This is a genomic window from Plantactinospora veratri (assembly GCF_036421995.1).
GTDB classification, from domain to species: domain Bacteria; phylum Actinomycetota; class Actinomycetes; order Mycobacteriales; family Micromonosporaceae; genus Plantactinospora; species Plantactinospora veratri.
In genome coordinates this window covers 1-115,343 of sequence record NZ_JAZGQL010000007.1, presented here as the reverse complement: position 1 = coordinate 115,343, position 115,343 = coordinate 1, and the positions used below count along the sequence as shown (strand labels likewise).

The following is a 115,343-nucleotide window of genomic DNA, read 5'->3' as shown; positions in this document are numbered from 1 at the left end:
TCAAGATCATTGCATCGCCGCACGTCAGGGATCATGATGACCGGCAGTGCTGTCCCCCCGACTCCTCCCCCTCGGAGTTCACATGCGAATAAGGAAACCGACGGTAGTCGTACTGTCTACATTGCTCGTGGCCAGCCTCGGCACCGTCACCGCCCCCTCGGCGGCCTTCGGCCAGCCGACCTCGGCGGTGCCGGGCACCACGGCCGCGGAGCCGAACCAGGTCACCGGACTCACCGTCACCCAGGCCGACGGGTACGCCACGGTCGCCTGGACGCCGGTCCCCGATGCCACCGACTACCAGATCGAGCGCACCCCGGTCGACGCCGCAGGCGCGGCCACCGGCCCGGCGGTGGTGGTCGGCGTCTGGCGGCCGAACCGTCAGATCAACAACGAGTCGCCGACCTTCGCCGACGCCGGCTTCGACCCCGGCCTGCGGTTCCAGTGGCGGGTACGGGCCCGGATCGGCACCGCCGAGCAGCCGTACTCGGCACCGGTCACCGGCAGCACGCAGGCGCCGTGGGGCAACCCGGCCGTTCCCGGCGAGAACCTGCGTACCCAGTGGGAGACCACCAAGGCCGCGCAGTACACCAGCGACGTCGACGAGTACGCCTACACCGCCGAGATCGACCGCCTCAGCGACCGGGTCCGGGTGGTGGAGATCGGCCGTACCGTGCTGAACCGGCCGATCAACATGCTGGTGATCGGCTACCCCGCACCGCCGGCCACCCCGGCGGCGGTCGCCGCGACCTCGCCGCTGGCGATCAACTGCAACGTGCACGGCAACGAGCCCGGCGACCGGGAAGCCTGCCTGGTGCTGGCCCGCAAGCTGGCCTTCGGCACCGACGCCAGGACGATCGACCTGCTCAAGCACACCACCGTGCTGATCGTGCCGACCATCAACGGCGACGGCCGGGCCGCCAACACCCGGGGCAACTCGACCGGGCAGGACCTCAACCGCGACTACTCGCTGATCCGCCAGCCGGAGACCGCGGCGTACGTGAAGATGGTCCGCGACTACCGGCCGGTGGCCGGCTACGACGGTCACGAGTACGGCAACTCGACCGCCGGTGACCTGCCGATGCTGCCGCCGCGACACCAGAACGTGGCCAAGCAGATCTTCGACGAGTCGATGGACATGATCGAGGGCCACATGTACGTCGAGGGCGCCAAGGACGGCTGGTGGGCCTGCCCGTACGGCTGCCAGGGCGGCAGCGGCGTGGGGCTGAGCGAGGAGACCATCCTGCGCAACACCCTCGGGCTGAAGAACACCGTCAACTCGCTGCTGGAGCTGCGCAGCTCCGGCGGGCAGACCCGGCCGGACGAGGGCAACTCGGCGAACAACCGGCGCCGCAAGACGTACTCGGCGCTCTGGACGTTCAGCCAGTTCCTCGACTACCACCGGGCCAACCTGCCGGCGATCCGGAAGGCCCGCACCGAGGCGATCGAGTTCCAGGCCTCCAACACCGGCCGGCTCGTCTTCCGGGGCTCCCGGCCGATCCCGCTGCACCCGGCGCCACACCCGGGTGAGGCGGGACCCCGGGACGACCTGCCGGTGCCGGAGATGATCCTCGACGACGCGCCGTGCGCGTACAAGCTCACCGAGGAGCAGTACAACGGGGCGCGTACCGACGGCCCGAACGGGGTCGGCGCCACGGTGGCGCAGCGGATCGCCGCGCACGGCTGGAAGGTCGTCAAGGGCAGCGACGGGTACTACGTGCCGCTGGCCCAGCCCGAGCGGGGCCTGATCCCGCTGCTGCTGGACGCCCAGGGCGCGGAGGAGTTGGTCGACGGCACCCGGGTCTACCCGACCCGTACCGGCCGGCACAACGGGCCGCTGACCATCTCCGGCTTCGCCTGCCTGTCGGACGCGACGGTGAACGGCCCGGTGACCGTCCGGCCCGGCGCCATCCTCGTCGCCACCGGCAGCACGATCAGCGGCCCGGTCAGCGCGGCCGGCGCCGCCGGCGTCTTCCTGGCGGACAGCACCGTCCGGGGCCCGGTCTCGGTCGCCGGCACCACCGGCGCCGTCTCGCTGGTCGACAACACGATCTCCGGCCCGGTCTCGCTCGCGGTGAACAACACCGACAGCGGCCCGGCCCTGGTCGCGGGCAACTCGGTGAACGGTCCGCTGAGCTGTGCGGTCAACAGCCCGGCACCGACCAACATCGAGGTGGCCAACTCGGTGCAGGGCCCGAAGGTGGGCCAGTGCGCCGCGCTGTGACCCAGCCGGCGCGCCGCTGAACCAGGCACCATCCGCCGTACCGGTGGGTCGGGCCGCGCAGGCCCGGTCCACCGGTACGGCACCCCCGTCAGTCGTGGAGGTTGTCGTGTCCGAGCCGTCCATCCCACCCTCCCCGGCCGGCGGTCCCGTCCGGCGGCGACCGGCCGGCCGTACCCGGATCGGCCGTACCCGGTTCCGGGCGGCGCTGGCGCTGGCCGCCACCGCGCTGCTCGCCGGCACGGCCGTCGGCTGCACCGACGACGGTCCGGACGACCGGGACGCGGCGGCGGCCGGCTCCGGGGTGAGCGGTCCGCTCTGCGCCGCGCTGCCCTCCGGCACCGACCCCGGCAACCCGGACGCGCTGGCCGACCAGCCCGGCGACGTGGCATTGCAGTGGATCCCGGTGCTGACCCGGTTCGAGGCGGCGGTCCGCGCCGCCGACCTCGCCGCCGAACTGCGCGCCCCGGGCGGGGTGACCATCCTGGCCCCGACCGACGACGCGTTCGGGAAGAAGTTCTCCGAGGAGAACCTCGACGACCTCATGATCCACCGCAGGGACGAGCTGCGGGACCTGGTCCGGGCCCACCTGGTGGCCGGCGCCCACCCGCTGGCCGACCTCGTCGCCGAGGGCACGGTGCGCACCCTCGACGGCAGCACGGTGCCGGTCAGCGCGGCCGGGCCGATGGCCCGGATCGGCGAGCAGGTGCAGAGCGTCTGTGCCGACTACCGGGTCGCGGGCGGCCGGATCCACATCGTCAACGGGGTACTCGGCAAGCTGCCGACCACCTTCGACCCGAACGCCGGCTCCGGGCACTGAACCGTCCGTCGACACCTCCCGTCGACACCTTCCGTCGACACCTTCCGTCGACCCGGGTCAGGGCGCCGGGCGCCGGTCTCGGCCCGCACCGCCGGCCAGCACGACGTCCAGCGGCGCCTCCCGGCCGTACCGGTGGGCCAGCGCGAAGCCGCCGCCGGCAGCTCCGCCGGTACCCGTGCCGGTGCCGCCGAGCTGGCGTACCGCGGCGTCCAACTGGGCGCGCAGGGCCCGCCTCGTCGCCTCGGCGTCGGCCCGCTCACAGGCCGGCACCGGCGCCCCGATCTCCTCCCGGATCCGGTCGGCCGCGCCGAGCAGCTCCGCCCCGCGTACCGGGTCACCGTCCAGCCGGGCCGCCTCGGCCAGCGCCTCCAGCACGCTGGCGGTACGCCACCGGTCACCGACCTGACGGTGCGCGGCCAGGCTCAGCCGCAGGTGCCGGGCGGCCCGACCGGTACGCCCCGCGCGCAGCTCGACCAGCCCGCGCAGGTTGTGCGCCCAGCCGACCCCCTCCGGGAAGCCGACGGTGGAGTACCGCTGCAGAGCCGCGTCCACCAGCGACGACGCCCGGTCGACGTCACCCCGGTACAGCGCCACCGCACCGAGGTTCATCAGCGCGCTCGCCGCCGCCAGCGGGTCACCCAGCCGCTCGTGCCGGCGCAGGCTCGCCCACAGCCGCGAGTCGGCCCGGTCCAGGTCACCGGCGAGCCAGGCGGTGAAGCCGCGCAGCTCGGTAATCTGCGCCTCGCCCCACTCGTCGGCGCAGTCGGCGAAGATGGCACCGGCGGTGGCCAGGTGACCGGCGGAGTCGGCGTACCTGGCCTGCTCCCGGGCCACCGAGCCGAGGATCTGCTCCACCCGCGCCTCGGCCCGGCGGTCACCGGTGACCCGGCAGGCGGCCCGGGCCAGCTCCGCGTGCCGGATCGCGGCCGGATAGTCGCAGGAGAGCATCGCCAGCATGGCCGCGCCGATCCCGGCCCGGCTCCTCAGCTCGGCCGGAGCGTCGGGATGCCGGGCCAGCGCCGCCGACAGCCAGCCGTGCCCCTCCCGGTAGTTCCCGGCCAGCCGGCAGTACACGGCGAGGGCGGCGGCCAGCCGCAGGTCACCGTGTGCCGGTCCACCCGCACCCGCCTCGGCCAGCCAGGTCATCGCGGACCGCAGGTTGGGCTCCTCGGCGCGCAACCGGGCCAGCCACCAGTCCTGGGCCGCGCCGCGCAGCCGGGCGTCGGCCCGCTGGGCCAGGTCCAGGCAGTAGCTCGCCAGCGCCTGCCGGGCGGCCACCTCGGCACCGGAGTCGAGCAGCCGGGCCAGCGCGTGCCGCCGGACCGGCTCCAGCATCCGGTAGCGGGTCCCGGCACTCTCGCCCGCACCGGCCACCCCGCCCCGGCTCTCCGGGCCGCACCGTTGCACCGGCTCGGCCGGCCCGGACCAGTCCACCGGCTCGGCCGGCCCGGACGAGTCCACCGGCTCGGCCGGCCCCGACCAGCCCACCGGCTCGACCGGCCCGGACCGTTGCCCCGGCTCGGCCGCGGCGCACGCGTGCGCCGGCGCCGGACCACCGGCGGGTAGCGGCTCCACCAGGGACGCCTCGACCAGCGTGGCGAGGGCGGCCGGCGCGGACGGGCCACCCAGCACCCGGGCCGCCTCGGCGTCGAACCCGCCCGCACAGATCGACAGCCAATCGAAGAGCCGGCAGGCGTCCGCATCCAGCACGGCCAGGCTCGACTCCACCGCGGCGGCGACACTCCGGTGCCGGTCCGGCGGCCTGGGGTCCGGACTGCGCAGCAGCCGTACGTCGGTCCGCAGCCGGGCGACGATCTCGTCGACCGTCAACATCGGGGTACGCGCCGCAGCCAGCTCGATCGCCAACGGCAGCCCGTCCAGGTCGGCACAGAGCCGGACGACCGCGTCGGCGCTGGCCTCCGGGACCGGCCGCCCGGTGACCTCCCGGGCCCGTTCGAGGAAGAGCCGGGTGGCCGGATGCGCGGCCAGCGCCGCGAGGCTGTGCCCGGTGCCCACCTCGGGTACGGCGAGCGCCGGCACCCGGATCCGCGACTCGGCGGGCAGCCGCAGCGCCACCCGGCTGGTCGCCAGCACCCGCAGTCCCGGGCAGCGGGACAGCAACCGCTGCACCAGCTCCGCGCAGCCGGTGACCAGGTGCTCGCAGTTGTCCAGCACGAGCAGCGCCCGGACCTGGTCCAGGTCGGCGGCGAGCGCCTCGACCATGTCCCGCCCCAGATCCGGTACGCCGAGCGCGGCGGCGACCGCCTGCGGTACCCGTACCGGGCTCTCCACCGGGGTCAGGTCGACGAACCAGACCGGCCGGTCGGTCCGGGCGGCCGCCACCGCGAGCGCCAGCCGGGTCTTGCCGGCCCCGCCCGTTCCGGTGAGCGTGACCAGGCGGTGCCGGTCCAGCCGCTCGGCGACGACCTCGAGCAGCTCGTCCCGGCCGACCAGGGCGGTGAGCGGGACCGGCAGCCGGGCGGCCGGACGCGGTCGGGACGCCGACGAGCCGGTGGCGACCTCCGGGGCAGGTGTCGGCGCCGGACCGGTCGCCCAGTCCTCGGGCAGTTCACCGCCGCGCACCGCCGCCGCGAGTACGCAGACCCGGCCGGCCGGCTCGACGCCCGCCTGGTCCCGGAAGACCTCCCGGGCCCGCTGGTGCACCTCGGCCGCGCCCCGGCGCCCCCGGTGCAGGTACCCGGCGACGAGCAGCAGTTCCCACAGCCGTGCCCGCAGCGGATGGGCCGCCACCGCCGAGGTCAGCTCGGCGACGGCCGCCCGGGCCACCCGCGCGGCGGTCGCCCCGGCGGCCACCGTCGCCCGGTCGGCGACCGGGCCACCGGCGGCGGTGTACGCCGCCACGGCCAGCCGCAGTACGCACGCCCAGCGGTCCTCGAAGGCGCCGATCCGGGCCTGCCGCAGCCGACCCAGCTCCGCCGCGCCCCAGCCGAACGGGCAGAGCCGGTACGCGTCCCGGTCGTCCACACCGGAGTCCGTTCCCGGCCCGGCAGACCGGTACGACCGGTCGTCCGCGGCCACCGGTCCGGAGACCACGGCCCGGCCCTCCTCGACCGGAACCGGATCGTCCGCGGCCACCGGTCCGGAGATCGCAGCCCGGCCCTCCTCGTCCGGGACCAGCGGCTCGGTCCAGACGGCCAGGGCGGCCCGGAACAGCCGGGCGGCGGCCCGCAGCTCACCGCCGGCCATCCGACGCCGCGCCTGATCGAGCAGCCGGCCGAACCGGCTCGCGTCGATCCGGTCGCAGGGTATCCGGAGCAGGTATCCGCCGGGTCGGACCTCCAGCGCGCCCGGTGACCCGCTGTCGGCCAGCGCGGTGGCCAGCAGGGTCGCCGCCCGGTCCAGGGGACGGGGACCGGTCCGGGACAGCGCGTCCCGACCGGCGAGTGCGGCCAGCAACTCGGCGTCCGGGACGGGCTCGTTGGGCCGCAGCGCCAGCAGCCTGAGGAGCGCACCGGCGCCGTCCGGCAGCGCGACCGGCCCCCGGGGCCCGATCAGGCGGACCGGTCCGAGCAGCCGTACCTCGCCCGGGGTGGCGTGCCGCCGCTGGGTACAAGTCTGTTGATCAGGCACGCTGTGCCGCAACTGGGAGCCCTCACCTTCGCTCCCGGGTAGTGTGCGCGACGCGGTGTCCTGCGGGGCATCCTCCCGATCGGTCGGTTAGCCGACGAACCGGAGGGTCCGGCGCGACCCGCTCGGGCAGCGGCCCCCTTCGATTCGGATATCGGCCGGTCGACCCGAGCCGGAGCCGGCAACCGAAGATCCGTCGGGGGTCGGCCGGCGGCCGACCCCCGGTCGATCACTCCGGTGGCCGCCACTGGGCCGCCACGCTCGCCGCGCTGCCCAACAACCGGGGTGTGATGGTGCCGAGGGCGGCGTCCCGGGCCCGCAGCGCCAGCCGCCCCCGGGCCTGCAACACCGCCGACATCCGCCGGGTCTGCCGGACCACGGTCACGGTCCGGGGACGGCGCAGCCGGCTGTACGACTCGACCGCCTCGCGCAGCGGTGCACCCGGGATCGCCTCCCGGAGTACCGAACGCAGTGTCGCGGCGTCCTCCAGGGCGAGGCAGGCGCCCTGCCCCAGGTGGTGCGGCATGGCGTGCGCGGAATCGCCGATCAGCACCACTCCGCCGGTGCCGGCCGGGAAGCCGTACGCGCGGGGCAGCGGGCGCAGCTCGCGTACCTCCTGCTGGACCAGGTCCTCCGGCTCCGTGGCGGCGAGCAGCTCACCGATCGGCGCCGGCCAGTTCGCGAACCAACGGCGGAGCAGGGCGAGTTGGGTGGCCGGCGGCTCGGGCCGGGACGCGCCGGCCGCCGTCGCCACCCAGTAGATCCCGCCCCGGGTGGAGCCGCCGGAGTCGCCACGGTCGCCCAGCGAGGCCGCGACGAACCGGTAACCGGCACCGAGCGTCTCGCCGTCCACCGGCCGGTCGGCCGGAAGCTGAGGCGCCCGGTACCAGGGGATGACGGCCCGCCACGCCGCGCAGCCGGAGCTGACCACTGTGGCCTCCGGCGCCAACCGGCGGCGGACCGCGCTGTCGATGCCGTCGGCGGCGACGACCAGGTCGGCCTCGTAGCTGGCGCGCCCGTCGCCGACCACCGGCCGGTCGCCGTCGCCGGCCCGGACGGTCCGGACCTCGACGCCGGTGCGGATCTCCACCCGGTCGCCGAGGCCGGCGACGAGCGCGTCGTGCAGGTCCTCCCGGTGTACGACGACCGGCGCGCGTTCACCGAGCCCGGGGCGGGGCTGCACCAGCCAGTGCCCGTCGGGGCGCCGAACCCCGACGTCGGGCAGCGGCGTCGCGATCGCGGCCAGCCCCTCGCCGAGGCCGAGGGCGCGCAGCGCGCGTACCCCGTTGGGCCAGAGCACCAGTGCGGTGCGCTCGGCGCGTACCCGGTCGTCCCGCTCCAGCAGGGTCACCTGCCACCCGGAGCGGGCCAGTGCACCGGCGGTCGCCAGCCCGCCTATTCCGGCGCCCACCACCACGGCCGTACGCATCGGGCCGGCTCCCCCGCTCAACGGTCCCGGTCGGCGGTCCCCGGCGCGGCACCGGCGTCGGCGGGCTCGCCGTCCCGCGCGGCGGCCGGCTCTGCGGGGACGGCCGGCTCCACGGAAGCCTCGGACGATCCGGCCGGAGCCTGCGGCCGGGCCGCGCGGTCGCCCTCGGAGTCGTCGTGCCCGGAGTCGTCGTGCCCGGAGTCGTCGTGCCCGGCCGGGTCCGGTCCATCCGGCTCGTCGGCACCGTCCGGCCCCTCGACTCCGCCCGGCTGCTCGGGCGGCGGGACCTCACCGGTGGACTGGAAGCGCCGGTACTGCTCCTCGGTCACCACCCGGTACGCGCTCGGCGCACCGACCGCGGCCGGCTCCCGGGAGACGTCGACCTGCGAGACGTCACTGGTGGCGGCGTCACCCGCGCCCAGCGGGGCGGGCACGCCACCGACCGGCACGAGGTATTCCTGCGGCCCCCGGACCCGGACGAAGTAGACCAGCGCGCCGAGGAAGACCAGGACGGCGGTCCAGACGTTGAGCCGGGTGCCGAGGATCTCGGTCGCCGCGTCGGTACGCATCATCTCGATCCAGAACCGGCCGGCGGTGTAACCCATCACGTAGAGCGCGAACGCCCGGCCCCGGCCGAACTTGAATCGACGGTCGAGCAGCAGGACCAGGCCGGCGACGCCGACGTTCCAGAGCGCCTCGTAGAGGAAGGTCGGGTGGAAGAGCCCGGGTTCGAGGACCGGATTGCCGCTGTCGTCGCGGAGCGCGTGCCCGGGATTGACCGGGTCCATCCGGTGGATCTCCAGGCCCCACGGCAGTGAGGTCGGCCCGCCGAACAGCTCGTTGTTGAACCAGTTGCCGATCCGGCCGACGGCCTGGGCCAGCGGCAGACCCGGGGCGAGGGCGTCGGCCACCACGGTCAACGGCAGGCCGAGCTGCCGCACGGCGAGCCAGGCGCCGACGGCGCCGCCCGCGACGGCGCCCCAGATGCCGAGCCCGCCCTCCCAGATGTAGAGGGCCCTGACCGGCTCACCGCCCTCGCCGAAGTAGGTCCCGGGTGAGGTGATCACGTGGTAGATCCGGGCACCGACGATGCCGAACGGCACCGCCCAGACGGCGATGTCCAGCACCGCCCAGGGGGCGACGCCACGGCGGCGCAGTCGCAGCTCGGTCACCACGGAGGCGACCACGATCCCGAGCACGATGCAGAGTGCGTACGCCCGGATCGGCACCGGCCCGAGCTGCCACACGGCGGTGGCGGGGCTCGGCAGGGCCGCCTGAGGAGAGAGCGAGGCGAGGGTCACGGGTGCACAGGCTACCGTCGCAACCCCTGCCGGCGGCACCCCGGTCCGGTTGCGTACCCCAGGCGATTCCCGCCTGCTTCGTCCTGATACGTACCGCGAACTGGCATGTCGTCCTTTTTCGCGGTGAACTTCACCGGTCCTCGGCCGCGCCGACTACCCGGTCAGCGCCGGACGGCGCGGACGCCCTCGGCGAGTTCGGCACTGAGCCGGCCCAGCGCGGCCAGCCCGGCCGCCTCGTCGGGTGCGTCCAGCACGCAGCGGACCAGGGCGCTGCCCACGATCACCCCGTCGGCGTACCGACCGATCTCGGCGGCCTGTTCGCCGGTGCTGACGCCGAGCCCCACCCCGACCGGCAGCGCGCTGATCTTCCGGATCCGGCCGACCAGGGTCGGTGCGGCGTCCGAGGTCTTCTCCCGGGCGCCGGTCACCCCCATCAGCGCGGTGGCGTAGACGAAGCCCCGGCAGTGTTCGAGGGTCATCGACAGCCGCCGGTCGGTCGAGGAGGGCGCGACCAGGAACGTCCGGTCCAACCCGTACGCGTCGGAGGCGGCCAGCCACTCGCCGGCCTCCTCCGGGATCAGGTCCGGAGTGATCAGGCCGGTGCCCCCGGCGGCGGCGAGGTCCCGGGCGAAGGCGTCGACGCCGTAGCGCTCGATCGGGTTCCAGTAGGTCATGGTGACCACCGCAGCCCCGGTCGCGGCCACCGCCTCGATGACGCGCAGCGTGTCCCGGGTGCGTACCCCGCCGGCCAGCGCGATGTCGCTGGCCCGCTGGATGACCGGCCCGTCCATCACCGGGTCGGAGTAGGGGATCTCCACCTCGATCACGTCGACCCCGGCGTCGACCATCGCCCGCATCGCGGCGATGCTGCCGTCCACGGTCGGGAAGCCGGCCGGCATGCAGCCGACCAGCAGCGCCCGCCCCTCGGCCCGGGCCTTCTCGAAGACGACCCCGATGCCCCGCTCGGCCGTGGTGGCCATCTCGCTCACCTCTGGTCCCCGTCGAGGATGCCGAAGTACTCCCCGGCGGTGTGCACGTCCTTGTCACCCCGGCCGGAGAGGTTGACCACGATGGTGGGCTCGTGGCCCAGCTCGGCGGTGAGCTCAGGGATGATCTTGAGCGTACCGGCGAGCGCGTGCGCGCTCTCGATCGCCGGGATGATCCCCTCGGTCCGGCAGAGCAACTGGAACGCCGCCATCGCCTCCGCGTCGGTGACCGGCGCGTACCGGGCCCGCCCCGCGTCGTTGAGCCAGGCGTGCTCGGGGCCGACACCGGGATAGTCCAGCCCGGCCGAGATCGAGTGCGACTCGATCGTCTGCCCGTCCTCGTCCTGCAACACGTAGGTGCGGGTGCCGTGCAGCACCCCGGAGGAGCCACCGGTGATGCTCGCCGCGTGCCGCCCGGTCTCGACCCCGTCGCCGCCGGCCTCGAAGCCGTAGAGCCGGACGTCGGCGTCGGGCACGAAGGCGTGGAAGATGCCGAGCGCGTTGGAGCCGCCGCCGACGCAGGCGGTCACCGCGTCCGGCAGCGCACCGGTCAGCTCCAGGCACTGCTGCCGGGCCTCCACTCCGATGCCCCGGACGAACTGCCGGACCATCGCCGGGAACGGGTGCGGGCCGGCGGTGGTGCCGATCAGGTAGTGCGTCCGGTCGACGTTGGCCACCCAGTCCCGCATCGCCTCGTTCATCGCGTCCTTGAGGGTGCGCGAGCCGGCGGTCACCGGGACGACGGTGGCGCCGAGCATCCGCATCCGGGCGACGTTGAGGGCCTGCCGCTGGGTGTCCACCTCACCCATGTAGACCACGCACTCCAGGTCCAGGTACGCCGCCGCGGTGGCGCTGGCGACACCGTGCTGGCCGGCACCGGTCTCGGCGATCACCCGGGGCTTGCCCATCCGCTTGGTGAGCAGCGCCTGGCCGAGCACGTTGCGGACCTTGTGCGCGCCGGTGTGGTTGAGATCCTCCCGCTTGAGCAGCACCCGCGCCCCGACCCGGGCGGAGAGCCGCTCGGCCCGGTAGAGCAGCGACGGGATGTTGGCGTACTCGCGCAGCAGCCGGGTGAACTCGGCGTTGAACGTCTCGTCGGCCAGCGCCTCCCGGTACGCCGTGTCGAGTTCGTCGAGCGCGGCGACCAGCGCCTCCGGGACGAACCGGCCGCCGTACGGGCCGAAGTGCCCGGCGAGGTCGGGCAGGGTGGGGGCGCTCATGTCGGCACTCCGCTTCGTTCGCTCATCGGACCGGCCGGGGAGTCGCCGGATGGTTCCCGGCGTTGACCAGTTCGGCCACCGCCTCGCGGGGACTCTTCTGGGTGACCAGCCCCTCGCCGACGAGTACGGCGTCGGCGCCGGCCGAGGCGTACCGGATCAGGTCGTGCGGGCCGCGTACCCCGGACTCGGCGATCTTGACCACGTTGTTCGGGAGGCCCGGGGCGATCCGCTCGAAGACCGACCGGTCGACCTCCAGGGTCCGCAGGTTGCGGGCGTTGACCCCGATCACCCGGGCGCCGGCCTCCAGGGCGCGGTCCGCCTCCTCCTCGTCGTGCACCTCGACCAGCGCGGTCATCCCGAGCGACTCGATCCGCTCCAGGAGGCCGACCAGCACGTTCTGCTCCAGCGCGGCGACGATCAGCAGGACCAGGTCGGCACCGTGCGCCCGCGCCTCGTGCACCTGGTAGCTGGAGACGACGAAGTCCTTGCGGAGCACGGGAATGTCCACCGCGCTCCGGACCGCCGCCAGGTCCTCCAGCGACCCGCCGAACCACCGTCCCTCGGTGAGCACGCTGATGCAGCGCGCCCCACCGGCGGCATAGTCACCCGCCAGATCGGCCGGGTCGGCGATCTCGGCGAGCTGTCCCTTGGACGGCGACGAGCGTTTCACCTCCGCGATCACTCCGACGCCCGGGCGGCGCAGTGCCGCGTACGCGTCCCGGGGTGGCGCGGCCGCCGCCGCGAGTTCCTTGATCTGCTCCAACGGCACCTGTTCCTGCCGCCGTGCGACGTCCTCGCGGACTCCGGCGAGGATCTCGTCGAGCACATTGGCGGACGTGGCCGATCCGGCTTCGTCTCCCGCCGCGTGCGGATGCTCAGCAGTCACCAACGGACTCCCCTCTCCGGGTGTCATGGGCCGATGCTAGGCGTCGCCACGGGGCGGACGCCCTCGGGGGTATGGCGTGCTTCACGAGATGGGCTGGGGCATAATGGCCGGCCCTGTGAGCGGACTATCACGCTGCGCCATCTCCGGCGGCTCGGGTCTCGCCCGGCTGTGACCGAGATCAAGGAAGCGCCGCGCGGCACCGGAGGTTGTCCCGGATGGTGAACCGGGCCCCGGAGGAACCGTTGATCCGGGGGTGACCGGCCGGAAACACCGGATGGGCACCATCAACCTCGGGCACACTGGTCGCGGGACCGCCGCCGGCCAGCCGGATCGATTTCGTGCGGGGAAGACCATGAGCGCTGCGAAGCCTGACTCGACCATCGACCTGACCAGCATTCCCCGGGCCGTACTCTCCGTCGCGGTCGGCATGGTGCACAGCGTCGAGCGGGCGGTGATCGGCGACGCCCGGATCCGGACCGCCCGGGGCAACGCCTGGGAGGCGATCTGCGCGGACCGGGAGCGGGCACTGCGCCGGGACGAGATCCGGGCCCTGGTGGCGTCCCTCGCCGCCGCGCCGCCGGTCGGGCCCGCGACCGTCGCCGCCCGTGGCTCGACCGCCGCCCGCACCGCCGCCGCGCCACGCGGCTCGACCGCCGCCCGCCAGCCGGTCAGCTGACCGTCGGGTCCTCGCCCCGGTCCAGCGCGTCCCAGGCGGCCGTCGTGCGCCGGGCGTCCACCCGGCCGTCGGCGGCGACCACCGCACCGGCCCGGCCCGGCCCGGCCGGCCGGGCCCGCTCGTAGCGGGCACCCATCACCGGCCACCCCCCGCCCCGCACGGCCGTGAGGCCGCCGGCCGCCCCGGCCAGCAGGCCGCCCAGCGCGCAGAGCAGCGGCCAGCCGGCACTGAGCTCGCCGCCGGCGCCGAACCCGGCGTAGCCGGCACCGGCCGCCACCCCGATGCCGAGCAGCGCCAGCACTCCGCCGACCAGCCGGCGTCCGATCCCCCGGGTGCCGAGCACCGCTCCGGCGGCGGCCAGCCCGACCAGGGCCAGCGCCGGCAGCCAGGGGAGCAGGTCGCCGCCGGTCCGGGTCACCCGCCCGGGCGGCAGCGGCGCCGGGCGGGCGGTCAGCTCGACCGACCAGGTCCGGGTCGCCGCGAAAACCGCGAGGCCGGCGCCGACCAGGCAGAACAGCACCGCGTACGCCAACTCCCGCCGTCCCGCCACCCGTGCCACGCCGCCCGGTGCCGCCGCGGAGCCCGGTGCGGCGTCGGCGCCGGGTGGATCGGCCGGGGCCGGTCGCTCGGCGGGTACCGGAGTTGCCTCCGGCGGTCGGTCGGGGTTCACCGGGCCGGCCGGAGCGTCTCGGCCGCCGCGATCGCGGCCAGTACCGCAGCCGCCTTGCTCCGGGTCTCCCGGTCCTCGGCGGCCGGGTCGGAGTCGGCGACGATCCCGGCACCGGCCTGCACGTACGCCCGGCCGCGGCGGATCAGCGCGGTCCGGATCGCGATCGCCATGTCCAGGTCGCCGCCGAAGCCGAAGTAGCCGACCGTGCCGCCGTACAGGCCGCGCCGGGTCGGCTCCAACTCCTCGATGATCTCCATCGCGCGCACCTTCGGAGCGCCGGAGAGGGTACCGGCCGGGAAGGTGGCGGCGAGCGCGTCGAACGCCGTCCGGTCCTCCCGCAGCGTCCCGACCACGGTGGAGACGATGTGCATGACGTGGCTGTACCGCTCGATGGTGGCGAACTCCGGCACCTCGACCGTGCCCGGCCGGCAGACCCGACCCAGGTCGTTGCGGCCCAGGTCGACCAGCATCACGTGCTCGGCCCGCTCCTTCGGGTCGGCGAGCAGCTCGGCGGCGAGCCGGCCGTCGTCGGCCGGGCTGCCGCCCCGGGGCCGGGTGCCGGCGATCGGGTGCAGCATCGCCCGGCGCTGGCCGTCCGCGCCGGTGCTGACCTTCAGGTGCGCCTCCGGGGACGACCCGACGATGTCGAAGTCGTCGAACCGGAGCAGGTACATGTACGGGCTCGGGTTGGTCGCCCGGAGCACCCGGTAGACGTCCAGCGGGTCGGCCCGGGTCTCCCGCTCGAAGCGCTGGGCCAGCACGATCTGGAAGCACTCGCCGGCCCGGATCGCCTCCTTGGCCACCTCGACCGCCTTCGGGTACTCCCCGTCGGCGGTCCGGCTGAGCACCTCGCCCGGTGACGGCCGGCCGACCGTGGCGATCATCGGCGGGATCGGCCGGGACAGCGCGGTGGTCATCGCGTCCAGCCGGCCGACCGCCTGGTGGTACGCCGCCGTCACCTGGGCCGCCCGCTCCGGGTCGTCCCCGGCGGCACCGGCCGGCCCGCCCTCGGTGACGCCGGCCGGCGGTGCCGGCAGCAGGGCGTTCGCCACCAGGATCGCCGAGCCGTCGAAGTGGTCCAGCACGACCAGGTCGGTGGCGAGCATCATGCCCAGCTCGGGCAGGCGCAGGTCGTCCTCGGTCAGCGACGGCAGCCGCTCGAACCGGCGTACGACGTCGTAGCCGAGGTAGCCGACCATGCCGCCGAGCAGCGGTGGCATGGGGCCGTGCCCGGATCCGACCGGGCCGGTCGCGTCCGGCCCGGTCAGCGCCGCCACGGTCGCCCGGAGCACCGCCATCGGGTCGCCACCGCTCGGCAGCCCGGCCGGTGGCGTACCGAGCCAGTGCGCCTGGCCGTCCCGCTCGACCAGGGTGGCGGCGCTGCGTACCCCGACGAAGGAGTAGCGCGACCAGGCGATCCCGGCCGCGCCGGCCCCCTGCTCCGCCGACTCCAGCAGGAACGTCCCCGGGCCGCCGGCCAGCTTGCGGTAGACCCCGACCGGGGTCTCCCCGTCGGCGAGCAGCCGCCGGACCACCGGCACCACCCGCCGGGTCCGGGCCAGCTCGCGGAAGGTCGCCTCGTCCGGGCTCACCGCTCCGGTGGTCATCGGGTCACCGCCCCAGCCTCGGTCATGTCGTCGGTCCGGTGGAGGTCGCCCCGGTGACCGGCAGCTCGTCGGAGAAGCAGGTCCAGCTCCCGGTGTGGCAGGCCGCGCCGACCTGGTCGACGCTGACCAGCAGGGCGTCGCCGTCGCAGTCCAGCGCCACCGAGCGGACGTACTGGTGGTGGCCGGAGGTGTCGCCCTTGACCCAGTATTCCCGCCGGCTGCGCGACCAGTAGGTCGCCCGGCCGGTGGTGAGGGTGCGGTGCAGCGCCTCGTCGTCCATCCAGGCGACCATCAGCACGTCGCCGGTGTCGTGCGCCCGGACCACCGCGGTGACAAGTCCGTCGGGGTTGCGGCGCAGGCGCGCGGCGATCGCCGGGTCGAGGGCCGAGGGTCGCGCGGGGCCGCTGCGCGCCGGCCCGGGCGCGGTCACCGGGGAGAGATCGGGTACGGGCATAGTTCCCGATTGTTTCGCACGCGGCGCCGGAACTGTCGACCCGTCCCCGCTCCCGCCCGCCGAAGTGGCCCGGGCCACGCCGCCCCGGGTGCCGTCCGTCCCCGGTGGGGTGATCGTCCCGGTCCGGTCCGGGCGGACGAGCTGGTCGACGTAGCGGTCGAGCCGGCCGTCGCGCAGGGCGGTGGCGAGGTCCGGCCCGACCACCCCGGCCAGTTCCTCGGCGTACGGGCGGGCCAGTGCCACCGTGCCGGCGACCAGGCGGTGCGCGGCGGAGTGCAGCCGGGGCAGGGTGTCGGGGCGCAGCCCGAGGCAGGTGAGCATGTCGTCGCGGTAGCGCTCCGGTGCGACCGGCAGGTCGAGCGCGGCGGCGAGCGCGTCCCGCCGGCTGGCCACCGTGACCGCCGGGTTGGCGAGCCGGAGCACCGAGGGGCAGCGCCGGGCCAGTTCGGCGGCGGCGAGCCGGGCCTCGTACTCGGCACCGCTGGCGCAGGCGCCGCCGACCTTGCCGAGCGCGGCGACGAGTTCCTCCAGATCCGGCTCGGCGGGGCGCTGGCGGATCTCGGTGACGTCGACGGAAGATCGCCAGGCGCCGTGTGCCCAGAGTAACCGTACGGGCGCGACGACCGGCAGTCCGAAGGACCATTCGGCGGGCCGGTCGAGCCGTTCGAGCCAGGATTCGACGTCCCGGACGGCGACCGACAGGTGGGTCAGCCGGTCGCCCGTCTCCACGAGGAACGCCGGGTACGCGGCGTACGGTCCCCCGCTGACCAGGACATCGATGTCCACGTCGCTGTACGGGGTGGCGGCCCCCCGGGCATAGCTGCCGCGCAGCAGCACCCCGACGACGGGCGGGCCGGGCATTCGGCGCAGCCGGTCCGTCCAGTCGTCGAGAAACCGGAGTTGCCGTAACGGACCGTGATCCACGGCGTCATCGTGCCGCAGGTCCGATCATGACGCAACGCCCGATCATGCTTCGCCTGGGCGTTTCGTCCGTTATCTGCCAATAAATCGCATTGATTGCTCCGGGTAGCGCTCGCCGGCCGCCGCGCCGACGGGTACCGCGGCGGAGAGCTGGGCCACCTGCGCGCCGGTGAGCCGCAGGTCGACGGCCGCGGCGTTCTCCTCCAGATAACCGACCCGCTTGGTGCCGGGGATCGGCAGGACGTCGTCGCCCTGGGCGAGCAGCCAGGCCAGCGCCGCCTGGGCCGGCGTACAGCCGATCTCGGCGGCCACCTCGCGGACCCGGGCGACCAGCTCCAGGTTGGTGCCGAGGTTCTCCTCGGCGAACCGGGGTGCCCGGTTGCGGAAGTCCTCGGCGTCGAGCTGCTCCCGGCTGTTGATCGTCCCGGTCAGCAGTCCCCGACCCACCGGCGAGTACGCCACCAGCGCCACGCCGAGGTCCCGGCAGGTCGCCAGCATCTCCCGCTCGACGTCCCGGCTGAACAGCGAGTACTCCATCTGCACCGCCGCCACCGGATGCACGGCGTGCGCGGCTCGCAGCGTCGCCGGACTCACCTCGGAGAGCCCGATGAACCGCACCTTGCCGTCCACCACCAGCTCCGCCATCGCCCCGACGGTCTCCTCGATCGGTGTCTCCGGGTTGCGCCGGTGCAGGTAGTAGAGGTCGATGGTGTCGACGCCGAGTCGGGCCAGCGAGGCGTCGCAGGCCTGGCGGGCCCACGCCCCGGAGCTGTCGACGTACGCCCCCGGCGAGGCGGTGGTACTCCCCTCGCCGGTGAACCGGTTGCCGAACTTGGTGGCCAGGAATACCTCGTCGCGGCGCTTGCGCACCACCGGGCCGAGCAGTTCCTCGTTGTGCCCCCGCCCGTACATGTCGGCGGTGTCCAGGTGGTTGATCCCGAGGTCGAGGGCGCGGTGCAGGGTCCGGGTCGACTCCTCGTCGTCCCGGGTCCCGTACGCCATGCTCATCCCCATACAGCCGAGCCCGATGGCCGAGACCTCCGGTCCGATGGCACCGATCCTGCGCTTGTGCATCGCTTCCGCTCCGTCCGCCGTACGTTCCGCCCTGCCCGGTCCCAGGTTTCCACCTCACCGCCGAGCGGGCCATCCGGGACCGGTACCCGCTCCGCACCCGCCGGGAAACCGGCCGGCCCGATGGACGATTGTCCCCGGACAAGATTTCATCTAGCGTTGATTTCAACAGTTGATGAGTTTTGGAGGGAGGCACCATGGAATCCGCGATCGAGGTCCGCGACCTCGTCGTGACGCGCGGGAGACGGCAGGTCCTGCACGGGATCGGCTGCACCGTCCCGCGCGGCAGCGTCACCGGCCTGCTCGGCCCGAGCGGCAGCGGCAAGACCACCCTGCTGCGGGCCATCGTCGGCGTGCAGGTCGTGTCCGGCGGCACCGTCACCGTGCTCGGCGAGCCGGCCGGCGCCCGGAGCCTGCGGCGGCGCGTCGGCTACCTGACCCAGGCGCCGAGCGTCTATCCGGACCTGACCGTCCGGGAGAACACCCGCTACTTCGGCCGGCTCTACGGCCTCGGCCGGGCCGACGCCGACCGGGCGATCGCCGACGTCGGCCTGGCCGACGCGGCCGACCAGCTCGTCGGCACCCTCTCCGGCGGCCAGCGCAGCCGGGCCTCGCTGGCCTGCGCCCTGGTCGGCCGCCCCGAGGTGGTGATCCTCGACGAGCCGACGGTCGGGCAGGACCCGGTGCTCCGGGCCGAGCTGTGGCAGCGGTTCCACGCGATGGCCGCCGAGGGCACCACGCTGCTGGTCTCCAGCCACGTGATGGACGAGGCGGCGCGGTGCGACCGGCTGCTGCTGATCCGGGAGGGTCGGCTGATCGCCGACGACACCGTGCCGGCGGTACGCGCGGCGGCCGGCACCGACGACCTGGAGGAGGCGTTCCTCCGGCTGATCCGGGCGAACGAACTGGCCGGCGAGGACCGGCTGGCCGGCAGCGGCGATCGGAGGGCGGGGCGGTGAACCTGCGGATCCTGGCCGTCACCACCGGCCGCATCCTGCGCCAGCTGCGCCACGACCGGCGTACCGTGGCGATGCTGCTGGTGGTGCCGGTGGTGCTGCTCACCCTGCTCTACCACATGTACGGCGACCAGCCGGCGCCGCCCGGACAACCGGCCCTCTTCGACCGGATCGCACTGGTCATGCTCGGCGTCTTCCCGTTCGTGATCATGTTCCTGGTCACCAGTATCGCCATGTTGCGCGAGCGCACCTCCGGCACGCTGGAGCGGCTGCTCACCACCCCGCTGGGCAAACTGGACCTGCTCTTCGGCTACGGCCTCGCGTTCGGACTGGCCGCCACGGTCCAGGCCGGCGTCGCGGCCGGCGCGGCGTACTGGCTCTTCGACCTCTCCACCGCCGGCAACCCCGGGCTGGTGGTGCTGATCGCGGTCGTCAACGCCGTACTCGGGGTCGCGCTGGGACTCTTCTGCAGCGCCTTCGCCCAGACCGAGTTCCAGGCCGTACAGTTCATGCCGGTCGTGGTGATCCCGCAGATCCTGCTCTGCGGCCTGTTCGTCGCCCGCGACCAGATGGCCGGCTGGCTACAGGCGATCAGCGACGCGCTGCCCCTGTCGTACGCGGTCGGGGCGCTACAGGAGGTCGGCGCGCACGCCGAGCCGACCGGCACGATGTGGCGGGACGTGGCGGTGGTGGCCGTGGCGGTGGTGGTCGCTCTGGTGCTCGCGGCGGCGACGCTCCGGCGGCGTACCGGCTGAGGGTCCGGGTCACCGGTCGGCGCATCGCGGGAGGCGCCGACCGGTGCCGGAGGAACGAGCACGAGGACGGCGATGGCACGACGGAGCGGACGGCGACCGGGCAACCCCGACACCCGGGAGAGCATCCTGAGAGCCGCCCGGGAGGCGTTCGCCGAACGCGGCTTCGACCACACCTCGATCCGGGCCATCGCGACCGCCGCCGGAGTCGACCCGGCACTGGTACACCACTATTTCGGCACCAAGGACCAACTTTTCCTCGCCACCATCGACATCCCGTTCGATCCGCAGGAGCTGCTGCCGCAGATCGCCGCCGGTGGGCTCGACGGGATCGGTGAACGCCTGGTCCGGACGTTCCTGCGGGTCTGGGACTCCCCCGCCGGTACCGCCGGGGTAGCGCTGTTCCGGTCCGCGATGAACAACGAGTGGACCGCCCGGCTGCTCCGGGAGTTCCTGGAGACCCAGGTGCTCCGTCGGGCGACCGGGCTCCTCGAGATCGACCCGGCCGAGGCACCGCTGCGCTCGTCGCTGGTCGCCACCCAGATGGCCGGCATGGTCATCGTCCGCTACATCCTGCGGCTGGAGCCGCTCGCCTCGGCACCGCCGGACGTCGTGGTCGCGGCGGTGGGGCCGACCATCCAGCGCTACCTGACCGGGGACGTCACCCGGCTCACCGGCCGGCCGGCCGATCCGGCCACACCGGGCGGGGCGCGTCCCGACACGCCGGGCGGGGCGCGGCGGGACGGCTGACCCGGGAGGACTACCGGTCGGACCAGACCTGGTCGGGAGTGCTGCCGACCGGCCACTCCTGGTCGGGGCGCTGTGCCTGGTGCCGCCGCCGGCAGAGCACGGGGTGCAGCAGCTCCGCCAGCTCCGCCTGGTCGGCGAGCGGGCGGGGGAAGGCGAGCCGGGCCCGGCAGCGGGTACCGCGTCCGCCGAGGGCCACCACCATGCCGTACCGGTCCAGCCGGACCACCCGGGGCGGCGGCTCGTCCGCCCCGTCCGGCGGTACGAGGTCGCCGAGCTGGCGCCGGAGGAAGGCGGCGATCTCCGGCCCGTGGTGGTCCGCGAGGTCGGCGAGAAGGTCACGTTCCAGCGGGTGCAGCGGGTCCGGCTCGGCGGCGGCGTACTCGGCCGGCTCGACGTGCCGCACGGTGCCGGCACGTTCGAGCCGGATCTCGGCCGGCTCGAACCGGTACAGCGTGAAGCCCCGGCCTACGTCCAGCAGGTCTCCGGTCGGCACCACCTCGGCGAAGTCGATGGCGGCCTGCCGCGCCTCGATCCCGGCCAGCGGCTCCGGCCAGCCGGAGATCCAGACCCGGCCGAGCGGCGGCGCCCCGGCGGCCGGCGGCAGGTCGCGGACGTCGAGCACGAGCGCGGTGCCCCGGCTGCTGCCGGTCGGCCGGAGTGCGGCGGCCAGGTCGCTGACGATCGAGACGAGCAGCAGGATCCGGCCCGCCGCGTCGGTGGCGTGCCGGACCTGGTGCGGTCCGGGCCGGTAGGCGAGCTGGGCGGTGCCGGCGAGCCGGCCGGCGGCCAGGGTACGGGCCACCTCCGCGGAGCTGGGCTGCATGACGTCGACCTCCGGCGAAGTTAGCCTGTCCTTAGTAAGGGCAGGCTAACTTATCGGGCGGTCGGCGTCCATCTCCCGGCCGACCCCCCCGCCGCCACTACCGGGTCTGCTCCAACCAGGACGCGTAGAGCAGGCCGTAGACCGACTGCGGGTCGCTGACCAGTTCCTCGTGCGGACCGCGCTGCACGATCCGGCCCCGGTCCACCACGATCACCTCGTCGGCGGCCTGCGCGGTGGAGAGCCGGTGCGCGATCGCCACCGTGGTCCGGCCCCGGGTCACCGCGTCGAGGGTGCGTTGCAGGCGTACCTCGGTGGCCGGGTCGACCGCGCTGGTCGCCTCGTCCAGCACCAGCAGGTCCGGGTCGGCCACGTACGCCCGGGCCAGCGCGACCAACTGCCGCTCGCCCACGCTGAGCGCCTCGCCGCGCTCACCCACCGGCGTCGCCAGCCCGAGCGGCAGCCCCTCCACCCAGTCGCCGAGACCGAGTTCGGCGAAGGCCGACGCCAGTTCCTCGTCGGTCAGCTCCGGCCGGCCGAAGCGGACGTTCTCCGCCACCGTGGAGTCGAAGAGGAAGCCGTCCTGCGGCACCATCACCACCCGGGAGCGCAGCGAGCCGAACCGGACCCGGTCCAGCGGCACCCCGGAGAGCAGCACCGTCCCGCCGGACGGGTCCATCAGCCGGGTCAACAGCTTCGCGAAGGTGGTCTTGCCACTGCCGGTCTCGCCCACCACCGCCACCCGGGTCTTGGCCGGGATGTCCACGTCGACGTCGACCAGCACCGGCGGGCCGCCCGGGTAGTGGTATTCGACGCCGGCGAAGCGGATGTCGATCGGCCCCGGCGGCAGGTCCATGCCCTGCTCGCCCGGGTCCGCCACGTCCGGCGCCACGTCGAGTACGTCCAGCACCCGCCGCCAGCCCGCCACCGCGTTCTGCGCCTCGTTGAGCACCTCGGTGGCGATCTGCACCGGCTGGATGAAGAGGGTGACCAGGAAGAGGAAGGCGGTGAGCTCGCCGATGCCGAGCGACCCGTCCACACCCAGCCGGACGCCGAGCACCACCACCCCGGCCAGAGCCAGCCCGGCGGCGATCTCGCCGGTCGAGAAGCTGACCACGCTGGTCCGGATGGCCCGCTGCTGGGCCCGACGCTGCGCGTCGATGCTCCGGTCCAGCCGCTCGGCGGTCCGGCCCGACACCCCGTACGCCCGGATCACCGGCGCGCCCACCACGGTCTCGGATATCGCCGCCAGCATCGCGCCGAGCCGCTGCCGGACCAACCCGTACGCGGCGGCGAGCCGCTTCTGGAAGATCCGGATCACCGCCACGGCCGGGATGAACGCGGCGAAGACCACCAGGGTCAACTGCCAGGAGTAGACCGCCATCACCACGGTGGTCACCGCCACCTGACCGAGGTTGATCAGGAGGATCACCCCGCCCCACTGGAGGAACTGGGTGATCTGGTCCACGTCGCTGGTGACCCGGGAGACCAGCGAGCCGCGCCGCTCCGCCTGCTGGTGCAGCGTCGACAGGTCGTGCACGTGCCGGAAGGCCCGCACCCGCACCCCGGCCAGCGCCGTCTCGCTGACCGTGAAGAGCCGGCGCATCATCAGGTAGCCGCAGATGGTGGTCACCACCAGCACCGCCGCGGTGGCCCCGACCACGATGCCGACCACCCCGATGTCCGGCCCGCCGGGCGCACGCAGCCCCCGGTCGATGCCCTGCTGGACCGCGACCGGTATGGCGGCCCGGCCGACCATCGAGACCAGGGCCAGCGCGAGGGTGCCGGCAAGTCCGGTACGCAGTTCCGGGGAGAGCGCCAGCCCCCGCCGGAACGTCCCCCAGGCGCTCTCGGCCCGCTCCGGTACCGCCCCGGCCGTGGTCGTGCTCACGCGTCCACCTCTTCGCCCCGGCGGGTCGCCGGATCCTCGTACGCCCGCTCGCGTTCCCGCTCCGCCTCGGCCCGCTCGTACGCGGTGACCAGCGCGGCGTAGCCGGGCGTGGTACGCAGCAGCGTGGCGTGGGTGCCCCGACCGACCACCCGGCCGTGCTCGACGTAGACCACCTCGTCGGCGAGCGCGATCGTCGCCCGCCGGTACGCCACCACCAGGATCGACGCCCCCGGTCCCGGCGGGCCGTCGGCGTCGGTCGACTCCGACCGCCCGCCGCGCAGCGCGGCCAGGATCGCCGCCTCCACCCTCGGGTCGACGGCGCTGGTGGCGTCGTCCAGTACCAGCAGCCGGGGCCGGCCGGCCAGCGCCCGGGCCAGAGTGAGTCGCTGCCGCTGGCCGCCGGAGAGCGCCGCGCCGCGCTCGCCGACCAGGGTGTCCAGGGCGTCCGGCAGCGCCGCCACAAAGCCGTCCGCCTCGGCCAGCCGCAGCGCCGACCAGACGTCGTCGTCGGTGATGCCGTCCCGGCCGAGGGTGATGTTCTCCCGGATGGTGTCGTCGAAGACGAACGGCACCTGGGCGACCAGCGCGGTGTTGCCGGCGAGCGAGGCGGCGGTGAGGGAGCGCAGGTCGACCCCGTCCAGGGTCACCGTGCCGGCGTCCGGGTCGACCAGCCGTACCGCGAGGGAGACGATCGTCGACTTGCCGGAGCCGGTGGGCCCGACCAGCGCCACGGTGCGGCCGGCCGGAACGGTGAACGAGACGCCGTGCAGCACCGGTACCGGCCCGGGTGCGGCCGGTACGGCGGGAGCCGGCTCGACCGGGGCCGCCTCGGTCGGTGGCACCACCTCGGTCGGCCTCGCCGCGGCCTCCGGTTCCTCGATGGCCAGGCCCGGTTCGGCGGGGGCGGTCGGCGGTGGCGGTTCGGCCGGGGCGTACCCGAAGCTGACCCGGTCGAAGACGAGGGTGGCCGGACGGCCGTCCCGGCGGTCCAGCGTGGTGTCGCCGTACGGCATCTCGCCGGTGGCGGTGAGCACGTTCTGCAACCGGTCCCAGCCGGCGACGCTGCGCGGTAGCTCGGCGAGGACCCAACCGATCGCCCGGACCGGGAAGGCCAGCACGGTGAAGAGGAACGCCACGCTGATCAGTTCGGTGATGGTGACCGCGCCCTGGCTCAACCGGACCGCGCCGACCAGCAGCACCGCCAGGGTACCGAGGCTGGGCAGGGTCTCCAGCATCGGGTCGAAGACGCCCCGGAGCCGGCCGACCGAGATCAGCGCGTCCCGCAGCTCACCGGCCTGGGCGGCGAACCGGGTCGTCTCCCGGGCCTCCTGGCCCATGGTCTTGACCACCAGCGCCCCGTCGAAGCTCTCGTGGGCGATCGCGCTGACCTCGGCGCGCATCTGCTGCGCGCGAGCCTGCCGGGGTGCCATGCGCCGGGAGTAGACGACGTTCAGGGAGAAGAGCGCGGGAAAGATCGCCACGCCGACCAGGGCGAGTACCCAGTCGGTGACGAAGAGCGAGCCCATCGCCGCGACCAGCATCACCAGGGTGCCGACCGCGAACGGCAGCGGTGCGATCGGGAACCAGGCCGCCTCCACGTCGGAGTTGGCGTTCGAGAGCAGGGTGCCGGTGGCGTGCCGGTGGTGCCAGGCCAGCGGAAGCTCCAGGTAGCGGCGGGTGATCCGGCGCCGGTAGCTGGCCTGCAACCGGTACTGCATGAATCCGGCGCCGAGCCGGCGCCCGAACATGCCCAGTACCCGGCCGACGCTGACCGCGAACAGCGCACCGGCGCCGAGGAGTACCGCGGCCAGGTCGACCCGGCCGGTCTCCAGCGACGGCACCACCACCTCGCCGACGACGGCGCCGACCACGTACGCGCTCGCGATGATCAACAGGCTGTACAGAACGCTGCCGCCGACCGCCACCGCGAAGATCCGTGGCTCCTCGCGGACCGCGTAGCCGAGGACCCTGATCCCCCGCACGAGTATGTCCCGGCTTGTCTTGCCCGCCACGCTATCCCCCGCCGTAAGCATCCTGCGTCCAGCTCATCCTTACTGATCAGGCACGGGCTTGACGAACCGATTGGCGTGGGTGATACCGACTCGGCCCTGATTGTGTCTGCTGTCACAGCCTGTTCCCGGCTGCCGGACCACGCGCGGGACGGATACGGCTCCGCCGTACCGCACGGGCCGGCCGGATCGGGATTACGATCAAGACATGCCCCGCTACGCGGACACGGAGCGACAGTCGCTGGCCGATCTCCTCCTGGCGATCGGGCCGGACGGGCCCACGATCATCCCGGACTGGGCCGCGAAAGACCTCGCCGCCCACCTGGTGGTCCGGGAACGCCGCCCGGACGCGGCGGCCGGCCTGCTCCTCCCGCCGCTGCGGGCGCACGGGCAGCGGGTCCAGGCGGCGATGGCCGACCGGCCCTACCCGGCCCTGGTCGAGCTGGTCCGGCGTCCGCCCCGGTGGAGCCCGCTGACGCTGCCACCGATCGACGAGCTGGCGAACCTGATCGAGTACTTCGTGCACCACGAGGACGTCCGGCGGGCCCGTCCCGACTGGCAGCCCCGGAAACTTCCGGCCGGGCAGCAGGCCGCGCTCTGGAAGCGCATCCCGGCGATGGCCCGGATGTCGCTGCGCCGGTTTCCGGCCGCGCTGCTGATCCAGGCGCCCGAGCACGGCGAGACCACCGCCGGGGCCGGCGGCGAGCAGCTCCGGATGGTCGGGTCACCCGGCGAGCTGATGATGTTCCTCTTCGGCCGGCAGCGCGTCGCCCGGGTGCAACTGGTCGGTCCGACCGCGCTCACCGAGCGGTTGCGGACCGCGAAACTCGGGATCTGAACCGGGACCCGCCGTCCTGCCGATGCGCACCCTCGCCCTGGCGTGGCTGACCCGGCCACCCTTCCCGGAACGGATCAGCGCGCACGTCGGGCAGGTGGGGCCGGAGACCGCGCGGTGGGCCAGCGAACTCGGCCTGGTCGGCAGCCCCGCCGCGGCCCACCGGCTGGACCGGGCGAACGCGGCCGAACTGGCCGGCCGGACCTGCCCGGATGCCCGTCCCGAGCAGCTCCGGCTGCTCGCCGACCTGTTCAGCTGGCTCTTCACCTTCGACGACCGCTGCGACGACGACGGCCTGGGCGACGACCCGGCCCGGCTCGCTCCCGTCGTCGGGCAGCTACTCGACGTCCTCGACCTGCGCGGCGGGCCGGCCCCGCCGGGCTCGACCGCCGCCGCCGGCCCGACCGCCGCCGGCCTGCACGACCTCTGCCGACGGGTACGCGCGCACGGCCCGCCCCGGCTGCTGCTCCGGTTCGCCGCCCAGATGCGGGACTACCTGCTGGCGCTGCTCTGGGAGGCGGCCAACCGGGAACGGGACCGGGTACCGGCGGTGGCCGAGTACCTCCAGATGCGCCGGCACACCGGTGCGGTACGCCCCAGCTTCACCCTGACCGACCTGGCGTACGGCGGACTGGCCGAGGTCATCTGTCGGGCCGACCTGGAGGCGTCCCACCTGGACGACCTCGCCGCCGACCTGGTCTGCTGGTGCAACGACGTCTTCTCGTACGCCAAGGAACGCCGGCAGGGCCGGGACGGGCACAACCTGATCGTCGTACTGGCCCGCGAGGCGGGGCGGGAGGAGCAGGCCGGACTCCTCGACGCGGCCCGCCGGTTCAACGCCGGGCTGCGGGCGTACCTGAGGTTGGAGTCTGCGCTGCTGGCCGGCGGCGACCCCGACACCCTCCGGTTCGTCACCGCCCGCCGGGCCTGGATCCGGGGCAGTTTCGACTGGTCCCTCGGCGCGGGCCGCTACCACTGAGCCGACCCGCCGGGACCGGCGCCGGCACCCCTGACCGGTGTGTGGCGGCCGGGTCAGTCGTCGCCGCCGTGCGCCTTCCAGGTCGGCACCGGCCGGCCGCCGACGCACTCGACCTCGACCTCGATCCGCCCGCCCGAGCCGTGGAAGGTCACCTCGGCGTCGTCGTCCGGACCGCGCTCGACCTCGCCGACCCGGTAACCCTGGGCCGGCGTCCAGGCGCTCAGCCAGACCCGCCGGCCGGCGCACTCGGCCAGCACCGTACCTCCGGGGGTGGAGACCAGCCGGCGCGAGTCGTCGGCACCGCCCGGCGGGGTGGCGGAGGTGGTCGGCACCGGGCTGGCGGTGCCGCCGGAGGGCGCCGCGCCCGGAGCGGCCGGCGGCGGGGTGGCGGCCAGCGCCCGGGCCACCTCGTCCGGGCTGCGCACCTCACCCGCCGGCCCGGTCAGCCCGGCCCCGATCACCTGTACGGCGGCCAGCCCGGTCCCGGTCGCGACCAGTGCGGCGAGCAGCCAGCCGGCCACGGCGAGCAGGGTACGTCGACGCATCCTCCGATGATGCCCGCCGACCCGTTAAGGCGGGTGCCGACGGACCCTAAGGAACCGTTAACGACGCACGCCCCGGCCCATCCCGGCCCGCTACTGGTCGACCTCGGCGAAGAACCGGCGCAGGGCGTCGGCGACCAGTGCCGGCGCCGTGGCGGTCACGAAGTGCGACTGCCCGGCCCAGACCACCCGGCGCAGTCGCGGGATCGCCGCCGCGAGCGCGTCCATCGCGCTGGGCATCGGCTCCCAGGTGTCGGCGCCCTGCATCAGCAGGGTCGGCAGGCCGACCGACGACCAGCGGGCGACGTCCGTGCTGTCGGTCGCGAGCGCTTCGAGGTCGTGCAGCCAGCCGACCGCCGACCGGCGGGCCTCGGCCGGGTCGGGCCTGCGGTCACCGGCCGCCGCCGCGAACGCCCGGACGACCTCCGCCGGGACCCGGGTCACCTCGTTCAAGACCGCCGCCATCGCCACGGCGTCGTCCTGGTCGAAGGCGGCACGGTACCGGTCGAGCAGCGGCACCAGCTCCGCCCCCGCCGCGAAGAGCGGTGGCTCGAAGAGCGCGAGCGAGCATAGCCGGGCCGGCTCGGCCGAGGCGGTGTGCAGGGCCAGGGTCGCCCCGTAGGAGGCGCCGACCAGATGGACCCGCCGGCCCGACGACGCGTACGCCGCCTCGGCCACCGCGACCAGGTCGGCGGCCTCGTCCTTGAAGGACTTGACCGTCGGTGGTACGTCGCTGGGGCCGTAACCGCGCCGGGCCGGCAGCCACAGCTCGTGGTCGTCGGCGAGCAGCTCGGCGACGCCGGCCCAGGAGTGCAGCCCGCCTCCCGAGCCGTGCACCAGGATCACCGGGTCGCCGGAACCCGTCCGGCGGACCGCCAGTCGGGTGCCGTCCGTTGACTCGACCTCCAGGTCGTGGCTGTCACGACTCGGCATTTCCACTCTCCTCCGTTCCGGTGGGCCAGTTGCACAGCGTCGCGTGGACCGCGTCGAGGATGTTGCTCCAGGACGCGTCGACGTCGCGGGGATGGCCGAACCCGTCGGCGCTCTCCAGCGTCGCGAAGCCGTGCAGGGTGCTGCGTACGAAACGCAGGGCGTCGGTCAGCCTCGGTTCGGCCAGCCCGTACCCGCGCAGCATCGCGTAACTCATCTCGATCATGCGCAGGTGTCCCGCCGAGTTCGTGCCGACTTCGGCCGGCAACGGCAGTTGGGTCGCGGCGTACTGCCCGGGGTGGGCCACCGCGAACGCCCGGTAGGCGTCGGCGAAGCCGAGCAGTGCCTCCCGGCCGCCCCGTCCGGCCACGGCGAGGCCGAGCCGGTCGGCGAAGGTGGCCGCCGCCCGGACCGCGACCTGCTCGATCAGGGCGTCCCGGCCGCGCACGTGTGCGTAGAGCGCGGCGTCCGAGACCCCGAAGTGCCGGGCGACCGCCGCCACGGTCAACCGGGAGAGTCCCATCTCGTCCGCCAGCTCGGCGGCGGCGTCCGAGACCCGCTCACTCGTCAGACCCTGGCGTGGCATACCGACCTTTCAGCCTCTAAGCAGAAACTTAATGACCCTAAGATAGTAGCTGGTTCGTCGGCCCTGCCGGCCGGTGGGGGCGAGTCAGGACCCGGGCCGCCCGCCAACCGGGTGCCGATGGGCATTTCCGGGTTACCGTGCCGGGTGTGGCGCGCCTACTGCTGATCGAGGACGACCCGGCCATCCGTACCCCGCTGCTGCACGCCCTGCGCGACCGGGGACACGCGGTGGCCGCCGTGCAGTCCGCGATGACCGGGCTGCAACGGGTCCTCGACGACCGGCCCGACCTCGTCGTACTCGACCTCGGCCTGCCCGACCTGGACGGGCTGGAGCTGCTCCGGATGCTCCGGGCGGTGAACAGCACCCCGGTGATCATCGCCACCGCCCGGGACGAGGAGGTCGAGATCATCCGGGGGCTGGACGCCGGCGCCGACGACTACGTGGTGAAGCCGTTCACCGCCGCCCAGCTCGACGCGCGGATCCGGGCGGTACTGCGCCGCGGCGCCGGCCCGGCCGACGGTCCGGCGTTACTGGCCGTCGGCGAGCTGCGGGTCGATCCGGCGGCCCGGCAGGCGACCCTGGCCGGGACACCGCTCGAACTGACCCCCCGGGAGTTCGACCTGCTGCACTATCTGGCCGCCCGGGCCGGTCGGGTGGTGAGCAAGCGGGAACTGCTGACCGAGGTGTGGCAGCTTCCCTACGGCGGCGCGGACAAGACGGTGGACGTACACCTGTCGTGGCTGCGTCGCAAGCTCGGCGAGACGGCGCAACAGCCCCGCTACCTGCACACGGTGCGCGGGGTGGGGGTCCGGCTCGACGTACCCGGGACCCGGCCGTGAGGCGCCGGCTCACCCTGCTGGTCGCGGCCACCACCGGCCTGGTGCTGCTGGCCTTCCTGGTTCCGCTCGCGATGCTGCTGCGCGGCGTCGCCGCGGACCGGGCGGTGGTGGCCGCCACCGCCGACGTACAGGCCCTGGTCCCGCTGGTCGGCACGACCGGCGAGGACGGGCTGCGGCTCGCCGCCGAGCAGGTCGGGGCCGCGGCCGACCGGCCGGTCACGGTCTTCCTGCCCGACGGCGCGGTCCTCGGCGACGGCGCGCCCCGGACGGACGGCGTCGAGCTGGCCGCCCGGGGCGAGAGCCTCACCGTCGCGGGCGAGGAGGGCCGGGAGATCCTGGTCGCGGTGCAGGGCCGCCCGGACGGTACGGCGGTGATCCGCACCTTCGTCCCGGACGAGGAGCTGACCCACGGCGTCTACCGCTCCTGGCTGGTGCTGGCCGGGCTCGGGGTGGCGCTGCTGCTGCTCGGCCTCGCCGTCGCCGACCGGCTGGCCCGGTCGCTGACCGCCCCGATCGCCGAACTGTCGGCGGTCTCGCACCGGCTGGCCGGGGCGGAGCTGACCGCCCGGGCCACCCCCTCCGGTCCGGCGGAGCTGCGCGCGGTGGCCGGCGCGCTCAACCATCTCGCCACCCGGATCCAGGAGTTGCTGCGGGACGAACGCGAGCAGCTCGCCGACCTGTCGCACCGGCTCCGTACCCCGTTGACGTCGCTGCGGCTGGAGTCGGAGTCGCTGGCCGACCCCCGGGAGGCGGCCCGGATCACCGAGCGGGTGGACGCGGTGGAGCGGGCGGTGACCGGGCTGATCCGGCAGGCCCGGCGGCGGGGCACCGACACCGGTACCGAGCCGGTCTGCGACGCCACGGCGGTGGTCCGGGACCGGGTCGCGTTCTGGACCGTACTGGCCGAGGACACCGGGCGGGACGTCGGACTCGACCTGGCCGACCGGCCGCTACCGGTACGGCTGCCCGCCGACGAGCTGGCGGCGGTGCTGGACGCCCTGCTCGGCAACGTCTTCGCGCACACCCCGGACGGCACCGGTTTCACCGTCGCGCTGGCGCCCCGCCCCGCCGGAGGTGCGCTGCTGACCGTCGCCGACAGCGGCCCCGGGCTGCCGCCGGCCCTGGTCGGACCCGCCCCCGCCGGGTTGGTGGAGCGCGGGGCGAGCGCCGCCGGCTCGACCGGGCTGGGCCTGGACATCGCCCGCCGGGCGGCCCGGGCCAGCGGCGGCCGGTTCGAGCTGTCGGATGCCGACGGCGGCGGGGCGCGGGTCGCCGTCACCCTCGGACCACCGCTGGCCAGCCGGGGTACGCCGTCCGGAGTGGCCCCGAACTGAACCGCCCGGTCCGGTTCACCCTCCCTGCCGCCGCTGCACGCTCTTTACCTTTGTTTAGCGTTCGGACAGCGCGCCGCTATCCCGCCCCGCGCGAACCTCGGTGCCGAGAACCCCGGAACCGGGTGTTCGCGACGATGGAGGAGACAGCGATGCGGCGAAAGACTCTGGTCCTGAGCGTCGGTGGCGTGCTGGCGGCAGCCGCCGTCGTCGGCACCGCGATCGGGGCCAGCGCGGCGGAGGGCGAGCGGCAGGGGTTCGGCGCCGTCGCCACCACCGCGCCCGCTGCGCCGACGCCCGGTGCCGACCCGACGGGTACGCCCGGCGCCGGACCGACCGGTGGTCCGACGGGTACGCCGAGCGGCACGCCGTCGGGTGCACCGACCGGCTCCCCCGCACCGACCGGCACGGCGCCGGCCGGAGCGGTCGACTCGGCGCGGGCCGTCGAGATCGCCCTGGCCAGCGCCGGTGGCGGCCAGCTCGACGAGGTCGAGCGGGAGCAGGAGCATGGGCGCGAGGTGTGGAGCGTCGAGCTGGTCAAGGACGGCCGTGAGGTCGAGGTGGACGTGGACGCGACCACCGGCGAGATCGTCAAGACCGAGCAGGACGACGAGGACGACGAGGACGACGACCGCGACGAGGACGACGACGACCGCGACGACGACTGAGCCGGTCGGTGGGCGGGGTGACCGTCGGCGGTCCCCGGGAGGGTCAGCCGGCCGGCGGCACCGCGCCGGCCCCGCCGGAGGTCGCGTCGATCAGTGTCCGGCGCCCGCCGGCCGCCCCGGCCGCCCCGGCCGGCGGGCCGGCGACGCAGGGGCCCCGGTGTCCCTCCCGCTCGCCACAGCGACCGCTGCCGAAGAGCAGCCGATCGCAGAAGACCCGGTACCGCTCGTGCTGCGCGTCCTCGGCCGAGACCGTGACCTCGCCGGCATCGAGTTCCGGCAGGAACGCCAGCGACTCGGCCAGCCTCGCCGCCAGTTCGGTGGCGGCGTGCAGGGTGTGTACGGCAACCGGAAGGTGGATGACGTGGCCCGGGACCGCGTCGCCGCGACCGGGACTTCCCATGACCGGTCCTGCATGACCCATGGTTGATGACCCTCACCCAGTGGTTGATGACCTCCGCGCCTGGCCCGGCGGCGCTCTCTGTCCCGCCGGCCTGGGCCGAACGCCTCGATAGCTTGCCAGACGTACCCGGAAATTTCGGGTTTGCCACTCGGACCCGATCCGGCGTACCGGGCCGGAACCGCCAGGTGGGGGCGGTCGACCTGGTCCGATCGGCACGGGCGGCCCGACCGATCGGGACTAGCCGTGGCGCCTGGGGAGCCAATACCGTACGGTAACCGCGATTTAACGTGATCACCGTCACGCGACGATATCCCGGAGGCACCCCCCGCCATGTCACTCGACGTCCCCTACCGGTCCATCCCCGACATGTTCCTGAAGCGTGTCTCGGCCACCCCCGACCGGGACGCTTTCGCCCACCCCGCCCCGGACGACTCCGGCCCGGTCTGGTTGAGCTGGGCGCAGGTCGGCCAGCGCGCGAAGGCGATCGCGGCCGGACTGCGCGGCCTCGGCGTCGGTTCCGAGGACCGGGTGGCGATCCTGGCCAACACCCGGCTCGACTGGGTCCTCGCCGATCTCGGCATCATGTGCGCGGGCGGCGCGACCACCACGGTCTACCCGACCACCGAGCCGGAGGACACCGCCTACATCCTGGCCGACTCCGGCTCCAAGGTGCTGATCGCCGAGAACGCCGAGCAGGCAGCCAAGATCGCCGGGGTGGAGCTGCCGGCGCTGACCCACGTGGTACTGATCGACGGGCCGGCCGACCCGGGCGCCACCCCGCCGCAGCTCACCCTCGCCGACCTGGAGGTGCAGGGCGCGCTGGCCCTGGAGCGCGACCCGGAACTGATCGACCGGGTGGTCGCCGGGATCGACCAGGACGACCTGGCCACGTTGATCTACACCTCCGGCACCACCGGCCGACCCAAGGGCGTCGAGCTGCTGCACGCCGGCTGGTGCTGGGAGGGTGTGGCACAGGCACAGCTCGGGTTGATCAAGGCGGAGGACCTGCAATACCTCTGGCTGCCGCTGTCGCACTCGTTCGGCAAGACGCTGATCTGCGGTGTGATCCACGTCGGCATGCCCACCTACGTCGACGGCCGGTTGGACCGGCTGGTCGAGCTGCTCGGGGTGGTCCGGCCGACGCTGATGTGCGGCGCGCCCCGGATCTTCGAGAAGGTCTACAACCGGGCGGTCACCACCGCGCAGACGGCGGGCGGCGCGAAGGCGAAGATCTTCGCCTGGGCGGTCCGTACCGGCAAGCACAAGGTGGCGCTGGAGCAGGCCGGCCAGCCCGTCTCGGCCGGGCTGCGGCTGCGTTACGGGCTCGCCGAGAAGCTGGTCTTCAGCAAGCTCCAGGCCCGGCTGGGCGGCCGGATCCGGGTACTCGTCTCCGGCGCCGCGCCGCTGAGCCAGGAGATCGCGCACTTCTTCGCCGCGGCCGGCCTGCCGATCTCCGAGGGGTACGGGCTGACCGAGACCAGCGCCGGCAACTTCGTCAACCGCCCCGGCGCCCTCAAGATCGGTACGGTCGGCAAGGCCATGGGCGACCTGGAGTGCCGGATCGACTCCGACGGCGAGATCCTGCTCCGGGGCATGCCGGTGATGCGCGGCTACCACAACCTGCCCGACGAGACCGCCGAGGCGTTCACCTCGGACGGCTTCTTCCGGACCGGCGACATCGGCGAACTCGACGCCGACGGCTTCCTGAAGATCACCGACCGGAAGAAGGACCTGGTCAAGACGTCGGGTGGCAAGTACATCTCGCCGTCGCACATCGAGGGCATGTTCAAGGCGCTCTGCCCGTACACCTCGCAGGTGGTGGTGATCGGGCAGGCCCGCAACTACTGCACGATGCTGGTCACCCTGGACCCGGACGCGATGGGCACCTGGGCAGCCGGCGGTCCGCTCGCCGGCCGGCCGTACGCGGAGATCGTCGGCTCGGCCGAGGTGCGGGCCATGGTCGACGACTACGTCGCCGAACTGAACCAGAAGCTCAACCGCTGGGAGACGATCAAGAAAGTCACCGTGCTGACCCGCGACCTGACCGTCGAGGACGGCGAGATGACGCCGTCGATGAAGGTGAAGCGTCGCGCCGTGGAGAGCAACTTCAAGGCGGAGATCGACCAGATGTACCAGGGCACGCTCGCCCAGATCTGAGCCCGTGCCGGATCCGGTTCCTCCCCCTCGGGACCGGATCCGGCACCTCCACCGGACCGCCGTGCGACCCGCGATCGCCCGGCGGTCCGGTGCTGTCCGGAGTGTGCGGGCGGCCACTCGACGGGCGGCCACCCTCCGGCCGGGCCCGGCCGCCCGGAGCACTACCGCCGGTCCCGGCTCGACTACCGACCGACAAGGTGACATCGGGCGGCTTCACCGACCCGCCACCTGGGTAAGAGCAGGGTTCAGGCGCACGGCGGACACGAAGTCAGGCGCCCGGTCGTGACGGTACGCGCGGTGAGGGGGGTTCGGGTGATGGTGGCCACGGTGGCAGCGCACGTGGAGACCGGCGCCTTGGTGATCACCTTGGCGGGCCGGTGGAGCGTGGCTCAGGCATACACACTGCAACGGGCGCTCTCGCGCTGCGCCGCGCACCACCCGCCGTACGTGGCGGTGGACTGCACCCGGATCGCCCCGGACAAGCTGCTGCCGACCCTGCTGCCGGCGATGGTGATGCTCCGGGAGTCGTGCCGGCGCGGCATCACCGTGCTGGTCTGCGCACCGGCCTCGGCGCTGACCACGCTGCTGCGCCGCCTGCCCACCCGGCGGGTCCGGCTCTACCCCCGGCTCGGCGACGCGCTCAGCCGGATCCGGCCCTATCCCGTGTCGGCCCGCGCCCGGCAGGCCCACCGTCGGCTGCCGCCGGTGCCCCAGGCGGTGAGCGCGGCGCGCGGACTGGTCCGGGAGTGCTGCGAGCGGTGGCGGCTCTCCGACGTCGCCGAGGAGGCCCAACTCGTCGCCTCCGAACTCGTGGCGAACGCCGTCGAGCACGCCGGCACCGACATCGACCTCACGCTCTGCCACCACCGGCAGCGGCTGCGGATCGCGGTGGCGGACCGGCACCCCGGCGTACCGGCGCTGCCCCGGCGGGAGTCGGCCCCGGATCCGCGGCAGCCGCTCGCGCTGCGCGGTCGCGGGCTGGCCATGGTGACCCGGTCGGTCGCCAACTGGGGCGTACTGCCCGGCAGCGACGGCAAGATCGTCTGGGCCAGCCTGGCCGCCACTCCGACGCCCCGGCTGCGCCTGCCCAGCCTGGCCACCATCCCCCGGGCCGGCTATCAAGCCTGACCGGGCGCGCCGGCTGTCCGGGTCGGACCGGGCGCGGCGGCCGGTTCAGCGCAGCTCGCCGGTGCCGTGGAGGTGGTCGAAGATGACCTGGTCGACCGGGGAGACCCGGTGCCGGTCGGCATACCCCAGCCAGACGATCTCGGCGATCTCGTTGGCGGGGCGCAGCACCCCCCGGTACTCGGCCGCGTAGCAGGTCATCCGGACGACCGTCCCGGCCGGATGTCCGTGCGCCGGCGCCGTGAAGACGCCGGCCGGTTCGGCGGTACCGGCGACGACGGCGACGCTGAGTTCCTCCCCGATCTCGCGTACCAGGGTTTCGAGGTCCGTCTCGCCGGGCTCCCGTTTGCCGCCCGGCAGGTAGTAGACGTCCTTGCCGTGCGAGCGGGAGCTGAGGATCCGCCCCTCTTCCAGGCGGATCCAGGCGATCTTGTCGATCATCGTCACCGGGCCGATGATCGCAGGAGGGCCGCCCGGACGCCCCGGCGGGGCCGGCTCAGGCGATCACCACCGGCTCCCGCCAGAGCGGGCGCTCGGCCCGGTCGATGTCGTACCGGACGGCCGCGATCCGGCGTACCGCCTCGGTCAGCTCGGCGGCGGGCAGCGTGAACGGCAGCCGGAGGAAGCGTTCCAGGGTGCCGTCGAGGCCGAACCTCGGCCCGGGCGCGAGCCGTACTCCCGCCTCCTCGGCGGCTCGGGCGAGCGCGCTGGCGATCGGGCCGTCCAGCTCGGCCCAGAGCGTCACCCCGCCCGCCGGGGTCCGCACCCGCCAGTTCGGCAGCTCGGTCCGCAGCGCCGCGAGCAGGGCGTCCCGCTGGGCGGCCAGCTGCGCGCGGCGAGCGCCGACGATCGTCTCGGCGGCGGCGAGCAGCCGAACCGCGACCAGTTGGTCCAGCACCGGGCCGGCCATGTCCACCCCGACCCGGGCCGCCGCGAGGCGCTGCACCTGGGGTGCCGAGGCGCGGATCCAGCCGATCCGCAGGCCACCCCAGTACGGCTTGCTCATCCCGCCGATGGTGACGACCCGGGAGTGCCGGTCGAAGGCGGCCGTCGGCGGGGGCACCTCGGTGCCGTCCAGCGCGAGGTCCACGAAGGACTCGTCGACCACCAGGTCGGTGCCGCTGGCGTGCGCGGTCGCCACCACCCGCTCGCGCAGCTCGGCCGGCATCAGGTGACCGGTGGGATTCTGGAACTCGGGGATCAGGTAGGCCAGCCGGGGGCGGGTCTGCCGGAGGCTGCCCAGCAGCAGGTCGGCGTCCCAGCCCGTACCCTCGGTGGCCAGGCCGTGGGTGGCGATCCGGGCCCGGCGCGCGGCGAGCGCGGCGAGCGCGTTGGGATAGGTCGGCGACTCCACGAGTACGCTGCCGCCGGTCGGCAGCGCGAGCCGGAGCACCAGGTCCAGGGCGTGCTGCACCCCGTTGGTCACCATGATCTGCTCCGGGCTGGTGGCCAGGCCCCGCTCGGTGTATCCCCGGGCCACCGCCGTGCGCAGCTCGACGATCCCGGTCGGGTGGTAGCCGGCGCCGCCGAGATAGCGGGGCAGGTCCTCGGCGGCGGCCCGGGCGGCCGAGGCGAGTTCCGCCGGGGCGGCCAGCGCGGCGCAGCCGAGGTCGATCATGTCCAGGTCGTCCTGCGGGGTCCAGAGTCCCGAACTGGCCACCCGGTGCCCACCCGGCAGGGTGGTCCAACTGCCGGCCCCTCGGCGGCTGTTCAGGTGCCCGCTCTCCCGCAGCTCCCGGTATGCGGCGGTGACGGTGGTCCGGCTGACCCGCAGGGCCTCGGCCAGTTCCCGCTCGGCCGGCAGCCGTACGCCCAGCGGCAGCCGGCCGTCCGCGAGCAGCCCGCGCACCGCGCCGGCCAGGGCGACGTAGTCGGGGCTGCGCCGGCGTCCCGGAAGTGCGTGCCACTGCCCGAGCATCCGGCCGAGCTGTGCCCCTCGCACGAGGCTGGTCATAGCCACTTCACCTCGATTGGCCCTTCATGACCGCTGGATTGGCCCTCAGAGTGGCATGCATGGCAAAAATTGGCAACCGTGGCGACCGGCTCGCCCGGCGTCTCGGACAGCTCTACGTCGGCCTGACGCTCTACGGCGTCAGCATGGCGCTGATGGTCGAGGCGTCCCTCGGGCTCGACCCCTGGGACGTCTTCCACCAGGGGCTCTCCCGGCTCACCGGGGCGTCGATCGGCACCGTGACCATCGCGGTCGGCGCCCTGGTGCTGTTGCTGTGGATCCCGCTGCGGCAGCGCCCCGGCCTCGGCACGGTGAGCAACGTCGTCGTCATCGGGCTCGCCGTCGACCTCGCACTGGCCCTGCTGCCCACCGTCGAGGCACTGCCCACCCGGATCGGCTTCCTGGTCGCCGGCATCCTGCTCAACGGCATGGCGACCGGGCTCTACATCGGCGCCCGGCTGGGCCCCGGACCGCGCGACGGCCTGATGACCGGGTACGTCGCCCGCCGGCCGCACCGGTCGCTCCGGCTGGTCCGTACGGTCATCGAGCTGGCCGTACTGGCGATCGGGTTCGCCCTCGGCGGCCAGGTCGGGATCGGCACGGTCGCGTACGCCCTGGCCATCGGCCCGCTGGTGCACGCCTTCATCCCGATGTTCACGGTGCCGCCGGCACAGCCCGGCCCCGTCCCGCAGCCCGCAGCCGTTCCGCACCCCGGCGCCGCTGCGCCGGAGCCCGGCGGTGCGGCCGAAAAAGATCGTCGATCTGGTTCGGATCGTCCCACGTGGAGCGCGGGTGTCCATGGTTCGACGGAATGAACCGGTGCACAACGGTTCCGTCGGATGGCGCGGCACGGCATCATTTCCCCCATGGGGGATGAGGGATGGCGTTGGTCCGACGCATGGATCTTCGTATCGCTGATCATCGCTGGCGGTGCCGGTCGGCACCGGCGGTCGAGCAGCACCCGCCGGCCGGAGGGCGTCCGGCTCGCTGACGTGCTCTCCACCGCCGACCATCTCAACCGGGCCCTCCCGGCCCGGCACGAGATCGAGGCCGCGGTGCGCCGCCTGGTGGGCGCCGGCCTGATCACCGTCTCCGACGGCTGGTTCCGGGTCACCTCCGCCGGTGAGCACCTGTGGCGTACCCGGCCGCACGGCGGGCTCGCCACCACTGTCGAAACGGTGCACGGGGTGCTGACCCGCCGGCACTCCCCGGGCAGCCACGACTGGGAACTCGCCGAGGACGAGCACGCCGCGGCGATTCAGGAGTACGCCGCCCGGTTCACCCTGCCGATGCCGCGCCGCTCACCGGAGAACGGCGGATAGTCCACCGGGACCGACCGGCCGGCAGCGCTCCGGCGGTCAGCGGCGGCAGGTCAGCGGCGACGGGCCAGGGGCGACGGGGTCAGCGGACCGGATGTCCGGCGCCGCGCAGCGCATCCTTGACCTCGCCGACGCTCAGCTCACCGAAGTGGAAGACGCTGGCCGCCAGGACCGCGTCCGCGCCGGCCGCCACCGCCGGGGGGAAGTGGGCAACCGCGCCGGCCCCGCCGCTGGCCACCACCGGTACGTCCACCACCCGCCGCACCGCGCCGATCAGCTCCAGGTCGAATCCCGCCTTGGTGCCGTCGGCGTCCATCGAGTTGAGCAGGATCTCCCCGGCGCCCAACTCGGCGGCCCGGGCGGCCCAGCCGACCGCGTCGATCCCGGTGCCACGCCGGCCGCCGTGGGTGGTCACCTCGAACCCGCTCTCGGTACGGGTGCCGGCCGGGGTACGCCGCACGTCCAGCGAGAGCACCAGCACCTGCCGCCCGAACCGCTCGGCGATCTCGGCGATCAACTCCGGCCGGGCGATCGCGGCGGTGTTCACCCCCACCTTGTCCGCACCGGCCCGGAGCAGTACGTCGACGTCGGCGACCCGGCGTACGCCGCCGCCGACGGTGAGCGGGATGAAGACCGTCTCGGCGGTCCGGCGTACCACGTCGAGCATGGTGCCCCGGTCGTCGGAGGAGGCGGTGACGTCGAGGAAGGTCAACTCGTCGGCACCGGCCTCGTCGTACGCCGACGCCAGCTCGACCGGGTCGCCCGCGTCCCGCAGGTCGACGAAGTTGACCCCCTTGACGACCCGCCCCGCGTCCACGTCGAGACAGGGGATCACCCGTACCGCCACCGTCATGGGCCCGAGCCTAGCCGCTGGCGGCGCCGGCCACCGTCGCCGGTGACCGCACGCCGGCCGCCGCCGCGTCACGCCGCCCGCAGCACCGCGAGGGCCTCGGCGACGGTGAACGCACCGGCGTAGAGCGCCTTGCCGGCGATCACGCCCTCCACCCCGATCGGTTCCAGCGTGGCGAGCGCCCGCAGGTCGTCCAGGGTCGAGACCCCGCCGGAGGCGATCACCGGGGCGTCGGTACGGGCGCAGACCTCGCGCAGCAGGTCGAGGTTGGGGCCGCGCATCATGCCGTCCTTGGTGATGTCGGTCACCACGTAACGCGCCGCGCCCGCCTTGTCCAGCCGCTCCAGCACCTCGAACAGGTCGCCGCCGTCCCGGGTCCAGCCCCGGGCCGAGAGGGTACGGCCGCGCACGTCCAGCCCGATCGCCACCCGGTCGCCGTACTCGCCGACCACCCGGTCGCACCACTGCGGGTCCTCCAGGGCGGCGGTACCGATGTTGACCCGGGCCGCCCCGGTGCCGAGCGCCGCCCGCAGCGACCCGTCGTCCCGGATCCCGCCGGAGAGTTCGACCTTGACGTCGAGCCGGCCGACCACCTCGGCCAGAAGTTCGGCGTTCGAACCCCGGCCGAACGCGGCGTCGAGGTCGACCAGGTGGATCCAGTCGGCGCCGTCACGCTGCCAGGCCAGGGCCGCCTCCAGCGGCTCGCCATAGCTGGTCTCACTGCCGGCGGCGCCCTGGACCAGGCGGACAGCCTGGCCGTTCGCGACGTCGACGGCGGGAAGCAGGGTCAGGCTCAACGTGTTCTCCTCGATTGGCGGAACGACGGCGGTGGCTCAGGTCCGGCGGCCCAGCGCGATCACCACGACCGCCGGCAGTACGAGCAGCAGCAGCGCGATCAGGGCGAGCCGCAGGGCCAGGTCGTCGACGAGCAGCCAGATGACGATCACCGCCGCCACCGAGAGTGCGACCACTCCGGCCCGCTCGCCCCGGCTGCGTCGCGCGAACAGCCGCCCGGTACGCCGGTCCGGCAGTCGTGGGGCGAGCCGGCGCAGCAGGGTACGGCGGCGCTGCCGGCGGGCGATCCGGCGGGCCCGGGCGGCACGTTCCCGTTCCGCCTCGGCGAGCCGGACCGCGCGGCGGCGGGCCCGTTCCTTGCTCACCGGGCGACACCCGCCCCGGCGCGGCACTCCGGGGCGGCCCCGGCCCGGGGCGCGGTCACAGCGTGGCCAGCCAGTTGCGCAGCAGGATCCGGCCGGCCTCGGCGGACTTCTCCGGATGGAACTGGGCGGCCGACAGCGGGCCGCGCTCCACCGCCGCCACGAACCGTCCACCGTGCTCGGCGGTGGTCGGCAGCGCACCGGCGGCGGCCAGCCCGGCCGCGTCGGTCGGGGCGTAGGAGTGCACGAAGTAGAAGCGGGCGTCGGCCGGCAGGCCGGCGAAGAGCCGGGACTGCGGCGGTGCCGCCACGGTGTTCCAGCCCATGTGCGGCACCCGTCGGGCGGCCAGCCCGGTCACCCCGCCGGGCAGCAGCCCGAGCCCCTTGGTGACGAGGCCGTGCTCCTCGCCGTACTCGAAGAGGATCTGCATGCCGACGCAGATGCCCAGCACCGGGCGGCCCGCCGCGACCCGTTCGGCGATCACCGGACCGGCCCGCAGCGCCTCGATCCCGGCCATGCAGGCCGCGTAGGCGCCGACCCCGGGCACCACCAGGCCGTCGGCGGCGGCCGCCGCGTCCAGGTCGTCGGTGACCGTCACCTCGGCGCCGGCCCGGGCCACCGCCCGCTGCGCGGAGCGCAGGTTGCCGGAGCCGTAGTCCAGCACCACCACCCGGGGCAGCGGCGGCGCCTCGGCGGTCATCCGCCCTCTCCGGGTACGAGCCAGAGCACGCCACCGGCGGTGGCGAGCAGGGCGAGCAGGCCCACGATCCAGAGCACCCGCTGCGGTGCGCCCTGGCGGTGCAGCGACCAGGCGCCACCGATCAGCACGCCACCCAGCGCGAAGAGCGCCACCGGCAGGACGCTGTCCATCAGAGCAGCCCCTTGGTGCTCGGCACCGCGCCGGCCGACCGGGGGTCGATCGCCACCGCCTCGCGCAGCGCCCGGGCGACCGCCTTGAACTGCGCCTCCACCACGTGGTGCGCGTCCGGGTGCCCGCCGGGCCGGGCGGCCCGGAGCACCGAGACGTGCAGGGTGAGCCGGGCGGACTGGCCGAAGGACTCCCAGATGTGCCGGGTCATGCTGGTCGGATAGACCGGCCCGATGTACGGGGCGAGCGCCGGCTCGTCGTGCACGACGTAAGGTCGGCCGGAGAGGTCGACGGCGGCCCGGACCAGCACCTCGTCCATCGGGATGGTGGCCGAACCGTACCGCCGGATGCCGATCTTGTTGCCGAGGGCCTCGTCGAACGCGGTACCGAGCGCCAGCGAGGTGTCCTCGATGGTGTGGTGTGCGTCGATCTCCAGGTCGCCGACCGTGTGCACGGTCAGGTCGAAACCGCCGTGCCGGGCGATCTGGTGCAGCATGTGGTCGTAGAAGCCGACCCCGGTGGTGATGTCGGCCTGTCCGGAGCCGTCGAGATCCAACTCGACGAGCACCTTGGTCTCGGCCGTGGTCCGCTCGACCCGGGCGGTTCTGCTCACGGTAGGACCTTTCGCTGTCCGGGGCGGCCGACCGGTTGTCCGGGTCGGCCGACCTGCTGTTCGGTAACGCATCACGCCGTCCCCGAGCCGGTCGGCGCTGGGCCGGTGGGCGCCGGTGCCGCACCCGAGCCGTCCGGACCCGCGTCGGAGCCGGTCGGATCGGAGCCGGTCGGATCGGAGCCGGTCGGATCGGAGCCGGTCGGATCGGAGCCGGTCGGCACCGATTCTAGGGCGCGGAAGAAGGCGTCGGTCTCCTGCGGCGTGCCGGCGGTGACCCGCAGCCAACCGGGCAGCCCGACGTCGCGGACCAGTACCCCGTGGTCGAGCAGCGCCCGCCAGGCGACCCGCTGGTCGCCGCCGACGGAGAAGAGCACGAAGTTGGCGTCGCTGTCGGCGACCGGCCGGCCGGTCGCGCGCAGGCCGGCCACGATCCGGTCCCGCTGCTCCTTGATCGCCTCGACGGTGCCGAGCAGCCGGTCGCGGTGGGCCAGGGCCGCCCGGGCGGCGGCCTGGGTGAGCGCCGAGAGGTGGTAGGGCAGCCGGACGAGCTGCACCGCGTCCACCACCGCCGGGTCGGCGGCGAGGTAGCCGAGCCGGCCACCTGCGAAGCCGAAGGCCTTGCTCATCGTCCGGGTCACCACCAGCCGGGGGTGGCCGGGCAGCAGGGCCAGCGCGGTCGGGGTGCCGGGGCGGGCGAACTCGGCGTACGCCTCGTCCACCACCACCATCCCGGGCGCCTCGGCCAGCACCGCGTCCAGCACCGCCGGGTCCAGGGCGGTGCCGGTCGGGTTGTTCGGCGAGCAGAGGAAGACCAGATCGGGCCGGTGCTCGCGGACCTGCGCGACGGCGTCGGCGGCGGTCAGCCCGAAGTCCGGACCCCGCTCGCCGTCCCGCCACGTCGTGCCGGTGCCGGTGGCGAGCAACGGGTGCATCGAGTACGCCGGGGTGAAGCCGAGCGCCGTCCGCCCCGGCCCGCCGAAGACCTGGAGCAGTTGCTGCTGTACCTCGTTGGAGCCGTTCGCCGCCCAGACGTTGGCGGTGCCGAGCCCGTGCCCGAGATAGTCGGCGAGGTCGGCCCGGAGCGCCACCGCGTCCCGGTCGGGATAGCGGTTCAGGTCCCGCAGCTCCGCCGCGACCGCCTTGCCGATCGCCTCCACCACCGGCTCCGGCAGCGGGTACGAGTTCTCGTTGGTGTTCAGCCGCACCGGCACGTCGAGCTGCGGCGCACCGTACGGGCTGCGCCCGCGCAGGTCGTCCCGGATCGGCAGGTCGGCAAGCGAGGTCACGTCGCCACCCCGTCGGTGCGCTCGGGGAACCGGACCCGCACCGCCTGGCCGTGCGCGGGCAGGTCTTCCACGCCCGCCAGCGTCACCACGTGCCGGGCGGTGTCCCGCAGCGCCGCCTCGTCGTATTCCACGACGTGGATGCCGCGCAGGAAGGACTGCACCGACAGTCCCGAGGAGTGCCGGGCGCAGCCGCCGGTCGGCAGCACGTGGTTGGAGCCGGCGCAGTAGTCGCCGAGCGAGACCGGCGCGTACGGGCCGACGAAGATCGCCCCGGCGTTGCGTACCCGCATCGCCCAGGCGCGGGCGTCCCGGGTCTGGATCTCCAGGTGCTCGGCGGCGTAGAGGTCGACCACCCGCAGCCCCGCCTCCAGGTCGTCGACCAGCACCGCACCGCTCTGCGGTCCGCCGAGCGCGGTGCCGATCCGGTCGGCGTGCTTGGCCTCGGGCACCTGCCGGCGCAGCTCCCGGTCGACCGCCTCGACCAGCTCCACCGAGGGTGTGACCAGCACGCTCGCGGCCAGCGGGTCGTGCTCGGCCTGGCTGATCAGGTCGGCCGCCACGTGCACCGGGTCGGCCGTCTCGTCGGCGAGTACGGCGATCTCGGTCGGACCGGCCTCGGCGTCGATCCCGACCACGCCCCGGAGCAGCCGCTTGGCGGCGGTGACCCAGATGTTGCCCGGTCCGGTGATCATGTCGACCGGCTCGCACCGGGTCTGCCCGTCGGCGTCCGTGGCCGCCCCGTACGCCAGCATGGCGACCGCCTGGGCGCCGCCGACCCCGTAGACCTCGTCGACACCGAGCAGCGCGCACGCGGCCAGCACCCGGGCGTCGGGCAGGCCGCCGTTCTCCTGCTGCGGCGGGCTCGCCACCACCAGTGAGCGGACGCCGGCCGCCTGGGCCGGCACCACGTTCATCACCACGGTCGACGGGTACATCGCAAGGCCGCCGGGGACGTAGAGCCCGACCCGGTCGACCGGGACCCAGCGCTCGGTGACGGTGCCGCCCGGCACCACCTCGGTGGTCACGTCGGCCCGCCGCTGGTCGGCGTGCACCCGGCGGGCCCGGTCGATCGCCTCGACCAGCGCGGTCCGGACCTCCGGCTCGAGCGTCGACTCGGCCTGGGTGATCACGTCGACCGGCACCCGGAACCGGTCCAGCCGCAGGCCGTCGAGCCGATGGGTGGCGTCCTGGATCGCCGGGAAACCATGCTCGCGGACCGCCTCCACGATCGGGCGGATCTTCTCCACCGCCACGGAGACGTCGAGTTGGGCACGGGGCAGCAGGGCGCGCGGGTCGCGCCAACCGCCGCGCAGGTCGATCCGGTTCAACACCCTTGGCAGTCTATTCGGCACCCGCCGATCGGTCCGCGTCCGCCCAGCCGGCGGGACGGTGACCCGGGCCACCCGGTCGGGGACGCCGCAGACACCCGGCGCCGCGGCGGCGCCACGCCGCGTCGGGTGAGCCGGTAGCACCCGGTGCCGGACGGGCCGGTGGAGCGGGCCGACCGGCGGCAGGATCTCCCCGGGCGGGGCGGGTCGCCACCGGTGCCGAAGGGCTAGGCTCGGACGGTGGACGCGCGGCTGCCGGTGTTTCCGCTCGGGACGGTGCTCTTTCCCGGCCTGGTCCTGCCGTTGCACATTTTCGAGGCGCGCTATCTCGACCTGATGCGGCACCTGCGCGCCCTGCCGGAGGGGACGCCCCGGGAGTTCGGCGTGGTCGCCATCCGCAGCGGCGGGTCGGCGTCGGTCTCCGCCGGCCCCGAGCCGGAGTCCCGCACCGGGCCGGAGTCGCGGCCGGGCCAGCCGGAGCTGACCGACCGGCGCCCGGACGGTTCGCCGGTCACCCTGCACGACGTCGGCTGTACCGCCGAGCTGCGGCAGGTCACCGAGCTGCCGGACGGTCGGCTGGACATCGTCACCGTCGGCCGGCGGCGGTTCCGGATCGCCCGCGTCGACGCGGGCGCCACGCCGTACCTCACCGCCGAGGTGGAGTGGTTGCCCGAGCCGGCCGGGCAGGAGCAGCTCGCCGACCTGCTGGCGCCCCGGGTGCTGGCGGTCTTCCGGCGCTATCTCACGCTGGTCCGGGACGATCCGGAGGAACTCTCCGAGCAGTTGCCGGACGACCCCACGGTGCTGTCGCACCTGGTCGCCGCGACCGCCGCGCTCACCCTGACCGACCGGCAGCGGCTGCTGGCGACGCCGGACACCGCCGGCCGGCTGAGCGCCGAACTCCGGCTGCTCAATCGCGAGGCGGCTCTGCTGCGCCAGGTACGGGCGGTGCCGGTGCCGCTGACGGATCTGGCGGTACCGGCAAGTCCCAACTGACCGGCCGGGATGCCGGCCCCGCCTCGGGTCGGAACACCGGCTCGGCCTCGGGCCGGAACACCGGCTCGGCCTCGGGCCGCAGTCCGGGGTAACGGGACCAGCCGGCGAGCAGGGTGTACATCACCGCCGCGCCGAACGCCGGCACCAGCAGGTCACCGATGGCCGGGATGAACCCGAGCAGCAGGTCGTACTGCCCGCCGTACAGGTCCGGCGGCTTGCTGAACGTCGCCCCGGGCGGGGCGCCGGCCAGCAGCCGCTCGTAGCCGGTAAGGCCGATCTGCCGGCCGAGCTGCCAGGCGAGTACGGCGGCGCCGAGCATGCCGAGCACCGCCACCAGCATGCCGAGCGGGCCCCGGTGGCGGCGCAGCAGCAGCCACATCGCGATCGCGGCCAGCACCCCCAGGCCGAACCCGAGCACGCTGAACCAGCCGTCGGCGGCGATGAACTCCTCCGGCTGCGGCGCCGCCAGCAGCGCGCCGTCCGCAGTCTGCACCACCGGCACACCGGGCGACACGGCCGACCAGAGCAGGCCGAACGGAATCCCCGACAGGATCAGCGCGAGCAGCGCGCCGACGTTGGCCGCCCCGTCCCGGAGCAGCCGCCGGGCCGGCTCACCACCGGCCGGCGGCGCACCGGGCGGGTCCGTCGGCACCGGCCAACTGCCGTGTCCGGCGGCGGCCGGATCGGGCCCGGGCGGGGCCAGCGGGTCCGGTCCGACCCCGGCCGGCTGGCTCGGCGTACCCGGGTCGGCTCGGCCCGGCGCGTCCGTGACCAGCCCGCCGGACATGCCCGGGGCTGTCCCGGCCGGTGCGGCGGGCGGCGGACTCGGTGCCGCCGGAGCAGGTGCCGGCGGTACGGCGGGACCCCCGTGGTCGTCGTCGCCGAGCGGGCCGTCGGAAGGGGAGGTTGCCGGACTCACGAGATGATCCTCTCAGGCCCGGCCGCCCTCCGAGGGCCCGACCCGGAGTTGTCCACGCCCACCGCGACGACCGGGACCGGTCCGGCGCCGACGGCCGGCCGGTGCCCCGGTCAGCCCGCGACGGCGCTCGGTCCGAGCAGCGCCTTGAGGTCGGCCATCAGCGCGGTGGTGGGAGCCACCCGGAGCGGGCTGAGCCGCAGCAGGGTGGCCCGGGAGCCGTTGACGAGCTTGACGTGCACCTCGGCCGAGCCGGGATGGCTGGCCAGTACCTCGCGGAGCCGTTCCACCAGCGGCGGCGTGCAGCGGGACGGCGGCAGGGCCAGCACCACCGGCTTGACCTCGTCCGGTGCGGTGATGTCCGGCATCGACAGGTCCATCGCCATCAGCCGGGGCTGGTCGTCGCGGCGGTCGACCCGGCCCTTGACCACCACGATCGCGTCCTCGGCGATGTACTGCCCGACCACCTCGTAGGTGTTCGGGAAGAAGAGCACCTCGACCGCGCCGCCGAGGTCCTCAAGGGTGGCCGAGGCCCATGCCCGGCCCTGCTTGGTGATCCGGCGCTGCACCCCGGAGAGGATGCCGGCGAGGTTGACCACCTGCCCGTCGGCGACCCCGCCCTCCTCGGCCAGCGCCGAGATGGACATGTCGGCGGCGGCGGCAAGCACGTGCTCGACGCCGAAGAGTGGATGGTCGGAGACGTAGAGGCCGAGCATCTCGCGTTCGAAGGTGAGCAGGTCGGTCTTGTCCCACTCGCCGGTCGGGATCGGCGGGGTCACCACCATGCCGCCGCCCCCGCCGTCGTCCCCGCCGCCGAACGCGTCGCCGAAGAGGTCGTACTGGCCGACCGCCTCGTTGCGCTTGAGCGCGATGAACGAGTCGATCGCGTCGGTGTGTACGGCGAGCAGCCCCTTGCGGGTGTGCCCGAGCGAGTCGAACGCGCCCGCCTTGATCAGCGATTCGATCGTCTTCTTGTTGCAGGCCACCGCGTCGACCTTGCGCAGGTAGTCGTAGAAGTCGGTGAAGTTGCCCTTCTCCTTGCGGGCGCGGCGGATCGACTCGACCACGTTCGCCCCGACGTTGCGGACGGCGGCCAGCCCGAACCGGATGTCGGTGCCGACGGCGGCGAACCGGGCGCTGGACTCGTTGACGTCCGGCGGCAGCACCTTGATGCCCATCCGCCGGCACTCGGCCAGGTAGACCGCCGACTTGTCCTTGTCGTCGCCGACGGAGGTGAGCAGCGCGCTCATGTACTCCGCCGGATAGTTCGCCTTCAGGTAGGCGGTCCAGTAGGAGACCACGCCGTACGCCGCGCTGTGCGCCTTGTTGAACGCGTAGTCGGAGAACGGGACCAGGATGTCCCAGAGGGTCTTGATCGCCGCGTCGCTGTAGCCGTTGTCCTTCATCCCGGCGGCGAACGGAGCGAACTCCTTGTCGAGGATCTCCTTCTTCTTCTTGCCCATCGCCCGGCGCAGCAGGTCGGCCTTGCCGAGCGAGTAGCCGGCCACCTTCTGGGCGATCGCCATGACCTGCTCCTGGTAGACGATCAGCCCGTAGGTGTCGCCGAGGATCTCCGCGAGGGAGTCGGCGAGTTCGGGGTGGATCGGTACCACCGGCTTGCGGTTGTTCTTGCGGTCGGCGTACTCGTTGTGCGCGTTCGCGCCCATCGGGCCGGGCCGGTAGAGCGCGCCGACCGCCGAGATGTCCTCGAAGTTGTCCGGCGCCATCGAGCGCAGCAGCGCCCGCATCGGGCCGCCGTCGAACTGGAACACCCCGAGGGTGTCACCCCGGCCGAGCAGGGCGTACGTCGCCTTGTCGTCCAGCGGCAGGTCCTCCAGCACCAGGTCCTCGCCCCGGTTCTCCCGGATCGCCTCCAGCGCGTCGTCCATGATGGTCAGGTTGCGCAGGCCCAGGAAGTCCATCTTGAGCAGGCCGATGGTCTCGCAGGCACCCATGTCCCACTGGGTGATGATCGAGCCGTCCTGCTCCCGCTTCTGGATCGGCAGCACGTCGACCAGCGGGTCCCGGGACAGGATCACCCCGGCCGCGTGCACCCCCCACTGCCGCTTCAGCCCCTCCAGGCCCTTGGCGGTGTCGACGACCTTGCGCACCTCGCCGTCGCCGTCGTAGAGCTGCCGGAACTCGGCCGCCTCCTGGTAACGGGGGTGGCCGGGATCGAAGATGCCGCCGAGCGGGATGTCCTTGCCCATCACCGCCGGGGGCATCGCCTTGGTGATCCGGTCACCCATCGCGAACGGGTAGCCGAGGACCCGGGCCGCGTCCTTGATCGCCGCCTTCGCCTTGATCGTGCCGTACGTGATGATCTGCGCGACCCGCTCCTCGCCGTACTTCTCCGTGGCGTAGCGGATCATGTCGCCGCGCCTACGCTCGTCGAAGTCCATGTCGATGTCGGGCATCGACACACGGTCGGGGTTGAGGAACCGCTCGAAGAGCAGGCCGTGCGCCATCGGGTCCAGCTCGGTGATGCCGAGCGCGTACGCGATCAACGCGCCCGCCGCCGAACCACGCCCCGGCCCGACCCGGATCCCCTCCCGCTTGGCGTACGCGACCAGGTCGGCGACGACCAGGAAGTAGCCCGGGAAGCCCATCTTGAGGATCACGTCGAGCTCGTACTCGGCCTGCCGCCGACGGTCCTCCGGCACCCCGCCCGGGAAGCGCCGCTCCAGCCCGCGCATCACCTCCTTGCGCAGGTAGGTCTCCTCGGTCTCCCCCGCCGGTACCGGGAACTGCGGCATCAGGTTGCGCGGCGCGAACAGCTCGGAGTAGTCGCCGATCCGCTCCGCGATCTCCAGCGTGCTGTCGCAGGCCCCCGGCACCTCCGAGTCCCAGAGCGCCCGCATCTCGGCCGGCGACTTCAGGTAGAAGTCCCGGGCGTCGAACTTGAACCGCTTCGGGTCGGCCAGCGTCGAGCCGGACTGCACGCAGAGCAGCACCTCGTGCGCGTCCGCGTCCTTCTCGTAGGTGTAGTGCAGGTCGTTGGTGGCCACCGGCTTCAGGTTGAGCTTCTTGCCCAGCCGGATCAGGTCCTGACGGATCCGGGTCTCGATGTCGAGCCCGTGATCCATCACCTCCAGGTAGTAGTTCTCGGCCCCGAAGATGTCCCGGAACTCCGCCGCCGACTCGCACGCCTTGTCGAAGTTCCCGATCCGCAGCCAGGTCTGCACCTCGCCGGAGGGGCAGCCGGTGGTGGCGATGATCCCCTTGCCGTACTGGTGCAGCAGCTCCCGGTCGGCCCGCGGCTTGAAGTAGTAGCCCTCCAGGCTGGCCCGGGACTGAATCCGGAACAGGTTGCGCAGCCCGTCGGCGTCCGCGGCCAGCATGGTCATGTGGGTGTACGCGCCACCGCCGGAGACGTCGTTCTCGCCACCGTCGGCCCAGCGGACCCGGGTCCGCTCCCGCCGGTCGGTCCCCGGGGTCAGGTACATCTCGCTGCCGATGATCGGCTTCACTCCGGCGGCCTTGGCCTGCTTGTGGAAGTCGTACGCGCCGAAGAGGTTGCCGTGGTCGGTCATCGCCAGCGCCGGCATGCCCAGCCGGTCGGTCTCGGCGAACAACTCCTTGAGCCGGGCCGCCCCGTCGAGCATCGAATACTCGGTGTGCACGTGCAGGTGCACGAACGAGTCAGACACCCAGGGCCCCCTTCCCTCACGCGGCTGCCGGCCGGCACGCCGACGAACACTCGACGGCGGTTGCCGGTCACCCAGCGACGCATCCCCCAAACGGCACCGCGCAGCGCCGCCTGGCGAGCGCAGGCCGGACGGCACGATCCGTGCCCCGACGGCAGGGCGCGTACCCCGACGCGCGACCGCCGGTCCCCGAGCCTAGTCCCAGGGCCGCGAGGTCTCCAGGCTTGACACTCCCTCGGCGACCTGCCCCACACCCCGCACGCCCCGGACCCCATGCTCGTTAGGAAGGGGCCCTTGTACGACAGAAAACGATAAGCGGGGGCCCTTCCTTACACCCCTCAGCGGGCGAACGGCTCCAGCATCATCGACGCCGCCTGGAGCCAGGCGTCCCGGGTCTCCTGGGCAAGCTGGGCGTACTCGATCGACGACCCGGTCTCCAGCGCCGGGTCGTACGGCACCACCGCCACCGCGCGGGTCCGGGTGGCGAAGTGCCGCTTCAGGTCGTCGAGCAGCGGCGACCGGCCCGGCGTCGGGCAGGAGAGCAGGGTGACCGCGTTGTCGGCCAGCTCGCCCATCCCGATGTCGTGCAGCAGGTCCAGCATCCAGTCGGCGGTGAAGGCGGCGTCCTCCCGGGGCACCGTGGTGACCACCAGCTGGTCGGCGGCGCGCAGCACCGTCTGCCAGTTGGAACTCTCCACGTTGTTGCCGGTGTCCACACAGATCACGTCGTGGGTGCGGCGGAGCAGCTCCAGCACCCGCCGGACGGTGTGCTGGTCGAGGCGCTGGGCGAACCGGGGGCTCTCCTCGCCGGCCAGCACGTCGTACGAGCCGTCGGAGGCGTGCCGGAGATAGTCGTCGAGCCGTTCGATCAGCTGGGTACTGGGCAGCGCCTCGATCTCGATCAGGTCGGCGACCAGATGCCGGATCGTCCGGGCGTGCCGGGCGCTGCCGGCCCGCAGGCCGAGGGTGCCGCGCAGTTCGTTGTCGTCCCAGGCGAGCACGCCACGGCCGCGTACGCTGCCCACCGTCGCCGCGCCGAGCACCGTCGCGGTGGTCTTGTGCACGCCGCCCTTCGGGTTGGCGAAGGCGACCACCCGGGGGGAGCCGAGTTCGCGGCGGAGCACGTTCCGGGCGCGTTCCACCTCGGGGTCGGCCGACCGCTGCTGCCGGCCCGGATAGGGGTCGAGGCTGGCCCGGCGGGAGACCGGGGCGTACCCGACGTCCACCGCCGGATAGCCGGCGGGCGGCGGATGCGCCGGTGCCGGGCCGGACGGCGGGGCGACGGGCGGGGCGGCCGGCGGCGTCGGAGTCACCGGCGGCGGCGCCAGCGAGTTGCGCGGCGCTGGAACCGACCGGCCGGTGGCGGGAGGCGGCAGCGGCCGCTGCGCCGGGGGCGGGTCGGTGCGCCGGACCGGGGGTGGCGGGCTGGGCAGGGCGGGGCGCGGTGCCGGCACCACCGGCGGTGCGGGCTGGTAGCCGCTGCCGAGCGCCGCGTAGCGGGACTCGCCGGGGAAGTCCGGGCCGGTCGGCTCCGGCCGGTACGGCTCCGCCGGCTCCGGTCGGTAGCCGGGGTCGGGCCGGTAGCCGGGGTCGGGCCGGTAGCCGCCGGGCTCCCGCCGGTCGGCGCCGGGCCGGTAGTCCGGGCCCGGCCGGTAGCCCGGCTCGGCGGGATGCCCCGGGCCGGGACGGTACCCGGGCTCGGCCGGACGTCCGGGACCGAAGCCCGGATCGGCCGCGCGTCCGGGACCGAAGCCCGGATCGGCCGGGCGTCCGGGACCGAAGCCGGGATCGGGCCGGTAGCCCTCCTCCAGGGCCGCGTAGCGGGACTCCCCCGGATGGCCGGCGCCGCCGTAACCGGGGGCGGCCGGATGACCGGGCCCGGCCGGGTAGCCGGGGGCCGGCGGGCGGGATTCGGGCTCAGGCCTGCCGGGGTAACCGTTGCCGGCGTACCGGCCGGCGGGGTGGCCGCCCTCGGCGGGCGGCTCGGATCCGCCTCGTTCGTCGAGAACCTGCTGCTCGTCGGTGCGACCGCCGTGCAGGGCCCGGTCGAGCAGCGCCCGCCAACGCGGCGCTGATTCCGCCGGCCGGCCCCAGCCGGTCTCGGTGCCGTCCACGGCTCGCCCCTCCCAGCACCATCGGTCCCCGCCCTGACAGGCTACGAAGCAAACCCTATTCGGGCCACCTACGCCAGCGCAGCACCGCCGTCGGCGTGCCCGCCGTCGACCAGACGTCCATCGTGCCGCCCACCGTCACGCTCCGCCGCTCGCCCTGGTGGTGGGCGGGTCGGCCGGCGGCGCCTCGACCGGCGGCCGGTCCGACGGTATCTCGGCCGATGGTGAACCGGCCGTCGGGTCCGGTTCCGGCGGTAGGTCGTCGACCGGGGAGTCCACCGTGGGCGGTGGCCCCGTCGCGCCGGGACCGGCCGGGCTGGCGCTCCCGGTGACCGGCGGGTCGACCGGCGACTCGACCGCCGGGCGGGCCGAGGTCGGCGGGCTGAGCGGGTCCACGTCCGACGCGCCCTCGGTGCCCGGACCACCGGTCCCGTCGCCGCCGGTCGCCGGCAGGCTCGCGTCGGCGGGCGGACGGGCCACGTCGGCCTGCTCGGGCAGTGGCGGGGTGAAGACGGTACGGTCCAGTCGGCGTACCTCCGGTGCCGGGTCGACGGCCCGTACCTCGGGTCGGGCGGCGATCCGCTCCAGCGCGGCCGGTTCGCCCCGCACCACGGCGGCGTAGACGCACGAGCACCCGGCCCGGTACGCGGTCGCCTCCTCGTCGGCGACCCGGGCACCGCTGGAGTAGTACCGGCGCAGTTCCCGCTCCCCGGCGCCGTCGCCGGTGACCCCGGCGGCCCGCTCCTGGTAGTCCCGGGCCTCCTGCTCCTTGCGGGCCGCGACCTCCGACATCCCGGCGACCACGTCGTCCGGGAGGCGCAGCGCCGGAATCCGGACGATCTCGGTCTGGGTGCCGGGGCGCCACAGCCGGGCGAAGACCTCCGAGACACCGATCCCGGTCAGCACCGGGGTCAGCCGGTCCGGTGCCAGGTAGGCCGACATGGTGACCAGGGCGTACGTCGGCTTCGCCGGGTCGGAGGCGCCGGCCGCGACCAGCGACCGCAGCTCTCCCCGGGTCGCCTCCAGATAGCCGGGGATCGACTCGCCCTGCATCACCCCGACCCGGGTGACCTCGCCGACGGTCTGGTCGCCGGCCGGTCGCCGGTCCACCGCCCAGACCGCGGTGACCAGTACGGCTGCCGAACAGAGCAGCGCCACCGTGGTCAGCAGCCGGAGCCGGAGCCGGCCGTGCCCGAGCCGGGCCATGCCCCGGGCCAGGGGCGGCAACAGTCGGCTGTCCAACTGTCGCAACAGGTCGCCGAGGCGCACGGACGAACTCCCTCGTCGGGTGATCCCTGCCGGTCGGTCAGTCGCGCAGGATGCGGAGTGCAACTTCCAGGTCGTCAGGGTAGTCGCTGACGAACCGGACCTGCTCGGCCGTCCGGGGGTGCGCGAAGGCCAACTCACGGGCGTGCAGCCACTGACGGGTGAGCTTGAGCCGGGCCGCCAGGGTGGGATCGGCGCCGTATGTCAGATCACCGACACAGGGGTGCCGCAGGGTGGAGAGGTGCACCCGGATCTGGTGCGTACGCCCGGTCTCCAGCCGTACGTCGAGCAGGCTCGCCGCCGGAAACGCCTCCAGGGTGTCGTAGTGGGTGATGCTCGGCTTGCCGCCGGCCATCACCGCCCAGCGGTAGTCGTGGGTCGGGTGCCGGTCGATCGGCGCGTCGACGGTGCCGCGCAGCGGGTCCAGGTGACCCTGCACCACCGCGTGGTAGCGCTTCTCCACCTCGCGGGCCTTGAACGCCCGCTTCAACAGGCTGTACGCCTGCTCGCTCTTGGCCACCACCATCACGCCGGTGGTGCCGACGTCCAGCCGGTGCACGACGCCCTGCCGCTCGGCCGCGCCGCTGGTCGCGATGGTGTGCCCGAGCGCGGCCAGCCCGCCGATCACCGTCGGGCCGGTCCACCCGGGGCTCGGGTGTGCCGCCACCCCCACCGGCTTGTCGACCACCACGATGTCGTCGTCGGAGTAGACGACCTTCAGTCCGGGCACCGTCTCGGGGATGACGGTCGGCGCGGCGGGTGGCGCCGGCAGCACCACCTCCAGCCACGAGCCGGCCGAGACCCGGTCGGACTTGGGCCGGGCGGCACCGTCGACCAGGGCGTCACCGGCCTCGACCAGGGCCGCCGCCACGGTGCGGGAGAGGCCGAAGAGTCGGGACACCGCCTGGTCCAGCCGCATGCCGTCGAGGCCGTCGGGTACCGGCAGGGAGCGGCGGTCGCCGGCGGGCCGCAGCGGGCCGGCGTCGGAGATGGAGGTCACGACATGTCCCGTCGCTCGGTCTCGGTTTCGGCGCCGGTCTCGGCGTCGGTTTCGGCGTCGGCGCCCTTCGGCCGGGCGCGCAGCCGGGTGCCGTCCCGCTGCCGGCCGCCCAGCTCCAGCAGTATCGCCAGGACGACGCCGCTGACCAGGGCGCTGTCCGCCAGGTTGAAGATCGGCCAGACCTGCCCGTACGGGTCGAAGAGGCTGACCATGTCGACCACGTGCCCGACGAAGACGCCGGGGGCCCGGAAGATCCGGTCGGTCAGGTTGCCGAGCGCACCGCCGAGGACCAGGCCGAGCGAGATCGCCCAGGGCAGCGAGCGGAGCCGGACCGCCATCCAGCCGATCCAGCCGATCACCCCGGCGGTGACCAGCGGGAAGACCCAGGTGTGGTCGGAGGCGAGGCTGAACGCGGCTCCGCTGTTGCGGGTCAGGGTCAGGTAGACCGCGCCGCCGAGCAGGCGTACCGGATCACGGTCGGTCAGGGTCTCCAGGGCGAGGTGCTTCGTGCCGAGATCGGCGAGCCAGGCCAGTACGGCGGTGGCCAGCAGTACCGTGACGGCCACCCGCCGGGTCCGCCCCGGTGCGGACCGGTCCGACCCGGACCCGGTCGCCCGGGTCCGCGCGGTCGGCTCGTCGTCGGTGGTCGTCCGCTCGTCGTCGATGTTCAGCAGGAGTCCCTTCCGTAAGCTTCACCGCCCGGTGGGGCTCACCGGCGCTCCTCCAACTGCTTGCACGAGACGCACAGCGTGGCGGACGGGAACGCGGCGAGCCGCTCCACCGGGATCGGGTTGCCGCACCGCTCGCACCAGCCGTAGCTGCCCTCGTCAAGCCGCTCCAGGGCCCGCTCCACCTGTGTGATGCGTTCCAGGATGCTGTTGGCGAGAGAGATCTCCTGCTCCCGCTCGAACGTCTTGGTGCCGGTGTCGGCCTGGTCGTCCCCGGCCGAGTCGGTCAACCGGTCGCGCTGCAGCTCGGTGATCTCGCTCAGCGTCTGATCGTACTCGGCACGGAGTTCGTCCCGGCGGGCCGCCAGTGCGGCGCGGATCTTCTCGGTCTCCGCGGCGCTGCGCGACGTCTTCGGGGCCGACTTGCGCCCGGCGGTCCTGGTCTCTGCTGGCTTAGCCATCGTCGCTCCCTCGGCCGCGGACTCCGCGGCGATCGGCCGTGCCTGGACAGGAACCTCCGACGCTCCCGTGACGGTCCGGCGGGTCCTGCGCGGTCCGGTCGCTACGGCGGGCGCGACCGGTGGGGTGCTGCCGGCGGAGTCCACCGCCGCCGGGTCCCGGAGGCGCCGGACGTCGATGCCGCGCGGCGGTGCGGGGCTGCCGGGCCGGGTCCGGCGCGGGCGACGAACCGGACTTTCCGGTTTTCTCGCCTCCGACCCTCGCCCGTCCGACCACGACGTCCCCCATTGCAAAAACGGGCGCGCGGCGGGACGCCGCGCACTCCGGAGGTTGGCAAGAATACGGAACGTACAGACGTCCGACAACATGCCGCACCGATGTTACCGATTTCAACCCGTAATAATCCGTAAACCGGGCGAAAGGAACAATAACACTATTTCGCCCGATCGTCGCCGTACTCCCCAAACCACCGGGCCAGCCGACCGCGCCGGTTCACCGCCCGGAGCCGACGCTCCACCTCGTCCCGGACCCGGGCGGTCGCCACGATCAACAGACTGTCCCCGACCTTCAACCGGGTGTCCGGACCGGGTACGAACCCGACACCGTCCCGGGAGACCAGGGTGACCGAGGCACCCACCGGCAACCGCAACTCGTCCAGGTGTACGCCGACCAGCCGCGAGCCCGGCGGGATCTCCAACTGGAGCAGGTCCGCCTGCATCCGCTCCAGCGGGGCGGTCTCCACCCGCAACTCGGTCAACTCGGCCGGGGCGATGATCCCCAACCGGCGGGCCACCGGCGCCAGGGTGCCGGCCTGCACCAGAGTGAAGATCACCACGAGTACGAAGACGGTGTCGAAGAGCAGGTCGGCACCGGGCAGCCCCTCGGAGAGCGGAATGGTGGCGAGCACGATCGGCACCGCCCCGCGCAGCCCGGCCCAGGACAGGTACGCCTGCTCCCGAAGACCCACCCGGAACCCGGTGGCGCTGACCAACACCGACAGCGGCCGGGCCAGCAAGGTCAGGGCCAGCCCGGTGACCACCGCCGGCCAGAGCGCATTCTCCAGCCGGCCCGGCGAGCTGAGCAGGCCGAGCAGCACGAAGAGGCCGATCTGGGCCAGCCAGGCCAACCCGTCGGCGAAGCCGAGGATCGCCTGCCGGTGCGGCAACCGCGAGTTGCCCAGCACCACCCCGGCGACGTAGACCGCGATGAAGCCGGAGGCGTGCAGCACGGTCGCCACCCCGTACGCGAGCACGGTGAGCCCGACCGCGGCGATCGGATAGAGCCCGGAGGAGGGCAGGGCGGCCCGGCGCAGCGTCCAGCGCCCGAGCATTCCCACCCCGAAGCCGAGTACGGCGCCGGCGGCGAGTTCGTAGCCGACGAGCAGCACCTCGTACCACCAGACGTGGCCGGCCAGCGACGAGGTGGAGAGGAGCACCACCAGCAGTACCACCGGGGCGTCGTTCATCCCCGACTCCGCCTCCAGCGTCGTCACCAGCCGGCGCGGCAGCCGCAGCCAGCGCAGCGTGGCGAAGACCGCCGCCGCGTCGGTGGAGGAGAGCACCGCCCCGTAGAGCAGCGCGAGCCGCCAGTCCAGTCCGAGCAGGGCGTGCACCACCACCCCGACCACCCCGATGCTGACCACCACCCCGACGGTGGCCAGCGTGACGGAGATGCCGAGCACCGGTCGCAGGGTGCTCCACCGGGCGGTCAGGCCACCCTCGGCGATGATCACGATCAGCGCGCAGAAGCCGAGCGCCCGGGTCAGCTCGGCGTCGTCGAACTGGATGCCGAGGCCGGACTCGCCGATCGCCACCCCGATGGCGAGATAGACCAGCAGGCTCGGCACGCCGAGCCGGGTCGAGAGCCGGACCGCGCCGACGGCGATGAGCAGTACCGCCGCGCCGATCAGCAGGGCGACGTCGAGCCGATCGGTCACGGCCGCCACACACGCGGCCGGGGCCTCACCGCGCCGGTCCGTCGCGGAGTTGGCGCAACCGCGCGTCGACGTCGGGATCGGCCCCGTCGACCAGGAAGAGTTTGTCGCGGCTGGCCGCGCCGGTGCGCAGGCTCACCGCCGCCGGCCGCAGCCGGAGCGCCTCGGCGAGCGCCCGCCGGGCCGCCTCGGTGGCCCGGCCGTCGGCTGCCGGCGGGTGTACCGCGATCACCAGCGCGGGCCCGTACGGGCCGTCGAACCGGCCGCCAACCCGGGCCCGGGACGCGCCGGGCTTGACCCGGACCGCGACGGTCAGCACCGTCGGCCCGGTCACGGCTCCCACACCGGAACCTTCCACGCCACCGGTGCGCCGGGGTGCGCCGGCCCCCTCCGCGCCGCCGGCACGCCGGACGCCGCCGGCACCCCGACGTCAGCCCCGGGGTGCATCGGTGAGCAGGGCCGTGGCCGGCTCGCAACGCCCGCACGGGGTGAAGCCGAGCTCCACCGCCTCGCTCACCGGAAGCGGTTCGCTCTCCCGACCGGACAGGTGTGCACAGTCGGCGAGGTGGTAGCGCGGCCGGCCGTCGACCACGTACACGTCGTCGAGCAGGGCGGCGACCAGCGCGGCGTCGGCCTCGGAGACCGGCTGGGCTGCCGGCTCGTCCGCCGGGACGTCGTCGTCCGGCTCGCCCTGCCCGACCGGACCCGCCACGGGCGCCTCCGACGCGCCGGCCGGTTGCCGCCAGCCGGTCTCGTCGTTGTCGGCGCCGGCCCGGGTGGCCTGGGCCGGAACCGTGGCCTCCACCGGCTCGGTCAGCACCGACCCCCGCTCGCCGAACGGATCGGCCGCGTCGCTGCCGCCGAGGCGTGGATCGGTCGGTGCCATCCGGGTGCTGGTCGGCGGCCGGCGACGGCGCGGTTCGTCCCCGTCGCCGCCGCCACGCGCGGCCAGCCCGTCGTCGTCGGGGCCGTCCGGAGCGAAGCCGCTGGCCACGCCCCGCTCCCCGGCCGCCTGCCGGGCGCCGACCACCAGCGCGACGGCGGCCAGCAGGCTGACCGCGATCGAGCTGATCAGCAGCCCGCTCGACCCACTCGCCAGGCCGAGCACGAGCAGCGCGACGGCGGCGAGGATGAGCACCAGACTGCCGACTATCACGGCTCACCCCCGACGCATCGGTTCCGGTTGTCGTACGCCGTCCTGTCGTACCACGCTGGTCCCCGCCGGGGGATCAGCGTCCGGTCTCGAGTGCGCCGGAGCGCCCGCTCCCGCCGTACGAGTTCGCCAGGCCGGCGGTGGCGAGGCCGGGGGTGCTGCCGCCGGACCGATTGCCGTCGGTACGGGTCATCTCCACCTCAAGGCCCTGGCCACGCCCGTCGAGGTCCCGCAACTGGCTCTCCAGGTATGCCTTGAGCCGGGTGCGGTACTCGCGCTCGAACTGCTTGAGCTCCTCGATGTGCTTCTGCAACGCGGTGCGCTTGGCGTCCAGGCCGCCCATCGCCTCCTGGTGCCGCTGGCGGGCGTCCCGCTCCAGCGCGTCGGCCTTGGCCCGCGCCTCACGGGTGACCTCCTCGGCCTTGGTGCGCGCCTCGGAGAGAAGCTGGTCCGCCTCCCGGCGCGCGTCGGAGACATGGTCGTCCGCCGTGCGCTGCGCCATCATCAGCACCCGGAGTGCCTGCTGCTCCCCGTCGGCGCCGCCGACCGCCGGGCCGCCCTGGGCCCGGACCTGCTCCAGCTCGGCCTGCATCGCCCGGGCGGCCTGCTCGGCCGCGGCCTTGTCGCGCTGCACCCGGTCGAGCTGGGCCTTGACGTCGTTGAGCTCGGCGGCCAGTCGTGGGTCGGGGCCCGGGCCGGCTGGTGCGCCGCCACGGCCACCGCGCTCCACCTGGGCGCGCAGCTCGTTGTTCTCCTCGATCAGACGGGCGAGCTCGCGCTCGACCTCGTCCAGAAACGCGTCGACTTCCTCCTCGTCATACCCCCGCTTGCCGATAGGCGGCTTCTTGAAGGCGACGTTGTGCACGTCGGCCGGGGTCAGCGGCATCGAAACTCCTCGGGTCAGTTGCGGCCGCGCGGCACGCCGGTCACCAGGTTGCTGAACTGTTGATCAACGGCCCTAACACGAATCTCATCAGCACGAACAGGATAACCAGAAGCACAAGGGAGGCCAGGTCGATGCTCACGGTACCAATTCGCAATGGTGGGATCACACGCCTCAACGCCTTGAGAGGCGGATCAGTGACGCTCCACACCGACTCCATTCCTGCCGAGGCCCCCCGGCTCGGCTGCCAGCGGCGGCCGTACTGCAGGACGGCACTTAGGACAAACCGGGCCAAAAGCACCAGGAGGAAGACGTAGACGATCAGGTAGAGGACCTGAAACAGGATGGACAGAAGCACGGCAGGCGGATCCCTCGGTCGGGCTAGCTCAGGCTGAAAAACCCACCCTCAGCGATCTTGGCCTTGTCCTCCGCGGTGACCTGGACATTAGCCGGTGAGAGCAGGAACACCCGGTTGGTCACGCGCTCGATCGTACCGCGCAGCCCGAACGCCAGACCGGCGGCGAAATCGACCAATCGGCGGGCATCGGCCTCGTCCATCTCGGTGAGGTTGATGATCACAGGGACGCCGTCCCGGAAGTGCTCGCCGATGGTGCGGCCCTCGCGGTAGGTGGTGACGTGCAGCGTCGTGATCTGGTAGCGCTGCTCCGGCTGCTCCACCGGCACGGGGCGCTCCCGCAACTGGGCCTGCGGGGCGAGCGCGAGATTGTCCCGGGTCTGGTAAGTCAACGCGGTGGACGGCTCGCTGCTGCTCGGCCGGCTGATCGACCGTACGCTGGATCGCTCCGCGCGCTCGGTCCGCTCCGGACGGTCACCATCGACGCGGTCGCGGTCGCGGTCGTGCTCGACGGAACGGCCGACGTTGCGCTCGGCGAGCCGGGTCCGCTCACCGGCCCGGGGCCGGGGCGGCGGAGCCTCGTCCTGCTCCTCGTCCTCGTCGGCGAACTCGTCGGCGTACCGGCTCTGCCGGTAACGCGACTCGCGGTAGCCACTTTTCTCGTAGCCACCGTCGTCGTAGGCCCGCTCGTCGTCCTCCTCGACGAGCCCGAGCCAGACCCCCGCCTTGCGCAGTGCACCCATCCCGCGCCCCTCCGTCCGCCGTGCGACACACACCCCCCGTGCCGTGCCCCTGTCACGCGCGTGAACACTGCAGTGCCCACCGGCCCGAGACGGCAACCCCCGGCACGACCGTGAAACCGGTCTCACCCCGACCCCCGCCAGTGGGGATGTCGCCTCAAACAACACTGATGTAGTTTGGTGTCCGGTTACCAGGCTACCGCAGCGTGCTACGCATTCCGAGCAACGCGCTGCCGATCCGCACATGTGTCGCGCCGTGCGCGATCGCCGCCTCCAGGTCACCGCTCATCCCGGCCGAGACCGCGACCGCCTCCGGATATCCGGCCCGCAGCCTGGCCGCGACCTCGGCCAACCTGGCAAATGCCGGCTCCGGGTCCGCACCGAGCGGGGCGACCGCCATCACCCCGGCCAGACGCAGCCGGTCCGACCCGGCGACCGCCGCCGCGACCTGCTCGACCCCCCGGTCCGGGTCGGCACCGTCGACCAGCGCACCGCCCCGGTCGGCGGCACCGTCCAGATTGACCTGCACCAGCACCTCCAGCGGACGCTCCCGGTGCCGCGCCGCCGCGTCGGCGAGAGCACCGGCCAGGCGTACGCTGTCCACCGAGTGCACCAGGTCGGCGTACCGGACGACGGAGCGGGCCTTGTTGCGCTGGAGCTGGCCGACGAAGTGCCAGCGCACCCGGGCACCGGTCGCCGCCACCTCGGTCGCCTTCGGTGCCGCCTCCTGGTCGCGGTTCTCCCCCACGTCACGCACGCCCAGCCCCGCCAGCAGCGCCACGTCGGAGGCCGGATAGGTCTTGGTCACCGCGACCATGGTGACGCCGGCCGGATCACGGCCCGCCGACGAGCAGGCGGCGTCGATCCGGGAACGTACCCGGGCCAGGTTGGCCGCGAGCTCTGCCCGGCGCTCGTCGTCCGGCGCCGGGAGGGGTGGTTCGGTCATCTGGCGGCTCAGGAACCGTTCTTGAGGAAGTCCGGCACGTCCACGTCGTCGAAGAGCACCCGACGCGGGGCCTGTACCGGCGGCGGAGGGGGCGGCGAGACCGGCGCGACGGCCGGCGGGGCGACCTTGCGGGCCTGCTCCACCGGCTTGTACGCCGGAGTGCCGCCGTCGAAGCCGGCCGCGATCACGGTGACCCGGACCTCGTCGCCGAGCGCGTCGTCGATCACGGCACCGAAGATGATGTTCGCGTCCGGGTGGGCGGCGTCGGTGACCAGTTGCGCCGCGTCGTTGATCTCGAAGAGGCCGAGGTCGGAGCCACCCGCGATGGAGAGCAGCACCCCACGGGCGCCGTCCATGCTCTGCTCCAGCAGCGGGCTGGAGATGGCCGCCTCGGCCGCCTCCACCGCCCGGTTGTCGCCCCGGGCACTGCCGATGCCCATCAGCGCGCTGCCCGCGCCGCTCATCACGCTCTTGACGTCGGCGAAGTCCAGGTTGATCAGACCCGGCGTGGTGATCAGGTCGGTGATCCCCTGCACACCGGAGAGCAACACCTGGTCGGCCTGCCGGAAGGCGTCCATCATGCTGATGCCCCGGTCACCGAGGGCGAGCAGCCGGTCGTTCGGGATGACGATCAGGGTGTCGCACTGGTTGCGCAGCTCGTCGATGCCGGCCTCGGCCTGCACCTGCCGGCGCTTGCCCTCGAACGAGAACGGCCGGGTCACCACACCGATGGTGAGCGCGCCGAGCTTGCGGGCGATGTTCGCCACCACGGGCGCGCCGCCGGTACCGGTACCGCCGCCCTCACCGCAGGTCACGAAGACCATGTCGGCGCCCTTGAGCACCTCCTCGATCTCGTCGCGGTGGTCCTCGGCGGCGTTCTTGCCGACGTCCGGGTTGGCGCCGGCACCCAGCCCCCGGGTCAGTTCCCGACCGACGTCGAGCTTGACGTCGGCGTCACTCATCAGCAGGGCCTGTGCATCGGTGTTGATCGCGATGAACTCGACGCCCTTGAGCCCGACCTCGATCATCCGGTTGACGGCGTTGACGCCGCCGCCGCCGATGCCGACGACCTTGATGACCGCCAGGTAGTTGTGCGGAGGTGTCATCGCCGGTCCTTTCCTTCGATCTCGGCGGCCGCTACCCCGCCCGGCGATCCGGCCGGAGCGAGGCCGACAACCATTCGGTACGAGGATGCGAAGGGTAACCCTCACCCTCTACTAGAGGCTTACAGTTATGTCAACCATTGATCCTCTCGGGGCAACGTATGCGTACGCGCGGCCGAACCCAAGGACCTGCGCGGCGTGTCGGCACGCCCGCCGACAAACGTCACCGACGAGAGGCCGACCGGCGTGTCGACGCGACCGACCGGCGGAGCGGAGCGCACGGCCCGATCACCGGTCAGCGGATGGTCACCACGTCCGGCGTCCGTACGTCGATGGTGTCTCCCTCGCGGGCCAGCAACGACGTCGCCACCTGCGCCTTCGCGTCGCTGCGCGAGGCGTCGCCCCAGAGCACCGTACGGCCGCCGCGCAGCTTCACGGTGATCCGGGCCGGGCCCTCCACGACCAGCTCGACGAGGCGCTCCCGCAGTTCCGGGGTCAGGTTGGCCAGCACGGTCAGCGCGCCCTCGGTGGCGGTGTCGTCGGGGCCGGGCGTGCGGAGCCGGGCCAGGGGCAGCCCCGCCGGCCGGTCCGACCGGGTCTGGAAGACCACCCCGGCGGCGTCGACGACCAGGAAGCGCCGGTTCTGCGGCACCACCGCGACCGGAGTGCGCTCCACCACCTCCACCCGCAGGGTGCTCGGCCACTGCCGGGAGACCGTCACCCGGGCCACCGGCGGCAGCTCGGCGACCCTGGCCCGGACCCCGTCGAGGTCGACCCGGGCCAGCGGAACGCCCTCGGTCACCGAAGCGGCCTGGCGTACCTGGTCGTCGGTGACCAGTGTGGTGCCGACGACCCGCAGCGTACGGAAGCCGAGGAGCGGGGTGGCGTACACGACCGCCGCACCGGCCAGGCTGAGCACCAGTACCCCGGCGAGCACCGTCCAGGGCAGCGCCGCACGTACCCGCCGTTGCCGGGCCCGCCGGGTGAACCGGCGTACCGACGGCGGCACCGCGTCGGTGCCGGCCCGGACCAGCCGCCAGCCCCGGCCGGCGCCACGCCCCGTACCCGACCGGCCGGCCGGCGGACGGCCCGTGCCGGAGCGGGCGCCGCCGACGCCAGGACCGCCCCGGACCGAACGGCCCGCGCCCCGCCCAGCGGCTCCCCGGCCACCCTGCCCGGGACCGCCGGAGCGTCCACCCGGAGCCGGCCCGCCGGACCGGCCCCGGGGCGTGCCCGGGCTCATCCGGCGTCGCTGGCTGCCCCGGCGCCGCGCGGGGTCGCCGCCGCCCCCTGCTCGGCGGTGCCCGCAGTCGCGGCCGGCTGGTCGGCCGCGCCGCCGCCGGCCAGCGCGTCGAGCAGTTCGTCGCCCATCAGCGAGATCGGTGGCGCACCCATGGTCACCACCACGTCACCCCGGCGGGCCCGTCGAACCACCTCGGCCGGCACGTCCTCCCAGGAGGGGAGGAAGATCTTCCGCTCGGCCGGCAGGTCGATCGCGTCGGTCAGCGCCGCCCCACCCTCGCCGGGCGCCCGCACCTCGCCCGGGCCGAAGACCTCCAGCATCACCACCTCGTCGGCGATGGCGAGCGCGGTGGCCATCTCGGCCTGGAGGTCCCGGGTGCGGTAGACCCGGTACGGCTGGAAGACGACGATCAGCCGGCCGTCGCCGGCCACCTCGCGCAGGGTCTTCAGCGCGGCGGTCATCGAGGTCGGGTGGTAGGCGTACTCGTCGTAGACCTGGACGCCGGCCGCCACCCCCTTGCGCTCGAACCGGCGGCGTACCCCGGGGAAGGAGGCCAGCGTCGAGGTCACGGAATCCATCGGCAGGCCGAGCTTGCCGGCGGTGAGCACCGCCGAGGCGCTGTTCAGCCCGATGTGCACGCCGGGCACCGGCAGCCGGACCTCGCCCAGCGGCTCGCCGTGCAGGGTGGCGAGATAGCGTACGCCGCCGGCCGACGAGACCACGTCGGTCAGCCGCAGGTCGGCGTCGGCGGCCGTACCGTAGGTGTAGACGTTCCGTCCCTCGGCGCGCAGCCGCTCCGCCATCCGTCGGGTGCCGGGGTCGTCCGCGCAGGTCACCACGAACCCGTCCGGGTCGGTCAGCCGGGCGAAGTCGACGAACGCCTCCTCCAGGCCGGCGTAGTCGCCGTAGGTGTTGAGATGGTCCTCGTCGATGTTGGTGACGATGGAGACGTACGGCCGGTAGAGCAGGAAGGAGCGGTCGCTCTCGTCCGCCTCGGCGACGAAGTACTCTCCGCTGCCGTGGTGGGCGTTCGAACCCACCTCGGAGATCTCGCCGCCGATCACGAACGACGGGTCCTGACCGGCGTGCTGGAGGATCAGCGTCACCATCGAGGTGGTGGTGGTCTTGCCGTGCGTGCCGGCGACCGCGATCGTGCGCCGGCCGGTCATCGCGGCGGCCAGCGCCTCCGACCGGTGCAGCACCCGCAGCCCGCGCTCCCGGGCCGCGACCAGCTCCAGGTGGTCCTGCGGGATCGCCGTCGAGTAGACCACGGTGTCGACGCCGTCCAGGTTGGTCGGCGCGTGACTCATGTGGATGGTGCCGCCCAGCGCCCGCAGCCCGGCCAGCGCCGGCCACTCCCGCAACTCGCTGCCGGAGACCTGGAGGCCCCGGGTGAGCAGCAGCCGGGCCAGCCCGCTCATGCCGACCCCGCCGACCCCGATCAGGTGGATCCGGCCCAGGTCTTCGGCGGCCAGCGTGCCGACCGGGCTGAACTGCGCGGTGTTCATGACACCAGCCTTCCACTCGGAATCCGTCCGGTCACCGGCTTGCCCACACTCACCGCGGGTACGCCCACCATTATCGGGCCACCGCCTCGTAGACGAAGTCGAGCAGCGCCTCGTCGCCGTCGCGCCGGCCGTACGCGGCCGCAGCGGCGCCCATCGCGGCCAGCCGGCGCGGGTCCCGGATCAGCGGGATCACGGTCTGCTCGACCCAGGCCGCCGTCATCTCCGAGTCGTCGACCAGCAGCCCGCCGCCGGCCTCGACCACCGGCAGGGCGTTGCGCTTCTGCTCCTGGTTGCTGTGCGGGTACGGCACGTAGACCGTGGGCAGCCCGATCGCCGCCACCTCGGCGCAGGTCATCGCCCCGCCCCGGCCCAGCATCAGGTCGGCGGCGGCGTAACCCAGCTCCATCTGCGAGAGGTACGGCAGGGTCACGTACGGCACCGGCAGGTCGTGCGGCACCTGCACCGGCTCGTTGCGGGCGCCGATCACGTGCAGTACCTGCACCCCGGCGGCGGCGAGCGCCTTGGCCGCACCGGCGACCGCCAGGTTGATCGAGCGGGCGCCCTGCGAACCGCCGGCCACGAAGAGGACCGGCAGGTCCGGGTGCAGGCCGAACTGCTGGCGCGCCGCCGCCCGGTGCGCGACCCGGTCGATGGTGGTGATGCCGCGTCGCAGCGGCACCCCGACCACCCGGGCGTTGCGCAGCGACTCGGCCTGGGCCGGCTGGTGCGGGAAGCCGACCGCCACATGCTTGGTGAACTTCATGCCGAGCCGGTTCGCCACCCCCGGTGGCACGTTCACCTCGTGGATCACGATCGGCAGCTCCCGGCGCCACGCGGCGAGGTAGGCGGGCACCGAGACGTAGCCGCCGAACCCGATGACGACGTTGGCGCGTACCTCGTCGATCACCTTTCCGGCGGCCCGGGCGGCTTTCCACATCCGGTCCGGAGTACGCATCAGGTTCATGTTGACCGACCGGGGGAGCTGATAGGCCGGGATCTGCCGCAGATCGTAGCCGTGCGGCGGGATCAGGTCGTTTTCCAACCCCTTCGGGGTGCCGAGGCAGGTGATCCGTACTCCCGGGTCGTGCCGGCGCAGGCAGTCGGCGAAGGCGAGCAACGGGTAGATGTGCCCACCCGTGCCTCCTCCCGCTAGTACCACCGACCGCAGCGGACCCATCAGCGTCTCCTCTCGCTCGCCGTACCGGCGCGCCCTCGCCTCGCCCGGCCACCTGCTGGCCCGGCCTCGGGCTCCCGTCGCCTCCCCGATCCGGACCCGGAGACGGGTTCCCGGGGGGCCGGCGCGGGTGGCTTCCCACGGCGGCGCGCCGAGGGAAGCGGCGGCAACGGGGCCCAGAGTAGCCGTACCCATCGGGGCGCCGGACGGGCGTGCAGGGCCCGGGCGGCGTCCGGTTCGGCGCGGGCGAACGAGGCGAGCATGCCGATGGCGGCGAGGGTCACCACCAGGGCGCTGCCGCCGTCGGAGATGAACGGCAGCGGCAGGCCGGTGATCGGCAGCAGCCCCACCACCCCGCCGATGTTGATCACCGCCTGACTGACCAGCCAGGCGGTCGCGGCGGTGGCGGCGAGCCGGCGGAACGGGTCGGCGACCCGGCGGGCGATCCGCAGCCCGGTGTACGCCAGCACCGCGAAGAGGGTCAGCACCACGGCACAGCCGACCACGCCCAGGTCCTCGGCGAGGATGGCGAAGATGAAGTCGTTGTGCGCCTCGGGCAGCCAGTTCCACTTCAGGCTGCTCTTGCCCAGCCCGACGCCGAACCAGCCGCCGTTGTCGATCGCGTACCGGGCTTGCAGGTACTGGTAGCAGTCGGTGAGCCCGCACTCGTCCGGCGGTGGCGGGTTGAAGAACATGGTGAGCCGGGCCAGCCGGTAGTTCTTGGCGTCCTCCTCGCCGGAGCCGGCGCCGATCGAGGCGGCGGCGACCAGCAGCCCGACCCCGACCAGGCCGAAGACCGAGAGGGTGGCGAAGACCCGCTTGCGGATGCCGGCCGCCCAGAGCAGCCCGACCACCACGGCGAGCAGGCAGAGCATGGTGCCCAGGTCGTTGTAGCCGACCAGCAGGAAGAGCAGGCCGACCACCGGGAAGAGCGGGGTGGCCAGCTCCCGCCACCAGCCGAGCGCGGCGCCCTTGCGGGCGATCATGTCCGCGCCCCAGAGCACCAGGCCGAACTTCGCCAGCTCGGAGGGCTGCACCTGGATCGGGCCGATGTACAGCCAGAGCAGCCGGGCCTCCAGCGGGCCGAGGACGGCGTCCCGGGCCCCGTTGAGCTTGTCCCACAGGTGCAGGACGTCCAGCACCACCAGCAGTACCACCGCGACGCCGAGGGTCGGCAGCCCGACCGCCCGGAAGGTACGGGCCGGCAGGCGCTGGCAGATCCAGAAGGCGACCAGCCCGATCAGGGCGAAGAGCGCCTGCTTGGCTAGCATCGCGAAGGCGTTCCCGTCGCTGGCGTACGCCCGGACGCTGGTCGCCGAGAAGACCATCGTCAGCCCGATCAGCAGCAGCAGTCCGGAGCTGGAGATGAGCAGGTAGTAGGAGGCGAGCGGCCGGGCCAGCAGCCCGCGCAGCGCGGCCAGCCCACCGGCCAGGTCGACCCCGGCCGGCGCACCGGCCGGGCCACCGCCGACCGGTTCACGCATGGTGCCGTCGGCCGGCCGCCCGCCGTCGTCAGTGGACCGACCGCCGCCGGTCGGCCGCCCGCCGGCACGGGAGCCGGCGGGACCCGCCGGCCGTCGTGGCTGTTCCCCGGTCACCGCGCCGTCCCCTCGTCCTCCCCCATCCGCCCATCATCGGCGCTGGTCCGGCCACCCTGGCGCAGGTGGCCGACCGGCGTGTCGGAACGGTACGGCGTGTCCCGGGCCGAGGTCAGGTGACCGAGGCGAGGAACTCGCTGTAGAAGAGGCCGAGGGCGATCGCCACGCCGATCCCGGCGATGATCCAGAACCGGACGACGATGTTGACCTCGCTCCACCCGGCCAGCTCGAAGTGGTGCTGGAGGGGCGACATCCGGAAGACCCGTTTGCCCGTGGTCCGGAACGAGATGATCTGGATGACCACCGACATCGTGATGATCACGAAGAGCCCGCCGAGGATCAGCAGCAGCAGCAGCGTCCGGGTGGCCATCGCCATCCCGGCGATCAACCCGCCCAGGCCGAGCGCACCGGTGTCACCCATGAAGATCCGGGCCGGCGAGGTGTTCCACCAGAGGAAGCCGACGCATGCCCCGGCCGCCGCCCCGGCGATCAGCGCGATCTCCAGGGGGTCCCGCACGGTGTAGCAGTACGCACCGCCCCTGGCGTAGTCGGTGTCCGCGCACCAGTGCCGGTACTGCCAGAACGCGATCAGCGCGTACGCGGCGAGCACCATCACCGAGGCGCCGGTGGCCAGCCCGTCCAGCCCGTCGGTCAGGTTAACCCCGTTGGTCGTCGCCATCACCACGAAGATGAAGATGACGACCGAGGCGACCTTGCCCACCTCCAGCGCGTTGATGTCCCGGATGAAGGAGAGTGCGGTACTGCCGACCGTCACGCCCGCGGTGCTCGGGAAGTAGAGCGCGACCACCCCGAAGACGGCGCCGACCAGTATCTGGCCGAGCAGCTTGCCCCGCTTGTTCAGCCCGGCGCTGTTGCGCTTGCGGACCTTGAGGAAGTCGTCGATGAAACCGACCGCGCCGGAGAAGACCATCAGGCCGAGCAGCACCAGGGCGGTGATGGTCGGGGTGACCTGGGCGATCTGCGCCTCGGGCAGGGTGGTCAGGGCGAGGTGCCCGGCGACGTACGCGATCACCGTGGCGACGATGAAGACCACGCCGCCCATCGTCGGGGTGCCCTTCTTGCCCTGGTGCATGATCGGGCCCTCGGCCCGGATCGGCTGCCCGGCCTTCAGCCGGGTGAACACCTTGATCGCGACCGGTGTGACGAAGAGCGAGATCAGGAACGCCACGAAGATGGCGACGATGACCGCCCTCACGCCGGCAGACCTTCCACCGTGACCGGCACGACCGACCCGGCGCCCGGCACCGGCCCGTTCATCGGGACCCGTTCCCGGGCTGGACGGCCTCGGCGCGCAGCGCGTCGGCCACCTCCCAGGTGCGGTAGCGCGAGCCCTTCACCAGGACGACGTCGCCCGGCCGCAACTCGCGGCGCAGCGCCTCGACCGCCGCCGCCTGATCGGTAACCAGCACCGACTCTCCTCCCCAATTCGCCATCGCCACCGCGCCGTCGTGGATCGGCGCGGCCGGCTCGCCGACCACGATTAGCCGGTCGACGCCCAACTCGGCCGCGAGCCGGCCGACCTGCTCGTGCCCGTCCCGTTCGAAATCGCCCAGCTCGGCCATGTAGCCGAGCACCGCGAAGGTCCGCCGCCGCTCGCCCATCCCGGCCAGCGCCCGCAACGCCGCGGACGTCGAGGCGGGGTTGGCGTTGTAGGAGTCGTCGATCACCGTCACCCCGTCGGTGCGGTCGAAGACGTCCATCCGGCGGGTCGAGGGCAGGCCGAGCCGACCGAGCGCCTCGGCCAACTCGGCCAGCGGCATCCCGAGTTCCCGGGCCACCGCCGCCGCGGCGAGCGAGTTGCCGACCTGGTGCCGGCCGCTGATCCCGAGCCGGACCGCCGCCCGCCCCTCCGGCGTGACGAGGGTGTACGACGCCCGCCCGCGATCGTCCAGGCTGACCCCCTCGGCCCGCACCTCGGCGTCGGCGGCCTCGCCCACGAGCACGGTCCGGGCGGCGGTGCGGGTCGCCATGGCGCGTACCCGCTCGTCGTCGGCGTTGAGCACCGCCAGCCCGTCGGCCGGCAGCCCCTCGACCAGTTCGCCCTTGGCCTGGGCGATCGCCTCCTGCGAGCCGAACTCGCCGATGTGCGACACGCCCACGTTGAGCACCACCGCGATCCGGGGCGGCGCGATCTCGCAGAGGTAGCGGATGTGGCCCAGCCCCCGGGCACCCTTCTCCAGCACCAGGAACCGGGTCTCGGCGTCGGCCTGCAACGCGGTGTACGGGTGCCCCAACTCGTTGTTGAACGAGCCGGGCGGCGCCACGGTGGGACCGAGCCGGCTGGTGAGCTGGGCTACCAGGTCCTTGGTGGTGGTCTTGCCCGACGACCCGGTCAGCCCGATCACGGTCAGTTCGGGGAGCCGGTCCAGCACCGTCCGGGCCAGCCTGCCGAGCGCGGCGCGGGCGTCGGCGACCAGCACCATCGGTACCCCGTCGACCGGCCGGGAGCCGAGCACCGCCACCGCGCCGCCGGAGGCGACCGCCGCCGCCGCGAAGTCGTGCCCGTCCACCTTCTCCCCCGGGAAGGCCACGAAGAGCCCGCCGGGGCCTGTCTTGCGGGAGTCGAACTCGACCGGGCCGGTGACCCGCAGGGTCGGGTCGGCCGCCACCAGCCGGCCGTCGATGGCATCGGCCACCTCGGACAGGGTCAGCGGGATCATCGACGCCCCTCCACCAGGTTGCCGAACCGGGCGGTGAGCGCGGCGGCCAACTCCACCCGGTCGTCGAACGGGTACGTCCGGCCGGCGATCTCCTGACCGCGCTCGTGCCCCTTGCCGAGTACCGCGACCACGTCACCGGGCTCGGCGAGCCGTACCGCCTCGTCGATCGCCGCCCGCCGGCCGGCCACCTCGCGTACCCGGTCCGGGCCGGCGTCCCGCTCGGCCCCGCGCCGCACCTCGGCCCGGATCACCCCGGGGTCCTCGCTGCGCGGATTGTCGTCGGTGACCACCACCAGGTCGGCGCCGGCCGACGCGGCGGCACCCATCAGGGAGCGCTTGCCGTGGTCCCGGTCGCCGCCGGAGCCGAGCACGCAGATCAGCCGGTTGCCGGCGCTGGTCAGGTCGCGCAGCGCGGTCAGCGCCGCCACCACCGCGTCCGGGGTGTGCGCGAAGTCGACCACCCCGCGCACCGGGCCGGGCGCCGCGACGAGTTCCAGCCGGCCGGGAACGCCCGGGCAGGCGGCCACGCCCCGGGCCGCGACGGCCGGGTCGACGCCCGCGCCGGCCAGCACGGCGATCGCCAGCAGCGCGTTGGCCACGTTGTGCCGGCCCGGCAGCGCCACCCCGGCCTCGACCGCGAGCCCGTCCGGGCCGTGCGCGGTGAAGGTCTGGGTGTAGCCGGACTCCCGGACCGCGTCGGCCCACCAGGTCGCGGTCGGGTCACCGGCGGCCGAGTACGTGACGGTGCCGGGCTTGCGCAGCGGCGCGAGCGCCGGATCGTCGTGGTTGAGCACCTCGACGTCGCAGCGGCCGTCGAAGAGCCGCGCCTTGGCCGCGAAGTAGTCGGCGACGTCGGCGTGGAAGTCCAGGTGGTCGTGGCCGAAGTTGGTGTAGCCGCCGACGGTGAACCGCACCCCGCCGACCCGCCCCATCGCCAGGGCGTGGCTGGAGACCTCCATCGCCACCGCGGTGACGCCGCGTTCCCGGGCCGCCGCGAGCATCGCGTGCAGGTCGGTCGCCTCGGGGGTGGTCCGGACGCTCTCCACCACCAGGTCGCCGAGCCGGCACTCCACGGTGCCGATCAGCCCGGTGACCTCCCCGGCGGCCCGCAGCCCCGACTCGATCAGATAGGTGGTGCTGGTCTTGCCGGCGGTGCCGGTGACCCCGACGACGGTCAGCCCGGCGGTGGGGTCGCCGTAGACCGCGCTGGCCAGCTCGCCGAGCACCGCACGCGGCTCCGGCACCACCAGGGCGGGCAGCCCCGCCTCGGCCGCCGCCGGGGCGCCGGCCGCGTCGGTGAGTACGGCCACCGCGCCGGCCGCCGCAGCCGCGGCCGCGAACTCGGCGCCGTGCCGGCGGGCGCCCGGAAGCGCCGCGTAGAGGTCGCCGGGGTGGACCTCGCCGCTGGCATGGGTCACCCCGGTGACAGCCAGGTCGGCGGCGTCCGGGGGCGACTCGGCGGCGACTCGCAGGGCGAGGTCGGTGAGCCGGACCGGCGTCACGGCGCGGGGACGGGGATTGCCGGGCACGGCGTCAGACCCTACCCCGTCGGGGGGTCCACCCCGCACAGCCGCCCCGGTGGTTTGCCCGCACCCACCGATGATGTCCCGTTTCGGCAGGTCAGCGCGGATAGACGACGAACTTGGGTGGCGGGGTGCCGGTGGCGGGCACCCGATAGTGCGCAAGTACGAACTCCATCATCTCCTTGAAGGCCGGTGCGGAGACGTCTCCGCCGCCGCCGGACGGAGTGTGCGCGAAGACCGCGATGACGTAGCGCGGGTCGTCCGCCTGGTCCATCCCGATGAAGGAGGCGACCTCGCCGGGGGCGTACCGGCCGTCGACCACCCGCGATCCGGTGCCGGTCTTGCCGGCGACCCGGTAACCCTCGATCGCCGCCTGTCTGGCCGTGCCGCCCTCGATGGTCACCGGCGCCTCCAGCAGGGTACGCAGCGCGGCGGCGGTCTCCGGCCGGAGCACCTGCCGGGTCTGCGGTGCGGGTACCTGCTTCCGCTTGCCGTCCGGGCCGATGATCTCACGTACCAGGTGCGGCTGGATCCAGGTGCCGTCGTTGGCGATCGCGGCGTACGCGGCGGCCATCTGCAACGGCGTGACGTCGACGCTGTGCCCGATCGGCACCGACCCGTACGTCGAGCCGCTGTATTCCGACGGTTTGAGCACCCGGCCGGACGCCTCGCCGAGCACCCCTTCCCCGGTCGGCCGGCCCAGCCCGAACCGGAGCTGGTACTCGTAGAGTTTCTCCGCGCCGAGCCTGTCGGCGACCCGGATGGTGCCGACGTTGGAGGAGAACCCGAGCATGCCGGCGACGCTGAGCTTGCGGCCCTGCACCGGGTGGGTGTCCCGGAACGGCTGGTCACCCTTGCGGATGCTGGACGGCGTCGGCCAGGCGGTCTCCGGGGTGATCACCCCTTCCTCCAGCCCGGCGCCGAAGACGATGGCCTTGTGCACCGATCCGGGGTCGACCACGAAGCTGGTGGCCGCGTCGTTGCGGTCGCTGGCCTTGTATTTCCGCCAGTCGGCGGCGTCGTAGGTCGGATAGCTCGCCTGGGCCAGCACCTCGCCGGTGCGTACGTCGAGCACCACGGCCGCCCCGGTGGTGCCGTTGACCTCCTGCATCCGCTTGGCGAGGATCCGCTGCACCATGAACTGGAGGTCCCGGTCGATGGTGAGTTGCAGCGAGCTGCCCGGCCGGGCCGGGGTGACCCTGCTGTAGCCGCCGGGGATCTCGGCGGCCAGTTCCCCCTTGCCGACCTCGTACTCCCGCTCGCCGTTCACGCCGCGCAGCAGCTCGTCGTAGCGGGCCTCGATCCCCTCCAGGCCGACCCGGTCCTGGCTGGTGAAGCCGAGCAGGTTGGCGGCCAGGTCGCCGCCGGGGACCTCGCGCCGCTCGTCCCGCCCGGTGCCGATGCCGGCCAGGTTCAGATCCATGATCTTCTCGGCGGTGGCGACCTCGACGCTGCGGGCCAGGTATTCGAAGTTTGACGGGCGTCCGTCCGGCCGCTTCCGCTTGCGCATCTCCTCGGCCAGTTTCGAGGCGGGGATGCCGAGCCTCGGCGAGAGCGCCGCGGCGGTCCGGACCGGGTCGTCGACGAGTTCCGGGTCGGCGTAGACGTAGCGGGCCTCGACGCTCTGCGCCAGCGCCGCCCCGGAGCGGTCGTAGATGGCTCCCCGGGGGGCGGGCAGGACGACGGTGCGCAGCCGGTCGCCGACGCCGCCGCCGTCGTACTCCGGGGCGTCGACGACCTGGAGCGCGACCAGCCGGATGCCGATGGTGGTGAACATGGCGAGCGCGAGCAGCGTGCCGAGTCTCAGTCGCCGGTGCGCGTCGGCCAGTCGGGGTGGCCGGCGGGGTCGCCGGGCCGGGCGGCGGGCGGGCGCCCCGGCGGGCGTCCGGTTCGGGCCGCCGGCCGGGTCGGGCGTTCGCCGCCGGACCGGCTTGGCGACGTCGGCGCCCCGGACCGGGCGCGGGGTGATGGTGCGGCCGGTGCCGGTCGGCGCGCTGCGCCGGCCGGTCCGGGTCGCGCCGGCACGGCCGCCGTCGAGCACCTGCAACGCCGGCCGGAACGGGTCGGCCGACCGTCCGGTTCTGGGGGTACGCCGGGACCGGCCGCCCTGCTCAGCGGAGCCGCCGACGGATCCGGGCGTACGCCGCAGTTCCGGGGTGTCCCGCACGGTCCGCCCGCGCGGGGTGTAGGCCCGTGCGTCGGAGATGCCGCCCAGCCCGGAGCCGGACCGGCCGCCCTGCTCGGCGCCGCGTTCGGGGTCCCGGCCGGCACGCGACGAGCCGCGCCGGGACACCGAAGCGTCCCGGCGCGGCTCGTCGGACCGCGGCGTCACCGGGTCATCCCCCGGCGCCCTGCTGGCTGGTGATCGCCGGCTCGCCGCCGGCCGGTTGCGGCACCCCGATCACCCGGCCGTCGGGCAGCCGGATGAAGGCGGGCGGCCCCGCGTCGACCAGGCCGAGTTGGCGGGCCCGGGCGGTGAGGTTGCCCGGCACCTCGGCGTCGGCGATCTTCTGCTTCAGCTCCTGTTCCTGGATGTCCAACGTGGACTGCTGCTGTTGCAGCCGTTCCAGCCGGAACGCGTTCTCGTTGACCTTGCTGTTGACCACCAGGATGCCGAGCATCCCGCCGACCACCAGCACCAGGATCAGCACCACGAAGGAGACCCGGGGTCGGGCCACCGGCAGCGGTGGCGCCACCCGGAGCCGGGAGCGCCGGGCCGGCGTCGCCGACTCGGATGCCCCCTCCGGCCGCTCCTCGGAGCTGTCCCAGACCCGCACCGCCGGCTGCTCCCAGTCCTGCTCCCGCAGCGCGGCACTGCCCTGGGTCGGATACCGTCGTGCCCCCCGCACCTGGGCTTCCGACGCCGGGTTCGACCGGCCGCCGCCCGCCCGCTGCGCCCGCTGCACCGTGGTCCGGCCCCCCGACCGCGGTGTGCGCTGCTGCGCGTCGCGCGTCGCGTCGGGCTGTTCCCGGCGCTCGCGCTTGTTGACGTTCATCTTCCCTCCCCCTGTACTGTCGTGCCGCCGCCGTCGGATGCCGGCAGCGACATGTCCCGTCGCGCTCCGTCGGATCCGCCCGGTGCCCCCGCACCGGCCGGACCTGTTGCCCCGACGACTCGCCCGGGCCGTTCGCGGCTGGCCCGCCTCGTCGTCGTACTCGTACCGCCGTCCCGCTCGATCCGTTCGGCCGCCCGCAGCCGCACCGATGCGGCCCGCGGGTTGGCCTGGACCTCCGCCTCGCCCGGCAGCTCAGCTCCCCGGCTGAGCAGCCGCAGCATCGGCCCGGTACCGGGCAGTTCGACCGGGAGGTCGACCGGCCCGGTGCTCCGGGCACGCCCGGCGAACACCTGCTTGGTGATCCGGTCCTCCAGGGTGTGGTAGGACAGCACCACCGCGCGACCGCCCACGGACAGTGCGTCCAGGGCGGCCGGCAGCGCCGTTTCCAGCGCGGCCAGTTCCCGGTTTACCTCGATCCGTAAAGCCTGAAACGTCCTCTTGGCCGGATGTCCGCCGGTTCGTCGGGCTGGTGCCGGGATGGCCTCCCTGACCAGTTCCGCCAACCGGGCCGACGAGGTGAGCCGGTTGCGCTCCCGCTCCCGGACGATCGCCGAGGCGATCCGGCCGGCGAACCGCTCCTCGCCGTAGACCCGGAGCACCCGGGCCAACTCGCCGTGCGAGTAGCCGTTGACGACCTCCTCGGCGGTCGTACCGGCCGACTGGTCCATCCGCATGTCCAGCGGCGCGTCCTGCGCGTAGGCGAACCCGCGATCGGGCGCGTCGAGTTGCAGCGAGGAGACGCCCAGGTCGAACAGCACTCCGTCCACCCGGTCGTGGCCGAGCCGCTCCAGCACCTCGGGCAGCTCGTCGTAGACCGCGTGCACCAGGTGGATCCGGTCGGCGTACCGGTCGAGCCGGGCCCGCGCGTGTGCCAGCGCCTCGGTGTCCCGGTCGAGTCCGATCAGGACGGTGCGCGGATGCGCGGCGAGCACCGCCTCGGCGTGCCCGGCCAGCCCGAGGGTGGCGTCGACGTACACGGTCGTCCGGTCGTCGGCTCGGTCCAGGGCGGGGGCGAGCAGCTCGAGACATCGCTCAAGCAGCACCGGCACGTGCGTACCGCGTAGCTCCCCCATGTCGACCCCCAGTGAACCCTGTCTCGTCCGGACGTGCCCGGTATCTGTCGCGCTCGTCGTACCGCCAGATCCCCATCCGCTCTGCTCCTCCGGGCCGACCTTCGGACCTTCGGAGGATCGCGCCTGGCACCGGGGAAGAGGCGCCAGGAACCTCGAGCGGGTGGAGATCTCGCAGTACGTCGGGCGTCGGCACGCGCCGCCCTACAGTCCGCCGGGCAGCACCCCCTCCTCGATGTCGGCGAAGTCCTCTTCGCTCTCCGAGAGGTAGGTCTCCCAGGCCCGCTTGTCCCAGATCTCCACCCGGGTGCTCGCCCCGATCACCACCAGCTCACGGTCCAGCGCGGCGTACTCCCGCAGGTGGATCGGGATGGTGACCCGACCCTGCTTGTCCGGGATCTCGTCGTGCGCGCTGGCGAAGAAGACCCGGCTGTAGGCCCGGGCCGCCTTGTGCGTCATCGGCTGCTCGCGCAACTGCCCCGCGATCCGCTGGAACTCGGGCATCGGGAAGACGTAGAGGCAGCGCTCCTGCCCTTTGGTGATCACGACACCTCCCGCCAGCTCGTCCCGGAACTTGGCCGGAAGGATCAGCCGGCCCTTGTCGTCCAGGCGCGGGGTGTGCGTGCCGAGAAACACCGGCCCAACCCCCTCGCCCTACCAGCGGCGTTCGCGGCGCCGCTGCCCCCCGGGCCGGCGGGCCCTCCTGGCCCCCCATCGCGCCCCACTCTACTCCACTTCCCTCCACCCGCAACCGGAATCGCCCGGAAAGACCGGCTGTCCGCCGGATGAAACCGCACGTCAGATGGGGTGGCCGGCGGTGGAGGGAAATGGGCCTCCCGGCGCGAAGGTCCGCTATCCGACAGCGGTACGCCGGTAGTACGACGCCCGGATATAGAGGTTTTTTCCGACCCATCCGGGCACCCCGACGCCCCCGGTGGAGCGGAGTGGAGAGGGAGGTGGAGGAAAAATCAACGGCGGGCCGCCACGTCCAGGGCGGCACGGACCGGATCTCCGCCCCACCGGCTGGCGAACGCGTCGATCACCACCCAGCCGGCCTGGACCAGCGCCCGGTGCCGGGCGATGTGCGCCGCCGGGCCGGCCGGATGGGCGACACAGTTCAGCCCGATCGCCGACCCACCGGTACCGACGCAGAGATCCACCGTCCAGCGCCCGACCGGATAGCGGCGCCGGACCGGCAGCCCGATCCGGGCCAGCTCCACGCCCAACTCACCAGGCCAGCCGTCCACCTCCGACGACGGGGCCGGCGCGACGCCGGCCCGCGCCCACCCGGACTCCGGGGCGCTGCCGTCCACCGGGCCGGCGGACCTGGTGGCGACGGCGACCGGACCGGCGGCGAGCGTGGCCGCGACGGCGACCGGCTCGCCGCGCGGCTCCGGCGGCAGCGCCGCGTACCGCAGATAGTCGCCGAGCAGGCCGTTCGGGGCGGACTGCGAGGTCAACACCACCATCCGGCGCCGGGCCCGGGTGACCATCACGTTGAAAAGGTTCGGGTCGGTCAGGAACCGCCGCCGCCCGGCGGGGACCGGATCGGTCACCGCCAGCGACACGATCACGGTCTCCGCCTCGCTGCCCTGGAACGAGTGGACGGTGCCGACCCGCAGCCCGAGCCGCTCGATCTCGGTCACCGGAAACGCCGCCACCAGCGCCGATTCCAGCGCGTCGGCCTGGGCCCGGAACGGGGTGATCACCCCGATCCCGACCCGGCCCGCCTCGGCCAGCCGGCGGACCTCGGCCACCGCCGCCGCCACCTCGGCCCGGTTCACCCCGGCCTCGGTGGGCTCCGCCGGCACCGCCAGCACGTCGATCACGTCCGCCGTCTCGTTGCCCGGATGCCGGGTGGCCACCGCGATGCGGTCGTCGTAGAAGCGGTGCGCGGAGAACTCGATCAGGTGCGGGGCGCAGCGGTAGTGCTCGTCCAGCCAGCTGACCGGGGCGGCCCCGGCGGCCAGGTCGAAGGCGCTCACCCGGCGTACGTCGACCCGGTTGTCCAGGCCGTACCGCCGCAGGGTCGCCGCCACGTCGACGTCGGCGACGAACGAGACGAACCGCAGTTGCCGGGGATCGCCCACCACCAGCGCCCGGCGGGCCCGGGCCAGGGCCGGCGCCGCCCGGATCTGGTCGGTGTGCGACGCCTCGTCCATGATCACCAGGTCGAAGAGCCCGGCGATCGGCGGCAGCAGTTCCTCGACGTCGGTGACCGTACCGATCCAGAGCGGCAGCGCCCGGACCAGCGACTCCCCGCTCAGTTCGGCGAGGAGTTCCCGGCGCCGGTTGCGACCGGCCCGCAGCGCACCGGCCAGCGCGGCCGCGCTGCGGCGGCCGGCCGGGTCCCACCGGTGCGGGCCGCGGCTGCGATGCCGCATCGCGGTGCCGAGCGCCGCCGACAACCGCTGCCGTGCCGCCGCCAGCTCCGGCCAGAGCGGACCCGGGTCCACCCCGCCGACCGTCGCCAACCGCGCCGACGCCACCTCCGCCCGGGCCGCCGCGATCGCGTCGTCGAGCCGATCCAGCGGCACCGTCCGGGCCGCGCCCAGCCGGCGGCGCAGCAGGCGACCGGGCGGTCCCGGCAGCCAGCGCCGCCACCAGGCATCGGCCGAGGCTCGGACCCCGCCGGCCGCCCGGGCCGCCGCCGCCAGGTCCGCGCCGGGTTCGAAGGCACCGGGTACGTCGAGTCGCAGCCCACCCACCACCGGCGCCCAGCGCTCGGCCTCGCCGGCCAGCAGCTCCAGGTCGAGCAGCTCGGTGAGCTGGCCGGTCACCCGCTCGACCTCGGCCGCCGCCTCGGCCACGGCGGCCCGGTCCGCCTCCAGGGTCGCCGCCGTCACCTCCGTGTCGACGGTCAGCTCCAGCGAGGTCGCCAGCGCGGACCGGCGTTCCGCGTCGCCGAAGAGCACCGGTCGCGGGCCGGGATAGCGCTCCAGCAGTTCGCCGAGTACGTCGGCGGCGTGCGCCGACTGGGTGACGACCAGTACGCTCCCGCCCCGGTCCACCACGTCCAGTGCGGCGGCGACCACCGCGTGGCTCTTCCCGTTGCCGGGCGGACCGGAGACCACGGTCACCGGCTGGTGCCGGACCCGGCGTACCACCTCGGTCTGGGCCTCGTTCAACGGCAGCGGGGAGTCGACCGGCCCGGCGGCGTCGGCCGGGCCGGGGGCGTCCGGGGCGGCGGTGCCATACACCACGGCCAGGGCGGTCGACTCGACGCCGGGGCGGGCGGCCCAGGCGCGCAGCCGGTCACCGAGCGCCAGTCCGGCGACGTCCCGCACGCTGAACAGCACCGCCGAGACGTAGAGCACCGGCGGCCGGGCCGGAAAGCTCGCCCGACCGGTACGCCGGACCCGGTCGAACTCGCGTACCGACAGGCCGGCGGCCCGGGCGACGGTGCGCAACCACTCCTCGCCGCCGGTACTGGCCAGCCACCCGGGGCCGCCCAGCCCCGGCGCCACCTCCAGCCGGGCGGCCAGGTCGCGGTCCTCGACCAGCGGGGTGATCTCCAAATCCCCGGCCGGGACGACCCGATATCCGCGCAGCGTCCGCTCCAGCCGGACCGGCTCGCTGAGCAGTGGGAACCGCACCTTCCGGGTAACGCCGCCGGTCTCGACCACCCCGGCGACCAGGCCCCAGCCCCGGCGCAGGGTGCGAACGTCGCGGTGCAGCAGATCGGCCGCGGCCAGCCGGTCCACCTCGCGGGACTGCCGGCAGGAGTCGGGATCGGCCAGCCAGATCAACGGCTGGCCGGGACGGGTCACGTCGAGCACCCGCTCGGGGGCGGCCGGGGCGAGGTCGGCCAGGGCCCGCAGCACGGACGCGACGGAGGGGCTCATCGGCAGCCGAGCGTAGCAACCGGGTACGCCCCGGGTCGGGCCTCGGTCGGGTCGCCGGGCAGTTGCGCGACCGGTACGGACAAGCAGGTCGCGCAGACCCCGGTCGCCGGCATCCGGGGCCGGTGGACACGCTCCGGGCCGGTCCGGCGGGACCCGGCCGGTCGCCGACCGCGTCCCGGGTCGTCCGGTACTTTCGTGCGCCGGTCACCCACCCGGCGCCGTCCGGTAACCTCGCTCGCGTGACGGACGGGAAGATGCCTCTCCGGGCGAAGGTGGCCAGTTCGGTATCGCGGACCGCCGCGGCCCTGTCCCGGGCTGCCGGCCGGGGCGACGGCTCGGTGATCGGCGGGTGGATCGGTCTCAAGATCGATCCTGATCTCCTGGCCCACCTGTCGTCCGGCCGGGCCATCGCGCTGGTGTCGGGCACCAACGGCAAGACGACCACCACCCGGCTGACCGCGGCGGCGGTCGGCGTACTCGGCCGGGTGGCGACCAACTCGTTCGGGGCGAACATGCCCACCGGACACACCTCGGCGCTGGCCAAGGCCGGCAGCACTCCCTATGCCGTGCTGGAGGTCGACGAGCACTACCTGGCCCAGGTGCTGGAGGCGACCGAGCCACGGGTGGTGGCACTGCTCAACCTCTCCCGGGACCAGCTCGACCGGGCCAAGGAAGTGGCGATGATGGCCCAGCTCTGGCGGGCCGCGCTGGTCCGGCACCCGTCGGTACGGGTGGTCGCCAACGCCGACGACCCGATGGTGGTCTGGGCGGCGACCCCGCCGGCGACCCGCAGCCCGGAGCTGACCCCGGCACCGGTCACCTGGTTCAGCGCCGGCCAGCGCTGGCACGACGACTCCTGGGTCTGCCCCGAGTGCGGCTCCCCGATCGAGCGGCTGGCCGACCAGTGGTGGTGCACCGGCTGCTGGCTGCGCCGGCCCGAGCCACAGTGGGTGGTCGAGGACGACGGCGTGGTCGACCCGGCCGGTGACTGGCACAAGGTGGTCCTGCAACTGCCCGGCCGGGTCAACCTCGGCAACGCGGCGACCGCGCTGGCGGTGGCCGCCGAGTTCGGGGTACGCCCGACCGACGCGGTGTCCCGGCTCGGCGGGGTCGCCTCGGTCGCCGGCCGGTACGCCCAGGTGGTCAGGGACGGCCGGACGATCCGGCTGCTGCTGGCGAAGAACCCGGCGAGCTGGCTGGAGGCGTTCGACATGGCCGAGGAGGCGCCGACACTGCTCTCGATCAATGCCCGGGATCCCGACGGGCTGGACACCTCCTGGCTGTTCGACGTCGACTTCGCCCCGTTGCGCGGGCGGCAGGTGCTGATCACCGGCGACCGGGCGTACGACCTCGCGGTCCGGCTGGACATCAACGGGGTGCCGTTCCAGCACGTACGGACCTTCACCGAAGCGATCACGAGCGTCCCGCCGGGGCGGCTCGAGGTCATCGCCAACTACACGGCGTTCCAGGACATCCGAGCGGAGTTGGACCGTGTCGACTGATCCCGTCTACCGCACGCCCGGCCCGGCCGGTGGGGAGAGCAACCTGCGGATCGTCTGGATCTATCCGGACCTGCTCTCCACCTACGGCGACCGGGGCAACATGCTGATTCTGGCCCGACGGGCCGAGCTGCGCGGCCTGCCGGTGGAGTGCATCGAGATCCGTTCCGACCAGCGGCTGCCGGTCTCGGCCGACATCTACCTGCTCGGTGGCGGCGAGGACGGCCCGCAGGCGCTGGGCGCGCAGCGGCTGATCGCGGACGGCGGGCTGCGCCGGGCCGCCGAGCAGGGCTCGGTGGTCTTCGCGGTCTGCGCCGGCTACCAGTTGCTGGGCGGCTCGTTCTTCGCCAAGGGCACCAAGTGTGCCGGCCTCGACCTGCTCGACCTGCACTCGGACCGGGGACCGTCCCGGGCGGTCGGCGAGATCGCCGGTGCCATCGACCCCCGGCTCGGGCTGCCGCCGCTGAGCGGCTTCGAGAACCACGGCGGGCGTACCCACCTCGGCGCCGGGGTCTCCCCGCTGGCCCGGGTCAGCACCGGGATCGGCAACGACGGCAACACCGAGGGTGCCTGGCGGGGCAAGCTGCTCGGCACCTATTCGCACGGGCCGGCGCTGGCCCGCAACCCGGCCCTGGCGGACCTGCTGCTGCGCTGGGCGATCGGGGTGCCGCAGCTACCGCCGCTGGACGACACCTGGTCGGAGCGGCTGCGGGCCGAACGCAGCGCGGCGCTGGCCGCCGCCCGGCAGTGAGCCCTTCGCCACCTCAGGATCCGGGTCCGGTGGACCGCGAGGCCGGACCCGGTGCGTGAGCGGCACGCGGTTCAGGTCGAAGGTTCGGTGATCGGACGTGTCCGGGGGCTGCTCCGGCAGCGGTCGGTCGCACGGTTCACCGTACTGCTCCTGGTGCTCGGCCTCTTCGGGCTGGTGCTGCTGCTCGCGCCCCGGCCCGAGGTGGCCGAGCTGCCCCGGCTGGCCGACCGGCTCGGCCGGCTGGCACCGGTCGCGGCGATCGGCGGCGGGGCGCTGCTGCTGGTCGCGCTGGTGCCCCGGACGGCGATCACGGTGGTCTGGGGGGCGATCTTCGGGCCGCTGCTCGGTGCCGGCTACACGCTGGCCGCCGCCCTGCTCGCCGCGCTCGCCGGCTTCGCGGTCGGCCGGCTGCTCGGTCGGGAGTTCGTCGCGGAACGGGTACGCGGCCGACTGGCCCGGCTCGACGGCTGGTTCGCCCGGCAGAGCGTGCTCGGGGTGGTCAGCGTACGGCTGATCCCGATCGGCGGGTTCGGGCTGGTCAGCTACGGCTACGGCACCACCGGCGCGCGGCTGGCGCCGTTCCTGTTCGGCAGCGTGCTGGCCGCCACCCCGTCGGCGTTCGGCTACGCGGCGGTGGGTGCGGCGGCGGTCTCGCCGGACGAGGTGAACTGGCTGGCGGTCACCCCGGGCGCACTGGGCCTGGTCGCCACCGCCGTGCTGGCGGTGCGCTGGTGGCAGGCGGAACGCCGCGCCGGAGCAGGCCGCGGGTCCGGGCCTGCCGGCGACCGGCAGCCCCGGGTCGACCACCCGGCGACGAACCCGGAGTAGTCGACGCCCCGGACACCCGCAGAGAGCATTAGCGGCACATTGTGCATTTCGCGGTATTTGCCCTATAAGGACTCTTCGTCGATAGGCTGATCGCACCACCGTCCTCCGGGAGCGGCAGCCCGCGAGGACGGATGGCCGAGCCTCACCCCGGGGCCGGGCGACCCCCGGCCCCGGCGGTGGGCGTTCCCGCCGGGCGCGATCTCCGCGCAGCGATGGTCAGCGAGGTGACGGGTGAAGTCGTACGCCGAGACAGCCGGTGCGGTCGAGGTCGCCGACACCGCCGTCGTACGCGGCCCGAACGCGACCGTCGTCCGGCTCTCCGTCAACGGCACCATGCGGAACATCCTGATCGAGCCCCGGGTCAGCCTGCTGGACGCGCTCCGCGACCGGCTCGACCTCACCGGCGTGAAGAAGGGCTGCAACCAGGGCGCCTGCGGTGCCTGCACGGTCTGGGTCGACAAGCGGCGGGTGCTGGCCTGCCTCACCCTGGCGATCACCTGCGAGACCCGCGAGATCACCACGATCGAGGGGCTCTCCGACGGGGTGAACCTGCACCCGATGCAGTCGGCGTTCATCAGCCAGGACGCCTTCCAGTGCGGATACTGCACCCCCGGACAGATCATGTCGGCGGTGGCGTTCCTCGCCGAGGGGCACGCCGACGACGACGGCACGATCCGGGAGTGGATGAGCGGCAACATCTGCCGGTGCGCGGCGTACCCGAACATCCGGGCCGCCATCCGGCAGGTCCGGGACGAGGCCGGGACGGATGGGCCCGATGCGACCGGTTAGCTACTCCCGGGTGGCCGACGTCGCCACCGCGATCGGGACCGTCGCCGCCGACCCCGGCAGCACCTTCCTGGCCGGCGGCACCACCGAGGTCGACCTGCAACGCATCCACGTCGCCCCCGCGAAGCGCCTGGTCGACATCAACGACCTGCCGCTGCGGCAGGTCGAGGAGCTGCCCGGCGGCGGGGTACGGATCGGCGCCGTCGCCCGGATGAGCGACGTCGCCCAGGCCCTGCCGGTCCGGCGCCGGTTCCCGATGGTCTCCCAGGCGCTGCTGCTCGGCGCCTCACCGCAACTGCGCAACATGGCGTCGATCGGCGGCAACCTGATGCAGCGGACCCGCTGCGGCTACTTCCGGGACGTGGCGGCGCCCTGCAACAAGCGCGAACCCGGCACCGGGTGCAGCGCGCTGACCGGCGTCAACCGTGGCCACGCCGTCCTCGGCACCAGCGAGCACTGCATCGCCACCCACCCCTCCGACCTCGCCGTCGCGCTGGTCGCGCTGGACGCGGTCGTGCTCACCCAGGGGCCGGTCGGGCACCGCGAGATCCTCGCCGACGACTTCTATCTCGCCCCCGGTGACACCCCGGACCGCGAGCACCCGATCGCGCACGGCGAACTCGTGGTGGCCGTGCAGATCCCGCCGCTGTCGATGGCCAGTACCTCGACCTATCTGAAGGTGCGGGACCGGGAGTCGTACGAGTTCGCGCTCGCCTCGGCGGCGGTCGCCGTCTCGCTGGACGCCGGGGTGGTCACCGACGTCCGGCTGGCGCTCGGCGGTGTCTCCAGCAAACCCTGGCGGGCCCGCCGGGCCGAGTCCGTGCTCGTCGGCGCCCCGGCCACCGTCGAGTCGTTCCGGGCGGCGGCCGAGGCGGAAATGGCCGACGCGGTGCCGCACGGGATGAACGCGTACAAGATCGAACTTGGCCGGCGCACGATCGTACGGGCGCTGTGCATGGTCACCGGTGACGCCCGGATGGTCAGCGAGGACGGGAACCCGCCATGAACGGAGCGCGCAGATGAGCCCGGTGCTCGGGGCCGCCCTCGACCGGGTCGACGGCCGGGCCAAGGTCACCGGCGCGGCCCGGTACTCCGGGGAGCTGAACCTGCCCAACCTCGGCCACGCGGTGCTGGTCGGCGCCCGGGTGCCGAGCGGCCGGATCATCGGCATCGACTGCCGGCAGGCCAGTGTCGCGGACGGCGTGTACGCGGTGCTGACCCACCTCGACCTGCCCCGGGTCGCCACCCAGCCGAAGCTCTTCCCGTCGCTGGCCGGACTCGCCGCGCACGGGCAGAGCTTCTTCCCGATGCAGGACGACGTGGTGCACTACGCGGGGCAGCCCGTCGCCATCGTCGTCGCCGACACCGTCGAGCGGGCCGAGTACGCCGGCACCCTGGTCCAGGTCAGCTACGCCGAGACACCGTCGGCGACCCTGCTCGACCAGGTACGCGAGCAGAGCTACGAGCCGGAGCGGATCTTCGGCGGGCTGGTACCCGGCCGCAATCCCACCCGGGGCGATCCGGAGGCGGGGCTGCGCGACGCCGAACTGGGCCTCGACCTGACGTACGGGTTCGCGGCCAACCACCAGAACCCGCTGGAGATGTCGACGACCACGGTGGTCTGGGACGACGTCGACCGGCTCACCGTGTACGACTCGACCCAGGGGCCGACCGCCACCCAGCTCAGCGTCGCCGAACTCCTCGGCCTGGCCCCGACGCAGGTCCGGGTGGTGAGCCACTTCGTCGGCGGCAGCTTCGGGTCCAAGGCACTGATCTGGCCGCACGTCACCCTCACCGCGCTCGCCGCCCGCCAGGTCGGCCGGCCGGTCCGGCTCACCCTCAGCCGCGACCAGATGTTCCACTCCTGCGGGCACCGGGAGGAACAGGAGCAGCGGATCCGGCTCGGCGCCGGCCGCGACGGTCGGCTGGTCGCGTTCACCCACGACAAGATCTCGCTGACCTCGCACTTCGACGACTGGGCCGAGACATCCCTGGAGTCGGCCGCGATCACCTACGCCTCGCCGAGCTACGCCGGCGGCTACCGGCTGGCCCGGGGCAACACCATCACCCCGACCTTCACCCGGGGGCCGGGCGAGGCGACCGGGATGTTCGCGCTGGAGTCCGCGATGGACGAGCTGGCGTACGCCACCGGGATCGACCCGATCGAGCTGCGGCTGCGCAACCACGCCGACGTCGACCCCGACACCGGCAAGCCGTGGTCGAGCAAGGGCCTCAAGGAGTGCTACCAGCGCGGCGCCGAACTCTTCGGCTGGGCCGACCGCGACCCGACCCCCGGCGTCCGCTGGGAGGGACGCTGGCAGGTCGGCACCGGAATGGCCACCGCCGCCTATCCGGTGGCCGCCCCGATCAGCCCGCAGCGGGCCCGGGCCCGGATCTACCTCGACGGCAGCGCGGTCGTCGAGGCCGGCATCTCGGAGTTCGGCACCGGCGCGCTGACCGCGATGACCCAGGTCGCGGCGGACGGCCTCGGCCTGCCGGTCGACCGGGTACGGTTCCTCGGCGGCACCACCGACCTGCCGAACGTCGCCTCCGCGGTCGGCTCGGCGGGCTCGGGGGCGACCAGTTCGCCGGTACACCTGGCCTGCACCCAGCTTCGCGACCAGCTCGTCGGGCAGGCGGTGGCCGACCAGCACTCCCCGCTGCACGGCGCCGACCCGGCCGGGGTGGTGGTCCGGGACGGCCGGATGTGCCTGCGCGACCGCCCCGACGTCGGCGAGACCTACGCCGAGCTGCTCGGCCGGAACCACATCCCGGACGTCGAGACGGTCGGCACCTGGCGGCCGGTGCTACCGCCGATGACGGACCACGCGATGCACACCTTCGGCGCGCAGTTCGCCGAGGTCGCCGTCGACGCCGACCTCGGCCTGGTCCGGGTACGCCGGCTGGTCGGCGTCTTCGCCCCGGGCCGGGTACTCAACCGCAAGACCGCGCACAGCCAGCTGATGGGCGGCATGCTCTGGGGGCTGAGCCAGGCGCTGCTGGAGGCGACCCGGATGGACCCGCAGACCGGGCGCTGGGCCAACGCCAACCTCGCCGACTACCTGGTACCGGTGAACGCCGACGTCCCGGACGTGGTCGTCGAGACCATCGAGGTACCCGACGCGGTGGTGAACCCGCTCGGCGTGAAGGGGGTCGGCGAGATCGGCATCGTCGGCACCTCCGCCGCGATCGCCAACGCCGTCCACCACGCCACCGGGCGGCGGATCCGGCACCTGCCGATCACCGTGGAGGACCTGCTCTGAACGGCGGACCGATGTCGTGTCGGTCGGAGTCGTCGTCCGCGTTCAGGCTGACAGGTTGACTTCCCGAGCAACGCGGGAAGAACTGGCTCTCTGGGACCGGAGGAGCGTCACCAGCCCGGGGACGAGACGGTTCGCATAGGCTTCAGCAATCCAGATGTCTTCTTGAGACGGCAGGGGCGGCCACTCGTACCGGGAAGACCAGAAGCCGAAGGACAACCCGAGGCAGACCCCGTGCCGGACGTCGGGGACGGTAGATTCTCTGAGAACGTCGCCCAAGAGGATCAGGCGTTCCGGACCGATATCCCACGTAAGCTGACCACGGAGCTTGTCTACCGTCGCAGGATCCTCCTCGGCAATCATCGAGCAGATGTGGTCCAGTTTCTCGTCGAGAAAACGTAGGTCGTGGTAGACCAACGCGGTCAGCACGAGAAGGCCGCCGAAATCGCGCTTCCGCGCCAGCACCGCCAGGGCCACCTTGAGCGCTTTCACTCCCCATGCGTCGCACAGCCGCAGGAGGGCTGTCGTTTCAGGGCTGTCGTCCGCCGCCGATCGAAGCCTGGACTTCAGCTCCTTCCGCAGCCGCTCCTGTGGCTGAGCCAGATCAACGAGAGCATCGACCGCAGATCGGCGTGACACCGGAGAACGCAGGGCCAGGCAGTACTTCGCCCGCAATCGCGGACCCGGCCCCGGGATCGACGCGATCACCGACCGGCAACCGCCTGATCGTCGAGCGGCGCGTCGGCACCGAGTCGGGCCCCGGTGAGGTCGACCGGGCCGTGGAAGGTGGCGAACCCGCTGCCTGCGCCCAGGTCGAAGGCGGCCCACTCGAAGCAGCAGTCGGCGAAGCTGGTGGAGCCGTGGAACTGTGCCCCGACGAACTCGGCATATCCGCCCGCGCCGCCGCGCAGGTCGAGGTCGACCAGGGTGGCGCCGCAGAGTTGGAGATTCGTCCCCGGCCAGTACGGCTCGGCGGCCGGGCGCAGCCGCTCGGCGAGCACCTGTTGGGTCTCCCGGCGCAGCCGCAGCTCCTCGGCCTGGGCGGGGTCGAGGTCGCCGGTGACCAGGAACGGCAGTGGGGTACGCAGATAGGCGCAGAGCGCGTCGACGACCCGTTCCCGCAGCTCAGGGCGGGTATCGCCGAGTTCGGCCAGCAGGCGAAGGCCGGCCCGCCGGGTCTCGGGGTCCGGGTCGCCGAGTTGCCGGGCGTACGGGCGCACGTCCTCGTCCGGCACCAGCCGGCCGGTACCGGGTTGCACCGCCCAGCCCAGCGGCCAGTAGGTCTCGCCGTAGCCGTCGTCGTTCTCGTCGGACCAGTGCGCGCCGGTCAGCTCCACAGCCGGCTGGTCCAGGTGCACCCGGGCGGTGAACCCGGCTTCCCGGAAGTCGGCCGCCGCACCGAACCGGGCCAGGTAGAACCAGGCCGGGCCGGCGAAACGGGCACGCCGGAACGAGACCGGCCCGGCGAAACGCGCGCCGTCGCCGCCCTCCTCCCAGTCCTGGTAGTCCTCGATCAGCACGCCGACCGGCCACTGCGGATCGGTCTCGTTCGGCTCGTCCCAGGGCAGCGGGGAGAGTTCCTCGATTTCCTCCCAGGCCGGGTCGTCCTCCCAGAGGGTCTCCTCGCCCCGCCCGAACCAGGCGATGCCGCCGAACTCCGCACCAGCGAACCCGGCGGCGCCCCGGAACCGGGCCCGGCCGAAGACCGCCTCGTCGCCGAAGCGGACGCGGTCGAACCGGGCGTCGCCCTCGAAGACCGTACGCGGGAAGAGCGCCTCGCCGTCGAAGTTGGCGCCTTCGAAGGACGCCATGCCGACGAACCGGGTGTCCGCGAACCGTCCCTCGGCCAGCTCGCAGCCGCGCAGGTCGACGTCGACCAGGGTCGTACCGGACAGGTCGAGGCTGATCTCCGGCCACGGCCCGGGATCGCCGGGGCGCAGCCGGGCGGCGAGCAGGTCGAGGGCGGCCCGCCGCGGGTCGGTCTCCCGGTCCTCAGAACATGCCGTCCCCGCCGCCGAACGATCCGCCGGGCCGGTGGCCCGCAGATATTCGCAGACCGCGTCCGCCACCGGCTGCCGGAGTTCGGGGCGGCCGTCGGCGCGGGCCAGCAGCCGGCGTACCGCCGGAAGCCGGTCGGGCGACGTCGGCTCCGCGTCCGCCAGCGCGGCGAGGTCCGCCCGGTGTTCGGCCAGGTTCCGACCCGCCATGCCCGCCCCTCCCCGGCCACTCCGGCCTCGACACGCCGCCGGCGCCGCCCCGGCCCCGGCGCCGGCGCCGGAACGCACCTTAGCCGCAGCGGGCAACTGCGACCGCCGCCGACGCCCCGGCGCCGCCGGCAGCCGCTCGCCCAGGACCGCTCACCTGGACGCCAGATGCGCTACGACCCTGCCGTAACGCCTCTGGCGTCCAGGTGAAGACCGGAAGCCCCTTCCCGGTAGCGCCGAACCCGCCGGCCGGTAGCGGAGACGGGTGCCCGCCGGGGGGTCAGGCGACGACGCTGACCATCCGGCCGGTCACCACGATCACCTTGCGCGGCTCCCGGCCGGCCAGCTGGTCGGCGACCGCCGCCAGCGCGGCGGACCGGATCTCCTCCTCGGTCGCCCCGGCCGGCACCTCGACCCGGCCCCGGACCTTGCCGTTGACCTGCACCGGGTACGTCACCGTCTCGGCGACCAGCAGGCTCGGGTCGGCCACCGGGAACGGCTCGTACGCCAGCGACTCGGCGTGCCCCAGCCGCCGCCACAGCTCCTCGGCGATGTGCGGGGCGAACGGCGACAGCATCAGCAGCAGCGGCTCGGCCACCTCGCGGGGCGTCGCCTCCAGCCTGGTCAGGGCGTTGGTCAGCTCGATCAGCTTGGCGATCGCCGTGTTCATCCGGATGCCGTCCAGGTCACTCCGAACCCCGTCGATGATCCGGTGCAGCAGCCGGCGGGTCTGCTCGTCGGCCGGGGCGTCGGTGACCCGCAGCCGCCCGGTCTGCTCGTCGACCATGGTCCGCCAGACCCGTTGCAGGAACCGGTACGCACCGATCACCGCCCGGGTCTCCCAGGGCCGGGAGACCTCCAGCGGGCCCATCGACATCTCGTAGACCCGGAAGGTGTCGGCGCCGTACGCCTCGCACATCTCGTCCGGGGTCACCACGTTCCGCAGCGACTTGCCCATCTTGCCGTAGACCCGGGTGACCCGCTGGTCGCCGAAGTAGTACCGGCCGTCGGCCTCCTTCACCTCGGCGGCCTCGACGTAGCCACCCCGCTCGTCCTGGAAGGCGTACGCCTGGATCATGCCCTGGTTGTACAGCCGGCGGTACGGCTCGAAGGACGAGACGTGGCCCAGGTCGTACAGCACCTTGTGCCAGAAGCGGGCGTACAGCAGGTGCAGCACGGCGTGCTCCTGGCCGCCGACGTACAGGTCGACCCCTCCCGGGTCGCCGGGCGCCTGCGGGCCCATCCAGTACGCCTCGTTGGCCGGGTCGACGAAGCGGCCGGCGTTGGTCGGGTCCAGGTAGCGCAGCTCGTACCAGCAGGAGCCGGCCCACTGCGGCATCACGTTGGTCTCCCGGGTGTAGCGCTTCGGCCCGTCGCCCAGGTCCAGCTCGACCTCGACCCAGTCCCTGCGCCGGGAGAGCGGGGTCTCCGGGTCGGAGTCGGCGTCGTCCGGGTCGAAGGTGCGCGGCGCGAAGTCGTCGACCTCGGGCAGCTCGACCGGCAGCATCGACTCGGGCAGCGCGTGCGGGTCGCCCTGCTCGTCGTAGACGATCGGGAACGGCTCGCCCCAGTAGCGCTGCCGGCTGAACAGCCAGTCCCGCAGCCGGTAGGTGACCGCGCCGGAGCCGTGCCCGTTCGCCTCCAGCCACTCGATGATCCTGGCCTTGGCGTCGGCGACGAAGAGCCCGTTCAGGTCCGGGCCGCGATCCGGCGCGGCGCTGTTGATCGCCAGCCCCTCCCCGGGGTACGCCTTGCCGTCGAAGTTCTCCGGCGGCTGCACGGTACGCACGATCGGCAGCTCGAAGACCTCGGCGAACTCCCAGTCCCGCTCGTCCTGTCCGGGTACCGCCATGATCGCACCGGTGCCGTAGCCGGCCAGTACATAGTCGGCGATGAAGATCGGGATCTGCGCCCCGTTCACCGGGTTGGTGGCGTACGCCCCGACGAAGACGCCGGTCTTCTCCCGGTTCTCCGCCTGCCGCTCGATGTCGGTCTTGGCGCCGGCCGCCTTCCGGTAGGCGTGCACGGCGGCCCGGGGGCTCGCCTGCCCGCCGGTCCAGGCCTCCCGGGTCCCCGCGGGCCAGGCGTCGCCGGCCAGCGACTCGACCAGCGGGTGCTCCGGGGCCAGCACCATGTAGGTGGCCCCGAAGACGGTGTCCGGCCGGGTGGTGAAGACCCGGATCGGCGCGACAGCGGTCGGGAACTCGATGTGCGCGCCGGTGGACCGGCCGATCCAGTTCCGCTGTTGCAGCTTGATCGGCTCGGGCCAGTCCAGCGCGTCCAGGTCGTCGATCAGCCGGTCGGCGTACGCGGTGATCCGCATCATCCACTGCTTCAGGCTGCGCTTGAAGACCGGGAAGTTGCCCCGCTCGGAGCGGCCGTCCGGGGTCACCTCCTCGTTCGCCAGCACCGTGCCCAGGCCGGGGCACCAGTTCACCGGCGCCTCGGAGACGTACGCCAGCCGGTGGTCGTCGACGACCTGCCGCCGCTCGGCCGGGGACAGCTCGGCCCACGCCCGGCCGTCCGGGGTGGCCCGGGTGCCCGCCTCGAACTCGGCCACCAGCTCGGCGATCGGCCGGGCCCTGGCGGCAGCGGTGTCGTACCAGGAGTTGTAGAGCTGTAGGAAGATCCACTGCGTCCAGCGGTAGTAGTCGGTGTCGATGGTCGCCACCGAGCGCCGGTCGTCGTGCCCCAGCCCCAGCCGGCGCAGCTGCGACCGGAAGTAGCCGATGTTCGCCTCGGTGGTGGCCCGGGGATGGGTGCCGGTCTGCACCGCGTACTGCTCGGCGGGCAGCCCGAACGCGTCGAAGCCCATCGTGTGCAGCACGTTCCGCCCGACCATCCGCTGGTAGCGGGCGTAGCAGTCGGTGCCGATGTAGCCAAGCGGGTGCCCGACGTGCAGCCCCGCCCCGGACGGGTACGGGAACATGTCCAGCACGAACAGCTTCTCCGCGTCCGCCCGGGGATGGCCGGGATCGGCCAGCGGCCCGACCGGGTTGGGCGCCCGGAAGGTGCCCCGCTCGGCCCACCGGTCCTGCCAGCGGATCTCGATCTCGCCGGCCAGCTCGGCCGTGTACCGGAACGGCGGGATCTCCGCCGCCGGTTCGGCTGCCTCGGTCGTCATGTCGTCTCCTTGCTACGTCTCCTCGTCGCCCGCCCTGGCCGACCGAGCTGCTGGGCACCGAATTCAGATCTGTGGGCCGGGTCCGTTCTCCGGGCACAAAAAAGCCCCTCGCACAGGAGGGGTGGCCGCACTGTCGCTGTCTGTCGCGTCAGCACGGCTCGCTAAGGAGCAGGTGAACCCTGGGCACGGGGTCATCGTACCGCGCCCCCAGCAGGGCTGTCGCAGCCGATACCGTCGGAGGATCCGACCCCCGGGCTCTCCGGTGTGCTCGGCTCTCCCGCCGAATGCGGTTAGCCTGAGTGATGCGGGTGATCCGGTTACTCCGGACGGACGTATTCTCCCGCGAACCATACGGCCGGCCCAGCGACTCTTAATAGGCGGCGGCCGTGATCGACGAGGAGGAGGCCCGTGACTCAACAGACCTGGGACGAACTGGGCGGCGCGCTGCCGAGCGACCAGTTCCGTGCCGCCAGCGACGCGATCGTGGCCAACATCGAAGAGGTCATCGAGGGCAAGACCGCGACGGTCCGGCTCGCTCTCGCCGTCCTGCTGGCCGAGGGCCATCTCCTGATCGAGGACGTACCGGGCGTCGGCAAGACCAAGCTGGCCAAGGCGCTCGCCCGGTCGATCGACTGCTCGGTCCGGCGCATCCAGTTCACTCCCGACCTGCTGCCCAGCGACGTCACCGGGGTCAGCGTCTACAACCAGGAGACGCACGACTTCGAGTTCAAGCCGGGCGCTGTCTTCGCCAACCTGGTGGTCGGCGACGAGATCAACCGGGCCTCGCCGAAGACCCAGTCCGCGCTGCTGGAGAGCATGGAGGAGCGGCAGGTCACGGTCGACGGCGTCACCTACGAACTACAGACGCCGTTCATGGTGATCGCCACCCAGAACCCGATCGAGATGGAGGGGACCTATCCGCTGCCGGAGGCGCAGCGCGACCGGTTCACCGCCCGGATCGCCATGGGCTACCCGGACCCGGGTGCCGAGCTGGCCATGCTGGACGTGCACGGCGGCCGGGACCCGATCCACGAGCTGCGGCCGGTCTCCGACGCCGCGACCGTACGGAAACTGATCGCCACCGTCCGCGACGTGCACGTCGCCGACGCCGTCAAGCAGTACGCCGTCGACCTGGTCACCGCCACCCGCGAGGCTCCCGACCTGCGCCTCGGCGCCTCCCCCCGGGCCACCCTGCAACTGCTGCGCACCGCCCGGGCGGTCGCCGCGCTGGAGGGGCGTGACTACGTCCTCCCCGACGACCTCCAGGCGCTGGCGGTACCGGTGCTGGCGCACCGGGTGATCTCCACCGCGGACGCGCAGCTCGCCCGGCGCACCACCGACGCGATCATCTCCGACCTGGTGCACCGGCTGGCGTTGCCGCACGAGCGGCAGCGCTCCCCCTACGACACCCGGCCACCCTCCGGCGACGGCAGCACCGGGCGCTCGCAGTACGAGCCGCGGAGGCGATGACGGTGCGCGAGGCGCTGCGCGGTCTCACCACCCGGGGGCGGTCCTTCCTCGCCGCCGCCGTGGCAGCGGCGATCTCCGCGCTGATCCTCGGCGAGAAGGACCTGCTCCGGGTCGCCATCCTGCTCGGCGTACTGCCGCTGCTCGCCGCCCTCTACGTCGGGCGCAGCCGCTACAAGCTCGCGTGCAGCCGCTCGCTGGAGCCGCACCGGGTGCCGGTCGGCGCCAGCTCCCGGGTCGTGCTCCGGTTGCAGAACATGTCCCGGCTGCCGACCGGGACGCTGCTGCTGGAGGACCGGCTGCCGTACGCGCTCGGCAGCCGCCCCCGGGTGGTGCTGGAACGCCTCGGCGCGCACCAGGCCAGCTCGGTGGCATACACGGTCCGGGCCGACGTGCGCGGCCGCTACGAGGTCGGCCCGCTGGTGATCCGGCTGACCGACCCGTTCGGGCTCTGCGAGCTGACCCGGGCCTTCCCCAGCGTCGACCCGCTCACCGTCATCCCGCAGGTCACCCCGCTCCCCTCGATCCGGCTGGCCGGCGAGTACGCAGGCACCGGCGAGAGCCGGGCCCGCTCGGTGGCGGTGCACGGCGAGGACGACGCGGCGACCCGGGAGTACCGGCGCGGCGACGACCTGCGCCGGGTGCACTGGAAGTCCACCGCCCGCACCGGTGAGCTGATGGTGCGCCGGGAGGAGCAGCCCTGGGAGAGCCGGGCGACGGTGGTGTTGGACACCCGGGCGTTCGCGCACCGGGGCGAGGGGCCGACCGCCAGCTTCGAGTGGGCGGTCTCGGCGGTGGCCAGCATCGCCGTGCACCTGCGGCAGGCCGGCTACAAGCTCCGGCTGGTCAGCGACTCCGGCATCGACGCCAGCGCGAACGACGCCGGTGGCGAGGGACTGCTGCTGGACTACCTCGCCGACGTCCGGCTCAGCCAGCGCGGCGACGTGGCTACGCTGGTCGAGCGGGTTCGGCAGCGCTCCGACGGCGGGCTGGTCATCGCGCTGCTCGGCACGTTGACCACCGCCGAGGCGGACCTGCTCGCCGGGCTGCGTGGCAACGGCGCGACCTGCATCGCGTTCCTGGTGGACAGTTCGACCTGGCTCAACCTGAACCCGCAGGCCCGCGAGGAGGCGAACCACGCGCACGGCGCCGCCGCACTCGGGCTGATGCGCAGCGGCTGGCGGGTGGTGGGGGTCGAACACGGCAGCAAGTTGCCGGCGCTCTGGCCGCAGGCGGCCCGGGGCTCGCAGGGCTTCGCCTGGCGGGCCGTACTGGCCGAGACGGTCGCCGGTGGAGTGCGGTGACCGTCGCCGGTGGAGTGCGGTGACGGTCGCGCGGGACGGGACCGGCGAGGTGGATGAGGGCGGCGGAATGAAACCGAACGGCAGCACCGGCACGGACGGGAAGTTGTGATGAGGGGACGCCGACATCTGGGATTCGTGGCGGCCGCGGCCACATTGCTCGCCGCCGCACCGATGTCCACCATCTACGAGCGGTGGACCTGGCTGGTGCAGTGCGCGGTCGTCGTCGGGCTGATCGCCGGCACGGCCACCCTGACCCGCTGGTGGCGGGCGCCGGTCTGGGCCCAGGGGCTCGGCATGGCCGCCGCGCTGCTCTTCGGGCTGACCTGGATCTTCCCGAGCGGGCAGGAGATGCTCTCCCTGCTCCCCACCCCGTCCACCATCACCCACTTCGGCTCGCTGCTCGCCAGCTCCGGCGAGGACATGCGCGCGTACGGCGTACCGGTGCAGGACCTGGACTCGCTGCTCTTCCTGACCGCATTCGGTGTCGGCGGTGTGGCGATCGTGGTGGATCTGCTCACCGTCGGGATGCGCCGGCCCGCCCTGGCCGGACTGCCGATGCTGGCGATCTATTCGGTGCCGGTTGCCGTACACGTCGACAGCGTCTCGGCGGTGCCGTTCGTGATCGGGGCGGTCGGCTTCCTCTGGCTGCTCGCCGCCGACAACGTGGACCGGGTCCGCCACTTCGGACGCCGGTTCACCGGCGACGGGCGGGACGTGGACGTGTGGGAGCCGTCCCCGCTGGCCGCCGCCGGCCGCCGGCTGGCGGTGATCGGCGTCGCGGTGGCCGTACTGCTGCCGCTGGCCGTACCGGGGATGACCTCGGGGCTGCTCAGCCAGTTCAACAGCGGCGGTGGCAGCGGCGAGGGCGGCGGCCGGGCCGGACCGGGCGGCTCGCCGGGCCGGGTGAACCTCTTCGCCCAGCTCAGCGGTGAACTCAACCGGGCCGAGCAGCGCGACATGGTACGGGTGACCACCAGCGACCCCGATCCGTTCTACCTGCGTTTCGCGGTCGCCGACGACTTCTCCCGGACCGGGTTCGGGCCGCGCTCCCCGGAGGGGACGCCGGTGACCCAGGGCCTGCCGGATCCGCGCGAGGTGGCCCGGGAAGCCCCGGGGATCACCCGCGAGCAGTACAACGCCGACGTCGAGATCCTCGACTTCGCCATGCCGTTCCTGCCGGTCTACACCGCACCGGTGAGCACCCGCCAGATCGACGCGAACTGGCGCTACGACGCGACCATGCAGGTCCTCTACTCGGAACGGGCGTCGTCGCGGAACCGGAAGTACTCCTTCGACTTCGTCCGCTCGGAGTACACCCCGGCCGCGCTCGCCGCCGCACCGACGCTGGCCCCGGAGCACGCGTTCCGCAAGCTCTACACCACCGTCGAGCCGGTACGGGAGGTCGAGGAGGTCGTCTCGCGGCTCACCTCCGGCAAGCGGAACGACTACGAGCGGGTGCGGGCGATCTACGACCACTTCTCCCGGAAGAACGGCTTCAGCTACGCCCTGAACACCGAGGGCGGCACCAGCGGCCAGGACATCGTCAACTTCCTCACCAACAAGGTCGGCTTCTGCCAGCAGTACGCCGCCGCGATGACCTGGCTGGTCCGCGAGGCCGGCATTCCCGCCCGGGTGGCTTTCGGCTTCACCAGCGCCAACCGGTCGGGCAACACCTACACCCTGACCAACAACAACCTGCACGCCTGGACCGAGGTCTACTTCACCGGCATCGGCTGGGTCCCGTTCGACGCGACTCCGGCGGCCAGCGTCACCGGCTCGTGGCGTTCGCAGTGGGCACCGGACCCGGACGCGCCCGAGCAGACCTCCACCTCCCCGACGGCGCCGACCGGCCCGACCGCCGACCCGTCGGCCGGCCCGGAGGCGGCTGACGGGTCGGACCGCCCGCTCGACGAGGCGTTCGACGGCACCGCCGGGGTCGCCCCGGAGAGCGGGCCGAACTGGCCGCTCTGGGTACTGGCCGGGGTGGTGCTGCTGGCCCTGCTGCTGACCGTGCCGGCGCTGCGGCGGGTGTTGCTCCGGCGGCGCCGCCAGACCCGGGCCGCCGCCGCGGCCAGCGCCCTGGCGTCGGTGACGGCGGACGAGGACGCGCCGCCCGGGGTCGCCCGGGTGGTGCTCAGCGACTCCGAACTGGCCCGGGCCCGGGCCGACGCGCACGCCGCCTGGGACGAGCTGGTCGACACCCTGGTCGACTTCCGGGTCCGGGTGGATCCGGCGGAGACTCCCCGGGCCACCGCCGACCGGCTGGTCCGGGAGGGGCTGACCGTCGGCAGTGCCGGCGAGGCGATCCGGCTGCTCGGGCACGCCGAGGAACGCGCCAGGTACGCCCGGGAGCCGCTGCGGCACGGCCCGCTGGGTGAGGCTCTCCGCTCGGTACGCCGGGCGCTGAGCGCCGGAGCCGACCGGCGGACCCGGCTGGTGGCGGCCACCCTGCCGCCGTCGGTACTGTTCCGCTGGCGATTGGCGGTCATGGATCTGTCGGCCGGGTTCGTCGGGCTGACCGGCCGGGTCCGGGACCGCCTGCTGCGGTGGAGCCCCCGGCGGGTGCTCGCCGGGCGTCCGTCCCGCTGATCCGGGCCGCCGGTAACGGCGACCGACCGAAAGGGCCCACTCCGCGAGTCGCGGGGTGGGCCCTTCGGCCTACCTGAGGTCGGCGTGGCGAGACGGATCGTGAGGTGGATCACCGCGTCTTGGAGGTGGAAGAACCGGTGCGCCGGGAAGCCGGTGTGGCTCGGCAGCGGTGCAGGGACGCGAACGGCCGACGGAGGCGCACCGCCGACAGCGGGTGTGCGGGCACGGAGAAGTGCCACTGGTCCGGGACGGATCCCGGACGGTACCGCCAGCGGGGCGCACCCCACGGACGGGTAACGGTCAGCGGTGGCCTTCCGGCCGCTGACGCCACCTCTCCTCGAGTCGGTCGATCAACGACAAGCGTCGCCCGCTGCGGACGCGGCGGCTGGTGGTGCCGCCGACCACGTGCAGGTCCGGTGACTGCGCCTTACGCTGCGACATCATCGCGAACGCGGCCGCACCGAGCATCACCACGAAGCCCGCCACTCCGAGCAGCGGAGTTTTGCTCACCGTGCCGTAGACGACCAATGCAAGGCCAGCGATGATCACGCTGACCGCGACGAGCAGGCGACGTCGCGCGTGGAAACGCGGGTCGCTGGCGCGCACAGCCGAGGCGAACTTAGGGTCCTCGGCAAGCGACTGCTCGATCTGCTCGAACAGCCGCTGCTCGTGCTCCGAGAGCGGCACGGCACTCCTCCCCGGTCACGTTGGCCGGTCCGCTCGGACCGACAGACCGTGGCAGCCAACCGGCTGCTTACCCGCCAGTCTACGAGGGGGGTCGCGGGTCGGAAAGCGGGACGACCTATGGCCGCGTCGGATTTTCCGTCCGCCGCAGGTCGTCGTGCCCCAAGAGACTCGCTGGGCGCACCATGGAACGCCCGAATCGGGCGGCCGCGGCGTCGGCGGCGGCCTCCGCCTCCCGCCAGCCGTGCTCGGGCGCGCCGAGCGCGAGCTGTCGGGGTGTCTGGTCGCCGTCGCTGAGCCCCTCGACCCGGATGCCGATCAGCCGGATCCGGTCACCGGGGCCGAGTGCGTCGAACAACGCCCAGGCGGTGTCGAACACCTCCCGGGTCACGTCGGTCGAGCCGCCGAGGGTGCGGGACCGGTTGACCGTCCGGAAGTCGGCGAAGCGAACCTTGATCGAAACCGTCCGACCGACCTGCCCGGCCCGGCGCAGCCGGACCCCGACCTTCTCGGCGAGCGCCAGCAGGGCCCGCCGGATCGTCTCCGGCTCGGCCAGGTCGGTGTCGAAGGTGACCTCGGCGCCGATCGACTTCTCCGCGTGCTCCGGACTGACCCGGCGCGGATCGCGCCCCCAGGCCAGCTCGTGCAGGTGAGCCGCTGCCGCGTCACCCAGACTGCCCCGGAGCAGCCCGACCGGCGCCTCGGCGATGTCCCGGACCGTCCGCAGGCCGAGTCGGCGCAGCGTCTCCGCCGCCCGCTCCCCCACCCCCCAGAGCGCCTCCACCGGCAGCGGGTGCAGGAACTCCAGCACCCGGTCGACCGGTACCACGATCAGCCCGTCCGGCTTGGCCCGACTGGAGCCGAGCTTGGCCACGAACTTGGTCGGCGCCACCCCGACCGAACAGGTCAGCCCCTCCTGCTCGGCGACCCGGGACCGGATCAGCCGGGCGATCTCGGCCGGCCGGCCGAGCAGCTTGCGTGCCCCGGCGACGTCGAGGAACGCCTCGTCCAGCGAGAGGGGCTCCACCAGCGGGGTCACGTCGCGGAGGATCTCCATCACCGCCCGGGAGGCCGCCGTGACCCGCGCGAAGTCGGGCGGCAGGAAGACCGCCGACGGGCAGAGCGCCCGGGCCCGCATCGTCGGCATCGCGCTGCGCACGCCGTACTCCCGGGCCTCGTAGCTGGCCGAACTGACCACGCCGCGCGGGCCGATCCCGCCGACCACGACGGGCCGGCCCCGCAGGTCGGGCCGGCGGCGGACCTCGACCGCGACGAAGAACGCGTCCATGTCGACGTGCAGGATCGGCGAGCCGGAGTCGTCGGCGTCCGCGCCGAAGCGCGGATCACCGCCGCGTGGCACGGAGTGGCTGCGACCCATAACGGCAGGTTAACCCGGGGGTACGACGCAACCGCGCCGACGATTCCGGTTGGCACCGACCGGGTACGGCTCTCTACCATTGGCGCTCCGGCGCAGCACCCGGACACGGGGGAGGAATGGCGATGAAGACGGTGCCACTCGGGCAGACCGGCGAAGAGGTCAGCCAGTTCGCGCTCGGCTGCATGCTGATGGGCACGCTCGCCGACGAGGAGTCGTCGTACGCGATCCTCGACCGCTACCTCGACGGCGGCGGCACGTTCCTGGACACCGCGAACTGCTACGCCTGGTGGCCCGGTCCGCCGTTCCGGGGCGGCGAGAGCGAAAGCCTGCTCGGCCGCTGGCTGCGCCGGACCGGGCGGCGGGACGACGTCTTCCTGGCCACCAAGGGCAGCGCCTGGATCCGCGACGTCGACGCGGTGCGGAACAACCCGCACGACCCGCACGCGGCCCGCCGGCAGTACGAGGGGGCCGGCGGCGACACCCTGCGCCGGGCACTCGACGACAGCCTGCGCCGGCTCGGCACCGACCACGTGGACCTCTACTACGTGCACGTCGACGACCGGAACACCCCGCTGGAGGAGACCCTGGAGGCGCTCGCCGGGCTGGTCGCGGCCGGCAAGATCCGGTACGTCGGCTGGTCCAACGTCCGGACCTGGCGACTGGAGCGGATCCGGCAGCTCGCCGACCGGTACGGCTGGCCGGCCCCGGTCGCACTGCAACAGCAGCACTCCTACCTGCGCCCCCGGCCGGGTGCCGACACGCTCTCCATCGTGGACGACGAGCAGCTCGACTACCTGCGCGGCAACGACGACGTGACCCTGGTCGCCTACTCGCCGATCCTGAAGGGCAGCTACGACGACCTGGCGAAACGCCGCGACCACCACGTGATGGAGTCGTACCGGGGGCCGGACGCCGATGCCCGGTTCGCCGCCGTCGCCGAGGTCGCCGCCGAGCTGGGCGTGACCGGCAACCAGCTCGTACTGGCCTGGCTGCTGCACCAGCGGGATCCGGAGTTCGTGACGCTGTTCGGCCCCCGCACCCCCGAGCAGTACGCCGCCGCGCTGCCCGCGCTGGACCTCACCCTCACCGACGAGCATCTGGTTCGGCTGGCCGAAGCCGGCGCCTGAGCCGGGCCGGTAACCGGCGGTTTCCCTTCCGGTTCTCGCATCCTGCGAGTCGTCCGCCGGAACTTGTCTGATTGACGACTCTCCGGCCGGCGGCACCGGTGGCGGATTCGTTATCGCCTGATCACTTTTCCGGTACTCGCCATCGCGGGTGCAGTCGGAATCGGCTATCCGAGTCGGGTACGGATTAATGTCTGCGAGTGGATCCGGGCTGGCTTGTCGGCTGTCGCGATCGGACGGTCGTGGCTGTTGGGGCGTTGTCGCGGTGTGGTAGTTGTGGTCGGTCGTCGCGTTTCGGCTGATCATGATCGGTTCTGGTCTGGGGGTCGGTGGGTGTGGCTGGTGCGCCGGTCCGGGTCTTCATTTCGTACGCGCACCAAGATTCTGATCATGGCGAGTTGGTTCGGCGGTTGTGGTTGTTGCTGCGATCGTTGGGTGTCGATGCGAAGTTGGACGTGACAGCGACGGCGCATCGGCAGTTCTGGCCGGACTGGATGAGTGAGCAGGTTCGCGAGGCTGCGTTCGTACTGGTCGTCGCATCGCCGGCATATCGGGAGCGCGGAGAGGATCGCGGGGACCGGTCGACAGGGCGCGGCGTGCGGTGGGAAGCGCGGTTGTTGAAGGAGCGGTGGTATGCCGATCCGGAGGCGGGGCTGCGATCGATCCTGCCGGTGGTCCTACCGGACGGGGACGTCGACGGTCTGCCGGACTGGCTGGTCCCGGTCGGCGGCTCGGTCTACCACGTACCGGAGCTGACCGCCACGGGGGTGGAGGAGCTGCTGCGGGTGCTGACGGCCCAACCGCAGGAGGTCGAGCCGCCGGTCGGGACGGTGCCGTGGTTGCCGCCGCGGTCGACCGCACCGGCAACCGGGCCGACTGCCGTGCCGCCGGTCGGCACGGAACGGGTCGGGTTGTCGACGGAGTTGTTGATCAATGCGCGGTTGGCGGATCAGCGGCTGACCTGTGAGGTGAGTCTGGCGGGGACACCGGTGTGCCGGCGGGAGGCGGTGCTTCCCGTGGAGGTGGGCCGGGTGTGGGATTCGTTGACCGGACCCGTGGTGGTGGCACGGGAGCGGTTCGCGGAGGTCGGCCGGGTGTTGGCGGGAGTGGTGTTCGACGAGCTGGGGCAGTCCGTGGTGGCCGATCTTGTGGCCCGGCTCCGGCCGGGTGACCAGGTGGAGGTGGTGTGGTGCGCCGACGGCGCGGCGTTGGGGGTGCCGGTGGAGTTGCTGCGGTTGACCACCACGGATGGTGAGCAGCTCGGGCCGTTGGCGCTGATCGGTGGGGTGAGTGTGCGCCGGCTGGTGCGTGGCGTCGGCGCGGTGGGGACGGCGGGGTTGCCGGGGCCGTTGCGGGTGTTGGCGGCGGTGGCCGCGCCGGAGGAGACCCGCACGGCGAACGCCGCGTTGGACGTCGAGGCGGAGATGCAGGCGTTGCTGGACGCGGTCGGTGGTCTCGTCACCGGTCCGGGCGGGCAGGTCCGGATCCTTGAGGTGGCGTCGCTGGCACAGATCACGGCCGCGCTCCGGGAGACGGAGTTCCATGTGCTGCACCTGTCGGCGCACGGTTCGCCGTCGGAGGTGGAGTTGGAGGATGAGGACGGCAACCCGCAGCCGGTGGGCGCCCGGGAGTTGATGAACGCGATCAAGGACGCGGGGGCGGCGGTGCCGTTGATCGTGCTCTCCTCCTGCGCGGGAGCCGCGGATGACGGCGACGCCCTGGCAACCGCGATGGTCGCGGCGGGAGCGGACCGGGTGCTGGCGATGCAGGCATCGGTGACCGACGGTTACGCGACCCGGCTGCTGGCCGAGTTCTACCGGGAGCTGGCGTCGACATCGGCTGGCCGGGTGCCGTCGGTCGGGGACGCGTTGGCCCGGGCCCGGCGCGGTGTGGAGCGGGCTCGGCGAGCGGACGACCGGCTGCCGCGCCCGGAGTACGCGGTGGCGACGCTGCTGTGCGCCGGCGCCGACCGGCCGTTGATCGACACGGGCCGGCCCGAGGTGGACCTGACCACGGTGGTGGTGCCGTCGGGCACCTCGGTACGCGAGCTGGGGCTGGGCCAGCTGATCGGGCGCCGGTCCCAGTTGCGGGAGGCGACCGGGGTACTGCGTCGTACCGAACGGGCGCGGGACCGGTACGGGGTGATCAGCGGGGTACAGGTGATCGGAGTCGGCGGGATCGGCAAGACCGCGCTGGCTGGCCGGTTGGTCACCCGGCTCCGCGGTGACGGGATGCTGCCCGTGGTACACGAGGGCCGCTGGAACCCGTCGGCGGTGTTCGCCGGAATGGCGGCGGTCCTGGAGGCGGCCCGCCCGGGCAACCCGGTGGCGGCGACGCTCGACTCCGTGGAGGTACCCGACACGGCGAAGGCCGCCCTGGTCGCGAAGGTGCTGGGTGCGGTGCCGGTACTGCTGGTCTTCGACGACTTCGAGCAGAATCTCAGCCCGGGCGGCGCCGCCTTCCTGGATCCGGCGTTCGACGAGGTCTTCAGCGGTTGGTGCGAGGCCGCGCAGGCCGGGGCGGTGCTGGTGACGTGCCGGTACCCGCTCCCCGGTGACGACCGTTATCTCGTGCCGGTGCCGGTCGGACCCCTGTCGCCGGCCGAGTTGCGTCGACTGCTGCTGCGCCTGCCCGCGCTACGCGGGCTCGCCGATGACGACCTTCGGCTGTTGACCCGGACCATCGGTGGCCATCCCCGGCTGATCGAGTACGTCGACGCGCTGCTGCGTGGCCGGCCCGCCCGGTTCCGGGAGGTACAGGCCAAGCTACGGCGGCTCGCCGACCGGGAGGGCATCGACCTGCGCCGGCCCCGACCGGTTGGCGCAGCGGTGGAGGACGCCCTGTTGTTGGGGGGCGGCGACATCCTTCTCGACGAGCTTCTCGGTCTGCTCACCGAGCATGAGCGTGAGGTGCTGGGGCAGTTGGCGGTCAGCCGCGCCCCGATGTCCCTCGACGACCTCGCCTACGCCCTGGCCGGCCCTGAATCCGCCGAGGCCGGCTCCGAGGCGCCGGTACCGCTGACGCAGCTGGCGGCCGAGGTGGAGCGCCTGGGTGATCTCACCCTGCTCGCTCCGGGCGATGAGATTCTGGTCCATCCGTGGACCGCCGAACTTCTCGGCCGCCGCCCCGACCCCGACGCCGCCCGCCGCCACGCACACGCGCTGCGGATGCGGGTACGCCGGCTGCGGGAGGGCCGTCACGAGTACGACGATCTGATCGACATCGTCCGCCATCTGGCTGCCATCGGCCAGTACGACGACATCCCGGAGCTGGCCCAGGGAGTCGTCACAGCGTTACCCGGCGTGCTGGCCGCCGCCGCCTACCTGGCCGAGATCCGCCCTCTGATCCCCCGCACCGAGCCTGCCTGGGCGCAGGTGGTCAAGCAGGAGTTCGAGGCCGTCCGTGCTGCCGGTGACCTGACCAGCGCCCGTACCCTGCTGTACGACATACGCCAGGCCGTCGAACAGCGCCTCGCCACCAACCCCGGCGACGAGCAGGCGACGGCGGACCTGTCCGTTCTGCTGGTCGACCTGGGCGACCTCGCCATCACCACCGCCGACCTCGAGACCGCCCGTGGCCACTACCAGAGCGCCCTCGACCTTGGTGCCGCGCTATCCGCCGACGTCTACAACAATCCCTGGTGGCGTAACCGACCCGCCCTGATCCGCGACCGGCTCGGGACCATCGCTCGCGCGGCCGGCGACCTGACCACCGCACACCAGCACTACCAGGCCAGCCTCGACATCGCCCAACGACTCACCGCCACCGACCCCAGCAACACCAGATGGCAACGGGACCTGTCGGCGAGCCACGACCGGCTCGGGGACATCGCGATCGCGGCCGGCGACCTGACCACCGCACGCCAGCACTACCAGGCCAGCCTCGACCTCACCAAACGGTTGGCCGCCGCCGACCCGAGCAACACCGAATGGCAACGCGACCTCTCCATCAGCCACAACAAACTCGGCGACGTCGCGGGCTCGGCTGGTGACCTGACCACCGCACGCCAGCACTACCAGGCCAGCCTCGACATCCGACAACGGTTGACCACCACCGACCCCAGCAACAGTCAATGGCAACGCGACCTGTCCATCAGCCACAACCGGCTCGGGGATGTCGCTCGCGGAACCGGCGACCTGACCACCGCACACCAGCACTACCAGGCCAGCCTCGCCATCACCCAACGACTCACCGCCACCGACCCCAGCAACACCGAATGGCAACGCGACCTCTCCATCAGCCACGACCGGTGCGGGGACGTCGCGGTCGCAGCCGGCGACCTGACCACCGCACGCCAGCACTACCAGGCCAGCCTCAACATCCGACAACGGTTGACCACCACCGACCCCAGCAACACCGAATGGCAACGCGACCTCTCCATCAGCCACAACAAACTCGGCGACGTCGCGGTCGCAGCCGACGACCTGACCACCGCACGCCAGCACTACCAGGCCAGCCTCGACATCGCCCACCGACTCACCGCCACCGACCCCAGCAACACCGGCTGGCAACGGGACCTGTCGATCAGCCACAACCGGCTCGGGGACATCGCTCGCGGAACCGACGACCTGACCACCGCACGCCAGCAGTACCAGGCCAGCCTCGACATCACCCAACGGTTGGCCGCCGCCGACCCCAGCAACACCGGCTGGCAACGGGACCTGTCGATCAGCCACAACCGGCTCGGGGACATCGCTCGCGGAACCGACGACCTGACCACCGCACGCCGGCACTACCAGGCCAGCCTCGACATCCGACAACGGTTGACCACCACCGACCCCAGCAACAGTCAATGGCAACGGGATCTGGTCGAGACAGCGGCGAAGTTGGCGGACCTCGAGACCGAGAATCGAGAACTGTAGAGTCAAGCCCTGCTCGACGGTACGACCAGCAGTGGGATCGTCATCTCGGTCGCCGTACACGAGCCGTGGTACGCGACCAGCGTCGTCTCGATCGGGTTGTGCGTCTTCGACGCGAGTACGACGGTCGGGGCCAGACAGGCGACCACCACGTCGCCGATGCGCGGCAGGTGTGCCTCGGGTACCGGGCCGAACCAGCCGGCCGAGACCGCTTCCTCCCGCGTCGCCACCCACGCCTGCTCGCCGAGCACCTCCGACCAGGCGGCCACCACGTCGGCGGTCGCCCCGGGCAGGGTGTGCAGGTAGCGGACCCGGGCCTCGCCGGCCACCACCCGCAGCCCGGCGCGCAGCCGGGGATCGGTGTCGAGGTCGTAGCGTCCCTCGGCCGGGATGTCGAGCTGGCCGTGGTCGGCGGTGACCAGCAGGGCCGCGTCCGGGGGCAGCCCGTCGACCAGCCGGGCGACCAGCGCGTCGACCTCGGCGACCGCCGACCGCCAGTCGGCAGAGTCGATCCCGCTCAGGTGCCCGTGCCGATCCACCTCGGGGTGGTAGCCGTAGACCAGGGTCGGGCCGTCCCCGGCGGTGAGTGCGGCGAGCATCTCGGTGGCCAGCGCGTCGGCATCGTCCGCTCCCCGGTGCGTTCCGCTGCGGTAGGCGGCCACGCTCAGCCCGGTGTTCGCCAGCGCCGGCCGGCTCACCACGGTCACCGCCACCCCGGCCGCCTCGGCCCGCTGCAACTCGGTCGGCAACGGCTGCCACCGGCGCGGATCGGGGTCGTCGCCCGAGCCGGCGGCGGGAGTGGGCACCGGGTCGCCGGCCGGCGACCCGGGAAGCTCCGGCTCTGCCGCACCGGATAGCTCGACGGCACCGGCGGGCGGCCAGGAGCCGCTGGGACGGTCGCCGCCGACGGGTGAGCCCGGACCGCCGCCGGGGAAGTTCGGACCGTCGAGCGGCGACCTCGGCCAGTCGATGTGCGTGAGGATCCGGTCGGTGCCGGGCACGTTGACCCGGAAGCCGAGCACCCCGTGTGCGCCGGGGGCGGCGCCGGTGCCGAGGCTGACCAGACTGGTCGGGGTGGTGGAGGGGAAACCGCAGGTGAGCGGGCGTCCGAACCGGGCGGCCAGGTCGGCCAGCGTCGGTGCGTGCGGGGCGGCGGTCGGCAACTGGTACCAGCCGAGCCCGTCGACCAGCAGCACCGCGATCCGGCGTACCCCGGCCAGTTCGCCGGCCAGCCCGAGCGGGTCGACCCGGTCCGCTGCCCCGGCGGGTACGCCGAGCACCGACAGTGCGCTGGGCAGCACGTCGGAGAGGCTGCCGCCGAAGTAGTGCGGCCGGACCAGGCCGAGTGGGTTACGCGGGCTCGTCATGCCGGACGGCGGGCGAACAGGTGCAACTGGGCGGCGATGTCCCGGTACGGCGGCAGGGCCGAGGCGGCCAGCTCCAGCTCCAGCAGGGCCGGCGGATCCGCCTCGGCGGCCACCGCCGGGATCAGGTCGGCGAAGACGCGTACCCCGTGGGTCTGCTCGACCGCCAGACCGGCGGCCTCCAGCAGCGCGGCGGCGCCGTCGGCGTCGTAGCGCCGGCGCAGGGTGTCCCGGGGCCCGGCGTGCCCGTCCGGGTCGCGCAGCAGGGTGGCGGCGACCTCCAGGTGCCCGTTCGTGACCCGGCTCAGCACGGCGGCGGCCCGATTCGCCACCAGTACGCTCGCCGCGCCGCCAGGGCGCAGCGCGGTGCCGATCGCCCCGACCACTCCGGCCGGATCGTCGACCACCTCCAGTACGGCGTGGCAGAGCACCAGGTCGGCGCTGGCCGGCTCGACGAGTCCGGCGAGGGCGTCGCCGTCGCCCTGCACGGCGCGTACCCGATCGGCGACCCCGGCCTCGGCGGCCCGCCGGGTCAGCGCGGCGAGCGCGTCCGGGCTGGCGTCGACCACCGTCACCCGGTGACCGGCCTCGGCCAGCGGCACCGCGAAGCCGCCGGTCCCGCCGCCGACGTCGAGCACGGTGAGCGTCCTGCCCGGCTGCCGGGTCAGTTCACGGCGCAGCACGGTCCAGACCACGGCGGTACGCGGGCCGGTCACCGGGCCGGACGGGCGGCTCTGAGTTCGCTCCACCCGACGAGCCTAAGCCACCCGGCGCAGCCTCAAACGCCCGCCAGAGGTGTTAGGAAGGGCCCCTTGCTATACAAAAAGCGCTATGAGGGGGCCCTTCCTAACGCTTCAGCGGAAGTCGCGGGAGGCGGGGGTGACCGGTGGGGTGATCGCGTCGAGGCGGTCGGCGACCAGGTTGGTCACCCCGTCGTGCCGCTCCAGCCTTCCCCGCACCAGCAGTGCGGTGCTGGTCCGGGCCACTTTCCGGTAGCGCTGCCACAGCCCCGGCGAGCAGGTGACGTTGAGCATGCCGGTCTCGTCCTCCAGGTTGATGAAGGTGACCCCACCGGCGGTGGCCGGACGTTGCCGGTGTGTGACGATGCCGCCGACCCGGACCCGGGTGCCGGGTTCGACCTGGGCCAGCCGGGCGATCGGCACCGCGTCGGCAGCGTCGAGCTGGCCCCGGACGGACTGGGCCGGGTGGCTCTCCGGGGAGAGCCCGGTGGCCCAGACGTCCGCGACCAGCCGGTCCACCGCGTCCATCCCGGGCAGGGTCGGCGCCTCGGCTCCGGCGATGGTGCCGGGCAGCCGGTCCGGCCTGTCCTGTGCGGCGGCGCCGGCCGCCCAGAGCGCGGCCCGGCGGGTCAGCCCGAAGCAGGCGAAGGCGTCCGCGGTGGCCAGCGCCTCCAGGTGTGCGGCGGTCAGACCGACCCGGCGGGCCAGATCCGCCATGTCCCGGTACGCCCCGTGCGCGGTCCGCTCCCGCTCGATCTTCTCCGCCAGGTCGTCGCCGAGAGTACGCACCCCGGCCAGGCCGAGCCGGACCGCCGGACCGCCCAGCCCCCACCGGTGCGGCGGCTCGCCGGGCGCGCTCCCCCACCGGGTCTGGTGGGTGGATTCCAGGGTGGCCTTGGCACCGCTGGCGTTGACGTCCGGGCGGCGTACCTCGACGCCGTGCCGGCGGGCGTCGTCGACCAGGGTCTGCGGCGAGTAGAAGCCCATCGGCTGGGCGTTCAGCAGCGCGGCCAGGAACGGCGCCGGGTGGTAGCGCTTGAGCCAGGAGCTGGCGTAGACCAGATAGGCGAAGCTCATCGCGTGGCTCTCCGGGAAGCCGAAGCTGGCGAAGGCGGAGAGCTTCAGATAGACGTCGTCGGCGACCTCGCCGGTGATGCCCCGCTCGGCCATCCCGGCATAGAGCCGGTCCCGGATCTGCGCCATCCGCTCGGCCGAACGTTTCGACCCCATCGCCCGACGCAGCTCGTCGGCGCCACCGGCGTCGAAGCCGGCCAGGTCGATCGCGAGCTGCATCAGCTGTTCCTGGAAGAGCGGCACCCCGAGGGTCTTCTCCAGCGCGTTGCGCATCAGCGGATGCGGGAAGGTGACCTCCTCCAACCCGTTCTTGCGCCGGATGTACGGGTGCACCGAGCCGCCCTGGATCGGGCCGGGCCGGATCAGCGCCACCTCCACCACCAGGTCGTAGAAGCAGGTCGGCTTCAGCCGGGGCAGGGTGGCCATCTGGGCCCGGCTCTCCACCTGGAACACCCCGACCGAGTCGGCCCGCTGCAACATCGCGTAGACCTCGGGGTCGTCCAGGGACATCGAACTCAGGTCGAGGGTCGACTCGATCATGTCGTACGCGTAGTGCAGCGCCGAGAGCATGCCGAGACCGAGCAGGTCGAACTTGACCAGCCCGGCGCTGGCGCAGTCGTCCTTGTCCCACTGCAACACGGTGCGGCCCGGCATCCGCCCCCACTCGACCGGGCACACCTCGATGACCGGCCGGTCGCAGATCACCATCCCGCCGGAGTGGATGCCCAGGTGCCGGGGGAACGTCTGTAGTTCGTTGGCGTAGGTGATCACGTGCTCGGGGATGTCGTCCACGTCGACCGCCGCCACGCTGCCCCACCGGTCGATCTGCTTGCTCCAGGCGTCCTGCTGCCCGGGTGAGAAGCCGAACGCCTTGGCGATGTCCCGCACCGCCGACCGGGGCCGGTACGAGATGACGTTGGCGACCTGGGCGGTGTGCTCCCGGCCGTATTTCTTGTACACGTGCTGGATCACCTCCTCCCGGCGGTCGGACTCGATGTCGACGTCGATGTCCGGTGGGCCGTCCCGTTCCGGGGCGAGGAAGCGCTCGAAGAGGAGCTGGTGCCGGACGGCGTCGACATTGGTGATCCAGAGCGCGTAGCAGACCGCCGAGTTGGCCGCCGATCCCCGACCCTGGCAGTAGATGTCGTTGTCCCGGCAGAACTTCACGATGTCGTAGACCACCAGGAAGTAGCCGGGGAAGCCGAGCGCCTCGATCATCCCCAGTTCGTGGTCGAGCTGCCGGTACGCCTCCGGATGCGCGTCGCGGGGGCCGTACCGTTGCAGCGCGCCGGCCATGGTCAGCTCGCGCAACCAGCTCATCTCGGTGTGCCCGGGCGGCACCGGGTAGTCCGGCAGCCTCGGCGCGACCAGGTTGAGGTCGAAGGCCAGCTCGGCGCCGAACTCGGCGGCCCGGGCCACCGCGCCGGGATAGGCCGCGAACCGGGCCGCCATCTCCGCCCCGCTGCGCAGGTGGGCGGTACCGGCCGCCGGCAGCCAGCCGTCGATCTCGTCCAGGCTGCGCCGGGCGCGTACCGCCGCCAGCGCGGTGGCCAGCCGGCGGCGGGACGGGGTGGCGTAGTGCACGTTGTTGGTGGCCACGGTGGGCAGCCCGGCGGTGGCGGCCAGCTCGGCGAGCGCGTCGTTGCGGTCGCCGTCGTACGGGTCGCCGTGGTCGGTCAGCTCCACCGCCACCGTCTCCGGCCCGAAGAGCTGGGCCAGCCGGTCCAGCTCCCGGGCCGCCGCCTCGACCCCCTCGGTGAGCAGCGCCGTCGGCACCGTGCCCTTCCGGCAGCCGGTCAGCACCAGTACGTGGTCCTTCAGCTCCCCGGCGACCTCTTCCAGCTCGCCGTAGACCGGGCGGCCCTTCTCGCCGCCGCGCAGCTGGGCCCGGGCGATGGTGCTGGCCAGCCGGGCGTACCCCTCGGGGCCGTGCGCGAGCACCAGCAGGTGCCGGCCGAGCGGGTCCGGTTCGCCGTTCTGGGAGCCGGGCAGCCCGAGCGACAGCTCGGCGCCGAAGATGGTGGGCAGCCGCAGTGTCCTGGCCGCCTCGGCGAACCGCACCACCCCGTAGAACCCGTCGTGGTCGGTCACCGCCAGCGCGGTCAGGCCCAGCCGGGTCGCCTCCTCGGCCAGTTCCTCCGGATGGCTGGCCCCGTCGAGAAAGCTGAAGTTGGTGTGCGCGTGCAGTTCCGCGTACGGCACCGCGCCCTCGACCGGGGCGGGCAGCTCGGCCGGGGTGTAGCCGGGGCGCTTGCGGGTCCAGGCCGGGGAGTCGCCGCCGTCGGCGTCGACCGCGAGCGGGTCCACCACGCGCAGCCGTGGCTCACCCGGGCCGCCGGGCCGGCCGGAGAGCAGACGTTCCAGCTCGGTCCAGGGCATGTCGGGGTTGTGGAAGCTCACCGCCGGCCCTCCCCGAGTCCGTGTCTGCCTCGGTCGCCCGGACGCGTGATCCCGCACGCCGTCGCGTACCTAGTCATAGATGGCCTCCACCCACCACCGGCCGCCGGCCAGGGAGAGCAGCAGCGCCGTACCGTCGGCCAGGCCCATCTGGAACCGGGCCCGGCGCCGGGCCTCCGCCGGAGCCCACCAGCGTTCGTCGACCGGCCACGGACCGGCCCAGTTCACGATCTCCACCGAGCCGACGGAGGCTACGGCGGCGGTCAGCTCCAGCCGGGCCGGCGGGGCGCTGACCGCCAGCCGGGCGGTCACCCGGACGAGTTCCCCGGCTGCGTCGTAGACCGCCGCCGGCAACGGCTCGGGGAGCACGACCGCCGGTGCGGGGGACGGCAGCCGGCCGGGCCACGGCGGAGCCGCCGGCCGGACCGGCGCCCGTTCGTCGCCCCAGGGCACCAGCCGGGTCTGGTCGGCCGGGGAGCGCCCGCCGCCGAGCACCGCGGTCACCACCGACTCGGGGCCGAGGATGCCCTGCACCCGGCTCAGCGCCCGGTGTGCCCGCTCCCGTTCCGCCCCGGTCTCGCCCCACAGTCCCGGTTGCAGGCCGACGTGCGCCAGCACCCCCTCGGGGACCAGGCGCAGCCGGATGATCCCCGCGGTCGGCCGGGCCGGGCCGGCCCGGCCGGAGCCGGGACGCCGGCTGGTCCCGGTCAGCCAACCGTCGAGCTGCCAGCGCACCCGGTCGACGATCGCCGCCGAGGTCAGCAGCCCGTCGTGCCGCCAGACCCGGCGCAGTTCCTGGCCGTGCGCGGTGACCGCCTCGATGCCGAGCCGGGTGCAGGCCAGTCCGTGCCCGGTGAGGGTCTCGTGCAGCCGCTCGGCGAGTGTCCGCGCGGCGAACGCCGCCGCGTCGACCCGGTCGAGCGGATCGTCGTAGGTCTCGGTCACCGCCAGGTCGGGCGGCGGGCGACGGACCGCGAGCGGGCGGTGGTCCTGGCCGGCGGCCAGCCGGTGGGCCAGCATCCCGTCGAAGCCGAACCGGGCCAGCACGTCCGCGGCGGGCAGCGCCGCGAAGTCGCCCAGGGTACGCAGCCCGAGCCGGCGCAGCAGGTCGGTCAGCCCCGGCCGGCCCAGCGCCTCGACGGGCAGCCCGGCGAGGAACGCCGCGGTGCCGCCGGACGGGACGACCCGACCGGACCGGGCGGCCAGCCCGGCGGCGAAGACCCCGTCGGCGATCCCGACCTGGCTCTCCACCTCGCAGGTCTGCGCGACGTGTTCGACGATCCGTTCGGCGGCCTGCTCCTCGCCGCCGAAATACCGGCTCGGACCGCGCGCGGCGACCGCACACGCACCCGGGCGGATCACCTCGACCCCGGCCACCACCTCCTCGACGGCGGCGGCCACCGGCTCGAAGGCGCGTACGTCCCGGCCGGGGTCGTGGTCCAGTACGGTCAGCCGGGGGCAGCGGCTCTGCGCCTCCCGTTTGCGCAGCCCCCGGCGTACGCCCTCGGCGCGGGCGGAGGCGGAGGCGGCGACCACCCGGTTGGCGTACAGCACCGCGACCGGGGCCGCCGCCGACACCCCGTCGACGATCTCCGCGGCGATCACCGGCCAGTCGGGGCACCAGAGCAGCATCGTCCGCACCGGCGCCACCGCACACCTCCCTCGACCAGCAGTTATGCGGATCTTAGAACGTGTGTTCGACTCAGGTTGCCCCTACCCCTGTGCGGTTCTCGAAGTGCCTGCCCGGCCGACCACGGTGAGCGGGACACGGCGCGCTGCCGCCGCCCCCGGCGGTGCCGACGCACGTGCCCGGGTCGACCCGTCGCCGGGCAGCCAGACCCGGATCTCCTTGGGGCGGGCCGCCGCGCCACGGCCCCGGGCGGAGATCGTCACCTCCCGGCGGCGCAACCTGCCCCGGCCCTGCCCCAGCCCCTCCCAGGCGCCCCGGATCACCTGGAGCGTCACGTCGGCACCGACCCAGCGGCCGTACGGGACGAGCACGCTGCCGCGTTGCCGGGCCCGGGCGGCCAGCCGGCTGACCACCGAGGCGGAGACCGTGTCGGGCACCGCCGCGACCACGACGTCGACCCCGTCGATCAGCGCGGCGACCACCGTCGCCCACTCCGGGCCGGGATGGGGGACGAGGGCCAGCCGGTCCAGCTCGATGCCGAGGTCGGCGGCGGCGGCCGCGCCGAGGGTCGGCACTCCGACCACGGCACACCACGATCCGGCCCGGGACGCCTCGGCGAGCAGCGCCAGCATCAGCGAGGTACTGCCACCCCGGGCCGGTTGGCCGAGGCCGACCGCGACGGTACTGCCCCGGCGCAGTCCCCGGTTGGGCAGCAGCCCGGCCAGCTCTGGAAGTACCGGAAGCAGTCGGTGCGCGCCGGCCTGGTCGGAGCCGTTCGCCGGGCGTACCAGGTCCGCCAGGGCAGCGGAACCGACGACCATCCGCCCCGCCATCTCGACCCTGCTCCCCCGTGTGTCTCGTCCCGCCTCCGCCTCTGTTCTCCGCCGCTGGTGCGGCAGCGGTCAGGCGGCGATCCCGTCGAGGACGGGCTGGTGCGCCACTCCGAGCGCCACCTCGATCACCGCGACGAACTGTTCGGCCGCGCGGAGCAGGTCGTCCGCCTCCCGGGCAGTCACCACCCGGGGAATGCCCGCCTCGGCGGCGGCCCGCTTGGTGGCACCGGTGGCGAAGTAGTTGGCCCACTCCCCCAACTCCGGGGCGACGACCACCAGCAGCGCCCAGACACTGGTGACCCGGTTTCGGCGGGTGGGTGCGGGACGGGCCCGGGCGGCGAGCATCGCCGCGGCGGCCCGCAGTGCGGCCAGGTGCGCGGCGGCGTACCGCAGGCCGTCGGGGCGGGTCTCGGCGGCCTCCGCCAGCCCCATCCGGGCGATCGTCAGTAGTTGGGCCGGGGTGCGGTGCGGCAGCACGTGCGACGGCACCGTCGGCGCCTGAGCCTGGCTGGTCGGCATGGGACTGTCTCCTCCGCGTCACCCATTCACCGCGTCGCCGTTGCCGGCCGGAACGACCACGCTGGTCAACGCCAGCGCGGTGGCCGAGGGCGACGCACCACGTCGAGCTGGCCGGCTGCGGAGGAAGACGCACCGGTGTGTGGCCGGCCGGATGTGGACGCTTCCCCACACCACACCCGGCCGGCCGACCGGCGGGTTCGTGGGGGGGGCCCCCCCGGGGGGGGGGGGGGGGCCCCCCCCCCCCCCGGGGTTGGTGGGGCTGGGGG

The 115,343-nt window shown here is 73.6% G+C and carries 90 protein-coding genes and 3 pseudogenes; 27 read left to right on the top strand and 66 right to left on the bottom strand.

Annotated features, from left to right (window positions below):
- Nucleotides 1-82: 82 nt before the first annotated feature.
- Together V1634_RS11230 and V1634_RS11225 are read left to right on the top strand one after the other, a co-directional pair.
- A complete protein-coding gene (locus tag V1634_RS11230) occupies nucleotides 83-2,221 on the top strand; it encodes a M14 family zinc carboxypeptidase (protein ID WP_331207701.1) in 2,139 nt (712 codons plus the stop codon).
- A gap of 106 nt (nucleotides 2,222-2,327) precedes the next feature.
- Entirely contained in the window at nucleotides 2,328-3,038 is a 711-nt protein-coding gene (locus V1634_RS11225) for a fasciclin domain-containing protein (protein ID WP_331207700.1), read from the top strand.
- Between the two features lie 57 nt (nucleotides 3,039-3,095).
- On the opposite strand, the gene V1634_RS11220 is transcribed toward V1634_RS11225, so the two are convergent.
- The 6 genes from V1634_RS11220 to trpC form a co-directional block, all read right to left on the bottom strand.
- A complete protein-coding gene (locus tag V1634_RS11220) occupies nucleotides 3,096-6,629 on the bottom strand; it encodes a BTAD domain-containing putative transcriptional regulator (protein ID WP_331207699.1) in 3,534 nt (1,177 codons plus the stop codon).
- A gap of 226 nt (nucleotides 6,630-6,855) precedes the next feature.
- Nucleotides 6,856-8,055 carry an FAD-dependent oxidoreductase gene (locus V1634_RS11215; protein WP_331207698.1) on the bottom strand — a complete coding sequence of 400 codons (1,200 nt, stop codon included), beginning with the start codon at nucleotides 8,053-8,055 and terminating at the stop codon, nucleotides 6,856-6,858.
- A gap of 17 nt (nucleotides 8,056-8,072) precedes the next feature.
- Nucleotides 8,073-9,356: a prolipoprotein diacylglyceryl transferase gene (gene lgt, locus V1634_RS11210; RefSeq protein ID WP_331207697.1), complete on the bottom strand. Its 1,284-nt coding sequence runs from the start codon at nucleotides 9,354-9,356 to the stop codon at nucleotides 8,073-8,075.
- A gap of 161 nt (nucleotides 9,357-9,517) precedes the next feature.
- Nucleotides 9,518-10,336 carry a tryptophan synthase subunit alpha gene (gene trpA / locus V1634_RS11205; protein WP_331207696.1) on the bottom strand — a complete coding sequence of 273 codons (819 nt, stop codon included), beginning with the start codon at nucleotides 10,334-10,336 and terminating at the stop codon, nucleotides 9,518-9,520.
- Nucleotides 10,337-10,341: 5 nt separating this feature from the next.
- The gene (gene trpB / locus V1634_RS11200) at nucleotides 10,342-11,562 is read right to left on the bottom strand and encodes a tryptophan synthase subunit beta (RefSeq protein ID WP_331207695.1); all 1,221 of its coding nucleotides are present in this window, start codon (nucleotides 11,560-11,562) and stop codon (nucleotides 10,342-10,344) included.
- Nucleotides 11,563-11,584: 22 nt separating this feature from the next.
- Nucleotides 11,585-12,388, bottom strand: coding sequence for an indole-3-glycerol phosphate synthase TrpC (trpC, locus tag V1634_RS11195; protein ID WP_331207872.1), 804 nt, complete (start codon nucleotides 12,386-12,388; stop codon nucleotides 11,585-11,587).
- A 412-nt stretch (nucleotides 12,389-12,800) separates the two neighbouring features.
- On the opposite strand from trpC, the pseudogene V1634_RS11190 reads away from it, so the two are divergent.
- A pseudogene (locus tag V1634_RS11190) lies at nucleotides 12,801-13,019 on the top strand (hypothetical protein); the annotation flags it as partial.
- A 97-nt stretch (nucleotides 13,020-13,116) separates the two neighbouring features.
- Here V1634_RS11190 and V1634_RS11185 read toward each other — a convergent pair.
- From V1634_RS11185 to V1634_RS11165, 5 genes and pseudogenes are all read right to left on the bottom strand, one after another.
- A complete protein-coding gene (locus V1634_RS11185) occupies nucleotides 13,117-13,683 on the bottom strand; it encodes a Trp biosynthesis-associated membrane protein (RefSeq protein ID WP_331207871.1) in 567 nt (188 codons plus the stop codon).
- Nucleotides 13,684-13,790: 107 nt separating this feature from the next.
- Nucleotides 13,791-15,401, bottom strand: coding sequence for an anthranilate synthase component I (locus tag V1634_RS11180; RefSeq protein ID WP_331207693.1), 1,611 nt, complete (start codon nucleotides 15,399-15,401; stop codon nucleotides 13,791-13,793).
- Between the two features lie 22 nt (nucleotides 15,402-15,423).
- Complete coding sequence (hisI, locus tag V1634_RS11175; RefSeq protein ID WP_331207870.1) at nucleotides 15,424-15,855, bottom strand: phosphoribosyl-AMP cyclohydrolase; 432 nt, start codon at nucleotides 15,853-15,855, stop codon at nucleotides 15,424-15,426.
- A 237-nt stretch (nucleotides 15,856-16,092) separates the two neighbouring features.
- Nucleotides 16,093-16,716: pseudogene (locus V1634_RS11170) on the bottom strand (nucleotidyltransferase domain-containing protein); the annotation flags it as partial.
- Nucleotides 16,717-16,848: 132 nt separating this feature from the next.
- On the bottom strand, nucleotides 16,849-17,850 hold the full coding sequence (locus tag V1634_RS11165) for an aldo/keto reductase (RefSeq protein WP_331207692.1): 1,002 nt from the start codon (nucleotides 17,848-17,850) through the stop codon (nucleotides 16,849-16,851).
- Nucleotides 17,851-18,044: 194 nt separating this feature from the next.
- On the opposite strand from V1634_RS11165, the gene V1634_RS11160 reads away from it, so the two are divergent.
- From V1634_RS11160 to V1634_RS11150, 3 genes are all read left to right on the top strand, one after another.
- A complete protein-coding gene (locus V1634_RS11160; protein ID WP_331207691.1) occupies nucleotides 18,045-18,806 on the top strand; it encodes an ABC transporter ATP-binding protein in 762 nt (253 codons plus the stop codon).
- On the top strand, nucleotides 18,803-19,558 hold the full coding sequence (locus V1634_RS11155; protein ID WP_331207690.1) for an ABC transporter permease: 756 nt from the start codon (nucleotides 18,803-18,805) through the stop codon (nucleotides 19,556-19,558). Before V1634_RS11160 ends, V1634_RS11155 begins: the two co-directional genes overlap by 4 nt.
- A gap of 72 nt (nucleotides 19,559-19,630) precedes the next feature.
- Nucleotides 19,631-20,305, top strand: coding sequence for a TetR/AcrR family transcriptional regulator (locus tag V1634_RS11150; protein ID WP_331207689.1), 675 nt, complete (start codon nucleotides 19,631-19,633; stop codon nucleotides 20,303-20,305).
- Nucleotides 20,306-20,315: 10 nt separating this feature from the next.
- On the opposite strand, the gene V1634_RS11145 is transcribed toward V1634_RS11150, so the two are convergent.
- The 3 genes from V1634_RS11145 to V1634_RS11135 form a co-directional block, all read right to left on the bottom strand.
- A complete protein-coding gene (locus V1634_RS11145) occupies nucleotides 20,316-21,128 on the bottom strand; it encodes a DUF2470 domain-containing protein (protein WP_331207688.1) in 813 nt (270 codons plus the stop codon).
- Nucleotides 21,129-21,225: 97 nt separating this feature from the next.
- Nucleotides 21,226-23,016: an ABC transporter ATP-binding protein gene (locus V1634_RS11140; RefSeq protein ID WP_331207687.1), complete on the bottom strand. Its 1,791-nt coding sequence runs from the start codon at nucleotides 23,014-23,016 to the stop codon at nucleotides 21,226-21,228.
- The gene (locus tag V1634_RS11135) at nucleotides 23,013-25,028 is read right to left on the bottom strand and encodes an ABC transporter ATP-binding protein (RefSeq protein WP_331207686.1); all 2,016 of its coding nucleotides are present in this window, start codon (nucleotides 25,026-25,028) and stop codon (nucleotides 23,013-23,015) included. Before V1634_RS11135 ends, V1634_RS11140 begins: the two co-directional genes overlap by 4 nt.
- A 205-nt stretch (nucleotides 25,029-25,233) precedes the next feature.
- Between V1634_RS11135 and V1634_RS11130 the strand changes: the two genes are divergently transcribed.
- Both V1634_RS11130 and V1634_RS11125 read left to right on the top strand, forming a co-directional pair.
- Complete coding sequence (locus tag V1634_RS11130) at nucleotides 25,234-25,863, top strand: TIGR03085 family metal-binding protein (protein WP_331207685.1); 630 nt, start codon at nucleotides 25,234-25,236, stop codon at nucleotides 25,861-25,863.
- 22 nt (nucleotides 25,864-25,885) lie between these two features.
- On the top strand, nucleotides 25,886-26,839 hold the full coding sequence (locus V1634_RS11125) for a terpene synthase family protein (RefSeq protein ID WP_331207684.1): 954 nt from the start codon (nucleotides 25,886-25,888) through the stop codon (nucleotides 26,837-26,839).
- 53 nt (nucleotides 26,840-26,892) lie between these two features.
- Here V1634_RS11125 and V1634_RS11120 read toward each other — a convergent pair whose 3' ends face one another.
- The 3 genes from V1634_RS11120 to V1634_RS11110 form a co-directional block, all read right to left on the bottom strand.
- The gene (locus V1634_RS11120) at nucleotides 26,893-27,384 is read right to left on the bottom strand and encodes a septum formation initiator (protein ID WP_331207683.1); all 492 of its coding nucleotides are present in this window, start codon (nucleotides 27,382-27,384) and stop codon (nucleotides 26,893-26,895) included.
- Between the two features lie 90 nt (nucleotides 27,385-27,474).
- Nucleotides 27,475-28,314, bottom strand: a complete 840-nt coding sequence (locus V1634_RS11115) for an alpha/beta fold hydrolase (protein ID WP_331207682.1) — start codon at nucleotides 28,312-28,314, stop codon at nucleotides 27,475-27,477.
- On the bottom strand, nucleotides 28,301-28,897 hold the full coding sequence (locus V1634_RS11110; protein WP_331207681.1) for a TetR/AcrR family transcriptional regulator: 597 nt from the start codon (nucleotides 28,895-28,897) through the stop codon (nucleotides 28,301-28,303). The genes V1634_RS11115 and V1634_RS11110 overlap by 14 nt, the downstream gene beginning before the upstream one ends.
- 146 nt (nucleotides 28,898-29,043) lie before the next feature.
- On the opposite strand from V1634_RS11110, the gene V1634_RS11105 reads away from it, so the two are divergent.
- From V1634_RS11105 to V1634_RS11095, 3 genes are all read left to right on the top strand, one after another.
- Nucleotides 29,044-29,736, top strand: coding sequence for a response regulator transcription factor (locus tag V1634_RS11105; RefSeq protein ID WP_331207680.1), 693 nt, complete (start codon nucleotides 29,044-29,046; stop codon nucleotides 29,734-29,736).
- Nucleotides 29,733-31,070: a sensor histidine kinase gene (locus tag V1634_RS11100; protein WP_331207679.1), complete on the top strand. Its 1,338-nt coding sequence runs from the start codon at nucleotides 29,733-29,735 to the stop codon at nucleotides 31,068-31,070. Before V1634_RS11105 ends, V1634_RS11100 begins: the two co-directional genes overlap by 4 nt.
- Nucleotides 31,071-31,219: 149 nt before the next feature.
- Entirely contained in the window at nucleotides 31,220-31,735 is a 516-nt protein-coding gene (locus V1634_RS11095; RefSeq protein ID WP_331207678.1) for a PepSY domain-containing protein, read from the top strand.
- Between the two features lie 43 nt (nucleotides 31,736-31,778).
- Here the strand turns inward: V1634_RS11095 and V1634_RS11090 are convergent, their stop codons facing one another.
- Nucleotides 31,779-32,135, bottom strand: coding sequence for a hypothetical protein (locus V1634_RS11090; protein ID WP_331207677.1), 357 nt, complete (start codon nucleotides 32,133-32,135; stop codon nucleotides 31,779-31,781).
- 330 nt (nucleotides 32,136-32,465) lie between these two features.
- Here V1634_RS11090 and V1634_RS11085 point away from each other — a divergent pair, with 330 nt between their 5' ends.
- Both V1634_RS11085 and V1634_RS11080 read left to right on the top strand, forming a co-directional pair.
- Nucleotides 32,466-34,292: an AMP-dependent synthetase/ligase gene (locus tag V1634_RS11085; protein ID WP_331207676.1), complete on the top strand. Its 1,827-nt coding sequence runs from the start codon at nucleotides 32,466-32,468 to the stop codon at nucleotides 34,290-34,292.
- A gap of 327 nt (nucleotides 34,293-34,619) precedes the next feature.
- The gene (locus V1634_RS11080) at nucleotides 34,620-35,420 is read left to right on the top strand and encodes an ATP-binding protein (RefSeq protein ID WP_331207675.1); all 801 of its coding nucleotides are present in this window, start codon (nucleotides 34,620-34,622) and stop codon (nucleotides 35,418-35,420) included.
- 45 nt (nucleotides 35,421-35,465) lie between these two features.
- Here V1634_RS11080 and V1634_RS11075 read toward each other — a convergent pair whose 3' ends face one another.
- Nucleotides 35,466-35,864 carry an NUDIX hydrolase gene (locus V1634_RS11075; protein ID WP_331207674.1) on the bottom strand — a complete coding sequence of 133 codons (399 nt, stop codon included), beginning with the start codon at nucleotides 35,862-35,864 and terminating at the stop codon, nucleotides 35,466-35,468.
- A gap of 49 nt (nucleotides 35,865-35,913) precedes the next feature.
- Nucleotides 35,914-37,371, bottom strand: a complete 1,458-nt coding sequence (gene yczR, locus V1634_RS11070; protein ID WP_331207673.1) for a MocR-like transcription factor YczR — start codon at nucleotides 37,369-37,371, stop codon at nucleotides 35,914-35,916.
- A gap of 59 nt (nucleotides 37,372-37,430) precedes the next feature.
- Between yczR and yczE the strand changes: the two genes are divergently transcribed.
- Together yczE and V1634_RS11060 are read left to right on the top strand one after the other, a co-directional pair.
- Complete coding sequence (gene yczE, locus V1634_RS11065; protein WP_331207672.1) at nucleotides 37,431-38,183, top strand: membrane protein YczE; 753 nt, start codon at nucleotides 37,431-37,433, stop codon at nucleotides 38,181-38,183.
- A gap of 51 nt (nucleotides 38,184-38,234) precedes the next feature.
- A complete protein-coding gene (locus V1634_RS11060; protein WP_331207671.1) occupies nucleotides 38,235-38,690 on the top strand; it encodes a hypothetical protein in 456 nt (151 codons plus the stop codon).
- 79 nt (nucleotides 38,691-38,769) lie between these two features.
- Here V1634_RS11060 and hisF read toward each other — a convergent pair whose 3' ends face one another.
- The 8 genes and pseudogenes from hisF to hisD all read right to left on the bottom strand — a co-directional run bounded on the left by hisF (nucleotide 38,770) and on the right by hisD (nucleotide 44,792).
- Nucleotides 38,770-39,540, bottom strand: coding sequence for an imidazole glycerol phosphate synthase subunit HisF (hisF, locus tag V1634_RS11055; RefSeq protein ID WP_331207670.1), 771 nt, complete (start codon nucleotides 39,538-39,540; stop codon nucleotides 38,770-38,772).
- A gap of 68 nt (nucleotides 39,541-39,608) precedes the next feature.
- On the bottom strand, nucleotides 39,609-40,334 hold the full coding sequence (gene priA, locus V1634_RS11050) for a bifunctional 1-(5-phosphoribosyl)-5-((5-phosphoribosylamino)methylideneamino)imidazole-4-carboxamide isomerase/phosphoribosylanthranilate isomerase PriA (RefSeq protein ID WP_331207669.1): 726 nt from the start codon (nucleotides 40,332-40,334) through the stop codon (nucleotides 39,609-39,611).
- Nucleotides 40,335-40,370: 36 nt separating this feature from the next.
- The gene (locus V1634_RS11045) at nucleotides 40,371-40,697 is read right to left on the bottom strand and encodes a hypothetical protein (RefSeq protein WP_331207668.1); all 327 of its coding nucleotides are present in this window, start codon (nucleotides 40,695-40,697) and stop codon (nucleotides 40,371-40,373) included.
- Nucleotides 40,698-40,752: 55 nt separating this feature from the next.
- A complete protein-coding gene (gene hisH, locus V1634_RS11040; RefSeq protein ID WP_331207869.1) occupies nucleotides 40,753-41,373 on the bottom strand; it encodes an imidazole glycerol phosphate synthase subunit HisH in 621 nt (206 codons plus the stop codon).
- A 17-nt stretch (nucleotides 41,374-41,390) separates the two neighbouring features.
- Entirely contained in the window at nucleotides 41,391-41,564 is a 174-nt protein-coding gene (locus V1634_RS11035; protein WP_331207667.1) for a hypothetical protein, read from the bottom strand.
- Nucleotides 41,564-42,175 carry an imidazoleglycerol-phosphate dehydratase HisB gene (gene hisB / locus V1634_RS11030; protein ID WP_331207666.1) on the bottom strand — a complete coding sequence of 204 codons (612 nt, stop codon included), beginning with the start codon at nucleotides 42,173-42,175 and terminating at the stop codon, nucleotides 41,564-41,566. The genes V1634_RS11035 and hisB overlap by 1 nt, the downstream gene beginning before the upstream one ends.
- A gap of 218 nt (nucleotides 42,176-42,393) precedes the next feature.
- A pseudogene (locus V1634_RS11025) lies at nucleotides 42,394-43,461 on the bottom strand (histidinol-phosphate transaminase); the annotation flags it as partial.
- Complete coding sequence (gene hisD / locus V1634_RS11020) at nucleotides 43,458-44,792, bottom strand: histidinol dehydrogenase (RefSeq protein WP_331207665.1); 1,335 nt, start codon at nucleotides 44,790-44,792, stop codon at nucleotides 43,458-43,460. The gene hisD and the pseudogene V1634_RS11025, both read right to left, overlap by 4 nt.
- Before the next feature lie 237 nt (nucleotides 44,793-45,029).
- Here hisD and V1634_RS11015 point away from each other — a divergent pair, with 237 nt between their 5' ends.
- Nucleotides 45,030-45,785 carry an LON peptidase substrate-binding domain-containing protein gene (locus tag V1634_RS11015; RefSeq protein WP_331207664.1) on the top strand — a complete coding sequence of 252 codons (756 nt, stop codon included), beginning with the start codon at nucleotides 45,030-45,032 and terminating at the stop codon, nucleotides 45,783-45,785.
- Here V1634_RS11015 and V1634_RS11010 read toward each other — a convergent pair.
- From V1634_RS11010 to V1634_RS10880, 27 genes are all read right to left on the bottom strand, one after another.
- Nucleotides 45,700-46,560, bottom strand: a complete 861-nt coding sequence (locus tag V1634_RS11010; RefSeq protein ID WP_407951766.1) for a DUF2567 domain-containing protein — start codon at nucleotides 46,558-46,560, stop codon at nucleotides 45,700-45,702. The genes V1634_RS11015 and V1634_RS11010 overlap by 86 nt on opposite strands.
- Nucleotides 46,561-46,814: 254 nt before the next feature.
- Nucleotides 46,815-50,351 carry a DNA polymerase III subunit alpha gene (gene dnaE / locus V1634_RS11005; protein WP_331207662.1) on the bottom strand — a complete coding sequence of 1,179 codons (3,537 nt, stop codon included), beginning with the start codon at nucleotides 50,349-50,351 and terminating at the stop codon, nucleotides 46,815-46,817.
- A gap of 335 nt (nucleotides 50,352-50,686) precedes the next feature.
- Nucleotides 50,687-52,462, bottom strand: coding sequence for an AAA family ATPase (locus V1634_RS11000; RefSeq protein WP_331207661.1), 1,776 nt, complete (start codon nucleotides 52,460-52,462; stop codon nucleotides 50,687-50,689).
- A gap of 135 nt (nucleotides 52,463-52,597) precedes the next feature.
- Entirely contained in the window at nucleotides 52,598-53,728 is a 1,131-nt protein-coding gene (locus V1634_RS10995; protein ID WP_331207660.1) for a hypothetical protein, read from the bottom strand.
- A 37-nt stretch (nucleotides 53,729-53,765) separates the two neighbouring features.
- Nucleotides 53,766-54,644 (bottom strand): RluA family pseudouridine synthase, encoded by an 879-nt coding sequence (locus V1634_RS10990; protein WP_331207868.1) that lies wholly within the window; start codon nucleotides 54,642-54,644, stop codon nucleotides 53,766-53,768.
- A gap of 77 nt (nucleotides 54,645-54,721) precedes the next feature.
- The gene (gene lspA, locus V1634_RS10985) at nucleotides 54,722-55,390 is read right to left on the bottom strand and encodes a signal peptidase II (protein WP_407951765.1); all 669 of its coding nucleotides are present in this window, start codon (nucleotides 55,388-55,390) and stop codon (nucleotides 54,722-54,724) included.
- 44 nt (nucleotides 55,391-55,434) lie between these two features.
- Nucleotides 55,435-55,854 carry a TraR/DksA family transcriptional regulator gene (locus tag V1634_RS10980; protein WP_101367140.1) on the bottom strand — a complete coding sequence of 140 codons (420 nt, stop codon included), beginning with the start codon at nucleotides 55,852-55,854 and terminating at the stop codon, nucleotides 55,435-55,437.
- A 431-nt stretch (nucleotides 55,855-56,285) separates the two neighbouring features.
- Entirely contained in the window at nucleotides 56,286-57,788 is a 1,503-nt protein-coding gene (locus tag V1634_RS10975) for a potassium/proton antiporter (protein ID WP_331207658.1), read from the bottom strand.
- Nucleotides 57,789-57,813: 25 nt separating this feature from the next.
- Nucleotides 57,814-58,119, bottom strand: a complete 306-nt coding sequence (locus V1634_RS10970) for a DUF167 domain-containing protein (RefSeq protein ID WP_407951764.1) — start codon at nucleotides 58,117-58,119, stop codon at nucleotides 57,814-57,816.
- A 96-nt stretch (nucleotides 58,120-58,215) separates the two neighbouring features.
- Nucleotides 58,216-58,941, bottom strand: coding sequence for a hypothetical protein (locus tag V1634_RS10965; protein WP_331207656.1), 726 nt, complete (start codon nucleotides 58,939-58,941; stop codon nucleotides 58,216-58,218).
- Nucleotides 58,942-59,014: 73 nt separating this feature from the next.
- The gene (locus V1634_RS10960) at nucleotides 59,015-59,824 is read right to left on the bottom strand and encodes a DivIVA domain-containing protein (RefSeq protein WP_331207655.1); all 810 of its coding nucleotides are present in this window, start codon (nucleotides 59,822-59,824) and stop codon (nucleotides 59,015-59,017) included.
- A gap of 40 nt (nucleotides 59,825-59,864) precedes the next feature.
- Entirely contained in the window at nucleotides 59,865-60,179 is a 315-nt protein-coding gene (locus V1634_RS10955; protein ID WP_101367144.1) for a YggT family protein, read from the bottom strand.
- A 23-nt stretch (nucleotides 60,180-60,202) separates the two neighbouring features.
- Nucleotides 60,203-60,919 carry a cell division protein SepF gene (locus V1634_RS10950; protein ID WP_331207654.1) on the bottom strand — a complete coding sequence of 239 codons (717 nt, stop codon included), beginning with the start codon at nucleotides 60,917-60,919 and terminating at the stop codon, nucleotides 60,203-60,205.
- 193 nt (nucleotides 60,920-61,112) lie between these two features.
- The gene (locus V1634_RS10945) at nucleotides 61,113-61,862 is read right to left on the bottom strand and encodes a YggS family pyridoxal phosphate-dependent enzyme (protein WP_331207653.1); all 750 of its coding nucleotides are present in this window, start codon (nucleotides 61,860-61,862) and stop codon (nucleotides 61,113-61,115) included.
- An 8-nt stretch (nucleotides 61,863-61,870) separates the two neighbouring features.
- Nucleotides 61,871-62,968 carry a cell division protein FtsZ gene (ftsZ, locus tag V1634_RS10940; protein WP_331207652.1) on the bottom strand — a complete coding sequence of 366 codons (1,098 nt, stop codon included), beginning with the start codon at nucleotides 62,966-62,968 and terminating at the stop codon, nucleotides 61,871-61,873.
- A gap of 292 nt (nucleotides 62,969-63,260) precedes the next feature.
- Nucleotides 63,261-64,208, bottom strand: a complete 948-nt coding sequence (locus tag V1634_RS10935) for a cell division protein FtsQ/DivIB (RefSeq protein ID WP_331207651.1) — start codon at nucleotides 64,206-64,208, stop codon at nucleotides 63,261-63,263.
- The gene (murC, locus tag V1634_RS10930; RefSeq protein WP_331207650.1) at nucleotides 64,205-65,716 is read right to left on the bottom strand and encodes a UDP-N-acetylmuramate--L-alanine ligase; all 1,512 of its coding nucleotides are present in this window, start codon (nucleotides 65,714-65,716) and stop codon (nucleotides 64,205-64,207) included. The genes V1634_RS10935 and murC overlap by 4 nt, the downstream gene beginning before the upstream one ends.
- A gap of 70 nt (nucleotides 65,717-65,786) precedes the next feature.
- Nucleotides 65,787-66,893, bottom strand: a complete 1,107-nt coding sequence (murG, locus tag V1634_RS10925; RefSeq protein ID WP_331207649.1) for an undecaprenyldiphospho-muramoylpentapeptide beta-N-acetylglucosaminyltransferase — start codon at nucleotides 66,891-66,893, stop codon at nucleotides 65,787-65,789.
- The gene (locus tag V1634_RS10920; protein ID WP_331207648.1) at nucleotides 66,893-68,374 is read right to left on the bottom strand and encodes an FtsW/RodA/SpoVE family cell cycle protein; all 1,482 of its coding nucleotides are present in this window, start codon (nucleotides 68,372-68,374) and stop codon (nucleotides 66,893-66,895) included. The genes murG and V1634_RS10920 overlap by 1 nt, the downstream gene beginning before the upstream one ends.
- Before the next feature lie 226 nt (nucleotides 68,375-68,600).
- Entirely contained in the window at nucleotides 68,601-69,704 is a 1,104-nt protein-coding gene (gene mraY / locus V1634_RS10915; RefSeq protein WP_107261374.1) for a phospho-N-acetylmuramoyl-pentapeptide-transferase, read from the bottom strand.
- A gap of 58 nt (nucleotides 69,705-69,762) precedes the next feature.
- On the bottom strand, nucleotides 69,763-71,169 hold the full coding sequence (locus V1634_RS10910; RefSeq protein WP_331207647.1) for a UDP-N-acetylmuramoyl-tripeptide--D-alanyl-D-alanine ligase: 1,407 nt from the start codon (nucleotides 71,167-71,169) through the stop codon (nucleotides 69,763-69,765).
- A complete protein-coding gene (locus tag V1634_RS10905; RefSeq protein ID WP_331207646.1) occupies nucleotides 71,166-72,737 on the bottom strand; it encodes a UDP-N-acetylmuramoyl-L-alanyl-D-glutamate--2,6-diaminopimelate ligase in 1,572 nt (523 codons plus the stop codon). The genes V1634_RS10910 and V1634_RS10905 overlap by 4 nt, the downstream gene beginning before the upstream one ends.
- 52 nt (nucleotides 72,738-72,789) lie before the next feature.
- Nucleotides 72,790-75,024, bottom strand: coding sequence for a peptidoglycan D,D-transpeptidase FtsI family protein (locus tag V1634_RS10900; RefSeq protein WP_331207645.1), 2,235 nt, complete (start codon nucleotides 75,022-75,024; stop codon nucleotides 72,790-72,792).
- A gap of 4 nt (nucleotides 75,025-75,028) precedes the next feature.
- The gene (locus V1634_RS10895) at nucleotides 75,029-75,688 is read right to left on the bottom strand and encodes a hypothetical protein (RefSeq protein ID WP_331207644.1); all 660 of its coding nucleotides are present in this window, start codon (nucleotides 75,686-75,688) and stop codon (nucleotides 75,029-75,031) included.
- The gene (gene rsmH / locus V1634_RS10890) at nucleotides 75,685-76,821 is read right to left on the bottom strand and encodes a 16S rRNA (cytosine(1402)-N(4))-methyltransferase RsmH (protein ID WP_331207643.1); all 1,137 of its coding nucleotides are present in this window, start codon (nucleotides 76,819-76,821) and stop codon (nucleotides 75,685-75,687) included. Before rsmH ends, V1634_RS10895 begins: the two co-directional genes overlap by 4 nt.
- A 201-nt stretch (nucleotides 76,822-77,022) precedes the next feature.
- The gene (mraZ, locus tag V1634_RS10885; RefSeq protein ID WP_203868527.1) at nucleotides 77,023-77,454 is read right to left on the bottom strand and encodes a division/cell wall cluster transcriptional repressor MraZ; all 432 of its coding nucleotides are present in this window, start codon (nucleotides 77,452-77,454) and stop codon (nucleotides 77,023-77,025) included.
- Between the two features lie 332 nt (nucleotides 77,455-77,786).
- Complete coding sequence (locus V1634_RS10880) at nucleotides 77,787-80,663, bottom strand: DEAD/DEAH box helicase (protein WP_331207642.1); 2,877 nt, start codon at nucleotides 80,661-80,663, stop codon at nucleotides 77,787-77,789.
- Between the two features lie 254 nt (nucleotides 80,664-80,917).
- On the opposite strand from V1634_RS10880, the gene V1634_RS10875 reads away from it, so the two are divergent.
- The 6 genes from V1634_RS10875 to V1634_RS10850 all read left to right on the top strand — a co-directional run bounded on the left by V1634_RS10875 (nucleotide 80,918) and on the right by V1634_RS10850 (nucleotide 87,790).
- Nucleotides 80,918-82,165, top strand: a complete 1,248-nt coding sequence (locus tag V1634_RS10875; RefSeq protein WP_331207867.1) for a Mur ligase family protein — start codon at nucleotides 80,918-80,920, stop codon at nucleotides 82,163-82,165.
- On the top strand, nucleotides 82,155-82,913 hold the full coding sequence (locus tag V1634_RS10870; RefSeq protein WP_331207641.1) for a type 1 glutamine amidotransferase: 759 nt from the start codon (nucleotides 82,155-82,157) through the stop codon (nucleotides 82,911-82,913). Before V1634_RS10875 ends, V1634_RS10870 begins: the two co-directional genes overlap by 11 nt.
- Before the next feature lie 87 nt (nucleotides 82,914-83,000).
- Nucleotides 83,001-83,741: a TVP38/TMEM64 family protein gene (locus tag V1634_RS10865; protein WP_331207640.1), complete on the top strand. Its 741-nt coding sequence runs from the start codon at nucleotides 83,001-83,003 to the stop codon at nucleotides 83,739-83,741.
- 333 nt (nucleotides 83,742-84,074) lie between these two features.
- Nucleotides 84,075-84,530 carry a (2Fe-2S)-binding protein gene (locus V1634_RS10860; RefSeq protein WP_331207866.1) on the top strand — a complete coding sequence of 152 codons (456 nt, stop codon included), beginning with the start codon at nucleotides 84,075-84,077 and terminating at the stop codon, nucleotides 84,528-84,530.
- Nucleotides 84,517-85,533: an FAD binding domain-containing protein gene (locus V1634_RS10855; protein ID WP_331207639.1), complete on the top strand. Its 1,017-nt coding sequence runs from the start codon at nucleotides 84,517-84,519 to the stop codon at nucleotides 85,531-85,533. Before V1634_RS10860 ends, V1634_RS10855 begins: the two co-directional genes overlap by 14 nt.
- Before the next feature lie 13 nt (nucleotides 85,534-85,546).
- The gene (locus V1634_RS10850) at nucleotides 85,547-87,790 is read left to right on the top strand and encodes a xanthine dehydrogenase family protein molybdopterin-binding subunit (protein WP_331207638.1); all 2,244 of its coding nucleotides are present in this window, start codon (nucleotides 85,547-85,549) and stop codon (nucleotides 87,788-87,790) included.
- A 42-nt stretch (nucleotides 87,791-87,832) separates the two neighbouring features.
- On the opposite strand, the gene V1634_RS10845 is transcribed toward V1634_RS10850, so the two are convergent.
- The 3 genes from V1634_RS10845 to leuS all read right to left on the bottom strand — a co-directional run bounded on the left by V1634_RS10845 (nucleotide 87,833) and on the right by leuS (nucleotide 93,115).
- The gene (locus V1634_RS10845; RefSeq protein WP_331207637.1) at nucleotides 87,833-88,495 is read right to left on the bottom strand and encodes a hypothetical protein; all 663 of its coding nucleotides are present in this window, start codon (nucleotides 88,493-88,495) and stop codon (nucleotides 87,833-87,835) included.
- Entirely contained in the window at nucleotides 88,492-89,994 is a 1,503-nt protein-coding gene (locus tag V1634_RS10840) for a pentapeptide repeat-containing protein (protein WP_331207636.1), read from the bottom strand. Before V1634_RS10840 ends, V1634_RS10845 begins: the two co-directional genes overlap by 4 nt.
- A 277-nt stretch (nucleotides 89,995-90,271) precedes the next feature.
- Complete coding sequence (gene leuS, locus V1634_RS10835) at nucleotides 90,272-93,115, bottom strand: leucine--tRNA ligase (protein WP_331207635.1); 2,844 nt, start codon at nucleotides 93,113-93,115, stop codon at nucleotides 90,272-90,274.
- 408 nt (nucleotides 93,116-93,523) lie between these two features.
- On the opposite strand from leuS, the gene V1634_RS10830 reads away from it, so the two are divergent.
- The 3 genes from V1634_RS10830 (at nucleotide 93,524) to V1634_RS10820 (ending at nucleotide 98,475) form a co-directional block, all read left to right on the top strand.
- Entirely contained in the window at nucleotides 93,524-94,585 is a 1,062-nt protein-coding gene (locus V1634_RS10830; protein ID WP_107261400.1) for an AAA family ATPase, read from the top strand.
- Between the two features lie 2 nt (nucleotides 94,586-94,587).
- The gene (locus V1634_RS10825; RefSeq protein ID WP_331207865.1) at nucleotides 94,588-95,886 is read left to right on the top strand and encodes a DUF58 domain-containing protein; all 1,299 of its coding nucleotides are present in this window, start codon (nucleotides 94,588-94,590) and stop codon (nucleotides 95,884-95,886) included.
- Between the two features lie 108 nt (nucleotides 95,887-95,994).
- Nucleotides 95,995-98,475 carry a DUF3488 and transglutaminase-like domain-containing protein gene (locus tag V1634_RS10820; protein WP_331207634.1) on the top strand — a complete coding sequence of 827 codons (2,481 nt, stop codon included), beginning with the start codon at nucleotides 95,995-95,997 and terminating at the stop codon, nucleotides 98,473-98,475.
- 300 nt (nucleotides 98,476-98,775) lie between these two features.
- Here the strand turns inward: V1634_RS10820 and V1634_RS10815 are convergent, their stop codons facing one another.
- Both V1634_RS10815 and V1634_RS10810 read right to left on the bottom strand, forming a co-directional pair.
- Nucleotides 98,776-99,162: a DUF3040 domain-containing protein gene (locus tag V1634_RS10815; protein WP_107261404.1), complete on the bottom strand. Its 387-nt coding sequence runs from the start codon at nucleotides 99,160-99,162 to the stop codon at nucleotides 98,776-98,778.
- A 115-nt stretch (nucleotides 99,163-99,277) separates the two neighbouring features.
- Nucleotides 99,278-100,537, bottom strand: a complete 1,260-nt coding sequence (locus V1634_RS10810) for a DNA polymerase IV (RefSeq protein ID WP_331207633.1) — start codon at nucleotides 100,535-100,537, stop codon at nucleotides 99,278-99,280.
- A gap of 122 nt (nucleotides 100,538-100,659) precedes the next feature.
- Here V1634_RS10810 and V1634_RS10805 point away from each other — a divergent pair, with 122 nt between their 5' ends.
- A complete protein-coding gene (locus tag V1634_RS10805; protein ID WP_331207632.1) occupies nucleotides 100,660-101,664 on the top strand; it encodes an aldo/keto reductase in 1,005 nt (334 codons plus the stop codon).
- Between the two features lie 326 nt (nucleotides 101,665-101,990).
- Nucleotides 101,991-106,523: a CHAT domain-containing protein gene (locus V1634_RS10800; RefSeq protein ID WP_331207631.1), complete on the top strand. Its 4,533-nt coding sequence runs from the start codon at nucleotides 101,991-101,993 to the stop codon at nucleotides 106,521-106,523.
- Between the two features lie 2 nt (nucleotides 106,524-106,525).
- Here the strand turns inward: V1634_RS10800 and V1634_RS10795 are convergent, their stop codons facing one another.
- The 6 genes from V1634_RS10795 to V1634_RS10770 form a co-directional block, all read right to left on the bottom strand.
- The gene (locus V1634_RS10795) at nucleotides 106,526-107,887 is read right to left on the bottom strand and encodes an alkaline phosphatase family protein (RefSeq protein ID WP_331207630.1); all 1,362 of its coding nucleotides are present in this window, start codon (nucleotides 107,885-107,887) and stop codon (nucleotides 106,526-106,528) included.
- A complete protein-coding gene (locus tag V1634_RS10790; RefSeq protein WP_331207629.1) occupies nucleotides 107,884-108,633 on the bottom strand; it encodes a methyltransferase domain-containing protein in 750 nt (249 codons plus the stop codon). The genes V1634_RS10795 and V1634_RS10790 overlap by 4 nt, the downstream gene beginning before the upstream one ends.
- Nucleotides 108,634-108,738: 105 nt before the next feature.
- Nucleotides 108,739-112,098 carry an error-prone DNA polymerase gene (locus V1634_RS10785; protein WP_331207628.1) on the bottom strand — a complete coding sequence of 1,120 codons (3,360 nt, stop codon included), beginning with the start codon at nucleotides 112,096-112,098 and terminating at the stop codon, nucleotides 108,739-108,741.
- Nucleotides 112,099-112,167: 69 nt separating this feature from the next.
- A complete protein-coding gene (locus V1634_RS10780; RefSeq protein ID WP_331207627.1) occupies nucleotides 112,168-113,745 on the bottom strand; it encodes a DNA polymerase Y family protein in 1,578 nt (525 codons plus the stop codon).
- 63 nt (nucleotides 113,746-113,808) lie between these two features.
- Entirely contained in the window at nucleotides 113,809-114,558 is a 750-nt protein-coding gene (locus tag V1634_RS10775) for a hypothetical protein (protein WP_331207626.1), read from the bottom strand.
- A 69-nt stretch (nucleotides 114,559-114,627) separates the two neighbouring features.
- Nucleotides 114,628-115,077, bottom strand: coding sequence for an SAV_6107 family HEPN domain-containing protein (locus tag V1634_RS10770; RefSeq protein ID WP_107261417.1), 450 nt, complete (start codon nucleotides 115,075-115,077; stop codon nucleotides 114,628-114,630).
- Nucleotides 115,078-115,343 lie beyond the last annotated feature (266 nt).

Coding starts and splice junctions, on each gene's coding strand:
- yczR (WP_331207673.1), bottom strand. CDS start 37,371: ATGACCAGCCTCGTGCGAGGGGCACAGCTCGGCCGGATGCTCGGGCAG.
- V1634_RS10875 (WP_331207867.1), top strand. CDS start 80,918: ATGCCTCTCCGGGCGAAGGTGGCCAGTTCGGTATCGCGGACCGCCGCG.
- V1634_RS10895 (WP_331207644.1), bottom strand. CDS start 75,688: ATGAACGTCAACAAGCGCGAGCGCCGGGAACAGCCCGACGCGACGCGC.
- V1634_RS11035 (WP_331207667.1), bottom strand. CDS start 41,564: ATGGACAGCGTCCTGCCGGTGGCGCTCTTCGCGCTGGGTGGCGTGCTG.
- V1634_RS11215 (WP_331207698.1), bottom strand. CDS start 8,055: ATGCGTACGGCCGTGGTGGTGGGCGCCGGAATAGGCGGGCTGGCGACC.
- trpA (WP_331207696.1), bottom strand. CDS start 10,336: ATGGCCACCACGGCCGAGCGGGGCATCGGGGTCGTCTTCGAGAAGGCC.
- hisI (WP_331207870.1), bottom strand. CDS start 15,855: ATGCCCGTACCCGATCTCTCCCCGGTGACCGCGCCCGGGCCGGCGCGC.
- V1634_RS10980 (WP_101367140.1), bottom strand. CDS start 55,854: ATGGCTAAGCCAGCAGAGACCAGGACCGCCGGGCGCAAGTCGGCCCCG.
- leuS (WP_331207635.1), bottom strand. CDS start 93,115: ATGACGACCGAGGCAGCCGAACCGGCGGCGGAGATCCCGCCGTTCCGG.
- V1634_RS11090 (WP_331207677.1), bottom strand. CDS start 32,135: ATGGGAAGTCCCGGTCGCGGCGACGCGGTCCCGGGCCACGTCATCCAC.
- V1634_RS10775 (WP_331207626.1), bottom strand. CDS start 114,558: ATGGCGGGGCGGATGGTCGTCGGTTCCGCTGCCCTGGCGGACCTGGTA.
- V1634_RS11085 (WP_331207676.1), top strand. CDS start 32,466: ATGTCACTCGACGTCCCCTACCGGTCCATCCCCGACATGTTCCTGAAG.
- V1634_RS10840 (WP_331207636.1), bottom strand. CDS start 89,994: ATGGCGGGTCGGAACCTGGCCGAACACCGGGCGGACCTCGCCGCGCTG.
- V1634_RS10860 (WP_331207866.1), top strand. CDS start 84,075: ATGCGGAACATCCTGATCGAGCCCCGGGTCAGCCTGCTGGACGCGCTC.
- V1634_RS10990 (WP_331207868.1), bottom strand. CDS start 54,644: ATGCGGCTGGACCAGGCGGTGTCCCGACTCTTCGGCCTCTCCCGCACC.
- yczE (WP_331207672.1), top strand. CDS start 37,431: ATGGCAAAAATTGGCAACCGTGGCGACCGGCTCGCCCGGCGTCTCGGA.
- V1634_RS11110 (WP_331207681.1), bottom strand. CDS start 28,897: ATGCCACGCCAGGGTCTGACGAGTGAGCGGGTCTCGGACGCCGCCGCC.
- V1634_RS10945 (WP_331207653.1), bottom strand. CDS start 61,862: ATGACCGAACCACCCCTCCCGGCGCCGGACGACGAGCGCCGGGCAGAG.
- ftsZ (WP_331207652.1), bottom strand. CDS start 62,968: ATGACACCTCCGCACAACTACCTGGCGGTCATCAAGGTCGTCGGCATC.
- rsmH (WP_331207643.1), bottom strand. CDS start 76,821: ATGGGGGAGCTACGCGGTACGCACGTGCCGGTGCTGCTTGAGCGATGT.
- V1634_RS10805 (WP_331207632.1), top strand. CDS start 100,660: ATGAAGACGGTGCCACTCGGGCAGACCGGCGAAGAGGTCAGCCAGTTC.
- V1634_RS10810 (WP_331207633.1), bottom strand. CDS start 100,537: ATGGGTCGCAGCCACTCCGTGCCACGCGGCGGTGATCCGCGCTTCGGC.
- V1634_RS10820 (WP_331207634.1), top strand. CDS start 95,995: ATGAGGGGACGCCGACATCTGGGATTCGTGGCGGCCGCGGCCACATTG.
- V1634_RS11180 (WP_331207693.1), bottom strand. CDS start 15,401: ATGACCACCGGAGCGGTGAGCCCGGACGAGGCGACCTTCCGCGAGCTG.
- V1634_RS10795 (WP_331207630.1), bottom strand. CDS start 107,887: ATGACGAGCCCGCGTAACCCACTCGGCCTGGTCCGGCCGCACTACTTC.
- V1634_RS10960 (WP_331207655.1), bottom strand. CDS start 59,824: ATGCCGCTGACCCCGGCCGACGTGCACAACGTCGCCTTCAAGAAGCCG.
- V1634_RS11120 (WP_331207683.1), bottom strand. CDS start 27,384: ATGCGTCGACGTACCCTGCTCGCCGTGGCCGGCTGGCTGCTCGCCGCA.
- V1634_RS10850 (WP_331207638.1), top strand. CDS start 85,547: ATGAGCCCGGTGCTCGGGGCCGCCCTCGACCGGGTCGACGGCCGGGCC.
- V1634_RS11145 (WP_331207688.1), bottom strand. CDS start 21,128: ATGCAGCCCAGCTCCGCGGAGGTGGCCCGTACCCTGGCCGCCGGCCGG.
- V1634_RS10770 (WP_107261417.1), bottom strand. CDS start 115,077: ATGCCGACCAGCCAGGCTCAGGCGCCGACGGTGCCGTCGCACGTGCTG.
- hisF (WP_331207670.1), bottom strand. CDS start 39,540: ATGACGGTGGCGGTACGGGTGATCCCCTGTCTCGACGTGGACGCGGGG.
- V1634_RS10855 (WP_331207639.1), top strand. CDS start 84,517: ATGCGACCGGTTAGCTACTCCCGGGTGGCCGACGTCGCCACCGCGATC.
- V1634_RS10935 (WP_331207651.1), bottom strand. CDS start 64,208: ATGAGCCCGGGCACGCCCCGGGGCCGGTCCGGCGGGCCGGCTCCGGGT.
- V1634_RS11230 (WP_331207701.1), top strand. CDS start 83: ATGCGAATAAGGAAACCGACGGTAGTCGTACTGTCTACATTGCTCGTG.
- murG (WP_331207649.1), bottom strand. CDS start 66,893: ATGGGTCCGCTGCGGTCGGTGGTACTAGCGGGAGGAGGCACGGGTGGG.
- V1634_RS11095 (WP_331207678.1), top strand. CDS start 31,220: ATGCGGCGAAAGACTCTGGTCCTGAGCGTCGGTGGCGTGCTGGCGGCA.
- V1634_RS11115 (WP_331207682.1), bottom strand. CDS start 28,314: ATGCCGAGTCGTGACAGCCACGACCTGGAGGTCGAGTCAACGGACGGC.
- V1634_RS11165 (WP_331207692.1), bottom strand. CDS start 17,850: ATGCACAAGCGCAGGATCGGTGCCATCGGACCGGAGGTCTCGGCCATC.
- V1634_RS10950 (WP_331207654.1), bottom strand. CDS start 60,919: ATGGGTGCACTGCGCAAGGCGGGGGTCTGGCTCGGGCTCGTCGAGGAG.
- V1634_RS11150 (WP_331207689.1), top strand. CDS start 19,631: ATGGCACGACGGAGCGGACGGCGACCGGGCAACCCCGACACCCGGGAG.
- V1634_RS11060 (WP_331207671.1), top strand. CDS start 38,235: ATGGGGGATGAGGGATGGCGTTGGTCCGACGCATGGATCTTCGTATCG.
- V1634_RS11160 (WP_331207691.1), top strand. CDS start 18,045: ATGGAATCCGCGATCGAGGTCCGCGACCTCGTCGTGACGCGCGGGAGA.
- trpB (WP_331207695.1), bottom strand. CDS start 11,562: ATGAGCGCCCCCACCCTGCCCGACCTCGCCGGGCACTTCGGCCCGTAC.
- V1634_RS10920 (WP_331207648.1), bottom strand. CDS start 68,374: ATGCGTGAACCGGTCGGCGGTGGCCCGGCCGGTGCGCCGGCCGGGGTC.
- murC (WP_331207650.1), bottom strand. CDS start 65,716: ATGAACACCGCGCAGTTCAGCCCGGTCGGCACGCTGGCCGCCGAAGAC.
- V1634_RS10880 (WP_331207642.1), bottom strand. CDS start 80,663: ATGAGCCCCTCCGTCGCGTCCGTGCTGCGGGCCCTGGCCGACCTCGCC.
- V1634_RS10910 (WP_331207647.1), bottom strand. CDS start 71,169: ATGATCCCGCTGACCCTGTCCGAGGTGGCCGATGCCATCGACGGCCGG.
- V1634_RS11130 (WP_331207685.1), top strand. CDS start 25,234: ATGCCCCGCTACGCGGACACGGAGCGACAGTCGCTGGCCGATCTCCTC.
- V1634_RS11125 (WP_331207684.1), top strand. CDS start 25,886: ATGCGCACCCTCGCCCTGGCGTGGCTGACCCGGCCACCCTTCCCGGAA.